Genomic DNA, 115343 nt, shown 5'->3' with positions numbered 1-115343 from the left:
GACGACCGCGGCACTTGCCCGCGCGACGGGTGTCAGCGCGAGGGCACTGCAGAAGGCGTTCGCCAAGGCGGGCGAGCCGCCGCCTATGACGTACCTGCGCCACTTACGGTTGCAACGGGTACGGGCCGAGCTCGCTGACGCGTCACGGACACGGCCCTCAGCGGTCACTACGGTGGCGAGCCGTTGGGGATTCGTGCACCTCGGCCGGTTCGCTCAGCAGTACCGTCAATTATTCGGTGAACCCCCGTCACAGACGCTTCGCGTGGCGGAACGCTAGGGGTGACGTTGCGCTTCGTCGACCGTCGCAAAGATTTCGAATCGCTCGAGCAGATCGGCGGCTGCGAGAACTCTCGCGATGGGACCGGTCGGCGACATGACTAGGCAGAACGATGTGTCGGACTCTGCCGCCAGCGCCGTAGCGCCGACCAAGGTCTCGACAGCGGCGTCATCGATGGACGTCGCGCCTGAAAGCTCCAGCACCAGCTGTGCCGGCTCTTGTGTCAATTCGTCGGCGATGACGCGGGACAGCCCTGCGTGTGTTTCACCGTCGAGCACACCTGTCGCGTAGACGATGCTCGTGGTGTCGGGAAGTCGTTGCACGGTGTACGAGAACGACCCCCCTTCTTGGCCTTCTGCTTCACGCTCGCTGACTGACCCCACCTCCCTAGTGCTTCTAGAGAGTCAAGCAAGCCAATGGGTGTCTCGATATCCGTCGAGCGTCCCGGCGCTGTCCGATCTGCGCCGCACCCCCATCACCAGTGGGTCTCGGTGCTGGTCGGTCGGCTGGGGAGCGGAGGAACAACGTTCTACCCATGACAAAAGGTCAACGGAGTCAATGATTAGCGATGCAAGGCGCCCATGGAGCCGACGGGCGGCCGAGCGGCAACTATTTTGGCATCCGTTCATCTGAGGGCCCTCGCTCGCCGGCGCTGGTAGCCCGCGTGATTGGCTGCGTTTCCCCGATCATCTCGGAAACTTTTGTGGCGAGGTGAAGGTTGAGGCGCGTCTCCACATTCTGCAGGTCGTGGCCCGAAATGTCGCGGATGCGCCCGAGGCGGTAACGCAGGGTACTGCGGTGAATGTTGAGCGCGCGCGCCGTGTGATCGTAATTCCCTCCGGAATCCAGATAGCGCGCCAGGGTGTTGACCAGTTCGGCGTTTTTCTCCTGGTCATATGCCATGAGGGGGCCTAGCCATTCCGCTAGGAATTCACGAACCTCAGGGCTGTTGTCGCTCGGATCGAGGATTCGGCACACGCCTAGGTCATCAAAACGACGGAAACCGTGCCGGCCTACCGAAGCTTTCTGCATGCGCAAGGTTCGTCGGGCCTCTGCGAAGGACCGCGGTAGCTCGGAGGGAGTTGTCGCGACCGACCCGATCGCGATCCACCCACGCCCGTTCCCAACAGCCGCGGATATCGCACGATACAGAGAACGTGGCTCGGGCAAATCCTCGGTGAGCAGGATCGTCATCGACGGGCGGCGCGCGCAAAGCGGGCGCAAACCCGCGGAGGTCGCCCACCGAGTGGCCGACCGGGCGATGAGGGCGCCGTCGATTTCGGCGCTCCACTGCAGGACCGTCACCCGATGCGGCCTGCGCAGGTTGTAACCCAGGGCCTCACCCCGGGCATATGCCGTCGCATTATCAGTTCCGGCGAGCAGATCGTCGACCAGATCCCGACTCAGTCGCAACTCCGTTTCTGCGAGTGAGCGCTGATGGGAGAATTCCACTGCCAACACCGCCGCCGCGTATTCCAGCGCGAAGATATCGAGCAGATCAGCCCGGCGCTGCGGATCGTGCAGCACGACGACTCCCAGGAAATCTGCCTTTGCGCGGATAAGGCTGAAGATCCGGTTCCCGCAGTCGCTGTGGTGTCCATGCGATCCTGCGTTGCGAATCACGTCTTCGCGGTTGCCCCCGCCGACCGCCCGATATGCGGTGGGAATCGGCGCGGGCGACCATGCTCGCAAGTTTCCAAACGTGTCCTCGACCGAGACTGTCAATGAGGTCAGGTCGTGCAATGCGTCTGCAATTCCGGCCGCATCCGCCGATCCGGACAGGTTGGTCAGAGCCTTATGGATGTGCTCCCGTCGCTCGAGTTCGGCCACGCTGCGTGACATCCGGCGAATCGCCTTCTCGTGTCTGTCAGTCAGCTCCCTGAGCTGGATGTGTTGGCGTCGTCCCCTTTCGATGACGTCGGCACTTGCCATCGCGGTGGCCGCCTGTTGCGCGAGTGCTTTGAGCAACACCAACTCGTGGCAGGAGGCGGGATCCTGGGCGCGGACAACCAGGACACCGGTGACGGCATCGGTGGTGCGCAGCGTGATCGCATATCGCCAATTCGAGTCGGGGAGCACGATCTCGTGATCGACGCCCAGGCTGGCGGCGATGGCCGCGTCGAGGGCGCTGTCCAGCGGGCGGTCAGGATCGCTGTTATGGACCAGGGATCCGTCGACCAACCGATAGGCGGTTTCAGTAAAGCACTTGCCCAGGCATTGCACTGCCTCCGCGGCCAATTCCAGTACGGCGTTGGCCGGGCGACCGTCGAACATCAACGAAGACAGAATGAAAACGCCGTACAAGCTTGGAAGCTCGGCACGGTGATCGATGCCCGCCGTCGGTCCTGATGTATCCACAGTCATGGCCCCACCTCATCATTTCCCGACCTGACATCCCCGCTGTACCCGGGACGGCGCCGATTCAACCAATAGGGATAAGGGCAGACCATAGCCGATAGCCGTTGCGGGACAATCGATCTGAGGTGATGGTGCGCGCGAATTCGGCCCACCGCTGCAAAATGCCGTCATCAATTTAGGCCTCGGAGGGTGAAGAGTCCGGCGGGATGTCGGTGCAAGGGTGCGCTGGTGGCGTTCAGCGACGGAAGGAACTTTCAAAATGGCAGACGCATTGCAGGGCAAAAGGGTTGCGATACTCGCGGCCGACGGCGTGGAGCGGGTCGAGCTGCAAGTCCCCCGGGACCAGGTTCAGGAGGCCGGGGCGCAGACTGAACTGCTGTCGCTACATTCGGGACAGATCCAGGCCCGAAACAACGATCTAGATGATGGTGGCAGCTTTGACGTCGACAGGGAGATTTCTGAGGCGTCTGTCGACGATTATGACGCGTTGCTTCTACCCGGCGGCACGGTCAATCCCGACAAGCTTCGAATCGACGATCGAGCAGTCGCGTTTGTCCGCGACTTCGTCGGTTCGGGTAAGCCGGTCGGAGTGATCTGCCACGGCCCGTGGACGCTCGTCGAGGCGGGCGTCGCCAAAGGCCGCACACTCACCTCGTTTCCGAGCATCCGGACGGACCTGCGCAATGCCGGAGCCACGGTCGTCGACGAGGAGGTCGTCGTCGACGGGAACTTGATTTCGAGCCGCTCACCGGACGATTTGCCGGCGTTCTGCCGGGCCGTCGTGGAGCAGTTCGCCAAGGCGCCGGCCCGTGCTAAGTGACTTCTGAGTCATAGCCGTCCGGCGTACGGTCGTGGAAGCGTGACCACTCAGACTTCTGGCCAAGGATCCGGAGCGTTCACAGCGGCGGCGGTCTGACCGTCCACCGACTCGGCTTCGGCGCGACGCGCCTCTCGGGGAAGGGCGTGGGGGCCCGCCCGCCGGCCGCACTGAACGCGTGCGCGTGTTGCGGCCCGCCGTCGAGCTGGGGGTCAACTTCGTCGCAGCCGCGGACTCCTACGCCCGTACATCTCCGAGGAGATCCTTCGGTAGGCGCTGCACCCCCGCAGCTAAAACGGCGACGTGGGGGGAGGGTCGCTGACCCGGTGTCGCAGTGTTTCCGAGGGAGATTCGCCGAACAGCTGGTGATACAGACTGGCAAACCTGCCAAGGTGCATGAACCCCCAACGGCCCGCGACCATCGTCACCGTGACCGAGTCGGGTGAGCTGGCGGCAAGTTCTGTGTGGACCCGATGTAACCGAAGCCGCCGCAAGTAGGCCATCGGCGAGGGCTGATCGGACCGCTCAAATGCCCTCTGCAGGGCTCGTGCGCTTACCCCGGTTGCTCGTGCGAGGTCGGCAGTGCTCCAAGGTGTTTCCGGGTGTGCGTGCATCAGATCGATCGCGCGCTTTGCGGCAGTGGCGCTTGCCGCCCCTTCACTTTCAGCCAAGGCTTCGGTGTAGTTGTGGGGTTGTATTTGCAGCAGGCCCTGGATCAGCAGAAGCTGCAAGTTCGCCACGGCGAGCCGGTGGTTGAGAAGCCCACCCGGTTGCCCGGCTTCACGTGCCAAGAGCCAGACTAAGCGGTACCAATCGTGTGCAGCGTTGGTGCTCAGATTGAACTGCCGGGCAAACGTAATCCGTTTGCGCACAGGGCGGTTGAGCATGGCTTCCAGCTGCCTTCGCATCTGCGGTTCAGAAACCTTGAGACAGATCTGACCGCAGTCGCCGGACCAGTCAAGCACGCACGGCGTGCCCGGTGTGAACACCGCGACTGACCCGGTCGTCGTCTTGATGAGCTCGCCGTCACGCCACCGGTTCACCGCCCTGCCTGACAAAGGGGCATCGATGTAATAGGCAGTCACCTCGTTTGCCCGGATGGTGATGTCAGCGCCGAAGCCAAGGTAGCCGGCGGTAAACAGCGGAAGTTGCACCGCATTCATCCGCATGTTCACCGATTTGGTCTTGTTCGGAATCAGCTCGGCGGTGACATAGACGCGGCCTAAGGCATTGGCCGCCTCATCGACGTCCGTTGCCCGGATCTCAGGCGCCAGGTCGAAGGGTAGCTCGGTCAAATTGTCGCTCCCAGCCTGGTGTCAGCGATTGGTGTCTCCCGCTTCACTCAAACCAGCATGCTAGCCGTACCGGCCTGGAACGCGCATGGAAACATTCAACGCATTCGTGTACACCTCTGCACCGTGCCGGTCGGCAGAAAACATCTGTAGCAGTGATCCCGTCAGAGCCAAGTTGATCGAGCAGGAACGCTGGGTTCATCTCCAACCTGCGTGCCTCCGGTTGACGGGAAGCGGACAATTTGGGGCCGCTTATCGGATATCACATGGCTGTATCGGTGCGCTTTGCTACAGCGAGGGTCCCGACGCGAGGGGAGGCGACGTGAAAAAACCAGGCTCTGGAGCGGACGACTGCTGGCTGCTTCGGCATCGTGGGTGTCTCCGACGGGGTGATCACCGTAAACGTCAAAGTGAAGCGAATGACATCGCGATAATGGGTGACGTCATCGCCCCGGCAAGACGCTGCGTGAGGCGACTGAAGCGCCGACCAACTGATCACGCGAGGTCGGAACACATTTGAGCAAATACTGCGAGAGGCAGCTTTGAGAACCGCAGTCGTCTACCGAACGCATGCCAAGGCGTTGAAGAAAGAGTGTGAGCAGGCCAACTACGGCGAGCCCGATGAAGTCCAGTTCGAGATGTGCCAATTCACCGATGGCAGAGTGGCGCAACGCTGGCGCGTGGGCGCGCGAAGCTGCGTGTGGTGGGACTCGTTAGAAGACCTCTACGCCATCCATGTCTACGCGCACCCCGATTACGGCACGCGCGTCGAATGGTCAGACGGCTACGTAGAGGAACTGTAGCCGTGCCTGGTGCCGGGTAACATCGGGCGGGCGACTACAGGCTGCCCTGCCGATGCACCAAGCCAACGGTGGCAGAGCACTTCGCTCCGAGGACGGATCGTAGAACTCAGCGGAAGGTTTCGGCATGTGATGCGCCGAGCCGAGAGGTGTAGCAGCTCATCTGTCTCGTCGGGCCTATTCAGGCCCCAGCATCTCGTGCTGCAGTGCCGAGTTCTGCGGTGGCCCAGTCGGGCAAGGTTAGTCGAGGCCCGGGTGTTCATCTCGGACCCGGCAAACCCTCAGGAGCCAGATATGACAACAGCCAACGAGGACAGAGAGCGCGACTTTCTCGCGAAGTGCATCGCCGACGCTTACCAGATGCTCGACATCATTCCCGGGGTGGATCCTAATGGCGCCGCGCTGGTATGGCTTGCCGATCAGTTCATGCAGGTGCGTCGTCGAACCCAGAGCCAACTTGCGCCGACAGCGTGATCACGGCTGATACCGTCAACCGGATCCTGCGATTCAATGGACAGGGCCTGCCGGTTGTTTCCCAGTACGCCCGAGTGCCCTGCCAGCCGCAAGGCCGCGTTGTTAGCCTGCGCAGCGAGGTGGATAGTCAGCTGCACGTCATCCGGCCGATGGCCAAGGACCGTAGCCTCGGCCACGACGCCAGGATGTCCATACGCGGTGACATCGACCGAATCATGGATGTCGCGGGGCAAGAACGCTGGCCCCCCGGCGCGGTTGCGCTGTTCTCCTGCAGCGGCCGCGGGTTTTTCGAGGAAGTGATTTTGCCACGACAGGTCCGAGGGCGGGTCATCGTCGACGAAACCACGTGGGTCCGCCCAATGCTGGCCGTGCTCGACGAGTACCACCGCTGTTGCGTCGCCGCGGTCGACCGAGAGGGCGCCCGCCTCTGGGAGCTCTATCGCGACGAGATGCAGGAGCGGGGCACATTGTCGCTTTCCGCCAAGCCGGGCCGAAACCAGGACAAGCTTGAGGAGCAGACCAAAAGGCACTTCCGCGAAGTGATAACCATGATCGACAAGCTCTACCGGGGCGGCGGATTCGAGCTGTTGATCGTCGGCGGCCATCGCCCAGAACTGCCGCGCTTCCTCGACCTGCTCACCCATGAACTGCGGGGGGTGCTCGCCGGCACCTTCCCGGTCGACGACGACGCGAGGAGCAGTTTTGGCGAACTCAAACGGCAGGCAATCGCGGTTGTGGACCGCTACGAGCGCGCCGGGGAGGAGCGGATGGTCGCCGAGGTCGTTGAGACGTCGGCTGCCGGGGGTCTGGCTGTGCTCGGCCTCGAGCCGTGCCTGTGGGCCGGCAGCGTTTCCGCCGTCGATCGCCTCTTGATTCAAGACGGCGCGATCGCACCCGGGGTGATCTGCGACCGCGATCACTGGTTGGCCCTCGCGGGCGATACGTGCCCACTGTGTGATCGGCCGGTGCGGCCCGTGCCCGACGTGATTGACGAACTCGTGCAGGTCGTCATAGACGATGGTGGCGCCATTAAACACGTCTCCGCCCATACGGTCCTCATGAAGTGTGTGGCCGCGGCGTCGTTGCGGTTTCCGCTTCCACCGAAACCATGACGGGTCTGGAAAATACTGCGCGGAGCGTCGAGCCTGAGCAGACACGAACAGGGCGGCGTGCGTGATGCACTGCGTATTTGGTTCTAAAGCGCCCGGCAGGACGACTCCGGGTGGCCAAATTCGTCTCACCGGAAGGAAGCGTCGCCGGTTGGCGGCGATCATTATGGCAGGGCGACATTTTACGAACGAGCTGAGGTGGGCTGCGCCATGGAGAACGAACGGGTTCTCGTCACCGGAGGGTCGGGATTCGTGGGTTCTCACTGCGTCTTCGCACTGCTGAACGCCGGCTATCGTGTCTGCGCGACCGTGAGATCGGCCGAACGCGAAGCCGACGTCCGAAACATGTTCGCGCATGCTGGCGTAACGCCGGGCGATAACCTCACATTCGCTGTCGCCGACCTCACCTCCGATGCCGGCTGGCCCGAGGCGGTCGACGGCAGCGGCTTCGTCCTGCATGTCGCCTCGCCTTACCCACCTGATGAGCCCGCCCACGAAGACGAGGTGATCGTGCCCGCTCGTGATGGCACGCTTCGCGTCCTGCGCGCCGCTCGCGACGCGGGTGTCAAGCGGGTCGTACTCACGTCGTCGTTCTTCGCCATCGGCTGCGGCCACCGCGATGTCGACCGCGAGTTCACCGAGGATGATTGGACCGATCTCGGCGGTGAAGGCATCACTGCCTACGTCAAGTCCAAGGTGCTCGCCGAACGCGCGGCGTGGGACTTCGCTGAAAACGAAGCCGGCCGAACCGAACTCAGTGTCGTCAACCCGACCGCGACCTTCGGTCCGACGCTCAGCGACGACATTTCCGCTTCTCTGGCGCCGATTCTGACTCTGCTCATGGCCGGGGAGGAGCCGGTATTGATGGCGAACCTCCGGTTTCCGGTGGCTGATGTCCGGGACGTTGCCGACATCCACCTGCGCGCGATGACGCACCCCGCGGCCGCGGGTCAGCGCTTCATTGCCTGCTGCGATGGCGGCCCTATCACGATGCGGCAGGCCGCACAGATCCTGCGTGCCTGGGTGAGCGTCGACTCCGTCGCCGCATCACCTGTCCTCGGTCGGACCGGGCGACCGTCCAACCGAAAGGCCAAGGCCTACCTAAGCTTTAGCCCCCGAGCGATCGACGAAGCGCTCCTGTCAACCGCAGGAAGCCTCGTCCGTCTCGGGCTGGTGCCAACTCCGTGACCATTTACCTGCCGTTGAGTCGCAGTGAGGCAGTCCTACCTGACTCCGAAAAGGCGTGATGTTCCGAATATGCGGAACGAACCGACGCTCACGTGCAGCGGCGAGAGTTGGAGATGGTTAAGACTTTCGAGAGTATGAAGACCGCTATTCTGGCGGCCCGCAGGATATTTCAGCAATGATGCGTCCGAGCGTGGTCCGCTCGAGCGAGAGAAAGCCCGCGTCGACTGTGTTCACTTTTGACCACGCGCTTGTGGGATCGGCGGCTTCCGCTGACTCGGCATGGACTCAGTACGTAGCGGCAGTGGATTGTGCGCGCACGCCCTGCTTATTCAGGCCAGTGCACACGGTTGCCAAGCGATCGCGAAAGTGCGCAGCCAGGTCGGCGTTGAAGCCTTCGCGAACCACGATGCGCAACACCGCAACGTCTTCGGCGTTAGCCGGCATGGTGTAGGCCGGCACTTGCCAGCCGAAGGCTCGTAGCTCGTGGGAGAGTTCGAATGCCGTGAAGCCGGCGTCGTCGACCACTTCGAATGTCAGCACAGGCACCGCCGAGCCATCGCTGACCAGTTGTAGCCCGTGGATGGCCTCGATCTGCTTGCCAAGCCACACTGCGGTGTCGCGCAGTGTCGACATGATGCTGGTGTACCCGCGGCGACCGAGGCGCAAGAAGTTGTAGTACTGCCCGACTACTTCGTTGCCGGGGCGGGAGAAGTTCAGCGTGAACGTCGGCATCTCGCCGCCCAGATAGTTGACCCGGAACACGAGATCCTCTGGCAGATACTCGTGGCCGCGCCACACCACAAAACCGATGCCCGGGTATGTGAGTCCGTACTTGTGGCCGCTGACGTTGATTGAGACCACCCGGTCGAGCCGGAAATCCCACTGCAGTTGTGGGTGCAAAAAGGGCGCGACGAATCCACCGATCGCCGCATCTACGTGCACCGGTACGTCGAGCCCGCGCGCGCCAGCGAGATCGTCGAGCGCGCTGACGATGTCGGCGATCGGGTCCAACTCACCGGTGAAGGTCGTGCCCAGGATCGTGACCGCTCCGATGGTGTTCTCGTCGGCGGCCTGCCGCACCTGCTCGGGTGTGACGACGTAGCGGCCCTTCTCGATCGGCAGATAGCGCGCCTCGACGTCGAAGTAGCGGCAGAACTTCTCCCACACGACCTGAACGTTGTTGCCTAGTATCAGGTTCGGGCGGGTGGCATCCTGGTTCGCGGCTTTGCGCGCAGCGCGCCAGCGCCACTTCAGTGCAAGCCCGCCGAGCATCACTGCCTCAGAGGATCCGATGGTTGACACCCCGGTCGCGCTGGCCGGGTCATCAGACGACAATCCGGGGGCGTGGAACAGGTCGGCGACGATGCTCACGCAGCGTTGCTCGATCGCAGCGGTCGCCGGGTACTCGTCCTTGTCGATCAGATTCTTATCGAACGTCTCGGTCATGAGCTGCTCGGCCTCGGGTTCCATCCAGGTGGTGACGAACGTCGCTAGGTTCAGCCGCGAACTTCCATCGAGCATCAGCTCGTCGTGGATAAACCGGTAGGCGACCCGTGGATCCTGCGTAGCTGCCGGAAGTCGCAGCGCCGGAATATGGTTTATTTCAAAGCGTCCGGTGTAAGCGGGCATGATGGCCCCACCGTGGTAATGATGACGTGGTTGAGTCATTGCTGCCTCCTGGGCGGCCCGCGGCAGAGTTGGCTGTGGAGGGTACGGCAACGCCACATTGATCGTCTCCGTCGAAACCCGCGCATATGGAGCTAATCCCAGCTGGTCTTTGGCGAGGCGCGCATCAACCTTGGAGGACCGAATCACCCAGGTCTTTATGCCCCACGGGGTCCAAGTGCGTCCTCGACAGGTCGCAGTGTTAGACCAGCTACGCGCCGTGGCTTTCTAATTCGGTGTCGTGACCGGTGTTCGTAACCCTACACGGATGGACCAGGCCCGAGGCGACATCCGTTGTACTCCCAGCACGAATCACGCGTGAAATGTCCGGCCTCGTGGGTGGACGCGACAACGCTGGGGGTTGTCAGACTGTGTAGTGGGCACGCAATGGTTCGCAGGGCCCTTTGCGACTCCGGAGCCGCCGCCGTCACACCCAAATGGAGAGCATGGTGACCGCTTGACCGACGTGCGGCACGTCTTGGCGGAGCCGCGCTGCCAGCAAATCCTTACCAGACGACCAACGAGGTGCAGAAGTGGTTAACGTGGGACACGCGGAAAAGCCTGAGATCGACACGACAAAATTTTTGCCACACGCATGGAAAGCAGCGCTGGCGTCGGGGCTGGTAGCAGTCATACTCGGCGTGCTGATTTTGGTGTGGCCCGGCATATCGATACTGGTCGCGTCCGTGCTATTCGGGGTGTATCTGCTCGCAATCGGCTGCGCCCAGGTGTTCGCCGCCTTCACGTTGCCGGTATCTGCGGGAGGTCGGATTGTACTTTTCATCGGCGCCGGCGCGGCGTTGATCGTTGCGATACTGACCTTTCGACACTTCGGCCAGGCGTATGCGGTGCTGTTGATGGCGATTTGGATCGCCATCGGCTTTATCTTCCATGGCGTCGCAACGACAGTCGCCGCTATCAGCCATCCTGGGATGCCGGCACGCGGGTGGCGGGTCTTCTTCGGCATTCTCAGTCTGTTCGCCGGGATAATCGTGCTTGCGGCGCCGTTCACGTCGATCGTCACGTTGGCCCTCGCGGTGGGGGTCTGCCTGATTGTCATCGGGGCGTTCGAGATCATATCGGCGGTCCGCATGCGCGGGGACGTGAAAAGGGTCCGCGTCCGCGTGAGGCCTGCGACCGGCAATGCGGCGTAAGCCATGACTTGGCGGCCCTCAAAGGGTTTCGCGCCTGCCGCGGCGTACACGATCACTGGGTGGACGCGTGGTGGAGGGATTTTGTGATCCAGATGCGCTTGCCGTTGCGTGGGCCAATTTCTCCTGGGTCGGTGCGCCACAGCGATGATCCGACTTTAGAAACCAGAAACCCCGTCGACACAGCACTGAGACCGGGCCTGCGACTTCTTCAGGCTGGTCTTCTGAGGCTGAGGCGATCCTGAACCCAGCCGATGACAGCGGCACTACAACGTTTGGTGCGACGAAACGTTTGGTCCGACGAAGTGTTGGGGCACAACGCGGTCATGAAACGTTAATTGCTGCTCGATTCCGACACCTCGATCTTGCTGTGCTTGGTGGTTTGCGCCTTTGGTACATGAACAATCAACAGACCATGTGCAAGAGAAGCATCGACGTCATCGGCCCTAAGGTCACCAGGCAGGGTCACGCGATACTCGAAATTCCCGATACGACGCGTGCGCCGCCGCAGCAGACCCTCGCGCTTGCGCTCCTTGACTTCGCCGGTCACGACAAGTTCGTTGCCTTCCAGCTCCACGTCGACGTCCTCGGGGCGCACACCGGGCAGCTCGATCTCGACCACGTAGGCGGCGTCAGTCTCTGACACATCAGCGGCGGGCAACCATGCACCGTCACGGTCGGTACCACCAACTAGCGACTGCACGAGCCGGTCGAACTCGGAATAGATGTCCTCAAATCCACGGAATGGGCGCCACATCGTCGGGGTAGCGCCGACACGTCGCACAGGCAGAGTCATAACTGAACCTCCTCATTCGTACCGCTTGTGGTTCTAGAGTGCACTGCCGACACGGATGATCGCGTCGTACTGTCAAGCCGAATCCGGCTCCGCCATTTCACACTCCGGGTCCAAGCTTTTTCGTGGCCGAACGACCGCGGTGATGGCCACAACGCACTGCGCGATCGACTCTCGGTGGAGAGGCCGCCCACTTGGGGGCGCACCTGCCGGCAAGGTTTGAGCATCAACCCTGCCCAGCGGGGCGGCCCGCACCTGCCGCCGCGATGGCGGGGTGGGGGTGGAAGCAGTTCTGTGCGGGTTGCGCCCACTCGACACGTTGGTCAATGGTTCTGACGCGTTTGTACCTGTCCGCAAATGACGAAGCAGCCCTCAGGTTTGGCGCTGCCAGGGCGATCAAAATTGCGCACTACTGCCGCAGGCTGGCCTCGACTTCCCATATGGGTGCGTCATGTTGGTATCTGCTTGCGCGTCGGATCACGTCCTGCGGTGGTCGAATTCAATTGTCGCTCCGGCGATCCGGTGCAGTTCCCACATGCGCCGTCGCGAGATCTGTTCGGCCTGCCGGGTCCGTCCGATGCTGCCAGCGGTACCGTGGCCGACGCCATCGCCATCGGCGCTTGTCCGGGGTCAGTAACCGTGGGTCCGGACGGCACCTGCCTGTGCGTCACCCACTACGACACGCGTTCGGTCTCGATGGTCAACCTGGCGACCGGCACCGTTAAGGCGGTCGGCCTGCGGGACGCTCCGCTCGGCACGGTGTTCACCCCGGACGGCACCCACGTCTATGTGACCAATGAGCATTCACTGACCGTGATCGACACGACGACCACTAGCGCATACGACCTCGTCGCCGGCGACCTACCAGAGGTCTGCAGCTCAGTCCCGACGGAAAGCATGCCTACAGCACCAATTTCGGCGACGGCATGATCTCGGTGATCGATACCATCACCAACTCGATCACAGCGACCCTCGAGGTGCTAAGCCATCCCGAGGCGGTGGCGGTCAGCACAGATGGTGAGCGTGTCTATGTGGGCGACTACTGGTCGCGCGCCGTCGCGGTGATCTCGGTGCCAATGCTGCGCGACCTGCACGGCGACACGTGAAAGGCCACGCCATCAGCGTCGCTGTCACTGGTAAGACCCACCAGCGGGACCGGACTCGTTCGGCCGTCGAAGGTCACTCGTGCCGTCAGGACGAATTCGTACCTCGGTTTTCACCCCGGCGGGCGCTCGCGCAGAGCCAATCCGATTGCAAAGCTGGCTGTCGGGATGCGTACCGATGTGGCCACGACCCACTCGACTTGCGCGCCCCGAACACTCACAACTTGAGGAGATGCGATGACTCTCATGCGGTTCGACCCGTTCCGCGAACTCGACCGGTTTGCTGACCAGGCACTGACAAGCGCTCGGACGCCACAGACAATGCCGATGGAAGCCTTCCGGCGTGGTGATCAGTTCATCGTCGCCATCGATGTACCGGGCGTTGCCCAGGACGATGTGGACATCACCGTCGAACGCAACGTCATCGAACTCAGCGCTCGTCGCCAGCCTCTGCGGCAGGCGGGCGACGAGGTGATCATCGACGAGAGGCCGCAGGGCGAGTTCCGTCGGCAGCTTTTTCTCGGGGACAACCTCGATCCGGACAAACTGACGGCGCAATACGACCGCGGCGTGCTGACACTGACAATTCCGGTTTCGGAGGCGAGCAAGCCCCGCAAGATCGAAATCGGCCGGCCGATTGAAACACCGCACGCCGTCGATACGAAATCCGAAGTCAAACAACAGGTCAACGCTTAGGCGCCACGATGGCTGACACCACGCACGCGGTGGACCCGGACGCAGTCCGAACAGATCAACCCGCCCGCCGGGTCATCGCCACCTTCGACAATTATGCCGACGCGGAGCGGGCCGTTGACTACCTTGCGGATCAACACTTCGAGGTACAACGGGTCGCCATAATCGGCCGTGATCTGGAGCTGGTCGAACAGGTGACCGGTCGGACGAACTACGGGTGGGCCGCGCTGCGCGGTGCCGCCGCCGGCGCACTGACCGGGGGGTTGATCGGCTGGATCTTCGGCCTGTTCAACTGGTTATACCCGTTGATCGCCGGTCTGGTGCTGGCTTGCTATGGCGTCATTTTCGGCGCGGTCATCGGCGCGTTGACCGGCCTTGCGATGTACGCGTTTCAAGCCGGTCGGCGCGACTTCACCGCCGTGCGGTCGCTGCAGCCCAGGCACTTCGACGTCGTCGCCGATGCCGATCGGGCTGACCGCGCAATGCAACTGCTGAGCGGCGACGCAAACGAGAGGGGCAGGTAATGGCAACAGCAGTAGGAATCGACCTCGGCACGACCAACTCGGTGATAGCGGCGTGGCAGGGCGGCGAGCCGATCGTGATCCCCAACGCCGAGGGTGCCCGGACGACGCCGTCGGTGGTGGCGTTCACCGAAAGCGGTGAACGCCTCGTCGGCCAACTGGCCAGACGGCAATCGATAATGAATCCCAAAGGCACCATCTATTCCGCGAAACGGTTCATCGGCCGGCGCTTCGACGAAATCTCCGGAGAGGCCAAGGCGGTCAGTTTCGACGTCGTCAGGGGCGAAGGCGATGCTGTCCGCTTCGACGTGCGCGGCAAGAAATACTCGCCCGAGGAGATCAGCGCTCAGGTGCTGCGCAAACTCGTCGACGACGCGGGCAAATTCCTGGGTGAGCGGGTCAAGGAAGCGGTGATCACCGTTCCGGCCTATTTCAACGACGCCCAGCGCAACGCCACCAAGGATGCCGGCCGGATCGCGGGCCTCGAGGTGCTGCGCATCATTAACGAGCCCACGGCCGCGGCACTCGCCTACGGGCTGGACAAGAAGGGGCACGAGACGGTGCTCGTCTTCGACCTCGGTGGCGGCACGTTCGACGTCAGCCTGCTCGACGTGGGTGATGGGGTGGTCGAGGTCCGCGCCACGGCGGGTGATTCGCATCTGGGTGGCGATGACTTCGACCGCCGGCTCGTCGACTATCTCGCCGATGAGTTCCAGCGGGAGAACAACATCGATTTGCGGAAGGATCCGCAGGCGTTGCAGCGGCTGTTCGAGGCGGCCGAGAAGGCTAAGGTCGAGCTGTCGTCGGTGGCGCAGACCCAAGTGAATCTGCCTTTCATCACCGCCGACGCCAGCGGACCGAAGCATTTGACCACCACGATCATGCGGTCGAAGTTCGAGGACCTCAGCGCGGATCTGGTTGAGCGAACGATGGGTCCGGTGAAGCAGGCGATGAGCGACGCCAAGGTCACGGCGAACGACATCGACGAGGTGATCCTGGTGGGCGGATCGACTCGTATTCCCGCAGTCCAGGCTTTAGTCCGTCGCCTCACCGGCGGTAAGGACCCCAACATGAGCGTGAACCCCGACGAGGTTGTCGCGCTTGGCGCCGCGATCCAGGCCGGTGTGCTCAAGGGCGAGGTCTCCGACGTCTTGTTGCTCGACGTCACCCCATTGTCGCTGGGTGTGGAGACGGCTGGCGGGCTGATGACCAAGATCATCGAGCGCAACACCACCATCCCGGCACGGCGCAGCGAGGTGTTCACCACCGCGGCGGACAACCAGCCGGCTGTGGATGTCGTTGTGCTGCAGGGTGAACGGGAGCTGGCCCAGGACAACCGGGTGCTCGGTCGGTTCAAGCTGGAGAACATCCGCCCGGCGCCCAGGGGCGAGCCGCAGATCGAGGTGACCTTCGACATCGACGCCAACGGCATCCTGCAAGTCACAGCGCGCGATAAGGACACCGGCGCTGAGCAGGGCATCACCATCAGCGAGCAGTCCAACCTGGATAAAAGCGAGGTGGAGCGGATGCTCGCCGAGGCCGAGGCCAACCGCCGAGAGGACGAGCAACTGCGCGCAGCCGTCGAGGCGCGTAACGCACTCGACTCGGCGGCGTACCAGGTGGAGCGCCGCCTGGCAGAGCTGGGCGACTCGGCGGCGCCGCACGATCGGGCACGCGCCGAGATGCTGGTCGCCGACGCGCGCCAAGCCGTGAAGGAAGATGCACCGATGGACCGGGTCCAGTCCTTGACGTCTGAACTGCAGCAAGTGCTTTACGGGCTGCAACCCATGGCGTCCGGTGGCGGCAACGGGCAACCGACCGGCGGCGGCCAGGGCTCTGTCGTCGGTGACGACGACGTGGTCGACGCCGAATTCGACCGGGGATGAGCGGCAATGGCCAGCCCCGCAGAGCAGTCCAGGACCCAAGAGGACGATGACCGGGTGGCAGAAAAACAACCAGAAGCGGTTGCCTCCCAACCTGATTCGGACAACGAGCTGGCCAAGCTCGAGGACCGGTGGCGGCGCGCAGCCGCCGATCTGGACAATCTGCGCAAGCGGTATGCCCGTGAATTGGACCGCGAACGAACTACCGAACGATCCAGGGTGGCCGGTGCGTGGCTGCCCATCGTGGACAACCTGGAGCGGGCGATCAGTCATGCCGGTGACCAGTCCGACGCGGTCCTCGAGGGCGTGCGAAGCATTCTCGAACAAGCGCTACGGGTACTCGAGCAGCTCGGCTACCCGCGCGATGCGGAGGCAGGGGTGCCCTTCGACCCGGAGCGTCACGAGGTGGTCGGTGTGGTGGACCAGCCGGACAGCGTACCCGGCACGGTTGTCGAAGTGGTTCGACCGGGCTACGGCGAAGGTTCGAGGCAACTGCGGCCGGCGGCCGTGGTGGTGAGTCGACGCGGGGAGTGACGCTTCGTGGCCCGGGACTACTACGAAGTGCTCGGGGTGTCGCGGGACGCGACCGCCGATCAGATCCAGCGGGCGTTTCGCACATTGGCCCGCAAGTATCATCCCGACGTCAATAAGGATCCAGCGGCCGAAGAACGGTTCAAGGAGGTCAACGAGGCCTATCACGTGCTGTCGGACCCCGAAACCCGCAAGCGCTACGACCGATTCGGCGAAGACTTCCGCAAGGTTCCCGAGGACTGGGAAGAGCGGGTGGGCGCCGGTGCGGGTGGCTTCCGCGGCGGAGGGCCTTCCGGCGCTCGGGTGCGCTACGGCCGGGGCTTCGGCGGCGCCGGCGGCATCAACATCGAAGACCTTTTCGGCGACATGTTCGGCGGCAGTGGCGGATTCGGGCCGATTCCGGGCGCCGACCAGGAAGCGGTGCTGGAGCTCACCGTCGAGGAGGCTTACCGGGGCGGCAAACGGCAGATCTCACTCGATGGCCGCAACTACGGGGTCAACGTTCCCGCCGGTGTCATGGACGGTCAGCGGATCAGGCTGGCGGGAGAGGGCGGCCGAGGGAGTGGCGATGGACCGGCCGGAGATCTGTACCTGCGGGTGCGGATCAAGCCGCATCCCCGATTCCGGCTCGACGGACGCGACGTCACCGTCGATCTGCCGGTGTCGCCATGGGAGGCGGTGCTGGGGACCACTGTCGCTATTCGAACTCCCGGCGGGGAAGCCAAAGTTAAAGTGCCGCAGGGGTCGTCGACTGGCCGGAGGTTGCGGCTGCGCGGCGAAGGCATGCCCAACCCACGGGGTGCCGCGGGCGACCTCTACGCGGAGATCAAGGTGATGGTGCCGCCGAAACCCACAGCGCGGGAACGCGAGTTGTTCGAGCAACTGGCGGCCGAGTCCACGTTCGACCCCAGGAGGGGATGATGACGGCATCACGCTATGTCCTGGTGCGGCGGCCCGGAATGCAGCTCGACGACTTCGCAATGCGCTGCGGGTTGCATCCCGACATGGTGCGCCGGCTGGTCGCGCTCGGCCTCGTCGCTTGCCAGCAGGATGCCCACGGCGATCTCTGGTTCGAACCGTCTGCGTTGGTGACAGTCGCCCGCATCCAGCGGTTGAGGGCCGGGCTGGGACTGAACTACGCGGCGATCGGCCTGGTGCTCGACCTTTTGGACCACATCGAAGAGCTGGAATCCGGTTTTCGCCGAAGGAGGACATCGCGGTGGACGTCAACAAACTGACGCAGAAGTCACAGGAGGCGCTGGCCGAAGCGCAGAGCATCGCGACCCGGATGGGTCACAACGAGGTCGATGGCGAACATCTGTTGATGGCGCTGATCGACCAGCCCGAGGGTCTCGTACCGCGGCTGCTTGATCAGACCGGCGCCGACGCCGCGGCACTGCGCGCGGATCTGGAACGCGAGCTGAATCGGCGCCCGAAGGTGAGCGGCCCCGGCGCTGGGCCGGGCCAGGTGTCTGTCACCAGGCGCCTGGCGAACCTGCTGGAGGCCGCCGAGCGGGAAGCCAAGCGGCTCAAGGACGAATACGTGTCGGTGGAGCACCTCGTCATCGCACTCGCCGAAGAGGGTTCGGCGAGTGCCGCCGGACGGATTCTGGCCTCCCAAGGCGTTACTCGGGAATCGTTCCTCGGCGCGCTGACCAAGGTCCGCGGCAACCAACGGGTCACGTCAGCGTCGCCGGAGGGGGTCTACGAGGCGCTGGAGAAGTACGGCCGCGACCTGGTCGCCGAAGGTCGCGCCGGCAAGCTGGACCCGGTGATCGGCCGAGACGCCGAGATCCGCAGGGTGATCCAGATCCTCAGCCGCAAGACGAAGAACAATCCGGTGCTCATCGGCGACCCTGGCGTCGGCAAGACGGCGATTGTGGAGGGCCTGGCCCAGCGGATTGTGCGCGGCGATGTCCCGGAAGGGCTGCGGGACAAGACTATTTTCTCCCTCGACATGGGTTCGCTGGTGGCAGGTGCGAAGTATCGGGGCGAATTCGAGGAACGGCTGCAGGCGGTGCTATCGGAGGTGAAGGCCGGCGAGGGTCGAATCCTGCTGTTTGTCGACGAGTTGCACACGGTGGTCGGCGCCGGGGCGACGGAAGGTTCGCTGGACGCGGGCAACATGCTCAAGCCGATGCTGGCCCGCGGTGAGCTGCATATGATCGGTGCCACCACACTCGACGAGTACCGCAAACACATCGAGAATGACGCCGCCCTGGAGCGAAGGTTCCAGACGGTGCTGGTAGACGAACCCGATGTGGAGGACACCATCTCCATTCTGCGGGGGCTGCGCGAACGTTTGGAGGTATTTCACGGTGTCCGTATCCAGGACGGTGCGCTGGTAGCGGCGGCGACGCTCTCGCACCGCTATATCACCGACCGGTTCCTTCCGGACAAGGCGATTGACCTGGTCGACGAGGCGTGTGCGCGTCTGCGGACCGAGATCGATTCGATGCCTGCGGAATTGGACGAAATCACGCGGCGGGTGACCCGGTTGGAGATCGAAGAGGCCGCACTCGCGAAAGAGACCGACCCGGCCAGCAAGGCCCGTCTGGACGAACTCCGCAAAGAACTGGCCGATCTGCGGGCGGACGCCGATGCGCGGCACGCGCAGTGGGATGCCGAGCGACAGGCGATCCGCCGGGTGCAGGAATTGCGGGGACAGTTGGAGCAACTGCGGCATGAGGCCGAGGAAGCTGAGCGCAACTACGACCTGAACAGGGCAGCGGAACTGCGGTACGGACAGATCAGGGAACTCGAACGTAAGCTGCAAGCGGCCGAAGACCAACTCAAGGCCAAGCAGGGCGAGCGGCCGCTGTTGCGTGAGGTCGTCACCGCCGACGAGATCGCCGAAATCGTGGCCGCCTGGACCGGGATACCGGTCGCCCGCCTGCAAGAGGGCGAACGCGAAAAGCTCTTGCGGCTCGACGAAATCCTGCACGAACGGGTGGTGGGCCAGGACGAGGCGGTGCAACTCGTCGCCGATGCGGTGATCCGGGCCCGATCGGGAATTCGGGACCCGCGTCGGCCGATCGGCTCGTTCATCTTTCTCGGGCCCACCGGTGTCGGCAAGACCGAACTGGCGAAAACGCTGGCGGCCGCCCTGTTCGACAGCGAGGACAACATGGTGCGCCTGGACATGAGCGAATACCAGGAACGGCACACCGTAAGCCGGTTGGTCGGCGCGCCACCGGGGTATATCGGATACGACGAAGGCGGTCAGCTCACTGAGGCGGTGCGGCGCAAGCCCTACTCGGTCGTGCTTTTCGACGAGATCGAGAAGGCGCACGCCGATGTGTTCAACACCCTGCTTCAGGTGCTCGACGACGGTCGGCTCACCGATGCGCAGGGACGTCAGATCGACTTCCGCAACACGGTGGTCATCATGACCTCCAACATCGGATCGCATTACCTGCTCGACGGCGTAACCGCGGACGGCGAGATCAAGCCCGACGCCCGCGACCGGGTGATGGCCGAGTTGCGCGGACACTTCCGGCCCGAGTTTCTCAACCGGGTTGACGACATAGTGTTGTTCACCCCGCTGTCGATGCAGCAGCTCGAACGGATCGTCGAGTTGCAGCTGGCCGAGCTGCGGGATCGCCTGGCGGAAAGGCAAATTGAGCTGGACATCACCTCGGACGCTCGCCGGATGATCGCCGAACACGGTTACGATCCGGTGTACGGGGCACGACCGCTTCGCCGCTACATCGCCCACGAGGTGGAGACCAAGATCGGCCGGGCGTTGCTACGCGGCGACATCGCGGCCGGTGGCAAGATCCGCGTCACCGTGGACAATGGCGAACTCGCCGTGGCCTATTCGGAACCGGCCCTGGCGGCCTGACAGGGGAGGCGCCATGGAAACAGACACCGTGACATGCTCGCACTGCGGAAAACGCAACCGCGTACCCGCGGCGGCCGCGGGGAAGCCCCGGTGCGCCAACTGTCACCGTTGGCTGCCGTGGATCGCTGCGGCCAGCGACGGGGACTTCGCCGACGTTGCCGAAAAGGCCTCGGTTCCAGTACTTGTCGACCTTTGGGCAACCTGGTGTGGACCGTGCCGAATGGTGAGCCCGGCGCTGGAGCAGCTCGCCACCGAACGCGCCGGACAACTCAAACTGGTCAAGGTCGACGTGGACAAGGCGCCGGCGATTTCGCGGCGGTTCACGGTGCAGGCAGTGCCGACACTGCTGCTCCTTGACCACGGGCAAATACTGGCGCGTCAGTCGGGCGCCGCACCCATTGCTGTACTGCGTGATTGGCTTGACCAAGCGGTATCAACGACAACCAAGGAGGCGCGATCATGACGTCGACATTCACCGACCCCGACTTGGCGGCCATCCGCCGTGTCACTCCCAGAACTCCCGAAGGCTGCGAGGAATGTTTGCGTCTGCATACCCCGTGGGTGCATCTTCGGCTGTGCCTGAGCTGCGGGCACGTCGGATGTTGCGACTCGTCTCCGATGCGCCACGCTCGCAAACACGCCCACACAGTGGGCCATCCCATCGTCCAATCGTTCGAACCGGGCGAATCATGGCGTTGGTGTTATGTCCATGAAATCTTTGTCTGAGGTGACTGATGTCTGACGTAACGTCCGTTGAGCCACCGGTCGGGGGCACCCAGGAGTGGGAGGAGACCCCGGACCTGTTCGGTGCATACCCACGGTTGACCGAGGACCAGATCGCGACATTGCTTCCTGGCGGTACCAGGCGGCGTGTCGACGTTGACGAGATCCTGATTCGCGAGGGGCTGCGATCCGACGAGTTGTTTGTGATTTTGTCGGGCAAAGTCGCAATCGTCGCCGATGGCGAGTCCGGTAAGAGACAGGTGCTGCGCGTGCACGGACCCGGTAGGTTCCTGGGCGAGCTGGGCGATCTGGAAGGCCAGCCGGCGTTCTACACCGCGATCGTCGTGGTCGAGGGTGAGGTGTTGGCGGTTCCCACCAGCCGCGTGCGTGCCCTGGTCGCCCATGACCAAGTTCTGAGCGATCTGGTCTTGCGTGCATATCTGGTGCGCCGTTCCCTGTTGATCGGGCAGGGCGTCGGGTTCCGGATTATCGGGTCGTGCTTCTCGCCCGACTCCGCCCGTCTGCGAGAGTTCGCCGCCCGCAACCGATTACCACACCGATGGCTGGATCTGGAAAGTGATCCCAGCGCTGAGCGGCTGCTGCGCCGTTTCGGCATTCGGCCCGAGGACACGCCAGTGGTGATCTGGGGCACCAGGGTGCTGCGCAATCCCAGCAATGTCGAGCTTGCCCGGTTAGTGGGTCTCGCCGTGCCGGACGTAATCAGCGACGAACGCGACCTGATCGTGGTGGGCGCCGGTCCGGCCGGTCTGGGTGCAGCGGTCTATGGAGCTTCGGACGGGTTGCGGACGTCGGCGATCGAGCGAATCGCCGTCGGCGGCCAGGCGGGGACGTCGTCGCGCATCGAGAATTATCTGGGCTTCCCGGCCGGGGTCTCGGGGTCTGACCTCGCCGAGCGGGCGTTCCTGCAGGCCAACAAATTCGGCGCGCGAGTCTCGGTGTCCGCGGAGGCCACCCGGCTGGAAGCCGACGGCGGACAGCTCCAGATCACGTTCGCCGATGACACTGTGGCCGTCGGCCGTGCCGCGGTGCTGGCCACCGGAGCACGTTATCGCCGCCTGGCGGTCCCGGGGATCGAAGTGTTTCACGGGAACGGGGTGTATTACGCCGCGACCTATCAGGAAGCGCTGCTGTGTGGTGACGGCCCGGTCGTTATCGTCGGTGCCGGTAACTCCGCCGGGCAGGCGACGGTGTTCCTGGCGACTCAAGTTTCGCGGGTGTATCTGCTGGTGCGGGGAGACGACCTGGGCAAAAGCATGTCACGCTACCTCGTCGACCAGATAGTTCAGGAGCCGCGGGTGACGGTCCGTCTCAACACCGAAGTCCGCGAAGTCGACGGCGACGGGGCGTTGAAAAGCGTTGTGGCGGAGAACACTCAGACCGGTGAGCGGGAGTCTATCAAGGCGCGTGCACTTTTCGTGTTCATCGGGGCGGACCCGAACACCGAGTGGTTGGCCGGCGCGGTCGCTCTCGACGACCACGGTTTCATCGAAACCGGGCAGGCCGCAGCGAATCACATTGCCGGAGTAAACGGACGCACCGCGGTCCACCGCCCGGTCTTCTTGGAAACCAGCATGCCCGGTGTCTTCGCCGCCGGAGACGTGCGCAGCGGGTCGGTGAAGCGAGTGGCATCCGCGGTAGGCGAGGGGGCCATGTCGATCCGGCAGGTCAACAACTACCTCATGACCTGAACTCCGCCACCGTAGCCCAGCGAACGGACAACGCTGTCACAGAACCTCGAGCGGACGAGGCCGGTTAGGCGGCGGGAACGCTTGGTCGAGGGCATGCAGGTCGTCGCGGTTGAGCTCGATGTCGCGGGCGGCGGCGTTTTGCCGAACGTGGGAAGGCGTTCCGGCGCGCGGAATAGCGTTGACGCCGTCGTGTTGAAGCACCCAAGCCAGCGCGATCTGTGCGGGAGTCGCATTGTATTGCAGCGCAATCGGTTGCAGTGCCGGGTGTTCCAGCAGCCGGCCCTGCTCGATCGGCGAGTAGGCCATGGGCGGGATCCGATGTTGGGCCAGCCACGGTAGCAGCGCGTACTCCGGGCCTCGACGGGTCAGGTTGTACAGGATCTGATTCACCTGGACCTCATCACCGCCTGGGACGCCCGAAAGTTCGATCATGTCGTCGATGTCGAGATTGCTCACGCCCCAGTGGCGGATCATCCCGTTCTGCTTCAATTCGGCGAAGCCCTCGATCGTCTCGACCAGCGGGATGCGGCCCCGCCAGTGCAGGAGGTAGAGATCGATGTAGTCAACGCCGAGCCTGACCAGGCTTGCCTCGCACGCGCGAACGGTGCCTACCCGGGTCGCATGGTGTGGGAGCACCTTGTCGACGAGGAATACTTCGCTGCGCCGTCCGGTAATCGCCTCACCCACCAAGGTTTCCGCCGCGCCGTTGCCGTACATCTCCGCTGTGTCGATCAACGTCATTCCCAAGTCGACTCCGAGCCGGATCGAGGCCACCTCCTCGGCCCACCTCGTTGGCCTTTCGCCGAAATGCCAGGTTCCTTGCCCGAGGGCGGCGATCTTCTCGCCTGAGGGTAGGGGGATCGACGGAGTTCGGTTCATTGATCAACCGCCCTTTCGCAACGGTCCGGGCTGAACGGGGAAACCACCGCTCCGCCGGATTGACCTATTCTGCTTGCGGCATCACGCACCGCACTTCGACCTGAGAGTGCACAACCGCGGGACCAGTGTGGTTCTTCGGGGTCCAGGCGTCATAGCCGGTAGGCGTCCGCCTCGCAAACCGCGCAGAGTGCGCGCGTAGCCCAAAATTGGCTGGCTAAGGCAATTTCCCGATCGACACGACATTCTCCGCGACAGCTGTGCCGAGCTCATTCTCCGACGCCCATGTTCGACAGCTGGGCTTTGCCCGCGCTAACCATCGCCGCCCAGCCGGTGTCGTCAACACCGGATGACCCCGTTCCGCCCCATGAGTGGCTGATGACGGCCACCCGTGGAATCTAGCTACTGCCAGTGCCTTTTTGCGCCCGTCAGTGACGACTTGCAGGCTGGTCTAGCGTCTCGTGGGGCCACAGAGGCACCGAAAACTCGACCCGGCAGGACGAAGATGTCAGAGCCGCCATCTGAGAGCGTGGTTGCTGGATGTTGCGTGATCGTCTGCGCACGGCTTCGGATTTTCGTTGGGAGAGAACATGAAAGCTGTTGTTTACGAAGGGCCCAGGGAGGTTCGCGTCGAGGACGTTCCGGACCCGACTATCTCAGAGCCCACCGATGTGATCGTCCGGATCACCACTACCAATATTTGCGGGTCCGATCTGCACATGTACGAGGGCCGCACCGCGATGGAAACCGGCAGGGTCCTCGGCCATGAGAACCTCGGCGAAGTCGTGGAGACAGGAGCCGCCGTGGTCTGGGTAAAGGTAGGTGATCGGGTCTGCCTGCCGTTCAACATCAGCTGTGGTTTCTGCCGCAATTGCGAGAATGGGCTGACGGCCTTTTGCCTGACGACCAATCCCGACCCGGACATGGTCGGGGCGGCCTACGGGTTTGCGGGTATGGGCCCGTACAACGGCGGGCAAGCCGAGTACCTGCGGGTGCCGTTCGGCGACTCGAACTGCCTGAGGCTGCCCGACGACGCGCAGGAGAAGGAAAACGACTACGTCATGCTGTCGGACATTTTCCCGACGGGCTGGCACTGTACCGAACTTGCCGGGATGCAACCCGGCGATGAGATCGTCATTTACGGCGCGGGCCCGGTCGGGTTGATGGCCGCCCATTCAGCGATGATCAAGGGCGCGGCCAAGGTCATGATTGTCGATCGTCACCCCGATCGGCTCAAGCTGGCCGAACAAATCGGCGTGATCGCGATCGACGATTCGAAGGGATCTGCCGTCGAGCAGATCCTGGAACAGACCAACGGCGCTGGCGCCGACTGCGGTTGCGACTGCATCGGTTATCAGGCACATGACCCTCAGGGCCATGAAGATCCCTCGATGGTACTGCGGGATCTCGTGCGGGCAGTGAAGTTCACCGGCGGAATCGGCGTGGTGGGCCTGTATCTGCCGCAGGATCCAGGCGCGCCGGACGAAGAACGAAAAAAGGGCAGGATCACTTTCGAAATGGGTCAGTTCTGGGTTAAAGGCCAACGGATGGGGACCGGTCAGGCCAACGTCAAGCACTACAACCGTCAGTTGCGTGATCTGATCCACGAAGGCCGGGCCAACCCGTCGTGGATTATCTCTCACCAGCTGCCGTTGTCTGAGGCCCCGAGCGCGTACGAGCACTTCGACGCGCGCGACGACGGTTGGACCAAGGTGGTGCTCAAGCCGCAACTTGCGATGGGTTGAAAGGACGGATTCCGATGTTGAACACGTTTCAGGGCAAGTTCGTTGGCGAATCAGGTGCGCAATGACTCTCACTGTGACATCGGTTTCTCTTGACGACGCACAGCGAGTGGTTGCCGCGGGCAGGGCGAAAGCCGACGAGATTTCTTCTCCTTCGAATATCGCGGTCGTCGACGTCGGCGGCAACCTTGTGACGCACATTCGGATGGACGGCGCCTGGATCGGCAGCGTCGACATCTCCATAAACAAGGCTTTCACGGCCCGTGCATTCGACCTCGCTACCGATGAGCTGGCGGTCGACGCCGGTCCGGGCGGTCAGTTCTATGGAATCCACGTCTCCAACGGGGGCAGGGTCATGATTTTCGCAGGAGGAATCCCCCTACTGCGTGCCGGCCAGATAATAGGCGCCGTCGGTGTCAGCGGCGGGAGCGGGAAACAGGACCTGGCTGTTGCCGAAGCCGCCGCCGCTGCCCTTTGACAACGCATCTGACCACCGTGAAAGGAGGCCATACTTCAAGTACGTCGGAGTGCTTGCATCTCCATGAGCTCACGCTTGATCGCGTCGAGCGCCGCATCGCGCCGCCCGCTGGTCATGAGTCGTTTGGTAGCCGCCACGGAATTCGCATCGTGCGTGCTGATCAATGCCGCCGCGGACGAGGCCTGCTCGAGGAGTTCGGCATCCGGAACCACGCGCCACGCCAGGCCAGTTTCGAAGGCGGCCGCTGCGTCGATCCATTCGCTGGAGAGCATCGCCCACATCGCATCCGCCCACCGCATTCTCGTGGGCAGAAGCGCTGAGCTGCCCGCCTCCGGCACGATGCCCAACGCGGTGAACGGAAACCTCAGCCGGGCGGTTTCCGCGATGAGCACGAGGTCGCAGTACAGCAGCAGTGTGCAGCCGAACCCAACCGCGACCCCGTTGACGGCGGCGAGCAAGGGTTTTTCGAATCCGCCGAGAACGTCGAGAAGTCGCAGGAATTGGTCACCGGCATGCTGTCGTACGGTGTTTGGCGCCGCGGCGTCAAGGAGTGATCGGTCGGCGCCGGCAGAAAAAGCCCGTCCACTTCCGGTAAGCACCACCGCCCGTGCCCGGTCATCGTGGGCGAGACGCTGCAGCGGCACTCCGAGCTCGTGATACCCGGTGCCCGTGAATGCGTTGAGGCGCTCGGGTCGGTCGAATGTCAGCCACGCCACAGCGCCGTCGCGCCGCTCGTGAAGCATGTCAACCATCGGCAGGCCTAGACGCCGGTCGATGCGGCAAGTTCACTCATCATGCACTTGGGGTCCGCAGGATCATCGGGAAGCTCTGCACGGCGCGAACCCCCGGCGTGAAGTCGAGTTCGATACCGGGTTTGGTGTGGTATTCGGGGATACGTTCATGCCAGACGCGCAGGGCGGTTTGCAGTTCGACCCGAGCGAGGTGTGACCCAAGACAGCGGTGGACCCCGCCGCCGAATCCGAAGTGGCGATTCACTTTTCGGTCGAACCGGACCGATTCCGGTTCGGTGATGGACTTTTCGTCGGTGTTGGCCGAACCGAGCATGACCAGCACCTGCTCGCCGGCGCGGATGGGGCACCCACCAAGTTCCGTGCTTTGCTTAGCTTCACGTACGACCGCCATGACGGGCGTTTCCCACCGCAGCAGCTCCTCGACCATGAATGCAACGTTCTCCCGGTCGTCGGCGATAGCCTTGCGATCATCTGGATGCTGTGCGAGGTAACTGAAAAAGCAGTCTAGTGAGGCCGATACGGTGTCGAGGCCGGCGATGAGAAACAAGAAGCAGATGTCGAGGATTTAGTCACTGGTGAGCCGGTCTCCGTCGATCTCTGCTTCGAGGAACCAGCTCATCAGATCGTCCCGGCGCTCGCGCTTGCGCTGCTCGATCGTGGCGGTGAAGTAGTTGTAGATCGACTGTGCCGTGGCCGCTTGATAGGCATCGGTATCAGGATTCCCCAGCGGCTTTCCGACGAACTCGTGCGGCCTGATGATCCCGTCTTTCATCGTCAGCAGGGTGGGTAGCTCGTCGAGCGGCAGGCCCAGCATGGTCAAAAAGACCTGGGTGGGGAACGGGACGGAGAACTCCTTGGCGAAATCGATCTCCTCTCGGCCGATGAAGCCGTCGATGAGTCGGTTGACTAGTGCCGCGATCGATTCCTCAAGTGCTTTCATCCGTTTCGGTGCGAACAGCGGGTCGAGAATCTTGCGAAACTTTCCGTGCTCCGGCGGATCGATCTGGAGGGGGATGAGTGGACGGTCGTTTTTCAGGACTCCGGAAGTCAGGGCCGAGGAGTACATCTGCGGGTTGTGCAACACCTCGTCCACGAGTTCCCAGGTGCTGACGAGCACCCCGATACCGTCCACACGCATAACGGGAGCGGAGTCTCGCAACATCTTGTATGTCGGCTGAGGATGGCGGGTCAGTTCGGGAGCCGCCAAAAGGCCCAGCCCCGACAAGTCATTCTCCTGCGTCATCCGGCCCCCTCATCGTCTAATTCCGCTAACCAGCGGACGTTTGTAGTAGCCGCCCACAGTGACCTGCGTTGGCTCACAGTCCTTCTGTCCATCCGCTGAACCCACCGGTCTCGCTGACAAACTCGGCGCTTAGCCCGCGGGCCATTTACAAATGCTATTTTTATAGTGTCTCTGGCGCAAGTGCGCAGCCAACACCCACAGGATGGATATCATGCCCCGACCACCCCGCGTCTTGCCTTGCATCGACGCGCCCAGCGGGTTCTTTTGGAGGTCGGGTGCCGATGGTCGCCTCCGCTTCCTGCGCTGCTCGGCGTGTTCGTATTTCATTCATCCGCCCGCGCCATATTGCCCGCGCTGCGGCGGACGCGATGCCGCGCCGGAAGTCGTCGCGGGCCGGGGAAAGCTGTACTCGTACACCGTGAATCATCAGCCCTGGGACGGCGTCGGCGAGGTCTACATCATCGGCGTGGTCGCGATGGATGAGCAGCCCGATCTTCGGTTGCTGACCAATCTCGTCGACGTCACCGCCGATGACGTCCGCATCGGCATGCCGGTGGAGGTGGTATTCGAGGATCACGCACCCGTATATCTTCCGCTATTTCGCCCAGCGGCATCGTGACCGCAGCCGAACGCCGAGCCGTCATTTCGGGCATCGGACAATCGCAGGTGGGTCGGCGGCTGGGGCGCGACGGGCTGGACCTGACCATCGACGCCGCGCTTGAGGCAATTGCGGACGCCCGGCTGACCGTCGCCGATATCGACGGGCTGGCCACCTATCCGGGACGCGTCAACGGTTTCCCCGGGTTCTCCGGTCCCGGCTCACCCGAGGTGCAGGACGCGCTGCGGTTGTCGCTCAACTGGCACAGCGGCGCCGCCGAGGGCCCCGGGCAGGTGCAGGCGCTCGTCAGCGCGGTGATGGCGGTGTCGATGGGACTGGCCCGTCATGTTCTGGTGTATCGCACCGTGACGGAGTCGACGGCGCAGGGCAGCGGGCGTCGCCCGGGTATCGGCGTCGGCGGCAGCGAAGTGGGCGGCCCGCAGCAGTGGCTGATCCCGTTCCGCGCGTATTCGGCGGCGAATTGGCTGGCGCTCTATGCGCAGCGGCATTTCCACGAGTTCGGAACGACTCACGAGCAGATGGCGCAGATTGCCCTGAACGGGCGCCGCAACGCCGCACGCAATCCAAAGGCGGTGTTCCGCGATCCGTTGACCCTCGAGGATTACCTGGGCTCGAGAATGGTGTCGTCCCCGTTTCGGCTGTATGACTGCGATGTTCCCGTCGACGGGTCCACCGCGCTTGTGGTGTCTGTTGTCGAACATGCGTCGGCCGTAGACCACCCGGTTGCGCGCGTCGACGCTGCGGGGACCGCGCTACGGGGACGACCGTCGTGGGAGCAGTGGGAGGACTTGACCACCATGCCGGCGCGAACTTCCGCTGAGCACATGTGGTCGCGCACCGATTTGCGTCCCGCCGATGTCGACGTCGCGCAGCTTTACGACGGATTCAGCTGGTTGACGATGTCATGGCTGGAGGCCCTGGGGTTCTGCGGTCACGGGGAGAGCGGCCCGTTCATCGAGGACGGCACGCGCATCGCGCTCGATGGCGAACTTCCGTTGAACACCAACGGCGGCCAGCTCTCGGGCGGCCGACTGCACGGCTACGGTTACCTGCATGAGGCGGTGCTGCAGCTGCGCGGGGAGGCCGGGGCACGACAGGTCGCCGGGGGACCGGAGGTGGCGGTGGTGTCCAACGGTGGCGGACCGATTTCAGGCTGTGTGCTGCTGACGCGGCTTGCGTGACCGCTGACCCCGGCTGTGAGGGCTGGCCGCAGCTTCGGTGACGCTCAAGGCGGGCCAGATGAATCGTAGCGCTTGTGCCCGTGCCGCTTTGCGGCTACTGCGGTGCCCGTGGGGGGAGGTTGCGGCGCTGCTGACCACGGCGAACATGCTCACCGCGTCTGGCTCCGGCTTGGGTGAGTGCAAGACACCGGCGCGGTGGCCGGCGCGCAACACCTTGACCAGTGGCTGGGAAAGCAACCAGCGCATCTCCATGATCTCGCTCACCTGGTAGGCGCTGTGAACCTCTGGCGTTGTGAAAAGAGCTGTGCGCGAGGCCTTCATGGGTTCGAAGAATTGGTCCAGCAGTCCATCGAGCCACGCCTCGAGCGCCGCCACAGGTCCAGGAGCCGCTGCAATCGCGCGCTCCAATGCTCGCCGCGCCGACTCGCCATCGCGCCGGATGATCGCGGCCAGCAACGCATCCTTGGATTGAAAGTGGCGGTAAAAACTGGTCGTCGACAGTTCGGCCTCGGCCAAGATGTCAGCGACGGACATGTCGGCGAAGCCGTTGCGCGCCATCACGCGCACCGCGGCGTCCATCACCAGGCGACGTTCGGTGTCATCGTCAAAGTGCCGCGGCCGTCCCGCCTTGTCGGACTCTCGTGCCGGTGATCTGCTCACCGCGCTTCCTCCTCGGACCTGTTCGCGCGCCGTCCATCGTGGCGGTCTCGGACTATCATCTCTCAATCGCCGACAGGTCCTCGCCACGCTACCGACCTGGATTGAGGAAGCTAGGTGAACAACTCGCCAGCGTGGCGGCTCAGGGGGGGCCTGTTATACCAGCGAGCCATCACGCGTTGGTTGACGTCCCTAGCCGAAGAATCCGGCTGTCGGCTGGGCACCGCGCTCGACCACCCGCACCAGCTTCGCGTTGACGAATTCCTTGATGCCCAGCGGACCGAGCTCACGTCCGTAACCGGAGCGCTTGACACCTCCGAAGGGCAACTGCGGTTCTGAGCTGGTGGGGTAGTTGATCCACACCATGCCGGCCTCCAACCGTGCGGCCAGGCTCCGAGCCCGCTGCTCGTCCCCGCTCCACACCGAACCACCGAGTGCGAAGGGTATAGCGTTGGCGAGTTCGACGGCCTCAGCTTCGGTTTCGACCCGGTACACCTGCGCCGCCGGACCGAACAACTCCGCACGGAAGGCCGGATTGTCCGGTGTGATATCGGTCAGAATGGTCGGCTGGACGTAGGCGCCGGGGCGGTCGACGCGGCCGCCGCCGAGTACCAGGGTGGCGCCGCTGGCGACGGCCTGTTGAATCTGATCGATCAGGCGTTGTGCGGCCTGCTCGGAGCTGAGCGGGGCAAGGGTGGTGGCCTCGTCGGTCGGGTCTCCCGGCCTCAGCGCGACCATTCGTTCCCGCATAGCCTGCAGGAAACGGTCGTAGAGGTCGCCCAGCACGATGAATCGCTTTGCGGCGACGCAGCTCTGGCCGCAGTTCGCAACGCGCGCGGTCACCGCGAAGTCCAGCGTGCGCTCGAAGTCATCATCGTCGAGCACGATGAACGGATCACTGCCGCCGAGTTCGAGCACTGTCTTCTTCACCTCGTGTCCCGCGCTCTCGGCGACCGACTGGCCGGCGGCGTCGCTCCCGGTCAGCGAGACGCCACGCACCAAGGGATTCGGAATGATCCTTTGCACCGTGCGACCGGGTACGAGCAGGTTCACGTAAACGCCGCGCGGCAGGCCCGCGTCGGTCAGCAGTTTCTCGATCGCGATCGAGCATTGCGGACACTGGCTCGCGTGTTTCAACACAATGGTGTTGCCGGCGGCGATGTTGGGCGCCGCGAAGCGGGCAGCCTGGTATATCGGAAAATTCCACGGCATGACGCCGAGCAGAACGCCCAGTGGCTCGTAGCGTATCTCCGCGCTGCCCGCGTCCGCGTCGAGCGGTTCGGGCGCAAGTAGCTTCGCCGCGTTTTCTGCGTAGTAGCGACAGATTTCGGCGCTCAGATTCACCTCGCCGCGCGCTTCGTGGCGGAGCTTGCCCATTTCCATGGTCACCAGGCCGCTCAGCTCATCGATACGTTCCAGCATTAGGTCGGCGGCGCGGGCGAGCGCGGCCACCCGCTCGCTGACGGGACGCTCGCGCCAGGACAGGAAGGCTCGGTGGGCGTCGTACACCGCGTGATCGACCTGTTCGTCGCTCATCGGGTTGAACTCGCGCAGCAACTCCCCGTTGGCCGGGTTCACGGTGGCAATGGGTGAACGGTGTTCGACCCTGACCGAATGTGAGTCCATGGTCTCCTCCATCACTTGCGGGCGGCTTTTCAACTCGTGCAACTGGCCCCGCGTTCCCCGACGCGAGGGACTTGGTCGCGCCTTCAACACCGAATTCGCCACGCTTCTCCATGGCAGCCGACGTCTTCGAAGTGTGGCAACCCGGTATGCGCGAATCTTGGACCCGGTCGTACCTATTTCGCGGTGTGCATTTGTCCCGTCAGGACCACGGCCGAGGGCGGCTCGGCACACGACTTTTCACCTATGTCGGGTTGGGTCACGGCGACGTGAAGGTGACGTGCATAGCATTGGGTCCACGCAGCGTGGTACCGACTTGGCTTGTAATCGTTGACGTATGGGCCTGCGCGGGATCCAGGGCAAGGTCAGGCAAACGCCGCACCAGCAACGTCAGTGCGGCGACGAGTTCGGTATTGGCCAGCCAGTTCCCGATACAGCTGTGCGGACCCTGCCCGAAGGACACCGTCGGCATCACGTTGCGGGTGATGTCAAATTCGTCGGGCCGATCGTAGACAGCCGGATCTCGATGCGCGGCATTGATAGCGAAAATCATTGGTGTCAGTGCAGGGATCTCGATCCCATGCCACGTGGTCGCCTCCGGGCATGCTCGGGGCAGCATTCCGACCGCGGGCTCCCAGCGCAGTCCTTCCCACACCGCCGGTTGCACATACTCTTCGAGATCGGAGCGCAGAAGGTCGAGTTGATCGGGATGGTTGAGTAGCGCGGACAACGTGTTGCCCAGGGCGAGCATGGTGGTGTCGGCTCCCAGCGGGAACAGCATCCTCAGGAAAGTGTGAATCTCTTCGTCGGTAAGGGTTTGCCCGTCCTCTGCGCTGGCCGTGACCAGCATCGAGATCATGTCATCGCTCGGTTCGCGCCGGCGCTCGGCGAGCAACGGAGCCACATATTCGGTGAACTCCCGGGCCGACCGGGTCGCCCAGTCGGGATCGAACGGATAGTGGATCATCGCCTGTGCCCAGCGATGAACCTTGGCCTCGTCATCGACGGGAATGCCGAGCAGGCGGCTGATGATCAGCAGTGAATATCGATGGGTGAACTCAGCGACCAGGTCGGCCGATCCTCGGTCGATAAACCGGTCGATCAACCCATTGATGACCGGTTCGATCACCGGCTGCACATACTGCTGGACACGATTACGCCGCAGCGGCGCGGACACCATCGCGCGGTTGGCTCGGTGTTCGGTGCCCGACATGCTTAAAACCGTTCTGCCGAAGACCGGTTCGGTGGTCATCGCATACACAGGTGCAGCGGGAAACGTGGCCTCGTCTCTAAAGGCGGCCCGGACCAGCTCGTCGGTCAACAACAAAACGGCGGGTACTCCGGCGAACCGGACGATGGCATAGGGCTTGCGTTCCCGCAGCCGCGCCAGCACGTCGTGTAGGTCGGGCTGGTCATCAAACGCGAAATCGACGTTGTCGATGTCCAAGGTTTGTGCCGCCGACATGAGCACACCATACAGGTGTCGCAACATTCAACGCAATATGTAGCACGTCGTAGATAGCTATGCTCTAGTGCCGTGCCGTCGAAGGCCGGCGGGCGACCATGACCCGTCTGTTCGTCGGGTGGCACTTCGCGTGACAATCATCAGATAAACCTCGGGGGCTTGATTTGCGTTACCTCAAACCGGTTTCATGCAAGCCATGACATTCTCACCTGATGAACTTGTCACCGAGTTCTGCGGCCTCTGGGCAACCCCCGACGCTGAGACACTGGCCGGCTATTTCACCGAAGATGCGGTATACCACAACATTCCGATGCAGGCGCTATATGGTCGCCCTGCGATCAAGGAGTTCATCGAGGGGTTCACCGCCGCACTCGACGGCATCGACTTCCGAATTCATAGGCAGCTCAGCGATGGCCTACTAGTGATGAACGAACGCACGGATGTGCTGCGACGCAAGGACGGTGGTGAAGTACACCTTCCGGTCGCGGGAATCTTCGAGATTCGGGACGGACGCATCGCGGCATGGCGGGATTATTTCGACATGGCCGCGATCACCGCCGGCTTCAGCTGATACTCAGGCGAAGTTCCTCCCCGCCGGGACAAAGCGGCGCAGTCCAAGCCGGATAGTCTTCCAGCGACCGGTGGCTCCGCGCGGCGACGTCTGCCGAGCGTCACCGGGCCACCAACTCGCCTCGCGGAGCAACGTGGCGATGGCGGGCACCATTAGCGTCCGGACGACGAATGTGTCTAGCAGCAGTCCACATCCGATGATGAAACCCATCTGCACCATTGTTGCGATGGAACCGACCATCAACCCGAACATGCTCGCCGCAAAGATCAAGCCGGCCGAGGTGATGACCGAGCCGGTGCTGGCAACGGTCCGCAGTACCCCCACCCGGATATTGTTGGCCGACTCTTCGCGAAGTCGCGAGATCAGGAGCATGTTGTAGTCGGCGCCCACTGCGACCAGGATGATGAACGACAACAACGGCACCGGCCAGGTGATGTCATGGTGCAGGCCGTAACGGAATACCAATACTCCCGTGCCCATTGCGGCGGCGTAGTTGAGCACCACGGTGGCGAGCAGGTAGAGAGGCGCGAGAACCGCTCGAAGAAGCGCAACCAGTATCAGCCCCACGATGACCAACGTTGCGATCGCGAGCTTGACAAAGTCGCCGACCATCAGATGTTGAATATCGGCATTGACCGCCGGAAATCCGACCATCGAAACGGTGGCGCCGGCGAGCGACGTGTTGGGCGTCGCAGCCACCGCGACGTCGGTGATCTTGTGCACGAGCGCCATCGCCTCGGCCGTATAGGGATCGTAGTGCGACTCGATGGCGAACCGGACGGTCTTGCCGTCCGGTGACACGAATTGGCGAGCGACCTCACCGAGTCGCTTGTCCTGCAGCGCGTTCGGCGGCAGATAGAAACCAGCGGCCGCATCCGATCCTTGGGTGGCACGGGCCGATTCCCGTAGTTGTGCGGCGATCTGACTCATACCGCCCAGCAGCGCGATGTTGCTGTCGGCCAGTGTGTGAACTCCCACCGCAAGCGCCCGGGCACCCGAGGCGAGTCGTCCGATTCCGCTCTGCAGCAGCCGAATCTCGGCCGGAAGACCAGCATTTCGGCCCGCGGCGCCGTTGAAGCTTCGGCCAAGGGCGTCCGCCGCCTCCTGTATCTCCGATATCGTTGGTTCGACCGATAACTCGCCCGTCTTGGCGGTCAACTCATCACCAAGCCCGGCGATCTGATCGAAGAAGCCGCCGCTACGCAGCGCAACTAAGGTCGCGAGGTGTCCGCGTAACGTCACGCACTCCGGCGTACCCGCACACCAGGGTGCGCCGTCGAGCGTTGCGGCCAGGGGTTCGATCGCGGCGATCGCGTCGGACGCCTGCAGGGCCAACGGTCGCAAACTGGCGCGGTCCGCAAGAGCCCGATCAATGTTGGGTGCCATCGCATTCAGCTGCTTCAGCGCCGCCCGGTAGCCGTCGACCTGCCCTCCTGATCCTTGCATCCGATCCAACAAACCCGTCATCGGGGCCAACGCCGTTCGCACGCCCGTATCGAGCTTGGTCAGTCCGCCGGCCAACTGATCCGCACCGTCGGTCAGCTGCTTGAGTTGATCTTTGTGGCCTTCACCATCGATGGCCGCACCACCGAGCTTGTCACCGATTTGGCCATTCTGCCAAGCTAATTCAGCCTGTTGCAGCCGTTGACCGGTTGGCCGGGTCACGCCGACGACCTTCGTCACCCCAGCTATCTGAGAGACGCGGGAGGCCAACTCCTCGAGATCGGCGAGTCCTGTGCCGGTTCGCATATCCTTCGGCGACTCCACGAGCAGAAAGTCCGTCATCGTCGTGTCCTTGGGGAAGTGCCTGTCCAGCAAGCGGTAGCCCTGGTTGCTGGCGGTGTCGGCGGGCTGCGCTTTGCGGTCGTCGTAGCTTATTCGCATCGTCAGGCAAACTGCGGCCAGCGTCAGCAGAACCACCAGACTGATCACCAACAACGGCACCGGCTTGCGGACCACCGTCACGGCGATGCGGTTCCAATAAGCACGTGTCCGATCCGCGCGAGGTTCACCGATGCCACGTCTGGCGGCCACTACCAACACCGGCGGCAGCAACGTCACCGTGGCGACAAATCCGACTAGCACCGCAATGGCGCACGCTGGTCCCGACGTCGCAAAAATGTTCAATGTAGCGAATGTCATTGATAGCAAGGCCAATGCGACGGTCGCCGCTGACGCGAGGATCACGCGCCCGATTGTTGCGGTGGCGTGGACGACAGCTTGGTCCACCGCGACACCCTGTCGTCGTTGCTCGTGATAGCGGCTGATCAGGAAGACCGAGTAATCGGTGCCGGCACCGAGAAGAATGACAGTCATGAATGCGATCGTGAACTGCGAGACTGGCACGCCCGCCTCACCGAGTGCCGCCAGTATCCCGCGCCCGACCGCCAAACTCAGGCCGATGACTAGCAACGGAAGCAGCGCGGTGAACGCCGAGCGATAAACGAGCAGCAGGATCGCGGCGATCAGGGCCACGGTGGCCACCGAGATGAGCAACAAGTCGTGGTCGGCGGCCACGATCTGATCGCTCATCGTCGCGGCCGGACCGGTTACTTTGGTGACGGTTCCGGTGCCGCTGAAGGCGTTGGCGGCGACGTGGCGAACCGACTGCACCGATTCGGCCGCCCGGGGGCTGCCCAGGGTCCCTGCGATCCCGACCGGCAAGTACCAAGCTTTGCCGTCACGGCTTGTCGCATGTTCCGCGGTCGCTGGGTCGGCCAGCAGGTCCCGCACCAGCTTCACTCGGTTGGAATCACCGCGAAGTTTGTCGACCATCCCCGAATAACGCTGTCGCACTTGCGGAGTCAGCCCGTCCGGATTCTCCATGGCGACGACCACCGTCGTGGTCGATCCCTCTTCACCGAACGCCTTCGACATTCGATCCAGCGCCTGCAACGACGGGATGTTCCGCGGAACCGGGTCCACGGACTGCTGCCGGACGACAGTTTCCAACTGGGGGAACGCCAACGCCAGGACAACCGCCAGGCCCAGCCACACGCCGACGACGATTGCCTTGTGCGTCACGGCGAACCGGGCCACGCCGGCCAGGAGGGCGCTGTAGTGTCCGGCGTCGCTGGATTGCGTCCTCGCCGTTCGCCGTGTGCCAGACAAAACACGGGCCCGGGCCGGCCCCAAATCGTTAGCAGCCACGCAACCCCCTGAAGCAGTGTCAACGGTCCCGCGCCGCTGCCTACTTCAGCGCGCATGGACAACATACAACAGTTAGCATTGTCTGTTGTACCGAGGATCGGCGTTGGCCGAGCGATCAGCCAAGGCGAGTTTCACGGTCACCGAGATACAGGATCACGGGTCGAACGCATGGTGCGGGACTGCTGTGATCTAGACGCGCTTGCCGTTTCGGTGGGCCAACTTCTCATGGGTCGGTTCTCCCCAGCGATGGATAAGGCCGGAATCAAGGTCGAACATGTCCAGTACCCGCCCGACGGTGTGGTTGACGATGTCGTCGACGGTCGCCGGCCGGTCGTAAAATGCAGGTACTGGCGGAAAAACGATGGCTCCGCCCTCGGTTGCCGCGAGCATGTTCCGCAGATGAATGGTGGTGAGCGGAGCTTCACGCACAAGTAGGACGACGCGTCGGCGCTCTTTGAGGCAAACGTCGGCCGCCCGCGTTAACAGGGTGGTGGTAACGCCGGTGGCGATTTCGGCCAGTGTGCGCATCGAGCATGGCGCGATGATCATTCCCTGCGTCCGGAACGACCCGCTGGCAATGGCCGCGCCCACATCACCGATGGGGTAGCTCACGTCGGCCTTCGCCCGCAGTTCTCCTGCCGTGTAGTGGGTTTCGTATGACCTGGTTATTTCGCCGGCTCGGCTGGTGACCAGGTGGGTTTCAACCCCTGCGGCATGCAACTGGTCTAAGAGCCGGATACCGTAGATGATGCCGGTGGCACCGGAGATCCCGACGATGAGGCGCTTCATCTTGCCGGCAGCCGTGCAATCCTGCTGAGCACTTCGTGCCGCAGGAGGATCCGTTAAATCCGTCCTTGCCGACATCTTTGACTCCTCACCGGCGCAACTGCCGATAATTGGATCAAACCTGGCGCCGATCACGGATAAGGTGATCGGCGGTGTTACTCCGGCGGGTAGCCATAGTTTTGCCAGTTTGCGAGGACCTTTTGTTGCAGGGCCTTCGGGTAAGCCGTAGTGAACGAGGCGACCTCGGGCAGGGGCCGTCCAATCGACTGAGGGTGCATCAGGCAGTTGTAGAGTGCCTGTCCGCCGCGACCTGTGTATTTCTCCGACGAGTCTAGGTAGGCGACCCAGAAGCCGAGTTTTGTTTTCGAGAACAAGATTTCGCCCGAACCCGGATGGCACCGGGTCGCAAACGCCCACACGACCTGGGCAAGGTCGGTCGGGTCAATGTCGTCACCCATGACCAGGATTTTGGGGAATTGCCAGCCCGTGTGCGACGCGAAGATGGTCTGCCCGATGCGGTGCAAAAAATCATCGACGGAAAGGCCTGTGTCGTCGTGCCAGCTGTCCGGGACGGTGACCACCATCCAATGCGTCGCCGCGTCCAGCGGAGTCCAGCACGCGGTGACGGGCAACTGGGCTTTGCGGCACAAGTCTAGGCTCTCGGCCGAGATTCCCAGACCCCATATCGTGTGCACGTCTTCCACCGGCCGACCGGGCGCGATTACCGGCAGTATCGCGCGGTCGCGGTATGTTACGGCGGTCACGGTGAACAGCGGCCACGGCTCTGGCTCGCCCATCGTGTATCCGCCGTATTCGCCGAGCGGGCCTTCCATCGCGGTCTCGGTGTCGGAGATGAAGCCCTCTAACACGATCTCGGCTGTGGCCGGCACCTCAAGGTCGACCGTTTCGCATTTGACGAGTTCGACCGGTGTGCCGGTGAGCTGGCTGAAGAAGTCGTGCTCGTTGACATAGGCGGGCATCGGTGCGCCGGCGGCGAGCATCGCCGCTGGAGGCGCGCCCAGCGCCAGGGCCCATGGTGTCGGCTTCCCCTCTTGCTTCCACATGCCGTGCACGATGCCGATGTGTTGCTCAGGTATTACCAGGCCCGTGAGGTGATTTTTATCCACCAGCATGGCGCGGTTTACCGACCAGTTTGTCCAAGCGCCGTCCGGTGACCGCACGATATTCACGCCCGCCGTTTGGATGTACCGGCCGCCGTCGCCGTCGTGGATGTAGGGTACCGGAAACCGTGTGAGGTCAATGTCGTTGCCCAGTATGACGTTCTGTTTGCATGGCGCCTTGTCCTTCGATATCAGAATCGGCGCCAGCACCGGTCGTGACTTCGCCTCAACGTAGGCTTCGACGAGTTCGATACCGGTGGCGGGTGGACCGTGGCCCATCATCATGGCCAGGCGTGCCAGGTAATGCCCCGGTTGGCGGCTTGTCGCCGCGGGCGCACCCATCGCACGCAAACCCGGGTCGGCTCCAATCACATTGTTGAACAACGGGGCTGCGGCCTTCGTCTCGGTGCTGTGACGAATGATTGCGCCCATCTCGAGGTTCCAGTCGACGGGTTGATCGATCTCTTGAATTTCGTCGATGTCCTTGAGCGCTGCAACGTAATCGCGGAAACTGTTGAAGTGGCGGCCCTTATGTGCCTCAGGGCCGACACGCCGCGCGGGGTAGGGAGCAGTTCGCATCAAAGTCATGGCGTTTCCTTGAGTCGCGGTCTTCGCTGCGGAGGTGCCGGCCGGCTGAGTCTTACCGCACGTGCGGAACAAAGCCCTGAATTACTGTGACAATCCCGCCTCGTTAACGCGTGCGCCCAATAGGTTGAAATTGAGAGCCTTTATTCGCCCTGTGATGACGACCGCTCGGATTGGGTGACGCGCCGCCACGCGACTGCCGCGCTCAGCTCTCCGGTCGCGCCCGTATGCCGAGCCGTGTTCAGTAGTTATCAGGCTGTGTCGGCAGCCGCCTCAGCGCTCGTGCTCCGGCCGGAAACCTGCTACAAACTGATCTTCCTGTGGGGATCGTAGCGGTAGCCGCGAATCGCCCTGTTGGAGAGTGAATTTCGATCACAGACCCCCATTGGTGCGATGACCAACCGGGTACGTTGTTCATGGTGCGCCCACCAGGATCAAGGCGCCGGCTGAAGCAGGCCGCCCGGCATCCGCGCACCATCGCCTCGGTGCCTTTGTGATGGTCCGAGGAACGGCCCACGACCGTCGTCGGTGATTGCTGCGGAGGCCGACGCCGCACTGTGAATTTCCCACCACACTCCCGGCAAGAAGCGGTACCCGGACGCGCTGCGGCTGTCATCAGGTTGCCGCCACCGTTGCGCGCATCCTCCGTCCCGGGGCGTTTGGCAGTCGGCACCGCATCGTCGACACCGCTCACGTGGCGTGACCTGACCCCGTGAACTCGTCGACATGGATCAACCGATCGGGGTCAGGCCAGCGCGCATTAACGCCGCTAGCTCCCGTAATCCTTTGCCTGCCGGCAAGGTGACGAAGGGCGTTAGTCCCTCTTTCGGCCGGTGTCGTCCGACAAGAAGCAATCCCGGTCAACGCAGCGGCGGCGCCTGTGCGTGCACTAGGTCAGGCAGCGGTGGAATGGCGTCGGGAATCAGACCTTACAGAGTTGCGCCATCAGACTTCGGATGCAAGGCGTTGTTCGCTACGTTGTTGTTGTGCGCGTTACTGCCTCGAAGGGAGATTCATAGCGAGATGCGAATCGATGTGCGCAGCGGCGGCTGTGGACCTGCCTGCCCGGCGCCGCGCAATCCGAGGTCAAATAGTGACACCTAGTCGACTCCGGGTCACTGAAAAAGCGGCCCGCTCCGGGACTTGGGGCGATCGCCCGCCGATCGATGACGACCAGGCCCGCAGTCGCCTGCTCGATGCGGCCGAGACGTGCTATGAGCGGCACGGCGTCAGCCGCACTACGGTCGACGACATCGCCAAGGAAGCCTCAGTGCACCGGACGACGGTGTATCGCTACTTCGGGTCGCGCGACGACGTGCTGGCGTTTGTGATGCTGCGTGAGTCGGCCAGCGTGATCGAGGGGGCGGAGCAGACGCTGAATGGCAACCGGCCATTCAGCAACCGGCTGCTTGACGCTCTCGATGGTGCGATCGCTGCCGTGGAGAAATCACGATGGCTGCGTGTGCTGTTCTCGGCGGAAAGCCTCACCATGACAGTGGCCGCGGCGGCATCCACAGCCTTCCGGGATCGGATCCGACAGACGCTGCGACCTTACGTCGATGCGGCGAAGGCAAACGGCGAGCTGCGCGAGCAACTCGATCCCGACGCGGTCGCCGACTGGCTGGTGCGGGTTGCGCAAATGCTGCTGATGGATCACCTCGCCGAGGGGCAGCACGATGCCCGCTTGGACAGGCGCGCAACATTGCGCAACTTCGTCATCCCGGCCGTCCTCAGCCCCGGCGCTGCCGACACCGCTACCCCGCCGGCACGAACGAAGAGGGCAAAGCGGTAGTTGATCATTCGGGGTCGGCCTACTCCCGGGAGGGTCCGGCTTTGCCGATTCTGGGTGTCAGCGCCTTCTAGTCCGGGACGTTAGATGCCAGCAAGCCAAGAGACATCCCGACGGCTGATGAGTCCGATCCATTCTTCGGTGCGCCGTTGTCGTAACAGGGCACGGACGAGGGGGATCGGCGCCGGATCCGCTTGAGGCGATTTCGACTTTCAATCCGCCAGGAGGCATTGCAAGACAATCAAATTCAGCCGATGTCCAGCTGTGAGACGAGGGGCAGCCGGCCGGAGGTCATTAGGGCCCGGACGCCGCCCGGAACCCGTCATTAATTCCGCGCATCACGCCCGGCGAAAGGGAGCGCAGCGGATGCCGGGCAACGCCTCGCCCGCAATGGCCGCTCGACGCAATGAGAGCATGGCCCGGATGACCACGCACACCTGCATGGGCTGCGGCCTCAAAACCCGGTACTCCTATGGGCGCAACTGCACGGGTTGCGGCTTGGAGACCCGCTGCCCGTATTACGGAGATTGGCCGGATCGGTATCAGCAGGCCGCGGTAGCTTTCGCGGTGCCCGCGAGGATCGTCACTTTGAGCGAGAAGCATCCGACGGCCGCGTTGGCGTTGATGGTGCCGGGCTCGCTCATCGCCATGGCCGCAGTCGCCGCGTACCCACTGGTGTTCGTGCCATTGCTGATCGTGCTCACCGCGGCTATGGTGGCGGCCGTCCGCTACGAGGACGCCCGCATCCCAAAGTAGCGACCCGGTCTACGGCTGAAAGGCCGGAAGAATATTGCCGGAATCGCGAATCTCCCAGATGCTGGCCTTGCTGATGCCGTCGAAGTTGATCTTGTCCAGCGTCGCCCGCGAGTACGTGAGGTCGATGGCCACCTGAGTCGAGGTGTTGCCGTACGGGTCGGTCATCGGGAAGGTGCCCTGGACGTTCACCGCGGACGCGTCAGGATAGGTCGCTCTCGCGTACTTGAGGATGTCGATGGTGTCCAGCCGGGCGCCATCTTTGATCAGCTGCTCGGTGTAGTTGTCACGAATGGCGAATCGGGCGTTGACCACGTCGCCGCTCGGGCCCGGGGCGGTGGTGAAGGTGACTCCCTCCGGCTTCTTGGGGCCGGCCGGTGTCGACGGCGCCGGCTCCGTTGGGCCCGCCGCGATCGAACTGCCCGAGGGGGGCGAGTGGCTGGCCTTCTTCGGGTCGAAAATCCAGCTTTTGCCCACGAGGATCAGGAGGACGAGGACGCACAGCGCCGCCACCGCCAGGACCGCCCTTCCGGACAGGCCCTTCTTCCGCGGCTCTGCGGTGAACGCCCACTCGCTGGTCCAGCTGGTGCCGTCGAAGTATCGCTGCAGCCCGTGGCCTACGGCGGGGTCGGGGTACCATCCCGGCGCCGATTGCGGCGGGGGCGGCGCCTGTTCAGACGGCATCTATCCACTTAGGTCGTGCCAAAGAGATCCGGGCTACCCATCCCGGCGACCGCTCGAGATGCTCCATTCAGTCCTCGCGGTCCGGCTCGGTGAGTTCCGGCGCGTTCTCACGGGTCGCCATCCCGCCTTCGCGCCCGTGATCCACCGGACCGGGGCGGCCGCCCTTGGGCTCCCCGTCGTCCCTCTCTGATTGCTTGGCCATCGCAACCTCCTTCGTCGACCGACGGACTACCCGCAGCGAGCGATCTGAAAGACCCCGAGGACGCAGACTTCGACTGCGGTGAGCCGCTCCGCTAAGCCTAGCTCTGGACCTGTGTGACGGCGGCGGGCCCGCGACGCGCCGCAGATGTGAACTCGAAATGGCCCGCGCGTGACGGTTCGGCGTTCGGCGCGTCGACTCGTCCGGTGCGGGATATGAATCTAGGCGTGAGCACCCACCATGTGAACCTGACCCCGCAGGAAAGCTCGTTGATCGGCGAGAGTCATCCCGAGGCTCTCACGCGCATGGACGAGAAGGCGCTGAAGGACTTGCAGAGCCGGCTCAGGCAAGCGCGCGAGAAGAACTTCAACTTGTTGCGGCGTCAGGGCGCGGCTCGGGTGGCGACCGAAGGTGCCCGCGGCTCCGCCCAGCCGGCCAGCGAAAAGCGCGGCGAAAAGGTCGAGATCTTCGACGAGGCGCTGGTTCGGGTAAGCGAGCGCCTCGGTGCCATCGGCGGCAGCGAGTAGCGGCTAGTCCAAAAGCCTTGCGTTACGGCGCTTTCCGGAGATCGGCGAGCGAGTTTCGAAGCCCACCATCCATCCGGATCTGGACGGCAGCCGCCCCAACCATGATCGCGGCGGTCACCAAGTGCACCACCGCGTCAACCGTGTTGTTGGGAAAATTGAATACGAACGCGACCTGATGCGAGAAAAACGCCCAAATGCCCGGCAGCGCACCGGCTATCGCGGCGAGCAGTAGATACAACACCGACCACGACTTGCGGATAGCGAAGACCAGCCCCGGAGCGAACAGCGCCAGACCGGCGACGGCGTGCCAGCCGTTGTAGTCCATGCCGAGCAGCTGCACAGTCGGCGCATCGGGCCCGGTCGCGAAGCTGGGATTGAGGATGAACCCGATCACGGCCTGAATGACATGGAAAACGCAGATGATCACCAGCCCGACCTGGGCGAAGCTCCACCTCACATTGCACCCCCTTGTGCGTGGCGAGATGACCGAATACTACGCCCAGTAGTAGATCGGGGTCAACGAAGGCAGCGGCTACGCTGTGCCGTCCCGTTCGATCCAACGGGTAAGCGCATCTTCGAGTGCGGTCGCGACGTCCACGCCGGCGCTGTTAGCGGCCTGCTCAAACCGCTCGAGCAGGTCGGTGCGGACCGAGGCGCCCAACCGGGAGAACGGTGGCTTCGGCTTCGGCGGCAGGTCTACGGGCACGTGTCGCGCGACGGACGCGTCAATGATTTCGCGAAGTGCCGGTATCTCGTTGAGCAACGCGTCAAGATCGTCGCGTTCAATCCGCAACAGCTCGGCAGGCCCCATCGTCGTCACGGTGGCAGAACGCAGCCTGCCGCGCTGCAGCGCCGATTCGCCGATCACCTCGCCCGGCCCCAGCGCGGCGACGCGGTCCCGGCCGATGTACACGCCCACCTCCCCGCTGAGCAGGATGTAGCAGGAGTCCGACGGAGTCTGCTCATGAATCAGCGGCAATGCCGCCGTCGTCGCGGTGCGATGAGCTACTCGGGCGAGCCGCTGTAGTTGAGCATCCGAGAAGTTACCGAATGTGGCGTACCCACGTAGCCGCCGAGCGTCTTCCTCATAGTGCTTCGCGTCGGCCTTCATAGCGGACTCCTGACGTGCGATTGCCGCTGACATCGACGAGCGTAACGCGGATTTGCGGTGGGCCGCCGCCAAAACTCACTTCCGACCGGGAAGCTTCGATACCGTCCGCACGATGGGCAACAGCGACTTCTGCCACAGTTTTCCCGGAATACCAAGGGGCGGATCGAGATTGAACACGCGCGCGGTCGCGATCGTCTGTGATTCGGTGTACTTCAGCAGGCCCTCGGGACCGTGCCGGCGGCCGACGCCGGACTGGCCCATCCCGCCCATCGGCGCGCTGAGGCTGCCCCACGCGAACGCGTACCCCTCGTTGACGTTCACCGTCCCGGACCGCAATCGCGCGGCGACCCGCTCGCCCTCGGCCGAGGAGCCGGCCCACACGCTCGCGTTGAGCCCGTACTCGGTGTCGTTGGCCTTCTCGACGGCCTCATCCACGTCGGCGACGGGATAGATCGAGACGACCGGCCCGAACGTCTCGTTGGCCGCGCACTCCATCTCCTGCGTGACGTCGGTCAACACCGTCGGCTCGTAGAACAGCGGCCCGACGTCGGGCCGGGCCTTGCCGCCTGCAATCACCTTGGCGCCCTTGGCTTTCGCATCGTCGACGTGGTCCGTCACGGTGTCGAGCTGACCCGCGGAGATCAGGCTGCCCATATCGACCGAGAAGTCATATGCGGTGCCCAGCGTCATGTTTCGCACCGCGGCACCGAACTTGCCGACGAAATCGTCGGCGATGTCTTTGTCCACGTAGATCCGCTCGATGGAGATGCACAGCTGGCCCGCATTCGAAAAGCACGCGCGGGTGGCCGCCTTGGCGGCCTTGTCCAGGTTGGCCCCCCGCGTGACGATCATCGCGTTCTTGCCCCCGAGTTCGGCCGAGAAACCGATCAGCCGACGGCCCGCGTGTTCGGCGAGTTGCCTGCCGGTGGCGGTGGAACCGGTGAACATCAAGTAGTCGCAGTTGTCGATGATCGCGGTGCCGACCACCGAGCCCGGCCCGGGCACGATCGCATAGAGCGCCCGCGGCAAGCCGGCCTCATAGAGCAGCTCGGCGCACGCGAGCGCACAGTACGGGGTTTGGCTGTCCGGCTTGAGCACCACCGCGTTACCCGCCAGCAGCGCCGGCACCGAGTCGGACACGGTCAGCGTCATGGGGTAGTTCCACGGCGAGATCACCCCGACCACGCCCTTGGGCTGGTAGCCGACCGTCGTCTTGCCGATCCCGGGAAGCAGCGCGGGCACCGTGTGGGGCTTGAGCAGGTCCGCGGCGACGCCGGCGTAGTAGTTCGCGTTCGCCATCAGGTCGATGATTTCCTCCTGCGCCGCCCAGCGGGCCTTACCGGCCTCGGCCTGAAGGAGATCCATCAGGAACTCGCGGTTCTTCACTACGAGGTCGCGATAACGGGCGATGACGGCGACGCGCTCGGTGACCGGGCGGTTCGCCCAGGCGGCCTGGGCCGCCCGCGCTTCGGCGAATGCGGCTTCGACGTCTTCGGCCGTGCCGATCGGGATGGTGGTCAGCGGCCTGCCCGTGAAGATCTCGTCGATCGTCTTCGTCTGGCGTGCGGTGATGTCTTTGATCGCGGCCAGTTGACGCAAACGGTCGAAGACCTCGGCTGACGGTGCGGGCATGTCACTACCTCTCGAACGGTGTCCAAAGCACCAGACTATTGGTTTTTCCGTGCCGGCCTGCCGGCGATGACAACAAGATCGTGGTCGTCTGCCACAGCGAAAGTGGGTAAGCAACGTACAAGCGCTCGGGCGGCGCCAGGTTTATAGACAGGCACTAGGCGGAAGGCGGCATCGGATGGTTCGTCATGAAGGTGGCCGATGGGATGTCGGGTCCGAGAACGACGCGGTTTACCTCGAGCGCATCTCTGAGAGCGATGAGCGATTGTTCGACGACTTGTTATCACCTCAAGAGGCCCGTCAACTGGCCGGGCTCTTGACGAAGTACGCGGACAAGGCCGACGAGGCGGAGGCCGACAAGTCGGACGAGTCCGAGGATTCTGGCGATGAAGATTCTGGCGATGAAGATTCTGGCGATGGGGAAGCAAAAGACGCTGACCAGTCCGAGGATTCTGAGCGCGAGGCGAAGGACTCCGAGAAATCCGACGACGATGAAGACGACGCGCAAGAGCCCGACGAATCCAAGGACTCCGACGACAAATCGGACGACTCCGACAAGTCCGGCGGCTGAGGGTCCGACGACTACCACTACTGCGCGGTTCGGCGACGGGAGCCCGCCGGGGCACCATCGTGGCCGGTCCAAGGGGTGTCCCGACGGGCTACTGCGTGCACGGGGCCGCCGGTCTCGCGGTTCCTGTAGCCTCGTGGTCGACCAACGCCTCGAGCCGAAAAGGCAGTGCCGGCGAGCGTACCCGCTGACCTCGCGCCGATCCTCGCCACTTGTGCGTAACTACCACTTTGAGATCGGACGTGACCCACTTTGCTGCGGTTCGTGAATTCTTCCTGTCCGCGTGCCGTCGCGCGAACGCCGTACGTCGCCGCGCGCAGAGCGCCCTGAGCGTCGATGGCAATCACCGAAGTACCTGAATACGCCCATCTCAGCGACGACGCACTCGAGGCGCTCGCGAGCGCACTGGATGCGATCCGTTGCGACGTCGAGGATTCGCGCGGAATCAAGGACCGCGAGTACATCCGGCGCGCCATCGCCTTTCAACGATGCCTCGAGCTCGCGGCGCGGCTGACGATCGGCGGCAGCAAAAGCAAGCTCGGATGGGCAGTCGGAACCGCCGCGCTGACCGTGGCCAAGTGTGTCGAGAACATGGAACTCAGCCACAACATCACCCACGGACAATGGGATTGGATGAACGATCCGGAAATCCATTCCACTACCTGGGAATGGGACATGGTCGGCCCCTCCGCGCACTGGCAGTCCTCTCACAACCATCGACACCACATGTTCACCAACGTCGTCGGCGTGGACGACGACCTGGGATTTGGAGTCCTGCGGGTCACTCGAGATCAGGAGTGGAAACCGAGCTCCCTATTGCAGCCATTGCGCGCGATGCTGCTGGCGCTCTTGTTCGAATGGGGTGTCGCGCTGCACGGCCTGTACGCGGTACAGGATCGCGAGACGACAGATGCCCGCAAAGCCGTCCACAAGAGGGCGATGATCCGCAAGATGGCTCGCCAGGTCGTCAAGGATTACGTGCTATTTCCCGCGTTCAGCCGCCGCCGATGGCGCAGCACACTGGCGGCGAACGTCGTCGCCAACGAATTGCGCAATGTGTGGGCGTTCGTGGTGATCGCCTGCGGCCACTTCGCGGATGGGGCGGAGAAGTTCACGCCCGCGGTTCTGGAGAACGAGACGAAAGCCGACTGGTATCTCCGGCAAATGTTGGGTACCGCGAACTTCCGGGCCGGCCCGGTGCTGGCGTTCATGAGTGGGAATCTGTGTTACCAAATTGAACACCACCTCTTCCCTGATCTGCCGAGCAATCGCTACCCAGAGATCGCCGACCGGGTGCGAACCCTCTGTGTCACCTACGATTTGCCCTACACCACGGGCCCCTTGCTTCGGCAGTTCCTACTCACCGTTCGCACGGTCTGCAAATTGGCACTGCCCGACCGGTTTTTGCTCGCCACCGCTGATGACGCACCAGAGACCGCGTCCGAGAACAGGTTTCGGAGCGCCGCGGACCGATCACGGGCGGTAGATGCGGGCAACGATGTGCTGCAAGGGGGATTGGCGACGGCAATAAGCCTTCGCGCCAATCGGCGCCGGCACAGGATCCGGTCCACCTAGTCGCAGATTACGCTGCGGCGCAATGCCTTTAGACGGCGGTGACACCAACCGCCTGAGGGCCCTTAGCCCCCTGGGTGATCTCGAACTCGACCCGTTGGTTCTCCTCGAGCGTGCGGAAACCGCTCCCTTGGATCTCGGAATGGTGGACGAACACATCTTTTGCTCCACCGTCAGGAGCGATGAATCCGAAACCCTTCTCGCTGTTGAACCATTTGACAGTTCCCTGCGCCATACCTAACTTCTCTCTTTTTCAGTGGACGTAATCAGATCCATCCGCGCGGTGCCCCTCGCGATGAGCCCGCCATCGAGGACCCAGCGCCTCAGGATTTCTTGGTATGCAGCGAAGATTCGGTAGGCGAGATATGGGCGGCTTTGAGGCGCTTCGCGGCGCGCTTCTCTTTCAGAGACTGGCCCGATTTTTTGGTCATGGTTTTCCGTGGGGATTTGTCAGACACTGTGGCCCTTTGATTTGGGGGCCTGAGTGGTCCCGATCCGGCGAGTGTACACCTGGTCGGGCTGTTGGGTTCGGCTCCACGAGGATTGCCGTTTCACGGCCCTTTGTCCGATGCCCGCTTGGAAATTCGTCCACGCCGATCGCGCGTTGTGCGGGAACCGCCGTCAGCCCAACGTATTTTGCCTCCGTGCTAGTCGGGTGGTCAACAAGCTTGGGTACGACGAGCCGTGCCGGACGATTTCATCGCATGGCCCATCAGTGACACATAAGCAGCCGGTGGCGTAACGTTGGGCCAGAGCCATTTCGTTGTCGGCGCTGGCCTCGAACGTCACTGCGCGAACCATCACGGACAATGCGATTCCTCCGTCGCCCCGACCTACGGGCCGATTGCTTCGAACTGTGAAGGGTCGTGGCATGAATCGCGCAGATTCGCTGATCGAACTCGTTGCGTCTGAAACACAACCCGATACCACTAGCACGCGCGGGCGGCGTGGTGGGGCGGAGCGTCCAGTGACCCCGCTGCGGCTTACGCTGGCATCGCGGCTCGGGAACAAGATCGATGGCGCGTGGTGGCCCCGGACGGGCGTGGTCTCACGAGAACTGCCGGGTTTGGTCTCGGCGTTGGAGGCCCGCTTGGGCCAGGTCGTCGATATCAACGTCAACTGGTCGTCATTGCAAAGCCAGCGGAGTCTGAACTGGGGTTGGTTGCAGGGAGTCCATCCACAGGTCATCACCATCGTGGGCCGCGACGCGCAGGCGGCACTTCTCTTGGTTCCACACCGCACCGGTACAGCGCTTGCGGTCATGATTTTGCGTCGGGCTGCCGGCCTGCCCGTCTACCCGATCCATCACGACTCACGCGCGTTCAAGACCGCCGAATGTATAGTCCGCGCGGCCCGCGGCGAGACCATGTATGAAGTGCGTCGTCGAGTCCCGTCGAACCACGGTGCGGGTGCGCGACAGCTGCCGTAGGCACCCTAGACGCGGGCTTCGCTTTCTTCCGCGCTGATCATCAGGAGGCTGTCAACCGTCAAGGCATTCTCCGGGCCCGCCGCAGCCATCATGACAGCGTGCGCCTGATCTGGATCGGTGTGCGGCGACACCACCAGGAGAACGATTCTGGTGCGGTCGAGTCCGAGTACTTCGACGGTGTTGATTGGCTGGCGGCGATACCCGTCGAGCCGTACCGTGTGAGCGTCAAGCTTCAATTTCGCAGGTGCCGTTGACCATTCGGTGAGCTTGTAGATCACCCGGCCGATCGGACCGAGCCGGACTGAAAGCACCGCCAGCAGGTCTGGCAGTTCTGCCACGAGATCGTCACTGTGTGGCCACCACGCTCCGTCGACAAACCCGCTTTGGGGGGCTTTGGGCTTGAGGCGCAACCGCGGCGTGTGTAGCGGAGGGGTAGGCCGACGCTCGGCATCTGTGTGGTCCTTTTGCGGCGTCATACTGACGCTCCCGTCTTGACCGCGGAACCGGCCAATCATTCGAATCGACGACGACATGGCTTTGAGTAGTCAGGTACGAAAGATCGCCGACGGGTCCACACTACGCCAGTGGACCAGTCCGGACGCGAGCGTGCATGCGAGCCGCGGGTTGGTTACCTGCGGCACGCGTTCCATGTACTACCAATGCCGTTGCGGCCCAACGGTGGTTGACGATCCGTGACGATCGTCAGTGCGGTCCCGCAGGTGGCATCAGCGGATGGAAACCAGTTGGTCGATGGAATCGCGCGGCAATTCGCCGTCGACGAGCGCGGTCACCACCAGCCGGTGCAGCGTGATCGCACCTTTGTGATTGTCGAGGAACGCTGTGTCGGAGGCGTCGCGACCGGTGGCTATCCGCACCAACGTCTGGCGCGGCGCCAGGAGCGTCGCGTCGACCACCCGCCAATGCCCGTCGACGAAGGCCTCAGCGACGGCGTGGAAGTCCATCGGGTATACGCCCGGTGCGTACACGGACGCCACCCGGGCCGGGACGCTGACCGCTCGTAGGAGTGCCACCACCAGATGCGCGTAGTCTCGGCACACACCTTCGCCGGCGAGCATCGTATCCACTGCCCCGTCAATCGGATCGCTCGAGCCGGGTACATAGTCCAGTCTGGTGCCGACCCAGGAACTGACGTGCTCCAGCAGTTCCGCAGAGTCACGGTCGTTGCCGAATTCGGTTGCAGCAAAACCGAAGAACTTGTCGGATTCGGCATAACGGCTGGGGCGCAGGTACATCGACTGGTCGTATTCGGTCACCGGAGCTGGATCAGTCTGACCCACGATCGTCGCCTCGTAGTTGACTTGCAGTGTGCCCACCGCCGCGTGGAACTTATGGATGCGATTGCCGTGCAGCCCGCTGACTTCCAGCGGCGTGATCGGCCGCCCGTTCAAGACGAAGCGCAGCGACTCGAAGACCTCGGTGCGCGGGTGCGGTGCAACGGCAATCTGAAACTCCAGCGTCGTGGCCGCCGTGACTTCGACCTCCATCTCGGCACCCACTTCTCGTCGCATAGCGTGATTCTGCGTCAGTTGTCCTGCATTCGCTACCGGGGTGCAGAGGTGGCCATGGGCTGGGACACAGGCGGGTTTAGACATTTCGGCAAAACGGGTAGGCGATTCTCACAGTGCGCAACCAAGATCGGTTCGAAGTGATCGCCCGAAAAATGGTCCAGGGGGCCTCGGGCGTGTGTTGCCTGCTCTTAGATCGCGACCTGCGGATTCGCGCGGCAAGCAGAGACTACGAGCGCGTCACGCTTCGCGAGCACGGCGAACTTCGCGGGCAGTACCTTTTCGACGCCTTCCCAGACAATCCCAAGGATCCGCGCGCCGACGGGACAGCGAGGCTCGCGTCGTCGCTGGAGACCGCGATGCAGAGGGGCCGGCCCCACACGATGCGGATGCAGCGGTATGACATTCCCGATCCCGCCGCCCCCGACGAATTCCTGCCGAAGGTGTGGAGCCCCACCAATACCCCGTTGCTCGATCACGGCGAGCTGGTGGGCGTGGTGCACACGGTGAAGGAAGTCTCGCAAAGCAAGCAGCTTCTCGACGAGGTGGCGCGCGACGTCGATCGCGGTGTCGCCTGGGATCCGGCGGACCTGCTGCACACCCTCAAGGCCGTCAGCGCCGTGGAATCCGCCCAATTCCGCCAGCGCCAGGAAGCGGTCGCCGCCGAGATCAGCCAACTGATGCGGGCCATCGCGAGCCGAGACATGATCGGCCAGGCCAAAGGCATGCTGATGGAGCGATTCAACATCGACGCTGATCGAGCGTTCGGTCTGCTGACCAGGTTCTCGCAGGAGACCAACACCCGGATCGAGGAGATCGCCCGCAACCTGGTCCAGGCGGAGCGCCCGCCGCGTTCGAGCTGAGGCCCGCCGCTTCAGCGGATGTGCAGACCCTGGGCCAGCTGCGACACCCCGACCACCGTGAACAGTGCCACCAAAATTTGCCGGTGGTAGTTCCGCACCCAGTTGTGCAGGACGAGCAATAGAGATTGGGTCTTTGCCGGGGTGACCATATAGCCGACGAGGATGACCTCGACCACGGCGTACATCAGGATGATGAACGCGACGGATGCGCTGGCCTGCGCGGTGACCGATGCCCCCGAGGCCGCGATGATCGCGACGATGAACAGGACTCCGTCGACCGGCACCGAGATGATGCCGATCACCCACGCGACCCACGAGGAGCCGCCCTCCCACGCGTGGTGAATGCGACCGATCAGACGCCGGAATGGCGATGGGTTCTCGGTCGACTCATCCGGGACCCGGGTCAGCAGCCGCGGCATCGCGATCGGCGCACCTGAGACCATCGACAGTTCCGGGGAGCGGTCGTCCTCGGGTACGGGTTGCGGCGCCCGTCGACGGGCGAGGAAACGCACCGTCATCACAGCGGCGATCGACAGGCCGACCACGCCGAGGCCGATCTGAATCTTGCCGAGGGTCGAGCTCGTCGACGGGGACGCCGAACCGCGCGCAACGTGTCCGAACACCGGAGTGAAGTTCAGCAGCATCAGGGGTATGAGCAACTCGGGAATGCACACCGTCAACCCGCCGAGCCAGTACGCGAGCAGGCTCGGCCCGGGCCGTGGCCGAGAGATCATCAACAGGGCGAGCCCGAGACGGACAGGATTGAGCGCAGCCAGGATCCCCAAGCCCAGCACAGACCCCCACATGGTTCGAGGCTCTACCCGCGAGTGGTGGGGACCAAACGCCGCCGAATCACTTGCGAGAACGTGAAAAATCTGTTTGGCAAAGCCGGCTATGAGTCAGCTGTGTACGCCGAAACTTGATCGTGTCCAACGGATTCGGGCTAGGCCGCCGTGCGCATAGCGACGCAGGTAAGGGTACGGATCTGCGGTCCGAGGATGCACTGGCTTATCTCAACGGTTTGGGGTAACCGCGTTAGCCGGCCGGCGCGATACATGGGCGCTGGCGAACTCTGTGCTGCCGCTAGTGCGTGAGATCCATCACAACGCGCCTGCGTGACGGCCTGCCCGGGTGCCGTCAGCAGGCAAGCGGCAAACGTAGCCGGGGGCTGCGCGTTCAACGCCACCCGGCCGCGACGTCTCCCGGCCTTGAAGCGTGGGTGCCGGGGACCGGCTGGCTGGTAGCTACGGGCGGAAAGAGTCTGGCGCGGACCGCGGCCGCGACGCGGGGCTTCACAGAGCAAGCGCCAATACGTTTTCGCATGGTGCGCGTGTGAAATTCGACATCTGCGCGATCGACGGTAGGCTTGTAGCGAATATCCGCGAGTGCGTTGCTAGAGGCTATTTTGTGACGCATCTGCGGAATTACGCCCGGTAGTGCCGCAGGCGAGCGCCGTCCGCACTGGGCGAAACCGGCAATCAGAAGCAAAGATTGGGTGATCATCCGGGCACGCTCTGCGTGCCGACTTCGGCAAACGGCCCAGGCCGATGGAGCGGGACGGTCGTGCGAGCGCCGGACGCGCGCACCGGGCAGTGATATATGCAACACCGGCGCGACACGGTCTTTTGCTGCCCGGCAACGCAACTGTGCACTAGTAGAATTCGACGCGGATCGGGTTATGTGAGAACGGAATTCAGATGTTTCGGGGAACGACTGTTGGGTATGCCGCGAGCGTGGATAGCGACGTCGATAGTCGTAGTGTCTGTGCGCCCTGGGTGTGGTCGGTAAACAACGACTGTCGGCACGGGGTCGGGATGGGTACCACGACGATCGTGTTGCGGCGCCGCCCCTCACGACCGAGCTCGCCGGCGCTGATATCCGGCGGGCGGGCTGGTCGGCATACTGGCCAAGGCTGACGGCTCAATCCTTAAGCGCTGCAAAAACGTTCGGCGCACCGTGCAAGGTGATTTCGGAATTTACGTTGGTGTAAGGGGGTCCATCCGTTGCCGCTCAATCCGTTCGATGACGACAATGGCAGTTTTTTCGTCTTGGTCAATAACGAAGAACAACACAGTCTTTGGCCAACATTCACTGTTGTTCCCGCCGGTTGGCGGGTAGTTTTTGGGGAAGCCGACCGCGCCACATGCCTGCACTACATCGAAGAAACCTGGCCCGATATGCGGGCGAAAAGTCTGCGCGACACGCTGCCCGCGCCGGTTTGTGATCAATAGACCGATGTCGGTATGAAGGGTTTCGGGGTCAAACTTTTAGTGGGGGGCGTGTAGTGGAGCGTGCTGACCGGGCACTTCCTGTGACGCGAGGCCAGCTGGACATCTGGCTGGCGCAACAAACGGGCAATTTCGATGTGGCCTGGCAGCTGGGTGTGCTGGTCCATATCCAGGGTGCCATAGACACCGGCTTGTTGCATCAGGCTATGCGACACGTGGTGAATGAGGCTGAGAGCCTGCGTGCTTCGTTCTTCGAGGTCGATGGCCAGGTCTTCCAGAAGGCCGTCGAATACGACGATGTCGAATTGGTCTTCTATGACCTGACCGACGCGCGCGACGCCGAGCGGGAAGTCCGTGAGACGGCTTCATCGATTCAGAAGACGCCGATGCCGCTCACCGGCCCCATGATCAAGTTCGCGTTATTTCGCACGGCTCCCGACGAGTATTACTGGTTCACGACCTGTCATCACATCGCCATCGATGGGATGGGCATCGCGCTCCTCGGTCGCCGGATCGCCGCCGTCTACTCGGCGCTCGTTTTCGGTAAACCGATTCCGCCCGCTTTCTTCGGCTCGCTGCACGACTTGGTCAGCGGCGAGTTGGAATACGAGGCGTCCCCCAAATTCGTTGAAGATCAAGAATATTGGACCGCGCACTGCCCCGAGGGCGCCGGTGCGGATTACCCGTCGACCGCGGTCGGCGATGGGCGCGACCCCTATTCGCCCTCTCCGCCAGTGCAACTGGATCAGTCGGTGGTCGGCAAGGTCAAAGAGCTGTCCAAAGCGCTGGGCATCCGGCGGTCATCGGTGCTCACGGCGGCGTGCGCACTTCTGGTGCGCGGCTGGTCCGCCGACGGCTCGGACGAGGTGGTGCTCGACTTCCCGGTCAGCCGGCGAGTCGACCCGAAATCCAAGACGCATCCCGGCATGCTTGCCGGGGTGGTGCCACTGGTGCTGAAGGCCGCGCCGGACACTACGTTCGCCGACTTCTGCCAGCACGTCGACGTGCGATCGCGAGAAGCGTTGCGGCACCAGCAATTCCCAACCCGCACCCTTGCCGGCGAAGGCGACTTCAGCGGTCCGCGCCAGGCGCCCAATCGCGTTGTCGTCAACTTCGTCCCGGCCCGCATGACGCTCAGCCTCGGCGACGTGCCGGCAACGGCGAAATACACCAGCTTCGGCCCGGTGGGCCACTTCGGGCTTTTCTTCCTCGGATTCGGCGACCAGCAGTTCTTGAGCACCGTCGGCACCGGGCAACCCTTCTCGAACTTCGACGTTTCGGATCTGGGGGAGCGGCTGCAGCGGATCCTGGCGACCATGGCGGCCGATCCGGGCGCGCAGTTGTCGTCGTTGGACGTGGTGCACGAAGACGAGCACGCCCGTTTGGAAGAAGTTGGAAACACAGCGGTTTTGACCGCGCGAGCGAACTCGCCGATGTCGGTGCCGGAGTTGTTCGCCACCCAGGTTGCCCGGACGCCCGAGGCCGTGGCGCTGGTATTCGAGGGCGTGTCGGTGACCTACCGGGAGTTGGCCGAGGCGTCGAACCGGTTGGCGCATCACCTGCTGAACCACGGCGTGGGCCCGGGACAGACTGTGGCGCTGCTGTTTTCGCGCTCGGCCGAGGCGGTCGCGTCGATTCTGGCGGTGCTCAAAGCCGGGGCCGCATATCTGCCCATCGATCCCTCATCGCCGAAGGCGCGGATCGAGTTCATGCTTGCCGATGCCCGGCCCGTCGCCGCGGTGACGAGCGCGGACCTGGCCGAGCGGTTCGACGGCCACGGAGTGACCGTCATCGATGTCACCGATCCGCGCATCGACGCTCAACCCGCCGCGGCGCTACCGATGCCGGGTCCTGCCGATATCGCTTACCTGATCTACACCTCGGGAACCACTGGCGTGCCCAAAGGCGTTGCCGTTACCCACCACAACGTGACGCAGCTGATGAGCAGGCTGGATGCGGGCCTACCGGCCGACGGTGTCTGGTCGCAGTGTCATTCCTATGCGTTCGACGTTTCGGTGTGGGAGATATTCGGTGCGCTGCTGCGCGGCGGGCGCGTGGTGGTGGTGCCCGAAGACGTGACCCGTTCGCCCGAAGAGCTTCACGACGTCCTGGTGGCCCAGGAAGTCAGCGTCTTGACCCAGACACCGTCGGCGGTCGCAATGCTGTCGCCCGAGGGCCTGCAGTCCATGTCACTGGCGGTGGTCGGCGAGGCCTGCCCGGCCGAAGTGGTCGACAAGTGGGCGCCCGGACGGGTGATGGTCAATGCCTACGGCCCGACCGAGACGACCATGTGTGTGGCGATCAGTGCGCCGCTGACGGCGGGATCCGGCGTACCTCCTATTGGTTCCCCGGTGGCCGCTGCCGCCCTGTTCGTGCTCGACGGCTGGCTGCGACCCCTGCCCCCCGGAGTCGTGGGCGAGTTATATGTCGCCGGTGACGGCGTGGCCGCGGGCTACATCGGGCGGGCCGGGCTGACGGCGTCACGGTTCGTGGCGTGCCCGTTCGGCGACCGGGGCGCACGCATGTACCGCACCGGCGACCTGGCGTCCTGGGGCGCCGATGGGCAACTGCGGTATCTGGGCCGCGCCGACGAGCAGGTCAAGATCCGCGGCTACCGCATCGAACTCGGCGAAGTCCAGGCCGCACTGGCCGCACTCGACGGTGTCGAGCAAGCCGTGGCGATCGTGCGCGAAGACCGTCCGGGCGACAAACGTTTGGTCGGGTACGTCACCGGGGCGGCCGAGCCCGCCGAGGCGCGCGCCGCGCTCGCCGAGCGGCTGCCGGCGCACATGGTGCCGACGGCGGTGGTCGTGCTCGAGGCCCTACCGCTGACGGTCAACGGCAAGCTGGACACCCGCGCGCTGCCGGCACCCGAATACACCGCGCGCGAGTATCGCGCCCCGGGCAATGCGGTCGAAGAAATCCTGGCCGGCATCTACTCCGAGGTGCTCGGCGTGGAGCGGGTCGGCGTCGACGAGTCGTTCTTCGAGCTCGGCGGCGACAGCATCCTGTCGCTGCAAGTGGTGGCGCGGGCCCGCGCCGCCGGCCTGAAATGCCGGCCACGAGACGTCTTCGTCGAACAAACCGTGGCCCGGCTGGCCCGGGTGGCGGCCGTCAGCGATGGGGCGGCCGATGTGATCGACGAGGGTGTCGGCCCGGTGCCAGCCACCCCGATCATGCGGTGGCTGCAGGGCATCGAAAGCGCCGGCGGTCCGATCGATGAGTTCAACCAGACCGTGATGGTCCAGGCGCCCGCCGGGGTGACCGAGGCCGACGTCGCAATGGTGTTGCAGGCCTTGATAGATCGGCATGCGATGCTGCGGCTGCGCGTCGATCGCGATGAAGCCGGCGGCTGGTCCCTGCACGTACCGGAGCCCGGGTCGGTGCGGGCCGAGGACTGCCTGCAATCGGTGGACGAGTTGAACGACAAGCTGCTGCTGGAAGCGCGCTCGCGGTTGAACCCGGCGACCGGGGCGATGCTGAGCGCGCTGTGGTTCGAGCCCGCAGGTCAGTTGACCGTGATCATTCACCACCTCGCCGTCGACGCGGTGTCGTGGTGGATCTTGTTGGAAGACCTCAACGTTGCATGGGCGGTGCACAGCGCCGGACAGTCGGTGGAGTTGCCGCCGGCGGGGACGTCGTTCGCCCGCTGGGCCACAGTGCTGACCGAACACGCCCACCGCCCCGACGTCGTCAACCAGCTGGGCGCCTGGAAGAAGGTGACGGCGACTCCGCCCGCGCTGCCCGCGGCCAGCCCCGAGGTGGATACCTATGCTTCCGCCGGACGCTTGTCGGTGGAGCTGGATGCCGACACGACCGGGGCGCTGATCGGTGATGTGCCGACGGCGTTCCACGCCGGAATCCAGGACATCCTGTTGATTGCCTTCGCCCTGGCCTGGGCGGAATTCCTTGGTGACGCGGCGGACTCGATCGGCATCGACGTCGAGGGCCACGGGCGCCACGAGGAGCTCGCCGCCGATATCGACTTGTCCCGCACCGTCGGCTGGTTCACCACCAAGTACCCGGTCGCCCTGAACGTCGCGGGAGCGGTCGCCGAGCTGGGCTGGGCGCAGGTGGTGTCCGGTGACGCTGCGCTGGGCCCGGTGGTCAAATACGCCAAGGAGCAGCTGCGGGCCCTGCCGGACCCACTGACCTACGGCCTGCTGCGTTACCTCAACACCGAAGTCGAGCTGTCCGGGCCCGACCCGTCGATCGCGTTCAACTACCTGGGCCGGCAGGGCGCGGCGGGCGACTCGTCGGGCGAGGGCTGGCGCATCAGCCAGGCCGGCCTCTCGCTGATCGGTGCGGCCGCGGCGGTGCCCATGCCGCTGACGCATACCGTCGAGCTCAACGCCGGCACCATCGAGACCGGCACCGGTCCACGCCTGCACGCCGAATGGACTTGGGCGCCATCGGTTCTCGACGCGAGGCAAATCACCCGGCTGAGTAAGCTGTGGTTCGAGGCCCTGGCCGGTGTGTGCGCACACGTGCGTTCCGGCGGGGGCGGCCTCACCCCGTCGGACATCGCGCCGGCCCGCCTGACCCAGCAGGAGATCGACGAGCTGCAACGTCAGCACGCCGTCGCCGACATCCTGCCGTTGACCCCGCTGCAGCAGGGCCTGCTTTTCCACTCCAGCACCGCGCAGGACAGCGACGACATGTATGCGGTGCAGCTGGACTTCACCCTCACCGGACCCCTTGACCCGGACCGGCTGCGCGACGCGGTGCACACCGTCGTCAACCGGCATCCCCATCTCGCGGCGCTGTTCTGCGAACGTTACGACGAGCCCGTCCAGATCATCCCCGCCGATCCGGTGGTGCAGTGGCGCTACCTCGACCTCGACGGCAGCGAGGATGCCGAAGCCGACCGGCTGATCGAGGAGCTCAGCGCTTCCGAACGTGCCGCGGTGCGCGACCTCGCCGGCCAGCCGGCGTTTCGCGTCGCGCTGGTCCGCACCGCGGACCGCCGGCACCGTTTCCTGCTGACCAATCACCACATCCTGCTCGACGGTTGGTCGCTGCCCATCCTGCTGCGCGAGATCTTCACCAGCTACTACGGGCAGCGGCTGCCCGCCGCCGGCTCATACCGTGCCTTCCTCACCTGGTTGGCCGATCGAGACCTCGACGCCGCCCGGGAAGCCTGGGGGCAGGTGCTGTTCGGCTTCGAAACCCCCAGCCTGGTCGGACCGCAGGACCGGTTGGGCCAGGGGCGACGGGGCTTCGAAAAGTCCCGGGTGCCCCAGCAGACCACGCAGGCCCTTGGCGAGCTGGCGCGCTCCTGCCACACCACGGTCAGCACCGTCCTGCAGGCCGCCTGGGCGCTGGTGCTGACCTCGCTGACCGGTCAGCACGATGTCGTCTTCGGTACCCCGCGCTCCCGCGTTGGCCAGCTGGAGGTCGACGATGCCGAACAGATGGTGGGCCTGCTGATCAACACGGTGCCGGTGCGCGCCAACATCACCGCGACCACCACCACCGCAGAACTGCTGGCGCAGTTGCAGAACAGCCACAACGACGCGCTCGAGCACCAGCACCTCGCGCTCAGCGAGATCCATCGGGTCACCGGCCACGATCAACTCTTCGACACGCTGTTCGTCTACGAGAATTACCCCGTCGAGAGCGGCATGACGTTGGGCGCCGACGGCCTGGCCATCGCCGAGTTCACCAACCGGGAGTACAACCACTACCCGCTGACGGTCGAGGCACTGCCCGGCAGCGAGCTCGGCCTGCACGTCGAATACGACGCCGACGTCTTCGACACCGCCGGCATCGAGTCGCTCCTCGAGCGATTCCAGCGCGTCCTGGTGGCGATGACCACCGATCCCACCCAGCGGCTGTCGTCGGTCGAGCTGCTGGATCGCGGCGAGCGCGGACTGGTGCTCTCGCGCCTGTCGGGCGCCGGTGTCACGGCACCGGTCGGGGTGGCGCCGCAGTTGTTGGCCGGGGCGCTGGCGGTCGCCCCGGACGGGCCTGCGGTGGTCGACGGCGGCCGGGAATTGTCGTACCGCGAACTCGACGAGTGGTCGACCCGGTTGGCGCGGGTGCTCATCGACGCCGGCGTGGGCCCGGAGCGCGCCGTAGGCGTGGCGATGGGCCGGTCCGCCGAACTGGTGGTCGCGTGGTGGGCCGTCGCCAAGGCCGGCGGCATCCACGCGCCGGTGGACCTCGACCATCCGGTCGAGCGGGTGGCCTCGGTGCTGAACGCCGTTGACGCGGTGTGCGTGTTGGCGCGGGGCACCGACGAGGTCGTCGGCGCGGGTACGCGCCCGATCGTGCGCATCGACGGGCTGGACCTGTCCGCGCACAGCGCCGAGCCGATCACCGACGCCGACCGTCTGGCACCGCTGACCGCCCAGGACACCGCCTACGTGATCTTCACCTCGGGTTCCACCGGCACCCCCAAAGGGGTGATGGTGAGCCACGCGGGCCTGCTGGGATGGACTGCCGCGCAATGCGAGTCGTGTGGGTTGGACACCGACACGCGGGTGTTGATGGTGGCCTCGCCGACCTTCGATGCGTCGGTCGGGGAAATGGTGCTGGCAGCGGCGTCGGGGGCCGCGCTGGTGGTGGCGCCGCCGCAGGTGTACGCCGGCGAGCCGCTGACCGCCTTGCTGCAAAGCCAGCGCGTCAGTGCGGCATTCCTGACGCCGACGGTGCTGTCGTCGCTGGATCGCGCCCGGCTGGCCGGCTTCGACAAGCTGATGGTGGGCGGCGAGGCGTGCCCGAAGGAATTGGTGGTTGCCTGGGCGCCCGGGCGCCGCATGTTCAATGTCTACGGCCCGAGCGAGACCACCATCTGGGTCACCTCCAGCACGCCGCTGACGGCTGACGGTCCGGTGCGCATCGGCACGCCACTGCCGGGCGTTTGCGCGGTCGTGCTCGACGCTTGGCTGAAGCCGGTTCCGGTCGGCGTGGTGGGCGAGTTGTATCTGAGCGGGCCGGCGTTGGGCCACGGCTACTTGGGCCGGATGGACCTCACCGCGGAACGGTTCGTGGCCAACCCATTCGGCGGCGCCGGGTCGCGCATGTATCGCACCGGCGACCTGGTGCGCTGGACCCGCGACGGGGACCTGGACTTTGTCGGTCGCGCCGACAACCAGATCAAACTGCGCGGCCAGCGCATCGAGTTGGGCGAGATCGAGAACACGCTGCTGGCCTGCCCGCAGGTCACCCAGGCCGCCGTCACGGTGCTGGACAGTAACACCGGTTCTCATCTGGTCGCCTACGTCACGCTCGACCACACAGTCAGCGCCGACCGCGACGAGGACAACGTCGAAGAGTGGCAACACCTTTACGACGATCTCTACGGCGCCGACCTGGCGGCCGGCTTCGGCGAGGACTTCCGCGGCTGGAACAGCAGCTACACCGGCGACGCGATCCCGCTCGAGGAGATGGTCGAATGGCGTTCCGCCACAGTCGATCGGATCATGTCGCTGCAGCCGCGGCGAGTGCTGGAGATCGGCGCGGGTTCGGGGTTGCTACTGTCGCAGATCGCCCCGCAGTCCGAGGAGTACCTGGCCACCGATTTCTCGCCGGTGGCGATCGAGAACCTGGCTCGCTCGATGGAGCAACTGCAGCTCCCCTGGCGCGAGCGGGTACAGCTGCTGACCCAGCCGGCCCACGTCACCGACGGACTGCCGCGCGGCCACTTCGACACGATCATCTTGAACTCGGTCGTTCAGTATTTTCCGAATGCGGGATACCTGGCCGAGGTCATCGACAACGCCATGGAGCTGCTGGCACCCGGCGGGGCGGTGTTCATCGGCGACGTCCGTAACCACAGCCTGCAGGGCGCGTTCCAGACGGCGATCGCGCTGGCCAGGGGCGGTACCGCCGTTACCGAGGCCGCCGAGCTTCGCCAGCGGGTGCGCCACGCCATGCTCGGTGAAACCGAATTACTCTTGGCCCCAGAGTTTTTCACCACCTGGGCGGTCAACTGCCCGTCGGCCGGCGGCATCGACATTCAAGTCAAACGCGGATTCGCCGACAACGAACTGAACCGATACCGCTACGACATCGTCATCCGCAAAGCGCCCGCACCCGTGCGCTCCGTCGCCGACGCACCCACCTGGTCGTGGAGCCAATGCGCGGGCATGGACGGGCTGCGCGACGTGTTGGCGTCCCAACGTCACGCCGTCGTCCGGGTCACCGACATCCCGCACGCCGGGGTCATCACCGACGTCCGCGTCGAAACAGCGCTCGCCGAGGGACTGCCCGTGGCCGACGCGATTGCCCAAGCCGGCTCGGTCTCCGACGCCGCCGTCGCCGAAGAGCTACACCGCGTCGGTGAATCCGTCGGGTATCGCGTCGCGGTGACCTGGGGTGCCCAACCCGGCACGCTCAGCGCGGTTTTCGTCGACGCCGCCGACGCCGGACCCCTGACCGATCTCTACCTGCCTCCCTCAGGAGCTCGACGGCGCACCAGCCACGCCAACGACCCCCGCACCAACACCAAGATCGGCGAGGTGCGCGAGCGGCTGAGCGCCTGGCTGCCGGAATACATGGTTCCGACACACATTGTGGCGCTTGAGGAATTCCCGATGACCTCGTCGGGCAAGCTCGACCGCAAAGCCTTCCCGGCGCCGGAATACCAGGACGTGGATCGTTACCGCGCTCCGGCCACCGCGGCCGAGGAGATCCTGGTCGGCATCTACGCCCAGGTGCTCGGGCTGGAGCGGGTGGGCGTCGACGACTCGTTCTTCGACCTGGGCGGGGACTCCTTGTCGGCGATGCGCCTGATCGCCGCCGTGAACACGGCTCTGAACTCCAACCTTGGCGTGCGGGCGGTATTCGAGGCACCGACGGCCGCGGAGTTGGCGCTCCTGGCCAGCGGCGACGCCGATCGTCCGGAGCCGTTGGTGGCGGGGGAGCGCCCGGCGGTGATTCCGCTGTCGTTCGCCCAGACCCGGTTGTGGTTCATCGACCAATTCCAAGGGCCCTCACCGATTTACAACGTCACCGTCGCGCTGCGGCTGCGCGGGCACCTGGACTCCGCCGCCCTCGCCGCGGCGCTGGCCGATGTCGTGGGCCGCCACGAAAGCCTGCGCACGGTGTTTGCGGCGACCGACGGGATCCCGCAGCAGGTGGTGATTCCCGCCGAGCAGATCGGCTTTGCCTGCGACGTCGTGGATGCGCGCGGGTGGGCGGAAGACCGGCTACGCCAACGTATGTCGGCGGCGGCCCAGTACGCCTTCGACCTGTCCAGTGAAAGCCCTTTGCACACAGAGCTCTTCACTCTCAGCGACAACGAACACATGCTGGTGGTCGCGGTGCACCACATCGCCGCCGACGGCTGGTCGATCACGCCGTTCGCGCGTGACCTGGGGGTGGCATACGCCAGCCGGTGCGCGGGGCACGCCCCGGACTGGGCGCCGTTGGCGGTGCAATACGTGGACTACACGCTATGGCAGCGCGCGCATCTCGGCGATGTGGAAGACAGCAACAGCCGCATCGCCGCCCAACTGGACTTCTGGGCGGACACGCTTGCCGGGCTGCCCGAACGCCTGCAGCTGCCCACCGACCGGCCCTACCCGCAAGTCGCCGACCACCGCGGCGCTCGCCTGGCGGTGGACTGGCCGACGGAGCTGCAGCAACAGGTGAACCGGTTGGCGCGCGAGCACAACGCGACCAGCTTCATGGTGATCCAGGCGGCGTTCGCTGCTCTGCTCTCGAAGATCAGCGCCAGTACCGATGTGGCAGTGGGCTTTCCAATTGCCGGGCGGTCCGAGCCCGCGCTCGACGAGCTGATCGGGTTCTTCGTCAACACCCTGGTGTTGCGGGTCGACGTGGCCGGGGATCCCACGTTCGCCGAGCTGCTGGCCCAGGTGCGCAAGCGCAGCCTGGCCGCCTTCGAACACCAGGACGTGCCGTTCGAACTGCTGGTGGAGCGCCTCAACCCCACCCGAAGCCTGACCCACCACCCGCTGATTCAGGTGCTGTTGGGCTGGGAGAACTTCCCCGGCGAGGTCAGCACCCCCGCGGCCGGGCTGGCGCTGGGCGATCTGCAGGTCACCCCGATGCCGGTGCACACCGACACCGCTCGCATGGACCTGACGTTCTCACTGGCCGAACGCTTCACCGAGGCCGGGCAGCGGGCCGGCATCGCCGTCACGGCTGAATACCGCACCGACGTGTTCAATGCGGACACCGTCGAGGCGATGATCGAACGACTGCAGCGGCTCTTGACCGCCGTCACCGCCGAGCCCGAGCGGCGGTTGTCCTCGGTGGATCTGCTGAATACCGCCGAGCACGCCCAACTTTCGACGTGGGGCAACGAGGCCGTCCTGGCCGAGCCGATGGAACCCGTGACGGTCGCGGGGCTGTTCGCCGCGCAGGCGGCCCGCACTCCGGACGCGGTGGCGCTGACGTTCCAGGACCGGTCGATGACATACCGCGAGCTCGACGAGGCCGCCAACCAATTGGCGCACGTCCTGATCGACCGCGGCGCCGGCCCGGGAGAGTTTGTCGCGCTGCTGTTCTCGCGTTCGGCCGAGGCGATCGTGTCGATCCTGGCGGTGCTCAAGTCCGGGGCGGCGTACCTGCCGATCGACCCCGCGCTGCCGGCCACCCGCGTCGAGTTCATGCTGACCGACGCCGCGCCGATGGCCGCGGTCACCACCGCCGACCTGGCCGGCAGGTTCGACGGCTTCGACCTGATCGTCATCGACGTGGCCCACCCCGCGGTCGCGACGCAGCCCAGCACCGCGCCGCCCGCGCCGGCGCCCTCCGACCTGGCCCACATCATCTACACCTCCGGCACCACCGGTGTGCCTAAAGGCGTTGCGGTCACCCAACACAACGTCGCGCAGCTGTTCGACGACCTGCGCCTCGGATTCGCCCTGTCGGCCGACCAGGTGTGGACGCAGTTCCACTCGTACGCCTTCGACTTCTCGGTCTGGGAGATCTGGGGTGCCCTGCTGCACGGCGGGCGCCTGGTGGTGGTACCGGACTTGGTGGCCCGCTCACCCGAAGAGTTCCACGCCCTGCTGGTACGCGAGGGCGTCACGGTGCTGACCCAAACCCCTTCGGCGGTGGGACTGTTGGCCACCGACGGCCTGGACGGGACGTCGTTGGTGATCGGCGCCGAGCCCTGCCCGCCCGAGCTGGTCGACCGCTGGGCGCCGGACCGGGTGATGGTCAACGTCTACGGCCCGACCGAGACCACGATGTGGGCCTGCAAGAGCACGCCGCTGCAGGCCGGGACGGGATTCCCGCCGATCGGATCGCCGGTGACGCGGGCGGCGTTCTTCGTGCTGGACGAGTGGCTGCGCCCGGTGCCGCCCGGCGTGGTGGGCGAACTGTATCTGGCCGGCCAGGGCGTCGGCGCCGGGTATTGGCGTCGCCCCGGGCTGACCGCGTCGCGGTTCATGGCCTGCCCGTTCGGCGAACCCGGCACCCGCATGTACCGCACCGGCGACCTCGTCTGCTGGGGCCCGGACGGACAGCTGCGCTACCTCGGCCGCGCCGACGAGCAGGTCAAGATCCGCGGCTACCGCATCGAACTCGGCGAAATCCAGGCCGCGCTGTCCGCGCTCGACGGCGTCGAGCAGGCCGTCGTCGTCGCCCGCGAGGACCGCCCCGGCGACAAGCGCCTGGTGGGTTACGTCACCGGATCGGCCGACCCCGGCCCGGCGCGCGCCGCGCTGGCCGAGCGGCTCCCGGCCTACATGGTCCCGGCCGCGGTGGTGGTGCTCGACGCGCTGCCCGTCACGGTCAACGGCAAGCTCGACGCCCGCGCCCTGCCCGCGCCGGAGTACCGGGCCGTGGACAACTACCGCGCCCCGAGCACCGCGGTCGAGGAGATCCTGGTCGGCATCTACGCCCGGGTGCTCAATGTCGAACGCGTCGGCGTCGACGACTCGTTCTTCGACCTGGGTGGCGATTCGCTGTCCACCATGCGCCTGGTCACCGCGATCAATGCCGTGCTGCAAAGCGACCTTCCGGTGCGGGTCGTCTTCGAGGCGCCCACCGTCGCGCAGTTGGCGCCGCGCGTCGTTGAAAGCGCGGGCGGCCTGGAGCCGCTGGTGGCCGGTGAGCGGCCCGCGGTGGTCCCGTTGTCGTTCGCGCAGAACCGGTTGTGGTTCATCGACCAGTTCCAGGGCCCCTCACCGCTGTACAACATGGCGGCCGCGCTGCGGCTGCGCGGGCAGCTCGACTCCGCCGCCCTGGGCGCGGCGCTGGCCGACGTGGTGAGCCGCCACGAAAGCCTGCGCACCCTGTTCCCGGCGCACGAGGGAACCCCCCAGCAGGTGGTGGTGCCCGTCGAGCGCGCCGAATTCGGCTGGGACGTCGTGGACGCCACCGCATGGTCGGCCGGCCAGCTGGACGACGCCATCAAGGCGGCGACCCGCTACACATTCGACCTGGCAGCCGAAATCCCCATACGGGCACAGCTTTTCGCGGTCGCCCAGGACGAACACGTGCTGGTGATCGTGGTGCACCACATCGCCGCGGACGGCCTGTCGCTGACGCCGCTGGGCGCCGATCTGAGCGTGGCCTACACCAGCCGGTGCGCCGGACAGGCCCCCGGCTGGGCCGAATTGTCGGTGCAGTACATCGATTACACGCTGTGGCAGCGGGCCCAATTCGGTGACCTCGACGACAGCACCAGCCGCATCGGCAGCCAACTGGCCTACTGGGAGCAGGCGCTGGCCGGAATGCCCGAACGGCTGCAGTTGCCCACCGATCGGCCCTACCCGCCGGTGGCCGATCAGCGCGGCGACAGTGTGGTCGTGGACTGGCCGGCCGAGCTGCAGGAGCGGGTGCGCCGACTGGCTCGCGAGCACAACGCGACCAGCTTCATGGTGGTGCAGGCCGCCCTGGCGGTGCTGCTGTCCAAGATCGGCGCGAGTTCCGATGTGGCGGTGGGCTTCCCGATCGCCGGGCGGCGCGATCCCGCCCTCGACCAACTGGTCGGGTTCTTCGTCAACACCCTGGTGCTGCGCGTCGACTTGGCCGGCGACCCCAGCTTCAGCGAACTGCTGGAGCGCGTACAGGCGCGCAGCCTGGCGGCGTTCGAGCACCAGGACGTGCCGTTCGAGGTGCTGGTGGAGCGGGTCAACCCGAGACGGAGCCTGACGCACCACCCGCTGGTGCAGGTGATGCTGGCCTGGCAGAACTTCGCCGGCCACGACGACCCGGCCGCCGGTCTGGCGCTGGGCGGCCTCGAGGTCACCTCCGTGCCGGTGGAGGACCAGTCGGCCCGCATGGACCTGGTGTTCTCACTCGCCGAGCGCTGGAACGCCGCCGGCGAGGCCGCCGGCATCGGCGGCCGGGTCGAATTCCGCACCGACGTGTTCGACGCGGCCACCATCGAGACTCTCATCGCGCGGTTGCAGCGGGTGTTGACCGCGATGACCGCCGATCCCACCCACCCGCTGTCGTCGGTGGACCTGCTCGACGAGTCCGAGCACGCCCGCCTGAAAGAGCTGGGCAACAACGGCGTTCTGACCCGGCCGGGCAACGCAGCCGCGTCGGTGCCCGAACTGTTCGCCACCCACGTCGCCGCCGCGCCGGACGCCGTCGCGCTGGTGTGTGAGGGCCTCTCGGTGACCTACCGCGAGCTGGACGAGGCGTCGAACCGGTTGGCGCATTACCTCGTGGAGCGCGGCGCTGGCCCGGGACAGACTGTGGCGCTGCTGTTTTCGCGGTCGGCCGAGGCGATCGCGTCGATCCTGGCGGTGCTCAAGACCGGGGCGGCCTACCTGCCGATCGATCCCTCCTCGCCGGACACGCGCATCGAGTTCATGCTCGGCGACGCCAAGCCGGTCGCCGCGGTCACCACCGCCGACCTGGCCGGGCGGTTCGACGGGTATGACGTTTCCGTCGTCGACGTCGACGATCGATGCATCGACACCCTGCCCGAAACGGGGCTGCCGCTGCCGAGCGCGGACGGTGTCGCCTACCTGATCTACACCTCGGGCACCACCGGTGTGCCCAAAGGCGTTGCCATCACTCACCGCAACGTGACTCAGCTGCTGGGCTCGCTGGACGCGGGCCTGCCGGCGGCGGGGGTGTGGTCGCAAAGCCACTCGCTCGCGTTCGACGTCTCGGTGTGGGAGATCTTCGGCGCGTTGCTGCGCGGTGGCCGGTTGGTCGTGGTGCCCGAATCCGTCGCGCGTTCACCGCAAGACCTGCACGACGTCCTGGTCGCCCAGGAAGTCAGCGTGTTGACCCAGACCCCGTCGGCGGTGGCGATGCTTTCGCCCGAGGGCCTGGAATCGGTGTCGCTGGTCATGGCCGGTGAGGCCTGCCCGGCCGAGGTGGTGGATCAGTGGGCGCCCGGACGGGTCATGGTCAACGCCTACGGCCCGACCGAGACCACCATGTGCGTGACCATCAGCGCGCCCCTGGCGCCGGGCTCGGCCGCCAACGGGCCGGTGCCGATCGGGTCGCCGGTGCCGGGCGCGGCGCTGTTCGTGCTCGACGAGTCGTTGCGGCCGGTGCCGCCCGGCGCCGTCGGCGAGCTGTACGTCGCCGGATCCGGTGTGGCCGCGGGATATGTCGGCCGCCCCGGCCTGACCGCGTCGCGGTTCGTCGCCTGCCCGTTCGGCGGAGCCGGCACCCGCATGTACCGCACCGGCGACCTGGTGCGGTGGAACACCGACGGCCAACTTCAGTACTTCGGGCGCGCCGACGAGCAGGTCAAGGTTCGCGGATACCGCATCGAACTCGGCGAAATCCAGTCCGCGCTGGCCGGATTCGATGGCGTCGACCAGGCCGTCGTCATCGCCCGCGAAGACCGCCCCGGTGACAAGCGCCTCGTCGGCTACATCACCGGCAGCGCCGACGCGACCTCGGTGCGCACCGCGCTGTCCGAACGGCTGCCCGCCTACATGGTCCCGGCCGCGGTGATGGCACTCGACGCATTTCCGTTGACCGCCAACGGCAAACTCGACACTCGCGCCCTGCCGGCGCCCGAATACACCGCCGGTGAATACCGCGCCCCGGAAACCCCCACCGAGGAGATTTTGGCCGGCATCTACGCCGAAATCCTCGGCGTCGAACGGGTCGGCGTCGACGACTCCTTCTTCGACCTCGGCGGCGACAGCATCTCCGCCATGCGCCTGATCGCCGCGATCAACGCGAGCCTGGACGCCGGCCTCGCGGTGCGCGTCGTGTTCGAGGCGCCCACGGTGGCCCAGCTGGCGCCCCGGATCGGTGAAGGCGGAACGGGACTGGACCCGCTGACGGCCGGTGAGCGACCCGCGGTCGTCCCGCTGTCGTTCGCGCAGAACCGGTTGTGGTTCCTCGATCAATTGCAAGGTCCTTCACCGGTTTACAACATGGCGGCCGCGCTGCGGCTGGACGGCCGGCTCGACGCCGACGCACTCGGTGCGGCGCTGGGCGACGTGGTGGCCCGCCACGAGAGCCTGCGCACCCTGTTCGCGGCCCCAGAGGGAACCCCGCAGCAGGTGGTAATCCCCGCGGACAAGGCCGATTTCGGCTGGGAGGTCGTCGACGCCGGCGGCTGGTCGGAAAGCCACCTGGAAGAGGCGATCGGCGACACGGCCCGCTACACCTTCGACCTGTCGGCCCAAATCCCGTTGCGGGCGGAGCTTTTCCGGCTCCGCGACGATCAGCATGTGTTGGTGGCCGTGGTGCACCACATCGCCGCCGACGGCATGTCCATCACCCCGCTGGTGCGCGACCTGGGGGTTGCGTATGCCAGCCGGGCCGCGGGACGCGGCCCCGACTGGACGCCGCTGCCGGTGCAGTACGTCGACTACACGCTGTGGCAGCGCGCGCAATTCGGCGATCTGGACGACGGCAACAGCCGCATCGCCGCCCAGCTGTCCTACTGGGAAGAAGCCCTCACCGGGATGCCCGAGCGGATGCAGCTGCCCACCGACCGGCCCTACCCGCTGGTGGCCGACCAGCGCGGCGCCACGGTCGAAATCGACTGGCCGACCGAGCTGCAGCGGCGCGTCGGCGAAGTGGCGCGCCAGCACAACGCCACCAGTTTCATGGTCGTCCAGACCGCGCTGACGGTGCTGTTGTCCAAGATCGGCGCCAATTCCGATGTGGCGGTGGGCTTCCCGATCGCCGGCCGGCGCGACCCAGCGCTCGACGAGCTGGTGGGCTTCTTCGTCAACACCCTGGTGTTGCGCGTCGACGTGGCCGGTGACGCCACCTTCGCCGAGGTGCTGTCGCAGGTGCGCCAGCGCAGCCTGTCCGCCTACGAGCACCAGGACGTGCCGTTCGAGGTGCTGGTGGAGCGGGTCAACCCGACCCGGAGCCTGACGCATCACCCGCTGGTGCAGGTGATGCTGGCCTGGCAGAACTTCGCCGTGCACGACAGCGGCCCCGCGGCCGGGCTGTCGCTGGGCGACGTCGACGTCACGCCTATGCCGGTGGACACCCAAACCGCCCGCATGGACCTGACGTTCTCGCTGGGCGAGCGCTGGACCGACGGCGGTGAGCCCGACGGGATCGGCGGCACCGTCGAATTCCGCACCGACGTCTTCGACGCGGCCAGCATCCAGGCGCTGATCGACCGGTTGCGGCGCGTGCTGCTCGCGATGACCACCGATCCCGCGCAGCCGGTCTCGTCGGTCGACCTGCTCGACGAGGCCGAACACGCCCGGCTCGACGAGATCGGCAACCGCGCCGCGCTGACCGGATCGGCGATGCACACCGATTCCATCCCCGCGCTGTTCGCCGCCCAGGCGGCCCGCACCCCGGATGCCGTCGCCCTGGTCTGCGACGGCCGTTCGCTGACCTACCGCGAGCTGGACGAGGCGTCGAACCGGCTGGCGCACAGCCTGACGGCGCACGGCGCCGCTCCGGGACAAACTGTGGCGCTGCTGTTTTCGCGGTCGGCCGAGGCGATCGTGTCCATCCTGGCCGTGCTCAAGTCCGGGGCGGCCTACCTGCCGATCGACCCGGCGCTGCCCGAATCCCGGATCGGATTCGTGCTCCGCGACGCCGCCCCGATCGCCGCCATCACCACCGCGGAGCTGACCGACCGGTTCGACGGCCACGACGTCAAGGTCATCGACGTCAACGACCCCGCCATCGACACCCAGCCCACCACCGCGCTGCCCGCCCCGGGCGCCGAGAACCTCGCCTACCTGATCTACACCTCGGGCACCACCGGTGTCCCCAAAGGCGTTGCCGTCACGCATCGCAACGTCACCCAGCTGCTGACGTCCGGCGATTCGGGACTGCCGCGCACCGGCGTGTGGTCGCAATGGCATTCGCTGGCCTTCGACGTCTCGGTGTGGGAGATCTTCGGCTCGCTGCTGCACGGCGGCCGGCTGGTCGTGGTGCCCGAATCGGTTGCGCGCTCACCGGAAGACCTGCACGCCCTGCTGGTCGACGAACAGGTCAGCGTGCTCAGCCAGACCCCGTCCGCGGCCGGGGCGCTCTCGCCCACCGGGCTGGAGTCGGTCACGCTGGTGGTCGCCGGTGAGGCCTGCCCGTCCGAACTGGTGGACCGGTGGGCGCCGGGCCGGGCGATGATCAACGCCTACGGCCCCACCGAAGCCACGGTCTACGCCGCCATCAGCGCGCCGCTGGAGGCGGGAGCACCGGGCGTGGTGCCGATCGGCTCCCCGGTGCCGGGCGCGGCGTCGTTCGTGCTCGACGAATGGCTGCGGCCGGTGCCCCCGGGCGTGGTCGGCGAGCTGTACGTGGCCGGCGCCGGCGTGGCCTGCGGCTACTGGCAGCGGTCCGGCCTGACCGCATCGCGCTTCGTGGCCTGCCCGTTCGGCGGCCCCGGCTCGCGCATGTACCGCACCGGTGACCTGGTGCGCTGGCGCGCGGACGGGCAGCTGGACTACCTGGGCCGCGCCGACGAGCAGGTCAAGATCCGCGGCTACCGCATCGAACTCGGCGAGGTGCGCGCGGCACTGGCGTGGGTGGACGGCGTCGAGCAGGCGGTCGTGGTGGCCCGCGAGGACCGCCCCGGTGACAAGCGCCTCGTCGGTTATGTCACCGGCACCGCCGACCCGGCCGCGGTACGTGCCGCGCTGGCCGAGCGGCTGCCGGGGTACATGATCCCGACCGCCGTGGTGGTGATGCAGGCCCTGCCGCTCACCCCCAACGGCAAGCTCGACACGCGTGCCCTGCCCGCGCCGGACTATCAGGACGCGGACCGGTATCGCGCCCCCGACAACGCCATTGAAGAAATCCTGGCCGGAATCTTCGCCCAGGTGCTCGGCCTCGAGCGCGTCGGCGTCGACGATTCCTTCTTCGACCTGGGCGGCGACAGCATCTCGTCGATGCAGGTAGTGACGCGGGCGCGGGCCGCCGGCCTGGTGTGCAAGACGCGCGACATCTTCGTCGAGCAGACCGTGGCCCGGCTGGCCCGGGTGGCCGAAGTGGTCGACGCCGAATCCGCCGTGGCCGACGAGGGCCTCGGGCCGGTGCAGGCGACGCCGATCATCCGGTGGCTGCAGGACGTGGAAAGCGCTGGCGGACAGGTCGATCAGTTCAACCAGACCATGCTGGTGCGGGCCCCTGCGTCGGCCACCGAGGCCGACGTCGTCACGGTGCTGCAGGCCCTGCTGGATCGCCACCCCGTGCTGCGGCTGCACGTCGACAAGGACGCCGCCGCCGGCTGGTCGCTGGCGGTGCCCGAGCCCGGCTCGGTGGACGCGCGCGCGTGCCTGCACGCGGTGGACAACCTGTCCGACGAGGCGGTCATCGAGGCGCGGTCGCGGTTGAACCCGGCCGCCGGCGTAATGCTCAGCGCGGTATGGGCGAACGCCACCCGCCAACTGGTCGTGATCGTTCATCACCTGGCCGTCGACGGCGTGTCCTGGCGAATCCTGTTGCAGGACTTGAACATCGCGTGGGCTCAGCATCACAGCGGGCAGCCGGTGTCGCTGCCCGTGGCGGGCACCTCGTTCGCCCGGTGGTCGTCGCGGCTGGCTGAATACGCGCACCACCCGGACGTGGTGGATCAGGCCGACACCTGGAAGCGGGTGGCTTCAACGCCCGCCGCGTTGCCCGCGGTGCGTCCCGACGTGGATACCTTCGCCACGGCCGGACATCTCTCCATGGAGCTCGACGCCGAGGCCACCGGCGCGCTGCTCGGTGACGTCCCGGCGGCGTTCCACGCCGGGGTGCAAGACATCCTGCTGATCGCGTTCGGGCTGGCGTGCGCGGAATTCGCCGGCGATTCCGGTGCGCCGATCGGCATCGACGTCGAAGGCCACGGGCGCCACGAGGAACTGGGCCGCGACGTCGACTTGTCCCACACCGTGGGCTGGTTCACCACGAAGTACCCGGTTTCCCTTGCGGTGCATGGTGTTTCGTGGGCTCAGGTCGCTTCCGGCGCCGCCGCGCTTGGCGCGGTGCTCAAGGACGCCAAGGAGCAGCTGCGGGCCCTGCCGGATCCGTTGAGCTACGGGCTGCTGCGCTACCTGAACACCGACGTCGACCTGGAGGCCCCGGAGCCGCCGATCGGCTTCAACTACCTGGGCCGCCAGGGCGGTGCGGCCGAGGTAACCGACGACATGTGGCGCCCGGAGCCCGACGGCTGGTCGGTCACCCGGGCGGCGACCGCGATCCCCATGCCGCTGATGCACACCGTCGAGCTGAACGCGGTCACCGTCGAGGCCGGGGACGGCCCGCAGCTGCACGCCAACTGGACCTGGGCGCCGTCGGCGCTGAATGACGAGCAGGTCACCCGGCTGGGTCGGCTGTGGTTCGAGGCCCTGGCCGGCATCTGCGCGCACGTGCGCTCCGGCGGCGGCGGCCTGACGCCGTCGGACATCGCGCCCGCCCGCCTGAGCCAACAGCAGATCGATCAGCTTGCGCGGCAACACCGCATCGCCGACGTGCTGGCGTTGACCCCGGTCCAGCAGGGCCTGCTCTTCCACGCCAACACCGCACTGGCGACCGACGACCTCTATGCCGGACAGCTGGCCATCAGCATCACCGGCCCGCTCGACTCCGATCGGCTGCGTGACGCGGTGCAGACGATGATCGGCCGGCATCCCAACCTGGTGGCCCGCTTCTGCGACCAGTTCGACGAGCCCGTCCAGATCATCCCGGCCGACCCCGCCGCGTCCTGGCAGTACCTCGAGCTGGACGGCGACGCCGACACCGACGCGCGGATTCAGCGGCTGTGCGCCGCCGAGCGCGCCGCCGTCTGCGGCGACCTCGCCGAGCAGCCGGCCTTCCGGGTGGCGCTGATCCGCACCGCACCCGACCACTACCGGCTGGTGCTGACCAACCACCACATCGTGCTGGACGGCTGGTCGATGCCGATCCTGCTGGGGGAGATCTTCGCCGGCTACTACGGGCAGCGCCTGCCTGCGGCCGCGCCCTACCGCGCCTTCGTCGACTGGCTGGCCACCCGTGACCTCGACGCCGCCCGGACCGCCTGGGCCGAGGTGTTCGCCGGCTTCGACGGCCCCACCCTCGTCGGCCCCCACGGCCGAACCGAGCTGGGGCAGCAAAGCGTCGAGTCGTTCGCGCTGCCCGTCGAGCTCAGCCAGTCCATCACCGACCTGGCCCGCTCCTGCCACACCACCGTCAACACCGTGCTGCAGGCCGCCTTCGCGCAACTGCTGTGCGGCCTGACCGGCCAGAGCGACGTCGTGTTCGGGACCACCGTGTCGGGCCGTCCCGCCGAAATTGTCGGCGCGGACACCATGGTGGGTCTGCTCATCAACACCGTGCCGGTGCGGGCGAACATCACCGCGACCACCACCACCGCCGACCTGCTCGACCAACTGCAGGGCGCGTACAACCACACGCTCGACCACCAGCACCTGGCGCTCAACGAGATCCATCGCATCACCGGCCAGGAGCAGCTGTTCGACACGCTGTTCGCCTACGAGAACTATCCGATCGACGCCAGCGCGCTGTCGGCCGACCACGAGCTGGCCGTCACCGACATCACCACGCGGGAATCCACCCACTACCCGCTGACAGTGCAGGCCCAGCCCGGCAAGGAACTGCGCCTGCAGGTCGAATACGACACCGACGTCTTCGACGCGGCACGCATCGCAACGCTGATCGAGCGGTTGCGCCGACTGCTGGTCGTCATGACCACCGAGCCGGCGCGGCGACTGTCCTCGATCGACGTGCTCGACGACGCCGAACACAACCGGCTGGACGGCTGGGCTGACCGGGCCGTGCTGACCCAGCCCAGCACGCCGACGTCCATCCCGGCGCTGTTCGCCGCGCAGGCGGCGCGCAGTCCGCGCGCCGCGGCGGTGACCTTCGAGGGCCGGTCCATCTCGTACCGGGAGCTCGACGAGAAGTCGAACCGGTTGGCGCACTTGCTGATTGAGCGTGGGGTGGGCCCGGGCGAGTCCGTGGCACTGCTGTTCGGAAAGTCGACCGACGCGATTGTGGCCATCCTGGCGGTGCTGAAAACCGGTGCGGCCTACCTGCCGATCGACCCGGCGCTGCCCGCGGCCCGCATCGACTTCATGCTCACCGACACCGCGCCGATGGCCGCGGTCACCGTCGCGGCGCTGGTGGACAAGCTGGGCGGCCACGACCTGATCGTCATCGACATCAACGACCGCGCCGTAGCGCGGCAGCCCCGCACGGCCCTGCCGGCGCCGGCGCCCGAGCACGTCGCGCACATCATCTACACGTCGGGCACCACCGGTATGCCCAAGGGGGTGGCGGTCAGCCACCACAACGTGACCCGGCTGTTCGACGCGCCGGCCGTCGGCGTGGAGCTGTCGGCCGACCAGGTGTGGACCCAGTTCCACTCGTATGCGTTCGACTACTCGGTCTGGGAGATCTGGGGCGCGCTGCTGCACGGCGGACGGCTCGTCGTGGTGCCGGATTCGGTGGCCCGCTCGCCCATGGAATTCCACGCCTTGCTGGTCGCGGAGCAGGTCACCGTGCTGAGCCAGACGCCGTCGGCGGTGCGCATGCTGTCGCCGCAGGGCCTGGAGTCCGCGGCGCTGGTGATCGGCGCCGAGCCCTGCCCTCCCGAGCTGGTGGACCGCTGGGCGCCGGGGCGGACGATGCACAACGTCTACGGCCCGACCGAAGCCACGGTCTTCTCGTCGATGAGCACACCGTTGGCCGCCGGCTCGGGGGCGCCGCCGATCGGCTCCTCGGTGCCCGGGACGGCCTTGTTCGTCCTGGACGGGTGGCTGCGCCCGGTGGCGGCCGGAGTGGTCGGCGAGCTGTACGTCGCCGGTCTCGGCGTCGCGTACGGGTACGTCCGCCGGGCGGGGCTGACCGCCACCCGATTCGTGCCCTGCCCCTTCGGCGAACCCGGGACGCGCATGTATCGCACCGGCGACCTGGTGTGCTGGGGCCCGGACGGCCAGCTGCAATACCTCGGCCGCGCCGACGAGCAGGTCAAGATCCGCGGCTACCGCATCGAGGTCGGCGAAATCCGCTCGGCCCTGGCCGCGCTCGATGGCGTCGACCAGGCCGTGGTCATCGCCCGCGAGGACCGGCCGGGCGACAAGCGCCTCGTCGGCTACATCACCGGCACCGCCGATCCCGCCGCGGCCCGCGCGCAGCTGGCCGAACGGCTGCCCGGCTACATGGTCCCGGTGGCGGTGGTGATGCTCGACGCGCTGCCGATGACCCTCAACGGCAAGCTCGACATCCGCGCCCTGCCGGCCCCCGAATACTCCGCGGCCGGGTACCGCTCGCCGACCACCCCCACCGAGGAGATCCTGGCCGGCATCTACGCCCACGTGCTCGGTGTCGAGCGCGTCGGCGTCGACGACTCCTTCTTCGACCTCGGCGGCGACAGCATCTCCGCGATGCGGGTGATCGCGGCCGTCAACAGCGCCATGGACGTCGGCGTCCCGGTCCGCGTCATCTTCGAGTCGCCCACGGTCGCCCAACTGGCGCCGCGCATCGGCGAGGACACCGCCCGGCTGGACCCGCTGGTGGCGGGCGAGCGGCCGGCGGTCATCCCGCTGTCGTTCGCGCAGAGCCGGCTCTGGTTCCTAGACCAGCTGCAGGGACCGTCGCCGGTGTACAACATGGCGGCGGCGCTGCGGATGCACGGACGCCTCGACGTCCGGGCGCTGGGCGCGGCGCTGGCCGACGTGGTGGCCCGTCACGAGAGCCTGCGCACGGTGTTCGCCGCGACCGATGACACGCCGCAGCAGGTGGTGACCCCGGTCGAGCAAGCCGACCTGACCTGGCGGACCGTCAACGCCCGCGGCTGGTCGGCGAGCCGGCTGCGCGAGGCCATCGACGCCGCGGCCCGCGAGACCTTCGACCTGGCCACCCAGATCCCGTTGCGCGCATCGCTGTTCCACGTCGACGACGACGAGTACGTGCTGGTCGCCGTGGTGCACCACATCGCCGCGGACGGCTGGTCGCTGCGCCCGCTGGTCCGCGACCTGGGCATCGCATACGCCAGCCGGTGCGCCGGGCGCGCCCCGGACTGGGAGCCGCTGGCCGTGCAGTACGTCGACTACACGCTGTGGCAGCGCGCCCAGTTCGGCGAGCTCGCCGACAGCGGCAGCCGCATCGCCGGGCAGCTGGCCTACTGGCAGGACGCGCTGGCCGGCATGCCGGAGCGGTTGCAGCTGCCCACCGACCGGCCCTACCCGCCGATCGCCGACCAGCGCGGTGCGGCCGTCGACGTGGACTGGCCGGCCGACCTGCAGCAGCAGGTCGCGGGGCTGGCCCGCGAGTACAACTCCACCACCTTCATGCTGGTGCAGGCCGCCCTGGCGGTGCTGCTGTCCAAGATCAGCGCCAGCACCGACGTGGCGGTCGGCTTCCCGATCGCAGGCCGGCGCGATCCCGCGCTCGAGGACCTGGTCGGCTTCTTCGTCAACACGCTGGTGCTGCGGGTCGACCTGGCCGGCGATCCGACCTTCACCGAGCTGTTGACCCGGGTGCGCACGCGCAGCCTGGAGGCCTTCGAGCACCAGGACGTGCCGTTCGAGGTGCTGGTGGAGCGGGTCAACCCGACCCGGAGCCTGACGCATCACCCGCTGGTGCAGGTGATGCTGGCCTGGCAGAACTTCGCCGGGCAGGACAGCGAGCCGGGCGCCGGGCTGGCGCTGGGCGACGTGCAGGTCACGTCGATACCGCTGGACACCCAGGTCGCCCGCATGGATCTGGTGTTCTCGCTGGCCGAGCGCTGGGCCGAGGACAACGAGCCCGCCGGAATCGGCGGTCGGGTGGAGTTCCGCACCGACGTGTTCGACGCGGAGACCATCCGGACGCTGATCGGGCGCCTGCAGCGCGTCCTGGAGGCGATGACGGCCGATCCCACCCGCGCGCTGTCGACGGTCGATCTGCTCGACCAGCGTGAGCATGCCCGCCTGGACGCCCTCGGCAACCGCGCGGTGCTGACCGCGCCCGCCACCGCCGACGCGTCGGTGCCGGCGTTGTTCGCCGAGCAGGTGGCGCGCATCCCGGACGCGGTGGCGCTGCGCTGCGGCGACCGCTCGTGGACCTATCGCGAACTCGACGAGGCCGCTAACCGGCTGGCCCACCGCCTGGCCGGGCTGGGAGTCAGCCGCGGCGAGCGGGTCGCGCTGCTGTTCCCGCGCTCGGCCGAGGCCATCGTGGCCATCCTGGCCGTGCTCAAGTCCGGGGCGGCCTACCTGCCGATCGATCCGGGGCTGCCGGACGAGCGGATCGGGTTCATGCTCGCCGACGCCGCGCCGATGGTCGCCATCTGCACCGCGGAGCTGGCGCAGCGGCTCTACGGCCATCACGTCGTCGTCATCGACGTCAACGACCCCGCCGTCGACGCCCAGCCGTCGACCCCGTTGCCGGCGCCGAACACCGACGACATCGCCTACCTGATCTACACCTCCGGCACCACCGGTGTGCCCAAAGGCGTTGCCGTCGCGCACCGCAACGTCGCGCAGCTGCTGGCGTCGGGAGAGTCCGGCCTGCCGCGCGAGGGCGTCTGGTCGCAGTGGCACTCGCTGGCCTTCGACGTTTCGGTCTGGGAGATCTTCGGTGCGCTGCTGCAGGGCGGACGCCTGGTGGTCATCCCCGATTCCGTGGTCCGGTCGCCGGACGACTTCCACGCGCTGCTGATCGTCGAAGAGGTCACCGTGATCAGCCAGACCCCGTCCGCGGCCGACGTGCTATCGCCCGAGGGGCTCGAGTCCGCGGCATTGGTGGTCGCCGGTGAGGCCTGCCCGACCGAGCTGGTCGACCGGTGGGCCCCCGGCCGCGCGATGATCAACGCCTACGGCCCCACCGAGGCGACGGTGTACGCCGCGGTCAGCGCGCCGCTGCAGGCGGGATCGCCGGTGGTGCCCATCGGCTCCCCGGTGCCCGGGGGCGCGGCGTTCGTCCTGGACGAATCCCTGCGACCGGTACCGCCCGGCGTGGTCGGCGAGCTGTATGTGGCCGGCGGCGGCGTCGCGGTCGGTTACTGGCGCCGCGCCGAGCTGACCGCGTCGCGCTTCGTGGCCTGCCCGTTCGGGGCGCCCGGCGCACGCATGTACCGCACCGGCGACCTGGTGCGCTGGGGCGGCGACGGACAGCTGCAGTACCTGGGTCGCGCCGACGAGCAGGTCAAGATCCGCGGCTACCGCATCGAACTGGGCGAGCTGCGCTCGGCGCTGTCCGCGCTGGACGGCGTGGAGCAGGGCGTGGTCATCGCCCGCGAGGACCGGGCCGGGGACAAGCGCCTGGTCGGCTACATCACCGGGGGAGCGGACCCGGCCGAGATCCGCACCCGGCTGGCCGATCACCTGCCGGCCTACATGGTTCCGGCCGCCATCGTGGCGCTCGACGAGCTGCCGCTGACGCCCAACGGCAAGCTCGACGTGCGGGCCCTGCCGGCACCCGAATACCGCGACGCCGACCGGTATCGCGCACCCGGCACGCCCGTCGAGGAGACCCTGGCCGGCATCTACGCCCAGGTCCTGGGCGTAGACCGGGTCGGCATCGACGACTCCTTCTTCGACCTGGGTGGCGACAGCATCTCCTCGATGCAGGTGGTGACCCGCGCGCGGGCTGCCGGTCTGGTGCTGCGCACGCGCGACATCTTCACCGAGCAGACCGTGGCCCGGCTGGCCCGGGTCGCGGGCGTGACCGACGGTGAGTACGGCGTGGCGGACGAGGGCGTCGGCGAAATCTTTGCCACGCCGATCATCCGCTGGCTGCGCAGCGTCGAGGGCCCGGTCGATCAGTTCAACCAGACGATGGTGCTGGCCGCACCCGCCGGCGTCACCGAGGCCGACGTGGTGACGGTGTTGCAGGCCCTGCTGGACCGGCATGCCATGCTGCGGCTGCGGGTCGACAGTTCAGCGGACGACGCCGGCGAATGGTCGCTGCAGGTGCCCGAGCCGGGCTCGGTCGACGCGGCTCAGCGCGTGCACGCCGTGGACGAGCTGTCCGACGCGGCGGTCATCGAGGCGCGGTCGCGGTTGAACCCGGCCGCCGGGGTGATGCTCAGCGCGCTCTGGGTGGCCTCCACCCGCCAGCTCGTGCTGATCGTTCACCACCTGGCCGTCGACGGCGTGTCCTGGCGAGTGCTGCTGGAAGACCTCAACATCGCCTGGGGCCAGCACCACCACGGGCAACCGATCGCGCTGCCCCCCGGCGGAACGTCGTTCGCCCGGTGGTCCGCGCTGCTCGCCGAGCACGCGTCGTCGCCGGCCGTGGTCGCGCAGGCCGACGCCTGGCGGCAGGTCGCCGCGACGCCGGCCGCCCTGCCGGCGGTGCGGCCCGAGGTCGACACCTACGAGACCGCCGAGAACATGTCGGTGACGCTGGACGCGAAGACCACCCGCACGCTGCTCGGCGAGGCGCCGGCCGCGTTCCACGCCGGCATCAACGACATCCTGCTGGTCGGGTTCGCGCTGGCCTGGGCCGAGTTCCTGGGCCCCCAGGTTGCCGTCGGCACCCCCATCGGCATCGACGTCGAGGGTCACGGCCGCCACGAAGAGCTGGCCCCCGGCGTGGACCTGTCGCGGACCGTGGGCTGGTTCACCACCAAATACCCGGTGGCGCTGAACGTCGGCGGGCTGTCCTGGGCGCAGGTCACCGCCGGTGCACCCATTCTGGGCGCGCTGATCAAGGACGCCAAGGAGCAATTGCGCGCGCTGCCGGATCCGCTGAGCTACGGGTTGCTGCGCTACCTGAACACCGAGGTCGACCTCGACGGCGCCGACCCGACGATCGGGTTCAACTACCTGGGCCGGTTGGGCGGTACGGCCGCCGAGCTCTCCGACGAGCTGTGGCGGATCAGCGCGGACGGCTCGTCGGCCACCGCCACCAGCACCGCGGTGCCGATGCCGCTGATGCACACCGTGGACCTCAACGCCGGCACCATGGACACCGCGGAAGGCCCGCAGCTGCACGCCAACTGGACGTGGGCGGCCTCGGCGCTGGACCGCGAGCAGGTCACCCGGCTGAGCCGGCTGTGGTTCGAGGCCCTGGCCGGCATCTGCGCCCACGTGCGCTCCGGCGGCGGCGGCCTGACCCCGTCGGACATCCTCCCGGCCCGGCTGGACCAGAAGCAGATCGACGAGCTCGAGCGGCGGCTGCGGATCGCCGACGTGCTGCCGCTCACCCCGCTGCAGGAGGGGCTGCTCTTCCACGCCGACACCACGCGGGGCAACGACGACCACCTGTACGTCGTGCAGCTGGATCTCACTTTGACCGGTCCGCTGGACGGCGACCGGCTGCGCGACGCAATGCACACGGTGGTCGGCCGGCACCCGCACCTGGTGGCCCGATTCTGCGACCAATTCGACGAGCCGGTCCAGATCATTCCGGCGAATCCCGCGATGGTGTGGCGGCACCTCGAGTTCACGCCGAACGGCAGCGAGCCCGAGGAGAAGATCCAGCGGCTGTGCGCCGCCGAGCGCGCCGCAGTCTACGACCTGGCCGACCAGCCCGCCGTCCGCGCCGCGCTGGTGCGCACGGGCGACGACCGGCACCGGCTGGTCCTCACCATCCACCACATCGTGCTGGACGGCTGGTCGGTGCCGATCCTGCTGAACGAGACGTTCGCCTGCTACACCGGGCAGCGGCTGCCCGCACCCGCGCCGTATCGCAGGTTCGTCACCTGGCTGGCCGACCGCGACCTCGACGCCGCGCGCGCGGCGTGGGGTGAGGTGCTAAACGGCTTCGACACCCCGACGCTGGTCGGGCCGCCGCAACAGCTGGAGTTCGGCGCCCGCGGCGTGCAATCGTTCGCCCTGTCCGAGGACACCACCCGGGCGCTCAGCGAGCTGGCGCGCTCCAGCCGCACCACGGTCAGCACCGTGCTGCAGGGTGCGTGGGCACAGTTGCTGGCCTGGCTGACCGGCCAGCACGACGTCGCCTTCGGTACCACCGTGTCGGGCCGGCCGGCCGAGGTCGTCGGCGCCGAATCGATGGTGGGTCTGATGATCAACACCGTCCCGGTGCGCGCCAACATGACGCCGGCGACCACCACGACCGAACTGCTCGGCCAGCTGCAGCGCGGTCACGCCGAGACGCTCGACCATCAGCACCTGGCGCTGAGCGAGATGCACCGGATCACCGGTCACCATAAGCTCTTCGACACCCTGTTCGCCTACGAGAACTACCCGCTGGACGCCTCGGCGATGGCGGTCGACCACGAACTGGCGATCGCCGACGTCAACATGTTCGAGCGCAACCACTATCCGCTGACCATGCAGGCGGCACTGTCCGGCCAGGAACTGGGCCTGCGGGTGGAGTACGACACCGGCGTTTTCGACACGCCGACCATCGAGGCGCTCAGCGACCGGCTGGAGCGGGTGCTGCTGGCGATGACCGCCGATCCGGACCGGCCGCTGTCGGCGGTGGACCTGCTCGACGCGCCGGAGCACACCCGCCTGGACCAGATGGGTAACCGCGCGGTGCTGGACCGGCCGTTGCTCGCGCTGCCGTCGATTCCCGCCCTGTTCGACGCCCAGGTCGCGGACCGGCCCGACGCGGTGGCGGTCAACTGGGGCGGCACGTCGATGACCTACCGCGAGGTCGACGAGGCCGCCAACCGGCTTGCCCGCCTGCTGACCGAGCAGGGCGCGGGCCCCGGAGAGTCTGTGGCGCTGCTGTTCTCGCGGTCGGTGCAGGCGATCGTGGCGATCCTCGCGGTGCTCAAGACCGGGGCGGCCTACCTGCCGATCGACCCGGCGGCGCCGGGCACCCGGATCCGCTTCATGCTCGACGACTCCGCGCCGATCGCCGCCGTCACCACGGCGGGCCTGCGGTCGCGGCTGAACGGGACCGACCTGACGGTCATCGACATCGAGGACCCGCGGATCGAGGGCCAGGCGGCCACGCCGCTGCCGGCACCCCCGGCCGACGGCCTCGCCTACATCATCTACACCTCGGGCACCACCGGCGTCCCCAAGGGCGTCGCCATAACCCACCGCAGCGTGACCCAGCTGCTCGAGTCCCTGGACGCCGGCCTGCCGCGGGTGGGCGTGTGGACGCAGAGTCACTCGTACGCCTTCGACGTCTCGGTCTGGGAGATCTTCGGCGCGCTGCTGCGCGGCGGGCGGCTGGTCGTGGTGCCCGAGTCGGTGGCGCGCTCGCCGAAGGACCTCCAAGCCCTGCTCGTCGCCGAAGGGGTCACCGTGCTGACCCAGACCCCGTCGGCGGTGGCGATGCTGTCGCCCGAGGGGCTGGACTCGATGGCGCTGGCCGTCGTCGGCGAGGCCTGCCCCGCCGAGGTGGTGGACCGGTGGGCGCCGGGCCGCGTGATGGTCAACGCCTACGGCCCGACCGAGACCACCATGTGCGTGGCGATCAGCGCCCCGCTGACGCGCGGTTCCGGGACGCCGCCGATCGGGTCGCCGGTGGACGGCGCGGCCCTGTTCGTGCTCGACCCGTGGCTGCGGCCGGTGCCCGCGGGTGTGGTCGGCGAGCTGTATGTGGCCGGCGACGGCGTGGCCGCCGGGTACGTCGGACGACCCGGTCTGACGGCGTCGCGGTTCGTGGCGTGCCCGTTCGGGGCGTCGGGAACGCGCATGTATCGGACCGGGGACCTGGTCTGCTGGGGCGCCGACGGGCAGCTGCAGTACTTCGGCCGCGCTGACGAGCAGGTCAAGATCCGCGGCTACCGCATTGAACTCGGCGAGGTTCAGGCCGCGTTGGCGGCGCTCGACGACGTCGACCAGGCAGTGGTGATCGCGCGCGAGGACCGGCCCGGCGTCAAGCGTCTGGTCGGGTACATCACCGGGACCGCCGACCCGGGCGAGGCGCGCACCGCGCTGGCCGCGCGGCTGCCGGTCTACATGGTCCCGGCGGCGGTCGTCGCCCTCGATGCGCTCCCGTTGACGCCCAACGGCAAACTCGATACGCGAGCCCTGCCGGCGGCGCAGTACACCGGCAGCGGGTACCGGGCGCCGTCCACGGCCACCGAGCGGGCCCTGGCGGACATCTACGCCCGGGTCCTCGGTGCCGACCAGGTCGGGGTGGACGACTCGTTCTTCGATCTGGGCGGCGACAGCATCTCGGCGATGCGCGTGGTCGCCGCGATCAACGCCAGACTGGGCGTTGACCTGGCGGTACGCACCCTGTTCGACGCGCCGACCGTCAAGGCATTGAGCGAGCGGCTGCAGGCCGAGGCGACGGACGCCGACGAGGTGGTTCCGGTGCAGACCCTGAAGGAGGGGTCCGGTGTGCCCCTGTTCTGCATCCACCCGGCGGGCGGGGTGAGCTGGCCGTACCAGGTTCTCGGAAAGTACGTGGACTGCGCGATCCTCGGCGTCCAGCAAATCCGGCGGGCCGACCAGACCGCTCCGCGGTCCATCCGCGAACTGGCCGAGATGCACGCCGACCGGATCGAAGAGGTCTATCCCGGCGGTCCCTACAACATCCTGGGCTGGTCGTTCGGCGGCGTCGTCGCCCACGAGATCGCCATCGAGCTGCAGCGCCGCGGCTGCGTGATCGGGCGCCTGATCCTGCTCGACGCGCAACCCAGCATCGACGACGGCATTGCCCTGCCGGAGCACGCGCTGAGCGAGCAGCAGGTGCTCGACGACGTGTTGCGGGCCTACAACATCAGCACCGGCGCACAGACCGGTCCGCCCACCGATGAGCAGCTGGCGGAACTGCTGCGCGAGTCGGGGGTCGTGGACATCTCCCGCCACCGACAGCTCGTCGATTTGCTGGTCGGGAACCTCAACGAGAACATCGAGCTGTACCGGCTCCACGAACCGAGGCTCTTCGACGGTGACCTCAGCGTCTTCTCGGCGGTGCGGGATCAGAGTGATCGCAGTTCGCTGCTGGCCCGCTTGTGGGAGCCCTACGCCTCGGGTGACGTCCTGACGTTCGAGGTGGACTGCACGCACAACGAGATGCTGACCGCCGACTCGGTCGAGAGGTACGGCGAACAGCTCCGGCGTCTGGTCCGTGCGGAGCGGCGTCGCGAACTTGCCCCGCACGAACGGTTCAACGCGGCATCCGGCGACGACGACCCGCCCACCAAGTCATGAGCGTTCTCGCCGGATCATGGCGTCGGTGCGACCCAGTTCACACATCCGTCGATCGCGGTGATCACCATGCGTCGATCGCCGCCGTACGTGGCCCGTTGCAGCGCCTTTGGCGGAACTCACGCGCGCTTCGAATCGGACAACGGTAGGGTCGAGGGCGTGTGCGGAGTCACCGGGGAGGTACGGCTCGACGGGCAGGCGCCCGACGTAGCGGCGGTCTCAGCGATGGCCGCGGTGCTGACACCACGGGGTCCGGATACGGGCGGCGCCTGGTCGCAGGGCCGCGTCGCGCTCGGTCATCGTCGCCTGAAAATCATTGACCTGACCGAAGCCGGCGCCCAGCCGATGGTCGACTCGGAGCTGGGCCTGTCGCTGGCGTGGAACGGCTGCATCTACAACTACAAGGAGTTGCGGCAGGAACTCAGCGGGTACGGCTACCGCTTCTTCTCGCACAGCGACACCGAGGTTCTGATCAAGGCCTACCACCGGTGGGGCGACGACTTCGTCAGCCATCTGTTCGGCATGTTCGCCTTCGCCATCGTCGAACGCGACAGCGGGCGGGTGCTGCTCGGCCGGGACCGGCTCGGCATCAAGCCGCTGTACCTGACCGAGGACAACCACCGCATCCGGTTCGCGTCCACGTTGCCGGCGCTGCTGGCCGGCGGTGGCGTGGACACCCGGATCGACCCGGTCGCCCTGCACCACTACATGAGCTTTCACTCGGTGGTGCCCGCGCCGAACACCATCCTGCGTGGGGTCCGCAAGGTGCCGCCCGCGTCGCTGGTGGCCATCGAGCCCGACGGCAGGCGCACCGTCACCACCTACTGGGCACCCGATTTCACCCGCCACGCCGACCGCGCCGACTGGTCGGAGCGCGACTGGGAAGACGCCGTGCTGTCCACACTGCGGCTGGCGGTCAGGCGCCGCCTGGTGGCCGACGTGCCGGTCGGTTGCCTGCTGTCCGGGGGCGTGGACTCGAGCTTGATCGTGGGCCTGCTCGCCGAGGCCGGCCAGCACGGGCTGTCGACCTTCTCCATCGGCTTCGAGTCGGCGGGCGGCGTCAAGGGCGACGAGTTCCAGTACTCCGACATCGTGGCTGAGCGCTTCGAGACCAACCATCATCAGATCCGCATCGAGACCGACCGGATGCTGCCCGCGCTCGACGGTGCCATCGGCGCGATGAGCGAGCCGATGGTCAGCCACGACTGCGTCGCCTTCTACCTGCTGAGCCAAGAAGTGGCGCGGCACGTGAAGGTCGTGCAGTCCGGCCAGGGCGCCGACGAGGTGTTCGCTGGCTACCACTGGTACCCGCCGATGGGCGAGGCCGCCGCGGCGACCCTGGACGGTGCCGTCGCCCAGTACCGGGGCGCGTTCTTCGACCGCGACGACGCCGGGGTCGACGCGCTGGTCGGATCGGGCATCGTCGCGCCCGGCGATCCCAGCCTGCGATTCGTCACCGAGCACTTCGCGCAGGCCGGCGCCGAGACCGGCATCGACCGCGCGCTGCGCCTCGACACGACCGTGATGCTGATCGACGACCCGGTGAAGCGGGTCGACAACATGACGATGGCGTGGGGGCTGGAGGGCCGGGTGCCGTTCCTCGACCACGAGCTGGTCGAGCTGGCGGCGACCTGCCCGCCGGAACTCAAGATCGCGCACGAAGGCAAGGGCGTCCTGAAACAGGCTGCGCGACGGGTGATTCCGTCGGAGGTCATCGACCGCCCCAAGGGCTACTTCCCGGTGCCGGCGCTGACCCACCTCGAGGGCCCGTACCTCGACATGGTCCGCGACGCCCTCTACGCGCCCACCGCCAAGGAGCGCGGCCTGTTCAACACCGACGCGGTCGATGCGCTGCTGGCCAACCCGAACGGCAAACTGACCCCGCTGCGGGGTAATGAGCTCTGGCAGATCGCCCTGCTCGAGCTCTGGTTGCAGCGTCACGGTGTCACGGGCCCGGTTGCGTGACCATGGTCGGTCCGTCCGGCGACCACACCGAGGCGATCACGCTCGGTCTGCATGACGCCTCGCCCCAAGAGCTGGTCGACGCGATGGCCAAGGACGTCGAGCTCGAACTGGGTTGGGGCCGGCTGATTTTCGGGCAGACCTTCGCCAATTCCCACGAACTGGTCGAGGCGCTGCGCCGCGAGGGGCCCGGGCGTCGGGACATCTGCATCTATGCGCGCGAGTCGCACGTGGTGGTAGCCGAGGCGCCCACCGAGCTGTTCATCGACCCCAGCCACACCTACCGGCTGCGTTTCACCCCTGAGACGAAGAACCTGGCGCCGGCGCCGCTGGGCGTGACGGTGCGCACGCTGAACGACCCGATCGATGCCGACGCCATGAACCGCGTCTACGTGCGCTGCGGCATGGTTCCGGCCGGCGTCGACGTGATCTGGGACAACCATCAGCACGTGCCGGCGGTGAAGTATCTGCTCGCGGTGCGCGACGAGGACGGGGCCGTGGTCGGCACCGTCACCGGCGTCGACCACGAGTTGCTGTTCAACGATCCGGAAGAGGGGTCGAGCCTGTGGACGCTGGCGGTCGACCCGGCCGCCGGGCTCCCGGGTGTCGGCGGCGCCCTGACAAAGGCGCTGGCCGAGCACTTCCGCAGCGCGGGCCGCGCCTACATGGACCTGTCGGTGGCGCACGACAACGCCGCCGCCATCGGGCTTTACGAGAAGCTGGGTTTCCGCCGCGTCCCGGTGCTGGCGATCAAGCGCAAGAACGCGATCAACGAGCCGCTGTTCACCCCGCCGCCCGAGACGATCGACGACCTCAACCCCTACGCCCGGATCATCGCCGACGAAGCGCTGCGCCGCGGGATCTGGGTCGAGGTGCTCGACGCCGAGACGGGCGAGATGCGCCTGACCCACGGCGGCCGCAGCGTCATCACCCGCGAATCGCTGTCCGAGTACACCTCCGCGGTGGCCATGTGCCGCTGCGACGACAAGCGGCTGACGCGGCGCCTGGTCTCCGAGGCGGGCATCACCGTGCCCCGCGCCCGGCTGGCCACCTTCGACGAGAGTGACTTCGCCTTCCTCAAGGAGGTCGGCGAGGTCGTCGTCAAACCGACGCGTGGCGAGCAGGGCAAGGGCATCACCGTCGGGGTCCTCCCGGACAACGGGCCCGACGACCTCAGCTCCGCGCTGGCGCGGGCCCGGCAGCAATACCCGGACGTGCTGATAGAGCAGCGGGTAACCGGCGACGACCTGCGGCTGGTGGTGATCGACGGCCGCGTCGTCGCCGCCGCGCTGCGGTTGCCCCCGGAGATCATCGGCACGGGGGAGCACAGCGTGCGGGACCTGATCGCGGCCGAGAGTCGGCGCCGCTCGGCGGCCACCGGCGGCGAGTCCCGCATCCCGCTCGACGACCTCACGGAGTCGACGATCGCCGAGGCCGGCTGGAAGCTGGATGACGTGCTCCCGCAGGGGACTCGGCTGCGGGTCAGGCGCACGGCCAACCTGCATCAGGGCGGCACCATCCACGACGTCACCGCGAACGTGAACAGCGAACTGTGCCGCGTCGCGGTGACCGCGGCCGAGGCGATCGGCATCCCGGTGACCGGCATCGACCTGCTGGTGCCCGATGTCACCGGCGCCGACTACGTCTTCATCGAAGCCAACGAGCGCCCGGGGCTGGCCAACCACGAGCCCCAGCCCACCGCCGCGGCCTTCATCGACTTCCTCTTTCCCGGCCACCCCGGCCAGCCGCAGGCCTGGACCCCCGAGGAGTCCCGGTCCGATCGTGGCTGACGCCGGCGGGTGCGGCACCGGTTCGATGCCGCGCTGAAGGCTAGCGACGGGCGCCGAGTGGGTAAATCTCTGTCAAACCGGAACGGAGACCGCATGAGTGCGAGCGCGCAAACCAAGACCATTTCGACGCATGTGCCCGCGCGGCTGGACCGGCTGCCGTGGTCGCGGTTTCACTGGCGCGTCGTCGTCGGCCTGGGCGGGGTGTGGGTGCTCGACGGGCTCGAGGTCACCATGGTGGGCAACGTCTCGGCCCGGCTCATGGAGCACAACAGCGGCATCTCGCTGAACGCCGCCCAGATCGGCATGGCGGCCGCGATCTACATCGCGGGAGCGTGTTCGGGGGCGCTGTTCTTCGGCCACCTGACCGACCGCTTCGGCCGGCGCAACCTGTTCATCCTCACCCTGGCGATCTATCTGGTGGCCACCGTCGCCACCGCGTTCGCGTTCGCCCCGTGGTATTTCTTCCTGACCCGTTTCTTCACCGGCTCCGGCATCGGCGGCGAATACGCCGCCATCAATTCGGCCATCGACGAGTTGATCCCGGCGCGGGTCCGCGGCCGGGTCGACCTGGTGATCAACGGAACCTACTGGCTGGGTTCGGCCGCCGGTGCGGGCGGCGCGCTGGTCCTGCTGAACACGACGAACTTCCCGCCCAACGTCGGCTGGCGCCTCGCCTTCGGTATCGGCGCCATCCTCGGCATTTTCGTGCTGCTGGTGCGGCGCAACGTCCCGGAGAGCCCGCGCTGGCTGTTCATCCACGGCCGCGACGAGGAGGCCGAGCAGATCGTCGGCGAGATTGAAGAGGCGGTCCAGCAGGAGACCGGCCAACCCCTGCCCGAACCGCAGGGCAAGGCGCTGCGGATCCGCCAGCGCACAGCGATCTCGTTCCGCGAGATCGCCGCCGTCGCGTTCAAGCTCTATCCCCGTCGCGCGATCCTGGGACTGGCGCTGTTCATCGGGCAGGCGTTCCTCTACAACGGCGTCACGTTCAACCTCGGCACGCTGCTCAGCCGGTTCTACGCCGTGCCGTCGGACATGGTGCCGGTGTTCTTCGTGCTGTGGGCCCTGAGCAACTTCGCCGGCCCGCTGGTGCTCGGGCACTTTTTCGACACCGTCGGCCGCAAGCCGATGATCACGCTGACCTATATCGGTTCCGGTGTCGCGGTGGTTGCGCTGGCGATCGTGTTTCTCACCCAGGCCGGCGGCGTCTGGGCCTTCATCGGCGTGCTGATCGTCGCGTTCTTCCTGGCGTCGGCGGGTGCCAGCGCGGCGTACCTGACGGTCAGCGAGATCTTCCCGATGGAGACCCGGGCGCTGGCGATCGCGTTCTTCTACGCGATGGGCACGGCGATCGGCGGCATCACCGGCCCGCTGCTGTTCGGTCAGCTGATCAACTCGGGCATGCGCGGCGAAGTCGTCTGGTCGTTCCTCATCGGGGCGGTCGTGATGGCCGCGGCCGGCCTGGTCGAGCTGTGGCTCGGCATCGCCGCCGAGCAGCGCCCGCTCGAGGATCTGGCGTTGCCGTTGACCGTGGAAGACGCCGAGCGCCAAGAGGATTCGGAGCCGGTAACGGACTAGGCCGGACGATCAGCCGTACGCGTCCCACCACGTGTGCAGGTCTTCGACGGTGACCGGATCGCCGGTGACGTCGCTGAGCATGAGCCTCGCATCGTTGGACCAGATCACGTTCGGGTGGTCGTTGTAGGTGCCGCACGCGATCAGGCCGGCCATGTCGTTGGGGGTCTCGTCGTAGTGCCAGCTGACGGGTGAGCGCCCCTCGCCGGGGCAGTTCACCAGGCTGACGTTGCCGACGTCGTCGTTGAACGCCTTCTTCAGCCGGTCGGGCGTTCCGAACAGCCCGTAGGTGGCCCTGGCCGGACCGCCGGGCTGGGTGTTCTGTCCGCAGGTCACCACCGCCACCGCGTGCACCCAGATGCTGCCCGACTCGGGACTGGCCGGCGTGCAGGTGCCCGGCAGATAGCCCGGCGGGAGCAGGCTGATCAGTCGCGCCTGGTCGCCGCTCGGGGCGGCGGTGGACGGCGGCGCGGTCTTGCCCGAGCTCGTCCGGTACTGCGGCTGGCTGGTCGGTTTGAGCACCAGCCAGACGCCGACGGCGCAGATCGCGGCGGCGACGGCGGCCGCGGCGGCCACCACCGGCCAGCGGGTGCGCCGGCGCCGCGGCGGTGCGGCTGGGCTGATCGGGACCTCGGCGCTCGCGGTGTTGCTGCGCTCCAGGATCGTCGCGGCGCGTTCGCGTTCGGGGCTGGTCAGTGCCTTGTGCGCGGCGTCCGCCAGGGCGCCGGCGGTGGGGTAGCGCTCGCCCGGGTCTTTGGCCATTCCCGCCGCGATCACCGCGTCGAATGCCGGGCTCACGCCGGCGCCGTGCGCGCTGGGTTTGGGGATGGGATGCATCATGTGCGCGGTGACCAGCACGCCCGTGCTGTCGGCGCCGTACGGTGGCGCCCCGGTCAGGCATTCGTAGAGCACGCACGCCAGCGCGTACACGTCGGCGCGGGAGGTCACCTCGTCACTGGAAAAGCGTTCGGGCGCCATGTATTTCAAGGTCCCCACCGCGGTGCCCAGTTGGGTGAGTTTTTCGTCGGTCTTGGCGCTGGCGATACCGAAATCGACCAGATAGGCGAAGTCGTCGCCGGTGATCAAAATGTTCTGCGGTTTGACGTCACGATGCGTCACCCCGGCCGCGTGGGCCGCGTCCAGGGCCGACGCGACCTGGTGGATGATGGCCACCGCGCGCGGCGCGGGCAGCGGTCCCTCCCGTTCGAGCAGGCTGTCCAGGTCGACACCCTCGATCAGGCGCATCTCCAGGAAGAGCTGGCCGTCGATTTCGCCATAATCGTGGATGGGCACCACATGCGGCTCCAACAGCCGGCCGGTGATGCGGGCTTCGCGATCCATTCGTTTGCGGAACACCGGATCCTGGCTGAACGTGTGCGACATCAGCTTCAGTGCGACGGTCCACTGCTTGACGGTGTGCTCGGCCTCGTAGACCTCGCCCATCCCGCCGCGGCCGAGCAGCCGCCCCAGGCGGTACGGGCCGAACATCGTCCCCGACCGCGACCCCTGCGCGTCGCTCATCGCCGACTCCTCACCCGCCAGCCGTGCGCCGCAAACCGGCCGCCGGAGCCGGCACCGGACCGGCGACTGCGCCGAACCCGCGTATGCGGTGGCATGCAGGCATAAGGCTAAGGTTTTCGCGACCGCGGGGCACGGCGAATAGCGAAAGCCAGCTAATTCGACGCTGCGGAATTAACGGGTGTCATCGTCACCGGTGGCGCGTTCGGTGAGCCCTTCTCGGGACAGCGCCCGGACGAATCCGTAGGCCTGCATCCCGGCCGGGCCGGGATTATCGAAGATCCATTCGTTGATTTTTTCCAGCGCGTTGGCCAGGTCGTCGCGCTTGACCCGCACCAGGTAGGTCTTTCGGTCGTCGTCGGGATCCTCGATGGAGTCTGCGACCGCGACGGGATTCTTGAACGCGTAGGCGATGCCGTGCACCGCGTCATGGTTCAGTGCCCATTGAATTTCGCTGGGGCGCAGTCGGTTCACCGCCAGATTACGGTAGTCATGGTCGTGGTCTGAACTGCTCACCTGGCGGGTGATCCTATTCTGTGTGCATCGGGGAAGCGGCTGGCAATCAATTTCAAGCGATGTCGCGGGAAGCGATTCGATCGGGTTTCAAACCGGGCAATTTCATCATAGGAAGAGGCGCCGTCGGGTGCATGTTGAGCGCTTTTGCGCGCCCGCATTCCGGCGAGCCCTACGCGGCTCATCGGCAATATTTCAAATACAGGTAGCCGTCGCAGACCAACGCGTGCTCGAGTCGCATGGTGACCGGGGCGGGAAGCCCCGCCGGGTGTGTCCGCTGGCCCACCGGCTGGCTCGCCGCCAGCTTGGGGGCCAGTGTCACGCAGATCTCGGTGACAGCATCGGCTTCCACCAACTCGTCGAGCAGTGTCGGTCCGCCCTCGCACAGGATGCGGTGCATGCCCTGCTCCCGCAGCATTGCGACCGCACGCGAGACGTCCACCGAGTCCTCCCCGGCGACCATGACGTGTTGCCGATCGTCGTCGGGATCCTGTTGTGCCGCGGTTCGTGCGCAGGTCACCAGGATCGGCTGCTGATCCGGATTGCTGAACAGCCGGGGCGGTAGTTCACCGCTGCGGCTCACCACGGCGATCGGGGGTGGTTCGGCCCGCCCTTCGTGGTGCCGTCGGGCGCGCGCCGCATCGCTCAGCCGTACCGGGCCATAGTTTTCGGCACGGGCGGTGCCGGCGCCGACGAGCACGACGTCGGCGAGTCCGCGCAGGATGTTCAACAGCCGCTGATCGGTGGGGCAGGACAGCGGACCGGCGCGACCGCGGAACGCGGCGGCGCCGTCGGCGCTGAAGATCATGTTGGCGCGTACGCCGTCCGGGGGATCGGCGTAGAACGGCGCGAGTTCGATGATGCTGGGTACGGCACTGATCCGGGGCGACTCGCTCACGCGCTAGGCCTCATGGCCGGGTTCCAGCTCGCGCACGTCGCCGAACGACACCCAGGCCTCCAATTCCCTTGGCGGACTGCCGCCCACCGGCGCGAGCAGGTGCCCGACGTGGTCGCCCAGCGAGAAACGTTCCCGGATCTCGCCGACGAACCAGGCGGCGGCGTCGTCGAGGATGGGCAGCCCTTCGGGGCCGGGGTGCCAGGAACATCGGTCGAACTTGTCGACCTTGTCGCTTGTCTGGCTGCCGAAGAGTTCGACCACGTCCAGGTGGTCGTGGTCGAACACGTGCACGGCCAGGTGGGAGGCGTCGTGGGCGATGCGGAAGGTGTGGTTGCGCCGGGATAGGCCGACCATGAACCGGGGCGGATGGATGCTGGTCTGGCTGGCGAAACCCACCAGGCAGCCGGCCGGGGTGCCGTCGGCCTGCGTGGTGACGACGAACATCGGATAGTTCAGCAGCGCCACCAGCTTGTCGAATGCTTCGGTTCCCGGGTCGGACATCCGGTCAGTCTTCCCCGTTCGGCCCGCGGGGAATCGCGTCGCCGCGAATTTGCCCGCTGGCGGTGCGCGACCGATCTCGGTGATTTTCGCCGAGGTCAGGCGCGATTCCGGTTGTGCCGCAACCCTGTCGGGGCAAGGAAGCGCCGAATCAGGTAGGCGGCGACGCCGACGCCCAGCACCGCCACACCGGACAGCACCGAACCGGGCGGCATCGCGAACGCCAGCACCAGGCAGCCCAGCAGCCCGATCACCGGAATGGCGCGGTGTGGGCGACCCTCATCGGGGCCGAGGGTGAAGGCGGAGGCGTTGGCGATGGCGTAATAGATCAGCACGGCGAACGAGGAAAACCCGATGGCGTCGCGAAGATCGGTGGTGGCGGCCAGAATCGCCACGACCACGCCGATCAGCAGCTCCGCCCGGTGAGGCACCCGGAAGCGCGGGTGCACGACCGCCAGCGGGTGGGGGAGATGGCGGTCGCGCGCCATCGCCAGCGTGGTGCGCGAGACGCCGAGGATCAATGCGAGCAACGAGCCCAGTGCCGCGATCACCGCGCCCACCCGCACCACGGGGACCAGCCAGCCCGCGCCCGCCGCGCGGGCCGTTTCGACGAGCGGGGCGGCGGTCTGGGCCAGCCGGCCCGGCCCCAGCACGGCGAACGCGGCCACCGCGACCAGCGCGTAGACGGTCAGGGTGATGGTCAGTGCCAGTGGTATCGCCCGTGGGATCGTGCGAGCCGGGTCGCGCACCTCCTCACCCAGCGTCGCGATGCGCGCATAACCTGCAAAAGCGAAGAACAGCAGACCGGCGGCTTGCACTACGCCCCCGGTGGTGGCGCCGGTCGGGCGGAGTTGAACGGCGCCGGCCGCCGCGGAGGTGAACGCGGCGACCACCACCGCGGCCAGCACGGCGAGCACCACGGCGACGATGATGCGGGTCAGCCAGGCCGACTTTCGCACGCCGCCGTAGTTCACCGCGGTCAGGGCCACCACCGCCGCGACGGCCACCGCATGAGCCTGTTCCGGCCACGCATAGACGCCGACGGTCAACGCCATCGCCGCGCACGACGCGGTCTTGCCGACGACGAAGCCCCACCCGGCCAGGTAACCCCAGAAGTCTCCCAACCGTTGTCGGCCGTAGACATAGGTGCCGCCCGAGGCGGGGTAGCGCGCCGCCAGCCGCGCGGAGGAGGTGGCGTTGCAGTAGGCCACCACCGCGGCCAACGCCAGGCCCAGCAGCAGTCCCGAGCCGGCAGCACGCGCGGCGGGACCCAGCGCCGCGAAAATGCCGGCACCGAGCATCGACCCCAGCCCGATCACCACCGCGTCGAAAACACCGAGGCTCCGGCGCAATTCGCCGCCGGCTGGCGGGGTGCTCATCGGGTGCTTCCGGACACTGGGTCTCCTCAAAAGTCAGAGGTCAGAACACAACTGGTCGGACACCGCTAACCTATCAAATCAATTTGATGTATTGTGCCGAAGTATGGCCGCGGCCGATCGGGCGGACGTTCCACCGCTGATGCGGATGGCGGCGCACCCACTGCGGTGGGCGCTGCTGACCGAACTGGCATCCGGGGACCACCGGGTGCGGGAATTGGCTGCCGCCGTCGGCGAGCCGCAGAACCTGGTCTCGTATCACCTGCGGCTGTTGCGTTCGGCCGGACTCGTCGATGCGCGACGCAGCAGCTTTGATGGCCGCGACACCTACTACTGGTTGAACCTGACGAACTGCGCCAAGGCATTTCGTTCGGCCGCCGCCGCGCTGCATCCGGCGTTGGCGCCCGGGCTCTGCACCGGGGCGGCACCTCGGTCGGTGTTGTTCTTGTGCACCGGCAACAGCGCGCGCTCACCCATGGCCGCGGCGCTGCTCGAGAAACGCGGCCAGGGCCGCATTCGGACGGCGAGCGCCGGCAGTCATCCGAAATCACAGCTGCACGTCAACGCTATACGGGTCATGCGGGACGAATACGGCATCGACCTCAGCGGCACCCGGCCCCAATCCCTGGCCGCGGTTTCCCGACGCCGCTTCGACTGCGTGATCACGCTGTGTGACAAGGTGCGCGAGTACGCAAGCGACCACGACCTGGCCACCACGATGCATTGGAGCTTGCCCGATCCGTCGGCCGCCGGTGCCGGCTACCCGCAATTTCGCCGCGTGGCAGGCGAATTGAGCCGCCGCATCGACTTCTTTGTGCCCGATTCGGGCACCCGTACGGTCGGGCGCTGACGATGGCGCTCAACCGGCGTCAGTTCGGCAAGTGGGCCGGGGTCGCACTGACGGCCGCGGTGGGAAGTGCCGGTGCCGGGGCGGGGGCCGCGTGTTCGCGCCCGTCGCCTCAGGGCCCACCCGGCGGCAAACCCGATTACACGTTGCGGATCGGCTCCGGGAAGGTCGAACTGGCCCCGGACCGGATCGTGTCGACCCTGACCTACAACGGTCAATTTCCCGGCCCGCTGCTGCGGTTCAAGGAAGGCCGGCGCACCTGGGTCGACGTCTTCAACGACACCGAGTTCCCGGAGCAGTTGCACTGGCACGGCCAGCACGTCGGCGTCGACGTCGACGGCGCCGCCGAAGAGGGCACCCCCGACATACCCGCACACGGAATGCGCAGGATCTCCTTCGTTCCCGGCCCGGCGGGCATGCGCTTTTATCACACCCACGTCGTCCCGCGTGCCGATCTCTCGCGCGGCCAGTACACGGGCTTGGTCGGTCCGGTCTACATCGAGCCCGCGCAGGACGCCGGTGCATACGATCAGGAAATCTTCTTGACGCTCAAGGAGTTTGAACCCGCCTTCAGTCGCGGGGGCGACATGGCCAGTGACTTTCTGGCCGGTGAGCAGGACCGAGATCTCAGGGAGAGAGGCGAGTCGGCCATGGCCGCCTCGCTGGCTCGTGGTGAGGCACCCGGCAACGAGGTCGGGTACGGGGCATTCGCGATCAACGGGCGCATGCTGGGCCACGGCGATCCCATCCGCGTGCAGGCCGGTCAGCGGGTGCTGTTCCATGTTCTCAACGGCAGCGCGACCGAGACACGCAGTTTGGCCCTGCCCGGGCACACCTTCACCATCGTCGCGCTGGATGGGAACCCGGTGCCCACGCGGGCCGCCGTGCCGGTGTTGTGGCTCGGGGCGGGCGAACGGATCTCGGCCATTGTCAGCATGGCCAGTCCGGGTGTCTGGGTGCTGGGCGATCTGTCCGACGACGACCGCGGCCACGGCATGGGCGTGGTCGTCGAATATGCCGGGCGCGGCGGGGATCCGCAATGGGCAGCGCCCCCGCCCTTCACGTGGGATTACCGCCTGTTCGGCACACCCCAGCGGGCGGACGTTCAACTGCCCGACCGCACCATCGACATGTTGATCGAAAAACGCAACGCCGCGGATAACGGGTTCAACGTCTGGACGATCAACGGTGTGCCCTTTGCGATGGACACCAACAAGCCCGTGCTGGACATCGAGCGCGGTAGGCGTTACCGGCTGCGGTTCCACAACGCCAGCGACGACCTGCACCCGATGCACTTGCACCGTCACACGTTCGAAATCGCCCGGTTCGCCGGGACACCGACCGCCGGCGTCCGCAAGGACGTCGCCTTGCTCGGCGGCTACCAGAGCATGGAGATCGATTTCGTCGCCGACCAGCCCGGCCTTTCCCTGCTGCATTGCCATCAACAAATCCACATGGATTACGGGCTCATGCTGCTGCTCAACTGCAGCTGATCGCCGAAACGCCAAGCGACGTCACAACCTCGCGAGCTGGGGGAGCACGTCGGCGGCCAGCAACTCGAAGTTCCCGGCCAGGCTCGCCATGTTGGTCGGGGCCCGCACGTAGAGCCGGGAGATGCCGAGTTCGGTGTAGCGGCCCAGCGCGTCGATGATTTGAGCGACAGAGCCGCAGAATGTGGTGCCGTCGAACGTCTGTGACGCGAAGTGTGCGGGATCGATTGCGGCCGTGGCCTGTTCGCGGCTGTGCTCGACACCGACCAGTGCGGTCATCGAGAAGGCGATGCCGGCGGGGTCGCGGCCGATGTCCGCGGCGGCCGCGCGGACCAGCTCGATCTGGCGCGCCGGGCTTTTGAGTTCGCTCTTGCGCTGGTCGCCCGGCGCGCGACGACGGCTGGTCTGCAGGTTGAACTCGTCGGCGAACCGCGCCGCCAACGCGGGGGTGCGCTTTGTCCCGATGCCGCCGAGAATGATTGGCGGGCGCGGCTTTTGCCGGGGTTTGGGCAGCGCCGGCGCATCGCGCAACTGGAAGCACCGGCCGGTGAAGGAGTAGCTTTGCCCCACCGGGGTCTCCCAGAGCCCGGTGATCAGCTCCAGCGCCTCGCCGAGCCGGTCGAAACGCTCCCCGACGGGCGGGAACGGAATCCCGTATGCGACGTGTTCGGGCTCGAAATACCCGGCGCCGAGGCCGAATTCGATGCGCCCCTCACTCATCTCGTCCACTTGCGCCACCACGATCGCGAGCGGTCCGGGGTGGCGGAAGGTCACCGATGTCACCAACGACCCGAGCCGAATGCGTGCGGTTTCGCGCGCCAGCCCGGCCAACGTCGTCCAGACGTCCGTCGGCCCGGGCCGGCCGTCACCGGCGAACGGGTGGTAGTGATCGGACAGAAAAAATCCGGCGTAGCCGAATTGCTCTGCCAGCCGCGCGGAGTCGGCCAGCTCCTGGTAAGTCGCACCGTTGCTGGGGTCGGCGAAGATTCGGCATTGCATCGGCTCGCTCCTTACCCCAGCGGGTCGTTCTGGCGCACCCCTCGATACATGCCCCAACGCACGATCCACGGCATCACCACGCGCTCAACCGACCAGGACGGGAAGCGGAAGGCATGGCCGGTGGGCAGGAACACCTCCAGCCCGTTGGGCTGTATGCCCACTAGCGAGCCCCACCGCCGCGTCGGTGCCCGGTAGGTGCGCAGGGACCGGCCGGTGAAGTCGGCGAGGACGTTGCGCGCCACCAGGACGTCGCCACGGTTACGGGCGGAGCTGCGCAACGGATCGGTCGCCGCGACGTCGCCTACCGCGAACACGCCCGGGTGGCCGGGCACCCGCAACTCCGGCGTGACGCGCACGAATCCCAGCCCATCGAGCAGTTCCGGCGGCAGCCACTCGGTGTTGGGCCGCGCCCGCCCGATCGCCCACAGCACGGCGTCGGCGTCGGCCGGGGGCTGCCCGGTGCTCCAGTAGACCGGTCCGCTGCTCAGTTCGTCGCCCGCGAATCCGTCGGTCACCACCGCGCGGTGTCCCGGGTGCACGCCGACGCCCAGCCGGGTCAGCCGGCCATGGATCCGCTGCCAGATCCGTGGATGGTGTCCCTCGAGGGCGGACCCGCCGGGGAAGTACAGGTCGATCCGCTTGTCCGGCCACGTGGTCGCCATGTTGAGCGCGCTGCTGACCGCGGCGGCCCCGCCGCCCACCACGACCACCGACGCGGCGGCGGCCAGCCGGTCGTGCGCGGCGCGCAGTCCCGCGCCGATCTCGGCGGCCGTCTGCAGGGTCGGCTGGCGCCAAAAGCCGTTGCTGACCCCGGTCGAGATGACCAGAGCGTCGTACGGCTCGGTGATGGTCGTGCCGTCTTCGCTTCGGCCGAAGACGGTTTGGGCGGCCAGGTCCACTCCCGTCAGCGTCGCCTGCACGATGCCGACGCCGTCGAGGCGGCGGAACCGGTCGAATGGGATCCAGTAATCGCGTGCCCAATCGTGCGGACGCGAGAGCCGGACACCGAGTTCCTGGCCGCTCACCAGCCCGGGTTTGGCCGAGATCCCGACGACGTCGGCGTGCCGGGCCAGCCGGATCGCCGCGAGGACGCCGGAGTCCCCGAGCCCGGCGACGATGACACGCTTACGGTCCATGGCGTTATCCTGCCCTGCGTACATAACGGGCGAGCAGTTGACCGACCGAGAGCGAGGGGGGCACGTCAGTTGATCGTCTCGCGCAGAATCGATGGCCCGGAGCTGGGGGAGGCAGGGGCGTCGGCGCATCCGCGGGTGAGGGCCGCGCTGCGCACCGTGGTGCGTGCGTCGGCCCCGCGTCCCGCCGCGTCCCGGCGTGCCGCCAAGGACTTCGAGAAGCGCCTGATTCCGGCGATCGTCGCCGAGATCCGGTGGTCGTTCACCCGGCCCCGCACCTGGCTGATGGGTGTGGTGGCCAACGTGATCTTCGCCGCCGGCTGGTTGCTGGTGCAGCCGCTGACTCTTGGCCGTCACCACGATTGGGTGATCCTGGTTGGCACCTACTTCTCCTCGTGGGTCCTCGCCGATGTCACCACCACCAACTTCCTGGGCGCCGACCATTACCGCATCCTTCGGGGGTTATCGGACGGGGTGCCATTCTGGCGAATCCTGTTGATCAAGAACCTCGCCCTGCTCGCGATCGTCGGCCTGCCCACCCTGGCCACCGCGGTCGCGTTGACGCTGTGGCTGGAAACGCCGGCGCGGCTTGGCATTACGATCCCCACCGTCGCGGTGCCCATCGTGTCCTGGCTGGGTGTCGGCAACTTCATCTCGGTGCTGCACCCGGTCAGTGTCGAGCCGCTGCTTCGGCGCTGGCGCCAGCGCGGCGATCTGCGCCGCACCCGCAGTTGGGTGCTGGCCCTGACGTTGCCCTATGCGCTGTACTACGTGGCCGATCCGATGAACGGTGTGGAGCACCGGGTGTTGTGGCAGCACGCGCCCGCCCTGATCTGGCCGGTGTTCGGGCGCGACACCAAAAGTTTCGTCCACCTCGCCATCGCCACCAGCGTGTGGGTCGCGGGCAGCATCGCCGCGGTCTATTGGGTGCGCCGGCGCGGACTGCAGATTCGCTAGGACACCTGGGGTTTGATCTCCTCGATGACCCATTGCGCGTAATCGAGGTATTCATCCACACCACTTACGGAGGGAACCGGAACCGCGGTCACGGTCACGCCCTGCTCGGCAAGCCAGTTCAACCGGTCGACGATTTGTGCGGCGCTCATGCCCGGGCGGTCGCTCGCGCGGCGGGCGACGTGTCCTTCGCCGACCCGGTTGGTGCCCAACCCGTGCATCACCTCGAATTCCCGCCCGTCGTAGACCGGCTGGGACTTGATGTAGTCGAGTTTCCCGGCGATCTTTTCTGGCTGGGTGAGGAACGGCCACCACCCGGACCCGAAGGTGGCCGCCCTGCGGAGGGCGGCGTCGGCGTCCCCGCCGATCCAGATCGGAAGATGGGGCTTTTGAACGGGTTTGGGCTCGAAGGCGATGTCGGCGAACGACACATACCGGCCTTCGAATCGCGGTGAGTCACTGGTCCACAATTCGACGATGGCGGCCAGATACTCGTCGGCGATGCGACCCCTTTCCTTGAAAGGAACTCCGAGCAGCTCGAATTCGCGGGCCAGCCACCCCACCCCGAACGTCACCATCATCCGGCCGCCGCTCATCCAGTCCGCGGTGGCCAGCGCTTTGGCCAGCACGATGGGATGCTGCAGCGGCAGGATGGTGACGCAGGAGTTGATGGCCACCCGCTCGGTGGCCCCGGCGATGAAGGCCTGGGCGGTCGTCGAGTGCAGGTAGTGCGACCCGGACAACTCGACGTGGTCGGCGGGGATGACGAGATGCTCGGGCACCGCGATCATGTCGTAGCCCCACCGGTCGGCGCATTGCATCATGCGGCGCTGTTCGGGCCCGGTGACGGCCGCCTCCCAGGGCTGGGTAATCGCCTTGAGGCGCAGCAGGTGGGGAACGGGAAAGGCGAACTTCACGGGCGTCCCAGCCAGCGGTCCATGTCCCCCAATCTAGGGCTCGGTGTTGTTAACCTGGCGACGTGGACTCCGAAACGGACCCTGCCAGCCAAAAGGCGACCAGCGCGGCGCTTGCCGCCACCAGCTGGGCGCTGCTGGGCATGATGTCCTACGAAGAGGAAGTCTCGGGCTACGACCTCAAGAAGTGGATCGACTGGAGTGTCGACCTCTACTACTGGAGCCCGTCCTATAGCCAGATCTACACCGAGTTGAAGAAGCTGGAATCGCTGGGACTGGTGACCTCGCGTGTCGAGCGCGACGAGGGCACCCGCAGCCGCCGGCTGTACAAGATCACCCCGGCGGGGATGGATGCCGTCACCGAGTGGACCAACCACGCACCGGTGGACCCCCCCGTGCTCAAGCACAGTGTGCTGCTGCGCGTTACGTTCGGGCACCTCAGTAACCCGAGTCGGCTCAAGGAGTTACTGCAGGAGCATGTGGCGTCTTCGGAAGCCAAGCATCGCAAGGCGGTCGAGGACGCCGAGGGGGCCGAAGCCGAACCCGCGTGGGCCTACTCGGTGCTCGCGCTGCGCTGGGCGGCCAAGTATTACGCCGCCGAGCGTGAATTCGCGCTGGAGATGATCAAGGAGATCGACGAGGCCGACGCCATCCTGCAGAGCGCAGCGAAGGGTGGCTTCGGCAAGCCTCGCCCGACACCCGGTTACTGGCGTGAGGTCGAAAAGCAGGTTCAGGCCAAGCGCGAAGCGGATTAGTTCTGACGGTGGCGACCGGTTTCGCGTGCCGCGCCGGCCTGGGGATCCCACCCCGAGTGATTATGGACAGCGAAAACGCATAGCGAAATCACTTGTGTCACTTGCTTTTCAGTAGTCTCTGGGTGACGGTTTTTGTCGGTGGGCTCCGATAGTTTCGGGGTATGAGCTCGGGTGGCTTCATCGATCGGGACGTGATCACCGCGGCCTTCGATGCCCTGGATGACGCGGTCGACACCGTGATCGGGCTCGACTCCCAGATGCTGCACTCCCGGGAGCGGCTCGCGCTACTGCGACGCTACGAGCACGCGCGGCGCCGTCTGTCCGCCGGGGAATATCCGCTGATCAATCAGCTTCAGCAGGAGGCCACGCCGGCGGAATTGGGCGGCACACTCTCCCATGCGATCGCCGACTGGACGTTGACCAGCCGCGCCGAGGCCGCCAGGCGCGTGCGTGAGGCCGCCGACTTGGGTGAGCGGCGCGCGCTCACCGGCGAACCCCTACCGCCCGTGCTGGCGGCCACGGCCGCCGCGCAGCGCGCCGGACGACTGGGGATAGAGCATGTGGCGGTGATCCGCCGCTTCTACCACCGGCTGCCGGGCTGGATCGATGACGACACCCGCGCGCACGCCGAGGCCCACCTGGCCCGCCTGGCCGCCCAGTACCGGCCCGATCAGTTGACTCCACTGGCCGATCGGTTGGCGGACTGCCTCAACCCCGACGGCAGCTACAGTGACGACGACCGCGCCCGCCGCCGCGGGCTGACCCTGGGCAAGCAACAGGCTGACGGCATGTCGCAATTGCGCGGCTGGCTCACCCCCGAATTGCGTGCCTCGCTGGAGGCGGTGTTGGCCAAATTGGCCGCCCCCGGCATGTGCAACCCGTTCGATGAGGCGCCGTGTGTGGACGGCGCGCCCACCCAGGACGCCATCGACCGCGACCCGCGATCGGCCGCACAACGCCAGCACGACGGCCTCAATGCCGCTCTGCGCGCGATCTTGGCATCCGGGGAACTCGGCAAACACAATGGGTTGCCGGCCTCCATCATCGTCACCACCACACTGACCGAACTGGAAGCGGTCACCGGGCACGGCATCACCGGTGGGGGCACCCGATTACCGATCAGCGACGTGATCCGCCTGGCCCGCCACGCCCATCACTATCTGGCGATCTTCGACAAGGGCAAGGCGCTGGCGCTATATCACACCAAGCGACTCGCCTCCCCGGGCCAACGAATCGTTTTGTACGCCAAGGACCTTGGATGTTCGGCACCCGGTTGCGACGTCGGCGGCTACTACTGCGAAGTCCACCACGTCACCGACTACAGCAAGTGCCACACCACCGACATCGACAACCTCACCCTGACCTGCGGACCCCACCACCGACTCCTGCAACCCCGCGGCTGGAGCACCCGAAGACGCGCCAACGGTGATACCGAATGGATCCCGCCCCCACACTTGGACCGAGGCCAACCGCGCATCAACACCTTCCATCACCCCGAAAAGCTGCTGCGCGATGGAGACGACGATGAGGCGGCCTAGCCGCTAGTTCTGGTGGCGGCGATCCGCCGCGTCCCGGGCCGCGATGTAGCCGTACACCAGCCCCTGCGCGATCGTCGCCCCCGCGCCAGGATACGTCGTGCCGAACGCGTTGGCGGCAGTGTTGCCGATCGCGTACAGCCCGGCGATCGCTCCTCCGTTTTCGCGCAGTACCCGCGCCCGCTCGTCGGTCTTCAGCCCACCGCAGGTGCCCAGGTCGGACAGCACCATCTTCACCGCGTAGAACGGGCCGTTGACCAACGGGCGCAAGTTCGGGTTCGGCTTGATGGTCGGGTCTCCGTAGTAGCGATCGTAGGCGCTGTTACCGCGGCCGAAGTCGGGATCCTCGCCGGCAGCGGCGTTTTGGTTGAACCGGGTCATCGTCGCAAAGAACTCCGAGACTCCAACGCCCATCCTGGCGCCCAGATCGGTGAGGTTGTCGGCCCGCACCGCGATGCCGGAGTCATACCACACCTGTGGGATGCGCATCCGCGGAAACAGTTCGGCGCCAAAGACATAGCTGTTGCGGTACTGCTGATCGAAGATGATCCACATCGCCTCGACCGGGCTGCCGGAGCGTTCCAGCTCGAGCACCCGCTGCCCGAACGACATGTAATCCGCGGCTTCGTTCGCGAATCGGCGGCCGTGCTGGTCCACGATCAGGCAGCCCGGCAGCGACCGCTCGGCCAGCATCACCGCGGGTGCCTTGCCGGGCAGCGGCGCGACGGCGGGGAACCACCACGCCTGATCCATCAGATCGATGTCGGCGCCGATATCCTGGCCCGCGCGGATTCCGTCGCCTGTGTTGGCGGCGGCGCCCAGACTCAGGTTGGCGCCCAACGATTCCGACTGGAATTTCCACCGCATGTCCATGCGGTGGTCGAAGCCACCGGTGGCCAGCACCACGCCGCGCCGCGCGCTGATCGTCACCTCGCGCCCGCCGTGCTCGACGACGGCGCCGGTCACGCGGTCGCCGTCGCCGGCGAGACGCGCCAGCGTGGTGCCGGTCCAGATTGGGATGCCGGCGCGCAGCACCCCGGTGAACAGCCCGGCCATCAGGCCCTGTCCGCCCGCAGCGTAGCGCCGGCCCACCAAGCGGCCGCCCATGCCCTGTGCCAGGCGCTTGCCGTAGACGGGAATTCCCTTGCGCGGCATCCGGGCCACCAGGTTCATCCACCGGTAGTCGGCGCCCGTGGTCGGCATCGGGACCGTCACCTCCATCAGGCCCGGCTCCAGCCGGGTGCGGTACTCGCCGAGCAGTGAGGTGTCGAAGGGGCGGCACTCACAGGTGCGCCCGGCCGCGCTGCCGCCCGGCTCCTCCGGGTGGTAGTCGGAATAATCGCGGGCCCAGAACAGTCGCAGCGGCGTCATCCGGCGCAGCATCTCCACCGTCGCCGACACGTGCGCGACGAACGCCGTTGACCGCGGCGCGGGTGCCGAACCCGCGACCACCGAATCCAGGTAAGTGGCGGCGCGCTGCGCGGTGTCACCCGCATTCGCCTCGGTCAGCACCGGGCTGGCCGGCAGCCACAGCGCGCCGCCGGACCGGGCCGTCGAGCCGCCGACGTGCGACGACTTCTCCACGACCAGCACCGACAGCCCCAATTCGTGGGCGGCCAGCGCCGCAGCCATGCCGGTGCCGGAGCCGACGACGAGCAGGTCAACGGCGGTGTCGGCCACTGGGAGTCCGGCAGGAATCGTCGCGCTCTGCGTCGTCACGTCCAAAACGGTAGGCCGCGGCACCGCGATGCAGGAAGAGCCGTCCTGATGAGTGGAACAAGGGGGTCCCGCGGACCGGTCCGGGGGAGTTGAATCAGGCTCATGACGTCGCAGACCGAGGCCGACGAGATTCGGTTCATCGAAGCACAGGCCGCGCCGAGGCGGTTCGCGCGCGGCTGGCACTGCCTGGGGCTGATCAGGGATTTCGGTGACGGCGAGCCCCATGCGATCAACGCCTTCGGGCAGAAACTCGTCGTCTTCCGCGGCGGTGACGGCAACATCAACGTGCTCGACGGGTACTGCCGGCACATGGGCGGCGACCTGTCGCAGGGCGAGGTCAAGGGCAACGAGATCGCCTGCCCTTTCCACGACTGGCGCTGGGGCGGTGACGGGCGCTGCAAGCAGGTGCCCTACAGCAGGCGCGCCCCCAAACTGGCCCGCACCCAAGCGTGGACCACGCTGGAGCAGGACGGCATGTTGTTCGTGTGGAACGACCCGGAGCGCAAACCGCCGCCACCAGAGGTGACCATCCCGCGCATCGAGGGCGCCACCAGCGACCAGTGGACCGACTGGCACTGGTACACCACGATTGTGGGAAGCAATTGCCGCGAGATCATCGACAACGTCGTGGATATGGCGCACTTCTTCTACATCCACGGCTCGTTGCCCACGCACTTCAAGAACATCTTCGAGGGGCACGTGGCGACGCAATACATGAACGGCGGAAGCCGGCCCGACATGGGCGGCAGCGTCGGCTCGCAAATGCTGGGGACGACATCGGTGGCGTCTTACTACGGCCCCTCGTTCATGATCGACGACCTGACCTATCACTACGAGCACGGCGACGCCAACACCATCCTCATCAATTGCCACTATCCGATCGATGCGAATTCCTTTGTGCTGCAATACGGCATCATCGTGAAGAAGTCGGATACGTTGCCCGACGACCAGGCAATGCAGACCGCGATCACCCTCGGCGACTACGTCAAGCTCGGCTTCGAGCAGGACGTCGAGATCTGGCGGCACAAGGCCCGCATCGACAACCCGCTGCTGGTCGAAGAGGACGGTCCGGTTTACCAACTGCGCCGCTGGTATCAGCAGTTCTATGTCGACGCCGCCGACGTGCAGCCGGATATGGTGGACCGCTTCGAGTTCGAGCTCGACACCACCCGCCCCTATGAGGCCTGGATGAAAGAGGTCGAGGCAAACATGGCGGCCCGGGCCTGATGACGCTGGAATCGTCGGTGCGCGAAGACAATCGGCTCGACGAGATGCCCATGGTGCCGGTCGCGTGCCGGAACTGTGGAGCGCGGGTGCTGGCCCGCAAGAGCAGCTGGAATCAGACCAGTGTGCAGTGGAACGCCGACGCGATGGCCCGGTGTGCCGAGCGTGCCGACGCGCAGAAGATTGTCACACCGGGGGGTCGGGGTGTCTTTTTGGTGTGCTCGGCGCTGAGCGCGTCGATCCTCGACGCGGTGCGCCACGGAGAGTTGTCCGTCGTCGACGAGGAAGCCGGCGCGGCACAGTGATTCGTGCCTCCTCAGCGGATGGTGTCGCTCGAAGGCGGGCGCAACGCCTCACGAGCTGCGTCCAGGTTGTGGCTCACCCAGCCCGAGGTGTTCTCGCGGCGTGATGAATACGCCCTCGGCCTCCACCGTGACACCGTCGCCGTTACGGAGATGGCCGGTCGCATACGTCTTGCTGCCATCGATCCGCTCCACCCGCGCCTCGGCACGCAGTGCGCCCAACCGCGTGGGGCGCAGATAGCGCACGGTGATGGTGCCGGTGTAGGCCGGTTTACCCGGCCGATGTGCCGTCGCACCCAGGACATGGTCCAGGATCAGAGCGCACATGCCACCGTGCACATGGCCGGGCGGTCCCTCGTAGCCGGCCCCAAGGTGCACGTCGGTATGCACGCCGCCCGCCTCGTCGTGCCGGAGCACCAGCGGCGGGGCGATCGGGTTACGCAGCCCGACGGCCACGTTGCCCCAAACAACGTTCTCGCCTTTGGAATTGGTGCGCGCACCAAATGACCCAGGCATAAGACGCGTACTCAATAACTCGACAGCTTGGTCGACGAGATCCAACGCCTTCGCGACAGCTCGTTCGTCGGTCTCGCTGCGAATGGTGACGTCGATGAGTCGCCGCACCGACTCTGTCAGTCGTTCGTGGGTATCGGTCGTGTGCGCCACAGCTGTTACTCCCTCGGTCCTTAGACCCAACCGACGGAAGCCGGCCCGTATGAATCGACACTTCCCACGAGTGATAGCCGTCCTCAGGCGTGCGCGCCGCCATCGATGCGGATTTCGGTGCCCGTGATGAATGCGCCATCGTCGGAAGCCACCATGGCGATCACTGAGGCCACCGCGCTGGGATCCCCGAGGATTTCGGTGTCCCTGCCGTGCAGCAGTGGAGTCTGTTTGGACCACAGCCCGAGGTCGTATCCCTGCGGCATCTTGTCCAGGGTGGACAACGCAAGTGCGGTGGCGACTCCGCCCGGCTGGATATTGACCGCGCGCAGCCCTTGCTTGGAGTATTCGAGCGCCAACGAGTGCGTGAACGACAGCACCCCGCCCTTGCTGGCGGCATAGGCCGCCATGTAGGGGTGGGCGAATGTTGCTGCAGTGGAGGTGAAGTTGACCACCACGCCGCGGCTTGAAGCCAGCAGTGCCGGCAGCGTCTGGCGCGTCATGAGGAAGGTGCCCGTCAGATTGACCGCAAGGGTGGCGTTCCAGTCGGCCAGCGTGTGCTCGTGGGTATTGGCGCAGCGCTGAATAGCCGCCGCGTTGACCAACACCTCGAGGCCGCCTAGTTCGGCCAGGGCCGCGCTGACCGCTGACGCGACGGCATCCTCCGACGAGATATCGAGAACGGCGGTAGTCAGTCGCGCACCCGTGCCGGCGTCTTCGGCAACCGCGGCGGTGTGCGCCAGACCGTCAGCGGAGACGTCGTACGCGACCACTGTGGCGCCCTCGTCGAGGATCCGCGCCACTGTGGCCTGTCCAATCCCGGAACCGGCGCCGGTGACGATGACCCGGCGATCCGCGAAACGCGTTAGTGGGCGTGACTTTTCGATCATGCGAGCTCGAATGCGCTGATCGGCGCCTCTTCGGGATAGACGGCGGGTCCGCCCAGATCGTAAGCGGCGTTAAGCGCGTTGATGAACGCCGCGTCGTGCAGCGGCTCACTGGGAATGTCGATCCTGATCCCGCTGGCGTTGAGGTCGTCGACCATCATGTCGATGGCCCGCTCCACTGTCAGGTCGTCGGAACCCTCCATGTTCTTCTTCAGCTCGTCGAAATCCGAGAACACTTCGGCCGACCAGTGCACCAGAAATCGCAGTTCCTGGGTGTGGTGGCGCGCGATCACGTCGTCACCGTTCTTCAGCAGCCAGTGGTTGCGGTCGTCAGGATCACCGGTGAACACGGTGTCAAAGGACAAGCCGGCTGGAATCTGTTGGTCAAGAGGGCCGTTCGCCTCCCCGCGGTGCACCATCATCTCGTTCTGCACCACAACGCCGCGGTTGTTGATCGGCGGCAGGACTCGCTTGGGCGCCTTGAGCGGCCCGTTGGGCCAGTAGGTGAAGCCACTGCTGCCATCCAGCGAAAACCAGGTGATTACCTGCGCCATCTTGATCAGGTAATCCGTGAAAAGCCCGGACTTGCCCATGACACTGGTGAGCCAGGTCGGCGCGTTTTCGTGCCGCACGCCGCGGAAGCTCGGCGAATCCAGGTGCCCCGGATCGCGATTGGCGCACGGCCCGTTGATATTGAACAGCATCAGCTGCGGTTTGGCGTACTCGGCGCGCCAGTAGCTTTTGGCCATTTCCAGGAATCGCGCGTTGTAGAAGCAATCATGTAGTTGCGGGTACAGCGCCGCGCCGTAGTTGGCCAGGTAGCCGCGGAACGTCGGGGTGAGGAAGAGGTCCAGCGACGGCGTGAACCCCTCGGGGAACGCACCACTCATGGTGGCGATCAGTTCGTCGGCGGATGCGAAGTGTTGCGCGATGATCAGCTTCCATGGGCCCTCGGTGCGCACGACGTCGAGGAGCCGTTCCCGCTGATCGTCGGTGTAGACGTCAGTGATTTCCCGGGGCGGTGCGGCGGGGCGCAGGATATCGGACAACTCTGTCCGCCGCTTGTCGGTCAGCATCGAGGTCTCCTTCGGCATGGCGCTCGATCATGTTGCTGCAATCGATCCTGGTCGGACTGGCACGGCAACGGGCCACCTATGTCCGGTGATTGGGACGAAGGTTCCGACGTGGACGAGAATCGTTGCGGCCATGCCGTGGTGGAGGGTAAGCGCGGCGTCACTCGTCGAAAACGTCCAGCGAGCCGACTGTGGCGCGATTGCGCTTGATCCGTTCGACAAGCCGCCACTCACCATCCCGCCGCTCCCACCGGTCGTGATAATCGCCGAGCGTATGGAACGTGGTTTGCGGCTCGCGGGTCGACAGGTGCAGATCGTGGACGTACGCCACGCTGACCGCTGCTTCACCCGTGACGTCGACGAGGACATTGCCTAGGAGGTGCTGGGTTGGCCCACAGCAGTCGAGGTAGCCGCGGATGAGGTCGATGATCGCCGCCCTGCCCTCCACACGCCCGCTCCCGAAGTCGCCGATGGCGTCATCCGCGATGATGTCTTCCAGAGTCGCCCAATCGCGATCGTCCATGGCCCGGGCGAGTTGGATCAATGCGCGCTCAATTGCCCGATCTTCGGCGACCGAACGGTGGTCGTCGGTTGTCAACTTGTATCACCTTTCCTTTCGAGTCGGTTGAGGCGTGCGCCAACGCCTGCTGGGCGTCAAACGGGAGTGGATGCGCGAACTTCGCCCCGAGCAGCGCGCCGATCTCGGCGAGCGCGAGGCCGGCACGCGCCACCGATTCTGAACGCATCAGAAAGCCGTGATACACACCGGGATAACGAGTGACGGTGGTCTGCACCCCGGCATCCCGCAACCGCTCCGCGTACCGTTCTCCCCAGTCGCGGATCGGGTCGACCGCCGCGGTCGCCACGATGGCTTGCGGGAGGTGGGACAGGTTGGTGGCGTACGCCGGCACGAGGTACGGATGATCGGGCGGCCCGGTTCCCGCATCGGCCAGTTCGTGCATGTAATGGATGTCGTCGAGGCTCAGCATGGGCGCCGATTCCAGCGCCGCGAGCGATGGCACCGTCATGTCTCGATCCACAGCCGGGTACAACAACACCTGGCAGAACAACGGCGGGCTGCCTCGGTCACGGGCAGCCAGGGCGACTGCCGCGGCCAGCGTGCCACCCGCGCTATCGCCGATTACACCGATTCGGGTTGGATCCAGGCGCAATTCGGTTGCGTTCGCGGCGACCCATGCGGTCGCGCTGAACGCGTCGTCGAACTGTGCCGGCGGTGGGGCTTCTGGTGCCAGACGGTATTCGACGGCGACGACGGTTGCACCGGACGCTTGTGCGAGATTGCGGGCCAGCGGCTCGAAGGAATGGTTGGAGCCCAGCACCATGCCGCCACCGTGGAAATAGACCAAAGCCGGCGCATCGACGTCGCGGGTCGGTCGGTAGATGCGCAGCGGAAGCTCGCCGTTGGGGCCGGTGATGACGTGCTCTGTCACTTCGGCCATGTCGGGCATCGGTGGCAGCGGCATCGACTCAAGGGCGTCGCGCACCATTGCCAGGCCTCGTTGCCGCATCGGCGCGACCCGGCCTAAGGACGCCAGCCGGGCCGCGGCATCGGGGTCAAGGGACGGCGTGCTCATTGTTGTGTGGCATCGAAGCGGCGATTGGTGCGCAGCATCGGTGGGCATCGTGCCGCAAGAACATTGGCTCGTTCGAGCATCGCATTCCCCACGTAGTCTGGCTGGGTAAGAAGATAGAACCCGCCTTCGGCGGCCTGCTCGAACACCACTTCTGCAGCGGTGAGCGGATCCATGGCATCGGCCTTGATGTCCAGCATCGCCGATCGCTGAGACTCTGCCGCGCCACGGTCGCTCGCGTCGGCGTCGACGCCGCCCGCCGACTCGAAAATGTTGGACACCACCGCGCCAGGGAGGACGGCCTGGACGTGAATGTGTTGGCCGTGTCCGGCTGATTGAACGTCAAGGTTTAGACATTCGGTCAACGCCAGTACCGCGTGCTTGCTCACGATGTAAGGCGCCTGCAAAGGAATCGACACCACCCCGCCGACCGACGACAGATTCCACACCCACGCCTGCTCGTCGGTGGCCATCATTTTGGGCAGAAAGGCCCGCACACCGTAGAAGACGCCGCTGATGTTTATGTCGATGACGCGCTTCCAGTTGGGAACGGGTGTGTCCCACAGGTAGCCGAATTGTTCGACCCCCGCGTTGTTCACCAGCAGCCGTACCGCACCGACATCGCGGTAGGTCTGTTCGGCGAGCGCCTGCACGGCGTCGGGTTCGCGAACGTCGCACACAACATCTAGCGCGGCCCCTCCCGCCGCGCAGAGCTCGTCGCGCAGCGCCGCGATGGCGTCGGCGTCGATGTCGGCCAGCACCACCGTCATCCCCAACCGACTGGCGTGTCGAGCCAGTCCGGCACCGATGCCTGCGCCGGCGCCGGTAATCACGGCGATGCCGCCAGAGAATGTTTCGCGAGCGCTCACGAACCAGCGGCGCTGTTGGCGGTGAGCTCGGACAGCAAGACCGAGTTTGTGGTGTCGAGAACAATGTCCATCTCGGTGAACTCCAGCCCGGTGGCGCCGCGGCGCACGCCGACATTTGCCACGCCGCTGGACACCGCGAACGGTACGAAGTTTGCGGTCTGATTGACGAAGATATAGAACCGCGCGTGGGTGATGTCACCATCGCTACCCGTGCGGTGCACGTTGGTGGCGTGGTGGCGCAGCGGGTAGGGACTCTGTTTGCGGTGTTCCGACATCCATTCCATGACGACGGCGCGGCCGTGCAATTCGGGCGACATCAGCTCCTCGAATGGGCTTGTGCCCGAATCGCTTCGGGTCACGTAGCGCACGTTGTCGGCGTAGCATGCTGCCAGCTCGTCATAGTGTGCCTCGTCGTAGTGGTACCAAAACCCGGCGATAAACTCCTGCAGGTCGGACAGCGTGACGTCGTTGCTCATGGCATCAGTCAACTCCCGGTGTGGTCAGGCAAACACCGGGATGCCCGGTCAGTGGAACACGGCCTTCCCGGCCGCCGCGTCGAGACCGAATCGATCCCGAAGCTCTCGCTTGAGCAGCTTGCCGCTGGGATTTTTCGGCAGTGCATCGACGAAGAATACGCGCTTGGGTGTCTTGAAGCCGGATAAATGCTTGCGGCAATGGTTCAGAATGTCATTTTCGGTGAGACCGATGCCATCACGCGGAACCACCGCCGCCACCACGGCTTCCACCCAAACCGGGTGCGGCACACCGAAGACCGCGACTTCCTTGACACCGCTATGGCGGTAGACGATCTCTTCGACCTCGCGGCTGGCCACGTTTTCTCCGCCGGTTTTGATCATGTCCTTCTTGCGGTCCACGACGTGCAACATGCCGTGCTCGTCGTAGTAACCGAGGTCGCCGGAGTGGAACCAGCCGCCGCGGAAGGCCTCGGCAGTGCGTTCGGGATCGTCGAGATAGCCCAGCATCAAGTGCGGGCTGCGATGCGCGATCTCGCCCACGGCACCGGTGCCCAGCGCGATGTCGTTGTCATCGAGGATCACCGTCTCCACGTTCATAACTGGGCGTCCGGCCGCGCCGGCGTGGGCATCCTGCTCGTCGGGTCCCAGGGCGGACGCCAACGGCGCCATCTCGGTCTGGCCGTAGAAGTTCCACAACCGCAGACGCGGCAGCCGCTGGCGGATCTCGTGCAGGATCTCGATCGGCATCGCCGAGGCGCCGTAGTACCCCTTGCACAAACTGGTCAGGTCTACCTTCTGGAAGGTCGGGCAGCGCAGCAGGCTGATCCACACCGTCGGTGGTGCAAAGTAATTGGTTACCTGATAGCGCTCGATGGTGCGCAGTACCGCGTCCGGTTCGGGGCGCGGCAGGATGATGCTGGTAGCGCCCAGATAGATGTCGGTGGCCAGGAAATTGTCCAACTGCGCGCAGTGATAAAGCGGTAGTGAATGGATCTCGACGTCGTCTCCCGACATCGAGCCGGCCTCGATCGTGCTCGCATACTGCCACATCAGGCTCCGACTGGAGTGCATCACGGCCTTAGGGCGCGACTCAGTCCCGCTGGTATACATCAGCCGCACGAGTTGGTCGTCTTCGACGTTCAGGTCCGGTGGGGTGGTGTTCGCCGTCAACCACCCTGCGAAGTCATCCCAACCCGGGGGAACCGTGCGCCCCGCCCGCATCAGCGCCACCCTGGTCGTGACAACCCCGCCGAGCTGCATCGCACGCTCGGCGGTGGTCGTCAAATCGTCTTCGACGACGAATCCACTCACTCTGCTGTGGCCGAGGATGTAGGAGATTTCCTCAGCGGTGAGCATGAAATTAATCGGTACCAAAACCACACCGGCGCGCGCCGTGGCGAACGCCAGGACCGCATACTGCCAACAGTTGTGCGCTAGCAGGGCGATGCGGTCACCGGGGGCAAAGCCGTTGTCGTGCAACGCGGCTGCGGTCCTGTCCACCAAAGCGTCGAACTCAGCGAACGTGAGAAGGACCCCTCCGTCGATGATCGCGGGCTTGCCCGGATGCTTTCGGGCCGACCGGCGCGGAATATCACCGAGCGTGTGACTGCGTGCCTTTGCGATCACAGCGTCGAGTTGCGAGGGATGCACGCGTTGCATACGTCGCAGGGTAGGCCGAGATAGTCGAGGCTGGGCTTCTCACCTCCCGCTGAGTAGACAGAGCAGTGTTCAACACGATTACACGCCCCGATACTCAGTGCCATGACCTCCGCCACTGAATCGACGTCGCCTC

Annotated in this window: 85 protein-coding genes and 1 pseudogene (2 of these 86 only partly in view); 45 read left to right on the top strand and 41 right to left on the bottom strand. The window is 66.2% G+C overall.

The window, feature by feature from the left end; genetic code table 11:
* Positions 1-277 carry the final stretch of an AraC family transcriptional regulator gene (locus MTY59_RS22655; protein WP_347881595.1) on the top strand. Its footprint begins 839 nt before the window's first position, so 277 of the gene's 1116 nt are visible here — the last part of the coding sequence; its start codon lies off the left edge, out of view; its stop codon occupies positions 275-277.
* Here MTY59_RS22655 and MTY59_RS22650 read toward each other — a convergent pair.
* Both MTY59_RS22650 and MTY59_RS22645 read right to left on the bottom strand, forming a co-directional pair.
* The gene (locus MTY59_RS22650; protein ID WP_221043143.1) at positions 274-660 is read right to left on the bottom strand and encodes an STAS domain-containing protein; all 387 of its coding nucleotides are present in this window, start codon (positions 658-660) and stop codon (positions 274-276) included. The two genes, MTY59_RS22655 and MTY59_RS22650, sit on opposite strands and share 4 nt — an antisense overlap.
* Before the next feature lie 226 nt (positions 661-886).
* Positions 887-2641, bottom strand: a complete 1755-nt coding sequence (locus tag MTY59_RS22645; protein WP_221043142.1) for a helix-turn-helix domain-containing protein — start codon at positions 2639-2641, stop codon at positions 887-889.
* A 253-nt stretch (positions 2642-2894) separates the two neighbouring features.
* On the opposite strand from MTY59_RS22645, the gene MTY59_RS22640 reads away from it, so the two are divergent.
* Positions 2895-3455: a type 1 glutamine amidotransferase domain-containing protein gene (locus MTY59_RS22640; protein ID WP_221043141.1), complete on the top strand. Its 561-nt coding sequence runs from the start codon at positions 2895-2897 to the stop codon at positions 3453-3455.
* A 39-nt stretch (positions 3456-3494) separates the two neighbouring features.
* Positions 3495-3722, top strand: a pseudogene (locus MTY59_RS27515) (oxidoreductase); the annotation flags it as partial.
* 20 nt (positions 3723-3742) lie between these two features.
* On the opposite strand, the gene MTY59_RS22635 reads toward MTY59_RS27515, so the two are convergent.
* Positions 3743-4747 (bottom strand): AraC family transcriptional regulator, encoded by a 1005-nt coding sequence (locus MTY59_RS22635; RefSeq protein ID WP_221043140.1) that lies wholly within the window; start codon positions 4745-4747, stop codon positions 3743-3745.
* Positions 4748-5325: 578 nt separating this feature from the next.
* Between MTY59_RS22635 and MTY59_RS22630 the strand changes: the two genes are divergently transcribed.
* From MTY59_RS22630 to MTY59_RS22615, 4 genes are all read left to right on the top strand, one after another.
* Entirely contained in the window at positions 5326-5547 is a 222-nt protein-coding gene (locus MTY59_RS22630; RefSeq protein WP_221043139.1) for a hypothetical protein, read from the top strand.
* A 291-nt stretch (positions 5548-5838) separates the two neighbouring features.
* The gene (locus tag MTY59_RS22625; protein ID WP_221043138.1) at positions 5839-6018 is read left to right on the top strand and encodes a hypothetical protein; all 180 of its coding nucleotides are present in this window, start codon (positions 5839-5841) and stop codon (positions 6016-6018) included.
* The gene (locus MTY59_RS22620) at positions 6015-7130 is read left to right on the top strand and encodes a baeRF10 domain-containing protein (protein ID WP_221043137.1); all 1116 of its coding nucleotides are present in this window, start codon (positions 6015-6017) and stop codon (positions 7128-7130) included. Before MTY59_RS22625 ends, MTY59_RS22620 begins: the two co-directional genes overlap by 4 nt.
* A gap of 207 nt (positions 7131-7337) precedes the next feature.
* A complete protein-coding gene (locus MTY59_RS22615; RefSeq protein WP_221043136.1) occupies positions 7338-8315 on the top strand; it encodes an SDR family oxidoreductase in 978 nt (325 codons plus the stop codon).
* A gap of 285 nt (positions 8316-8600) precedes the next feature.
* Here MTY59_RS22615 and gad read toward each other — a convergent pair whose 3' ends face one another.
* Complete coding sequence (gene gad / locus MTY59_RS22610) at positions 8601-9983, bottom strand: glutamate decarboxylase (protein WP_221043135.1); 1383 nt, start codon at positions 9981-9983, stop codon at positions 8601-8603.
* 530 nt (positions 9984-10513) lie between these two features.
* Between gad and MTY59_RS22605 the strand changes: the two genes are divergently transcribed.
* Positions 10514-11134: an HdeD family acid-resistance protein gene (locus MTY59_RS22605; protein WP_250160635.1), complete on the top strand. Its 621-nt coding sequence runs from the start codon at positions 10514-10516 to the stop codon at positions 11132-11134.
* Between the two features lie 331 nt (positions 11135-11465).
* Here MTY59_RS22605 and MTY59_RS22600 read toward each other — a convergent pair whose 3' ends face one another.
* The gene (locus tag MTY59_RS22600; RefSeq protein ID WP_221043134.1) at positions 11466-11927 is read right to left on the bottom strand and encodes an Hsp20/alpha crystallin family protein; all 462 of its coding nucleotides are present in this window, start codon (positions 11925-11927) and stop codon (positions 11466-11468) included.
* A gap of 354 nt (positions 11928-12281) precedes the next feature.
* On the opposite strand from MTY59_RS22600, the gene MTY59_RS22595 reads away from it, so the two are divergent.
* The 12 genes from MTY59_RS22595 to MTY59_RS22540 all read left to right on the top strand — a co-directional run bounded on the left by MTY59_RS22595 (position 12282) and on the right by MTY59_RS22540 (position 22931).
* Complete coding sequence (locus tag MTY59_RS22595) at positions 12282-12854, top strand: YncE family protein (RefSeq protein ID WP_221043133.1); 573 nt, start codon at positions 12282-12284, stop codon at positions 12852-12854.
* Positions 12851-13030: a YncE family protein gene (locus tag MTY59_RS22590; RefSeq protein ID WP_250160634.1), complete on the top strand. Its 180-nt coding sequence runs from the start codon at positions 12851-12853 to the stop codon at positions 13028-13030. The genes MTY59_RS22595 and MTY59_RS22590 overlap by 4 nt, the downstream gene beginning before the upstream one ends.
* Positions 13031-13264: 234 nt before the next feature.
* Positions 13265-13723, top strand: coding sequence for an Hsp20/alpha crystallin family protein (locus tag MTY59_RS22585; protein WP_221043132.1), 459 nt, complete (start codon positions 13265-13267; stop codon positions 13721-13723).
* Positions 13724-13731: 8 nt separating this feature from the next.
* Positions 13732-14244: a YflT domain-containing protein gene (locus MTY59_RS22580; RefSeq protein WP_221043131.1), complete on the top strand. Its 513-nt coding sequence runs from the start codon at positions 13732-13734 to the stop codon at positions 14242-14244.
* Complete coding sequence (dnaK, locus tag MTY59_RS22575; protein WP_221043130.1) at positions 14244-16127, top strand: molecular chaperone DnaK; 1884 nt, start codon at positions 14244-14246, stop codon at positions 16125-16127. Before MTY59_RS22580 ends, dnaK begins: the two co-directional genes overlap by 1 nt.
* A 6-nt stretch (positions 16128-16133) precedes the next feature.
* Positions 16134-16658: a nucleotide exchange factor GrpE gene (locus tag MTY59_RS22570; protein ID WP_221043129.1), complete on the top strand. Its 525-nt coding sequence runs from the start codon at positions 16134-16136 to the stop codon at positions 16656-16658.
* 6 nt (positions 16659-16664) lie between these two features.
* On the top strand, positions 16665-17576 hold the full coding sequence (locus MTY59_RS22565; protein ID WP_221043128.1) for a DnaJ C-terminal domain-containing protein: 912 nt from the start codon (positions 16665-16667) through the stop codon (positions 17574-17576).
* Positions 17573-17893: a chaperone modulator CbpM gene (locus tag MTY59_RS22560; protein WP_250160633.1), complete on the top strand. Its 321-nt coding sequence runs from the start codon at positions 17573-17575 to the stop codon at positions 17891-17893. Before MTY59_RS22565 ends, MTY59_RS22560 begins: the two co-directional genes overlap by 4 nt.
* Positions 17875-20499 carry an ATP-dependent chaperone ClpB gene (gene clpB, locus MTY59_RS22555; RefSeq protein WP_221043127.1) on the top strand — a complete coding sequence of 875 codons (2625 nt, stop codon included), beginning with the start codon at positions 17875-17877 and terminating at the stop codon, positions 20497-20499. The genes MTY59_RS22560 and clpB overlap by 19 nt, the downstream gene beginning before the upstream one ends.
* A gap of 13 nt (positions 20500-20512) precedes the next feature.
* On the top strand, positions 20513-20962 hold the full coding sequence (gene trxA / locus MTY59_RS22550; protein WP_221043126.1) for a thioredoxin: 450 nt from the start codon (positions 20513-20515) through the stop codon (positions 20960-20962).
* A complete protein-coding gene (locus MTY59_RS22545) occupies positions 20959-21225 on the top strand; it encodes a UBP-type zinc finger domain-containing protein (protein ID WP_221043125.1) in 267 nt (88 codons plus the stop codon). Before trxA ends, MTY59_RS22545 begins: the two co-directional genes overlap by 4 nt.
* 8 nt (positions 21226-21233) lie before the next feature.
* Entirely contained in the window at positions 21234-22931 is a 1698-nt protein-coding gene (locus tag MTY59_RS22540) for an FAD-dependent oxidoreductase (protein WP_221043124.1), read from the top strand.
* A gap of 36 nt (positions 22932-22967) precedes the next feature.
* Here MTY59_RS22540 and MTY59_RS22535 read toward each other — a convergent pair whose 3' ends face one another.
* Positions 22968-23810 carry an aldo/keto reductase gene (locus MTY59_RS22535; RefSeq protein ID WP_221043123.1) on the bottom strand — a complete coding sequence of 281 codons (843 nt, stop codon included), beginning with the start codon at positions 23808-23810 and terminating at the stop codon, positions 22968-22970.
* A gap of 587 nt (positions 23811-24397) precedes the next feature.
* Between MTY59_RS22535 and MTY59_RS22530 the strand changes: the two genes are divergently transcribed.
* Together MTY59_RS22530 and MTY59_RS22525 are read left to right on the top strand one after the other, a co-directional pair.
* The gene (locus MTY59_RS22530; protein ID WP_221043122.1) at positions 24398-25552 is read left to right on the top strand and encodes a glutathione-independent formaldehyde dehydrogenase; all 1155 of its coding nucleotides are present in this window, start codon (positions 24398-24400) and stop codon (positions 25550-25552) included.
* 61 nt (positions 25553-25613) lie between these two features.
* Positions 25614-26027, top strand: a complete 414-nt coding sequence (locus MTY59_RS22525) for a GlcG/HbpS family heme-binding protein (RefSeq protein WP_221043121.1) — start codon at positions 25614-25616, stop codon at positions 26025-26027.
* A gap of 35 nt (positions 26028-26062) precedes the next feature.
* On the opposite strand, the gene MTY59_RS22520 is transcribed toward MTY59_RS22525, so the two are convergent.
* From MTY59_RS22520 to MTY59_RS27505, 3 genes are read right to left on the bottom strand one after another with little or no spacing between them, the layout of a single operon-like run.
* Entirely contained in the window at positions 26063-26779 is a 717-nt protein-coding gene (locus tag MTY59_RS22520; RefSeq protein WP_221043120.1) for an enoyl-CoA hydratase/isomerase family protein, read from the bottom strand.
* 40 nt (positions 26780-26819) lie between these two features.
* Positions 26820-27326: a cytochrome P450 gene (locus tag MTY59_RS27510; RefSeq protein ID WP_250160632.1), complete on the bottom strand. Its 507-nt coding sequence runs from the start codon at positions 27324-27326 to the stop codon at positions 26820-26822.
* Between the two features lie 18 nt (positions 27327-27344).
* Positions 27345-28022: a cytochrome P450 family protein gene (locus MTY59_RS27505; RefSeq protein WP_250160631.1), complete on the bottom strand. Its 678-nt coding sequence runs from the start codon at positions 28020-28022 to the stop codon at positions 27345-27347.
* A 211-nt stretch (positions 28023-28233) separates the two neighbouring features.
* Between MTY59_RS27505 and MTY59_RS27500 the strand changes: the two genes are divergently transcribed.
* Positions 28234-28641 carry a Zn-ribbon domain-containing OB-fold protein gene (locus MTY59_RS27500; RefSeq protein WP_250160630.1) on the top strand — a complete coding sequence of 136 codons (408 nt, stop codon included), beginning with the start codon at positions 28234-28236 and terminating at the stop codon, positions 28639-28641.
* Positions 28638-29822 (top strand): thiolase family protein, encoded by a 1185-nt coding sequence (locus MTY59_RS22510; RefSeq protein ID WP_250160629.1) that lies wholly within the window; start codon positions 28638-28640, stop codon positions 29820-29822. The genes MTY59_RS27500 and MTY59_RS22510 overlap by 4 nt, the downstream gene beginning before the upstream one ends.
* Here the strand turns inward: MTY59_RS22510 and MTY59_RS22505 are convergent.
* The 3 genes from MTY59_RS22505 to MTY59_RS22495 form a co-directional block, all read right to left on the bottom strand.
* Positions 29790-30401: a TetR/AcrR family transcriptional regulator gene (locus tag MTY59_RS22505; protein ID WP_250160896.1), complete on the bottom strand. Its 612-nt coding sequence runs from the start codon at positions 30399-30401 to the stop codon at positions 29790-29792. The genes MTY59_RS22510 and MTY59_RS22505 overlap by 33 nt on opposite strands.
* 270 nt (positions 30402-30671) lie before the next feature.
* A complete protein-coding gene (locus MTY59_RS22500; protein ID WP_221043118.1) occupies positions 30672-32105 on the bottom strand; it encodes an NAD-dependent succinate-semialdehyde dehydrogenase in 1434 nt (477 codons plus the stop codon).
* A 256-nt stretch (positions 32106-32361) separates the two neighbouring features.
* Positions 32362-33567: a cytochrome P450 gene (locus MTY59_RS22495; protein WP_221043117.1), complete on the bottom strand. Its 1206-nt coding sequence runs from the start codon at positions 33565-33567 to the stop codon at positions 32362-32364.
* Between the two features lie 196 nt (positions 33568-33763).
* Here MTY59_RS22495 and MTY59_RS22490 point away from each other — a divergent pair, with 196 nt between their 5' ends.
* Complete coding sequence (locus tag MTY59_RS22490) at positions 33764-34138, top strand: limonene-1,2-epoxide hydrolase family protein (protein ID WP_221046594.1); 375 nt, start codon at positions 33764-33766, stop codon at positions 34136-34138.
* Between the two features lie 3 nt (positions 34139-34141).
* Here MTY59_RS22490 and MTY59_RS22485 read toward each other — a convergent pair whose 3' ends face one another.
* The 3 genes from MTY59_RS22485 to MTY59_RS22475 form a co-directional block, all read right to left on the bottom strand.
* The gene (locus MTY59_RS22485; protein ID WP_221046593.1) at positions 34142-37249 is read right to left on the bottom strand and encodes an MMPL/RND family transporter; all 3108 of its coding nucleotides are present in this window, start codon (positions 37247-37249) and stop codon (positions 34142-34144) included.
* Between the two features lie 228 nt (positions 37250-37477).
* Entirely contained in the window at positions 37478-38152 is a 675-nt protein-coding gene (locus MTY59_RS22480; protein WP_284145236.1) for a UbiX family flavin prenyltransferase, read from the bottom strand.
* 77 nt (positions 38153-38229) lie between these two features.
* Positions 38230-39783 carry a UbiD family decarboxylase gene (locus tag MTY59_RS22475; RefSeq protein WP_221043116.1) on the bottom strand — a complete coding sequence of 518 codons (1554 nt, stop codon included), beginning with the start codon at positions 39781-39783 and terminating at the stop codon, positions 38230-38232.
* Between the two features lie 1048 nt (positions 39784-40831).
* Between MTY59_RS22475 and MTY59_RS22470 the strand changes: the two genes are divergently transcribed.
* On the top strand, positions 40832-41572 hold the full coding sequence (locus MTY59_RS22470; RefSeq protein WP_221043115.1) for a TetR/AcrR family transcriptional regulator: 741 nt from the start codon (positions 40832-40834) through the stop codon (positions 41570-41572).
* 411 nt (positions 41573-41983) lie between these two features.
* On the top strand, positions 41984-42325 hold the full coding sequence (locus MTY59_RS22465) for a hypothetical protein (protein ID WP_347881627.1): 342 nt from the start codon (positions 41984-41986) through the stop codon (positions 42323-42325).
* 9 nt (positions 42326-42334) lie between these two features.
* On the opposite strand, the gene MTY59_RS22460 is transcribed toward MTY59_RS22465, so the two are convergent.
* Positions 42335-43006 (bottom strand): DUF2510 domain-containing protein, encoded by a 672-nt coding sequence (locus tag MTY59_RS22460; RefSeq protein WP_221043114.1) that lies wholly within the window; start codon positions 43004-43006, stop codon positions 42335-42337.
* A 67-nt stretch (positions 43007-43073) separates the two neighbouring features.
* Positions 43074-43208, bottom strand: a complete 135-nt coding sequence (locus MTY59_RS27760) for a hypothetical protein (protein ID WP_284145235.1) — start codon at positions 43206-43208, stop codon at positions 43074-43076.
* 224 nt (positions 43209-43432) lie between these two features.
* On the opposite strand from MTY59_RS27760, the gene MTY59_RS22455 reads away from it, so the two are divergent.
* Positions 43433-43732, top strand: a complete 300-nt coding sequence (locus MTY59_RS22455) for a hypothetical protein (protein WP_250160628.1) — start codon at positions 43433-43435, stop codon at positions 43730-43732.
* A 22-nt stretch (positions 43733-43754) separates the two neighbouring features.
* On the opposite strand, the gene MTY59_RS22450 is transcribed toward MTY59_RS22455, so the two are convergent.
* The 3 genes from MTY59_RS22450 to MTY59_RS22440 form a co-directional block, all read right to left on the bottom strand.
* Complete coding sequence (locus tag MTY59_RS22450; protein ID WP_221043112.1) at positions 43755-44189, bottom strand: DUF4383 domain-containing protein; 435 nt, start codon at positions 44187-44189, stop codon at positions 43755-43757.
* 75 nt (positions 44190-44264) lie between these two features.
* Positions 44265-44843 (bottom strand): cyclic nucleotide-binding domain-containing protein, encoded by a 579-nt coding sequence (locus MTY59_RS22445; protein WP_221043111.1) that lies wholly within the window; start codon positions 44841-44843, stop codon positions 44265-44267.
* 75 nt (positions 44844-44918) lie between these two features.
* Positions 44919-46475, bottom strand: a complete 1557-nt coding sequence (locus MTY59_RS22440; RefSeq protein ID WP_221043110.1) for a succinic semialdehyde dehydrogenase — start codon at positions 46473-46475, stop codon at positions 44919-44921.
* A gap of 175 nt (positions 46476-46650) precedes the next feature.
* Between MTY59_RS22440 and MTY59_RS22435 the strand changes: the two genes are divergently transcribed.
* Positions 46651-47043: a hypothetical protein gene (locus tag MTY59_RS22435; protein ID WP_221043109.1), complete on the top strand. Its 393-nt coding sequence runs from the start codon at positions 46651-46653 to the stop codon at positions 47041-47043.
* A 333-nt stretch (positions 47044-47376) separates the two neighbouring features.
* A complete protein-coding gene (locus MTY59_RS22430; RefSeq protein WP_221043108.1) occupies positions 47377-48615 on the top strand; it encodes a fatty acid desaturase family protein in 1239 nt (412 codons plus the stop codon).
* 28 nt (positions 48616-48643) lie between these two features.
* On the opposite strand, the gene MTY59_RS22425 is transcribed toward MTY59_RS22430, so the two are convergent.
* Entirely contained in the window at positions 48644-48847 is a 204-nt protein-coding gene (locus tag MTY59_RS22425; protein WP_221043107.1) for a cold-shock protein, read from the bottom strand.
* Positions 48848-49579: 732 nt separating this feature from the next.
* Here MTY59_RS22425 and MTY59_RS22420 point away from each other — a divergent pair.
* On the top strand, positions 49580-50041 hold the full coding sequence (locus MTY59_RS22420; protein ID WP_250160627.1) for a DUF5994 family protein: 462 nt from the start codon (positions 49580-49582) through the stop codon (positions 50039-50041).
* Between the two features lie 5 nt (positions 50042-50046).
* On the opposite strand, the gene MTY59_RS22415 is transcribed toward MTY59_RS22420, so the two are convergent.
* Both MTY59_RS22415 and MTY59_RS22410 read right to left on the bottom strand, forming a co-directional pair.
* Complete coding sequence (locus MTY59_RS22415; protein WP_221043105.1) at positions 50047-50517, bottom strand: DUF5994 family protein; 471 nt, start codon at positions 50515-50517, stop codon at positions 50047-50049.
* 249 nt (positions 50518-50766) lie between these two features.
* On the bottom strand, positions 50767-51570 hold the full coding sequence (locus tag MTY59_RS22410; protein WP_221043104.1) for a transglutaminase-like domain-containing protein: 804 nt from the start codon (positions 51568-51570) through the stop codon (positions 50767-50769).
* Positions 51571-51683: 113 nt separating this feature from the next.
* Here MTY59_RS22410 and MTY59_RS22405 point away from each other — a divergent pair, with 113 nt between their 5' ends.
* On the top strand, positions 51684-52430 hold the full coding sequence (locus MTY59_RS22405) for an ANTAR domain-containing protein (protein WP_221043103.1): 747 nt from the start codon (positions 51684-51686) through the stop codon (positions 52428-52430).
* An 11-nt stretch (positions 52431-52441) separates the two neighbouring features.
* Here MTY59_RS22405 and MTY59_RS22400 read toward each other — a convergent pair whose 3' ends face one another.
* Positions 52442-53236 (bottom strand): GAP family protein, encoded by a 795-nt coding sequence (locus MTY59_RS22400; protein WP_221043102.1) that lies wholly within the window; start codon positions 53234-53236, stop codon positions 52442-52444.
* 1197 nt (positions 53237-54433) lie between these two features.
* On the opposite strand from MTY59_RS22400, the gene MTY59_RS22395 reads away from it, so the two are divergent.
* The 5 genes from MTY59_RS22395 (at position 54434) to MTY59_RS22375 (ending at position 91319) form a co-directional block, all read left to right on the top strand.
* A complete protein-coding gene (locus MTY59_RS22395; RefSeq protein ID WP_221043101.1) occupies positions 54434-54661 on the top strand; it encodes an MbtH family protein in 228 nt (75 codons plus the stop codon).
* 53 nt (positions 54662-54714) lie between these two features.
* Positions 54715-85992 (top strand): non-ribosomal peptide synthase/polyketide synthase, encoded by a 31278-nt coding sequence (locus MTY59_RS22390; protein ID WP_221043100.1) that lies wholly within the window; start codon positions 54715-54717, stop codon positions 85990-85992.
* Positions 85993-86148: 156 nt separating this feature from the next.
* A complete protein-coding gene (locus tag MTY59_RS22385; RefSeq protein WP_221043099.1) occupies positions 86149-87954 on the top strand; it encodes an N-acetylglutaminylglutamine amidotransferase in 1806 nt (601 codons plus the stop codon).
* Positions 87951-89741: an N-acetylglutaminylglutamine synthetase gene (gene ngg, locus MTY59_RS22380; RefSeq protein ID WP_221043098.1), complete on the top strand. Its 1791-nt coding sequence runs from the start codon at positions 87951-87953 to the stop codon at positions 89739-89741. Before MTY59_RS22385 ends, ngg begins: the two co-directional genes overlap by 4 nt.
* A gap of 93 nt (positions 89742-89834) precedes the next feature.
* The gene (locus tag MTY59_RS22375) at positions 89835-91319 is read left to right on the top strand and encodes an MFS transporter (RefSeq protein ID WP_221043097.1); all 1485 of its coding nucleotides are present in this window, start codon (positions 89835-89837) and stop codon (positions 91317-91319) included.
* Positions 91320-91328: 9 nt separating this feature from the next.
* On the opposite strand, the gene MTY59_RS22370 is transcribed toward MTY59_RS22375, so the two are convergent.
* The 5 genes from MTY59_RS22370 to MTY59_RS22350 form a co-directional block, all read right to left on the bottom strand.
* Positions 91329-92837 (bottom strand): serine/threonine-protein kinase, encoded by a 1509-nt coding sequence (locus tag MTY59_RS22370; protein ID WP_221043096.1) that lies wholly within the window; start codon positions 92835-92837, stop codon positions 91329-91331.
* 171 nt (positions 92838-93008) lie between these two features.
* Positions 93009-93350, bottom strand: coding sequence for a hypothetical protein (locus MTY59_RS22365; protein ID WP_221043095.1), 342 nt, complete (start codon positions 93348-93350; stop codon positions 93009-93011).
* Between the two features lie 178 nt (positions 93351-93528).
* Positions 93529-94245 carry a pyrimidine reductase family protein gene (locus MTY59_RS22360; protein WP_221043094.1) on the bottom strand — a complete coding sequence of 239 codons (717 nt, stop codon included), beginning with the start codon at positions 94243-94245 and terminating at the stop codon, positions 93529-93531.
* Between the two features lie 3 nt (positions 94246-94248).
* Positions 94249-94746 carry a flavin reductase family protein gene (locus tag MTY59_RS22355; RefSeq protein WP_221043093.1) on the bottom strand — a complete coding sequence of 166 codons (498 nt, stop codon included), beginning with the start codon at positions 94744-94746 and terminating at the stop codon, positions 94249-94251.
* A gap of 95 nt (positions 94747-94841) precedes the next feature.
* On the bottom strand, positions 94842-96122 hold the full coding sequence (locus MTY59_RS22350; protein ID WP_221043092.1) for an APC family permease: 1281 nt from the start codon (positions 96120-96122) through the stop codon (positions 94842-94844).
* 103 nt (positions 96123-96225) lie between these two features.
* On the opposite strand from MTY59_RS22350, the gene MTY59_RS27755 reads away from it, so the two are divergent.
* The gene (locus tag MTY59_RS27755; protein ID WP_221043091.1) at positions 96226-96969 is read left to right on the top strand and encodes an arsenate reductase/protein-tyrosine-phosphatase family protein; all 744 of its coding nucleotides are present in this window, start codon (positions 96226-96228) and stop codon (positions 96967-96969) included.
* On the top strand, positions 96966-98459 hold the full coding sequence (locus tag MTY59_RS22340; protein ID WP_221046591.1) for a multicopper oxidase family protein: 1494 nt from the start codon (positions 96966-96968) through the stop codon (positions 98457-98459). The genes MTY59_RS27755 and MTY59_RS22340 overlap by 4 nt, the downstream gene beginning before the upstream one ends.
* Before the next feature lie 21 nt (positions 98460-98480).
* On the opposite strand, the gene MTY59_RS22335 is transcribed toward MTY59_RS22340, so the two are convergent.
* Together MTY59_RS22335 and MTY59_RS22330 are read right to left on the bottom strand one after the other, a co-directional pair.
* A complete protein-coding gene (locus MTY59_RS22335) occupies positions 98481-99455 on the bottom strand; it encodes a TIGR03560 family F420-dependent LLM class oxidoreductase (RefSeq protein WP_221043090.1) in 975 nt (324 codons plus the stop codon).
* Between the two features lie 11 nt (positions 99456-99466).
* Positions 99467-100591 carry an FAD-dependent oxidoreductase gene (locus MTY59_RS22330; RefSeq protein ID WP_221043089.1) on the bottom strand — a complete coding sequence of 375 codons (1125 nt, stop codon included), beginning with the start codon at positions 100589-100591 and terminating at the stop codon, positions 99467-99469.
* Positions 100592-100660: 69 nt separating this feature from the next.
* On the opposite strand from MTY59_RS22330, the gene MTY59_RS22325 reads away from it, so the two are divergent.
* Positions 100661-101545 (top strand): hypothetical protein, encoded by an 885-nt coding sequence (locus MTY59_RS22325; RefSeq protein WP_221043088.1) that lies wholly within the window; start codon positions 100661-100663, stop codon positions 101543-101545.
* Here the strand turns inward: MTY59_RS22325 and MTY59_RS22320 are convergent.
* Positions 101542-102459, bottom strand: a complete 918-nt coding sequence (locus tag MTY59_RS22320) for a TIGR03619 family F420-dependent LLM class oxidoreductase (protein ID WP_221043087.1) — start codon at positions 102457-102459, stop codon at positions 101542-101544. The genes MTY59_RS22325 and MTY59_RS22320 overlap by 4 nt on opposite strands.
* Positions 102460-102521: 62 nt before the next feature.
* On the opposite strand from MTY59_RS22320, the gene MTY59_RS22315 reads away from it, so the two are divergent.
* Both MTY59_RS22315 and MTY59_RS22310 read left to right on the top strand, forming a co-directional pair.
* Positions 102522-103211 carry a PadR family transcriptional regulator gene (locus tag MTY59_RS22315; RefSeq protein ID WP_221043086.1) on the top strand — a complete coding sequence of 230 codons (690 nt, stop codon included), beginning with the start codon at positions 102522-102524 and terminating at the stop codon, positions 103209-103211.
* 161 nt (positions 103212-103372) lie between these two features.
* Positions 103373-104749 (top strand): HNH endonuclease signature motif containing protein, encoded by a 1377-nt coding sequence (locus MTY59_RS22310; protein ID WP_221043085.1) that lies wholly within the window; start codon positions 103373-103375, stop codon positions 104747-104749.
* Between the two features lie 3 nt (positions 104750-104752).
* Here the strand turns inward: MTY59_RS22310 and MTY59_RS22305 are convergent, their stop codons facing one another.
* Complete coding sequence (locus tag MTY59_RS22305; RefSeq protein WP_221043084.1) at positions 104753-106465, bottom strand: 3-ketosteroid-delta-1-dehydrogenase; 1713 nt, start codon at positions 106463-106465, stop codon at positions 104753-104755.
* Between the two features lie 102 nt (positions 106466-106567).
* On the opposite strand from MTY59_RS22305, the gene MTY59_RS22300 reads away from it, so the two are divergent.
* Both MTY59_RS22300 and MTY59_RS22295 read left to right on the top strand, forming a co-directional pair.
* A complete protein-coding gene (locus tag MTY59_RS22300; RefSeq protein WP_221043083.1) occupies positions 106568-107692 on the top strand; it encodes a 3-ketosteroid-9-alpha-monooxygenase, oxygenase component in 1125 nt (374 codons plus the stop codon).
* Positions 107692-107994, top strand: coding sequence for a ferredoxin (locus tag MTY59_RS22295; RefSeq protein WP_221043082.1), 303 nt, complete (start codon positions 107692-107694; stop codon positions 107992-107994). Before MTY59_RS22300 ends, MTY59_RS22295 begins: the two co-directional genes overlap by 1 nt.
* Before the next feature lie 48 nt (positions 107995-108042).
* Here MTY59_RS22295 and MTY59_RS22290 read toward each other — a convergent pair whose 3' ends face one another.
* From MTY59_RS22290 to MTY59_RS22255, 8 genes are all read right to left on the bottom strand, one after another.
* Positions 108043-108657 (bottom strand): PaaI family thioesterase, encoded by a 615-nt coding sequence (locus tag MTY59_RS22290; RefSeq protein ID WP_221043081.1) that lies wholly within the window; start codon positions 108655-108657, stop codon positions 108043-108045.
* An 83-nt stretch (positions 108658-108740) separates the two neighbouring features.
* A complete protein-coding gene (locus MTY59_RS22285) occupies positions 108741-109544 on the bottom strand; it encodes an SDR family NAD(P)-dependent oxidoreductase (RefSeq protein ID WP_221043080.1) in 804 nt (267 codons plus the stop codon).
* Complete coding sequence (locus MTY59_RS22280) at positions 109541-110617, bottom strand: hypothetical protein (RefSeq protein WP_221046590.1); 1077 nt, start codon at positions 110615-110617, stop codon at positions 109541-109543. The genes MTY59_RS22285 and MTY59_RS22280 overlap by 4 nt, the downstream gene beginning before the upstream one ends.
* A gap of 157 nt (positions 110618-110774) precedes the next feature.
* Complete coding sequence (locus tag MTY59_RS22275) at positions 110775-111212, bottom strand: nuclear transport factor 2 family protein (RefSeq protein ID WP_221043079.1); 438 nt, start codon at positions 111210-111212, stop codon at positions 110775-110777.
* Positions 111166-112209 carry an alpha/beta hydrolase gene (locus MTY59_RS22270; protein WP_221043078.1) on the bottom strand — a complete coding sequence of 348 codons (1044 nt, stop codon included), beginning with the start codon at positions 112207-112209 and terminating at the stop codon, positions 111166-111168. Before MTY59_RS22270 ends, MTY59_RS22275 begins: the two co-directional genes overlap by 47 nt.
* Positions 112206-113075, bottom strand: a complete 870-nt coding sequence (locus tag MTY59_RS22265) for an SDR family NAD(P)-dependent oxidoreductase (protein WP_221043077.1) — start codon at positions 113073-113075, stop codon at positions 112206-112208. The genes MTY59_RS22270 and MTY59_RS22265 overlap by 4 nt, the downstream gene beginning before the upstream one ends.
* Positions 113072-113551, bottom strand: a complete 480-nt coding sequence (locus MTY59_RS22260; RefSeq protein ID WP_221043076.1) for a nuclear transport factor 2 family protein — start codon at positions 113549-113551, stop codon at positions 113072-113074. Before MTY59_RS22260 ends, MTY59_RS22265 begins: the two co-directional genes overlap by 4 nt.
* Positions 113552-113599: 48 nt before the next feature.
* On the bottom strand, positions 113600-115210 hold the full coding sequence (locus MTY59_RS22255; protein WP_221043075.1) for an acyl-CoA synthetase: 1611 nt from the start codon (positions 115208-115210) through the stop codon (positions 113600-113602).
* A 102-nt stretch (positions 115211-115312) separates the two neighbouring features.
* On the opposite strand from MTY59_RS22255, the gene MTY59_RS22250 reads away from it, so the two are divergent.
* Positions 115313-115343, top strand: partial view of a flavin-containing monooxygenase gene (locus tag MTY59_RS22250; protein WP_221043074.1) — the 5' end (the start) only. Its footprint extends 1898 nt past the window's final position; the window shows 31 of its 1929 coding nt (coding positions 1-31); the start codon lies at positions 115313-115315; the stop codon falls past the right edge of the window.

This window comes from Mycobacterium senriense (assembly GCF_019668465.1).
Classification (GTDB): domain Bacteria; phylum Actinomycetota; class Actinomycetes; order Mycobacteriales; family Mycobacteriaceae; genus Mycobacterium; species Mycobacterium senriense.
Note: the sequence above shows the minus strand (reverse complement) of the source record. Positions and strands in the feature narration are given on the sequence as shown.

Coding starts and splice junctions, on each gene's coding strand:
- MTY59_RS22645 (WP_221043142.1), bottom strand. CDS start 2,641: ATGACTGTGGATACATCAGGACCGACGGCGGGCATCGATCACCGTGCC.
- MTY59_RS22640 (WP_221043141.1), top strand. CDS start 2,895: ATGGCAGACGCATTGCAGGGCAAAAGGGTTGCGATACTCGCGGCCGAC.
- MTY59_RS22625 (WP_221043138.1), top strand. CDS start 5,839: ATGACAACAGCCAACGAGGACAGAGAGCGCGACTTTCTCGCGAAGTGC.
- MTY59_RS22615 (WP_221043136.1), top strand. CDS start 7,338: ATGGAGAACGAACGGGTTCTCGTCACCGGAGGGTCGGGATTCGTGGGT.
- gad (WP_221043135.1), bottom strand. CDS start 9,983: ATGACTCAACCACGTCATCATTACCACGGTGGGGCCATCATGCCCGCT.
- MTY59_RS22600 (WP_221043134.1), bottom strand. CDS start 11,927: ATGACTCTGCCTGTGCGACGTGTCGGCGCTACCCCGACGATGTGGCGC.
- MTY59_RS22595 (WP_221043133.1), top strand. CDS start 12,282: ATGACGAAGCAGCCCTCAGGTTTGGCGCTGCCAGGGCGATCAAAATTG.
- MTY59_RS22590 (WP_250160634.1), top strand. CDS start 12,851: ATGATCTCGGTGATCGATACCATCACCAACTCGATCACAGCGACCCTC.
- MTY59_RS22585 (WP_221043132.1), top strand. CDS start 13,265: ATGACTCTCATGCGGTTCGACCCGTTCCGCGAACTCGACCGGTTTGCT.
- MTY59_RS22580 (WP_221043131.1), top strand. CDS start 13,732: ATGGCTGACACCACGCACGCGGTGGACCCGGACGCAGTCCGAACAGAT.
- dnaK (WP_221043130.1), top strand. CDS start 14,244: ATGGCAACAGCAGTAGGAATCGACCTCGGCACGACCAACTCGGTGATA.
- MTY59_RS22570 (WP_221043129.1), top strand. CDS start 16,134: ATGGCCAGCCCCGCAGAGCAGTCCAGGACCCAAGAGGACGATGACCGG.
- MTY59_RS22560 (WP_250160633.1), top strand. CDS start 17,573: ATGATGACGGCATCACGCTATGTCCTGGTGCGGCGGCCCGGAATGCAG.
- trxA (WP_221043126.1), top strand. CDS start 20,513: ATGGAAACAGACACCGTGACATGCTCGCACTGCGGAAAACGCAACCGC.
- MTY59_RS22545 (WP_221043125.1), top strand. CDS start 20,959: ATGACGTCGACATTCACCGACCCCGACTTGGCGGCCATCCGCCGTGTC.
- MTY59_RS22540 (WP_221043124.1), top strand. CDS start 21,234: ATGTCTGACGTAACGTCCGTTGAGCCACCGGTCGGGGGCACCCAGGAG.
- MTY59_RS22535 (WP_221043123.1), bottom strand. CDS start 23,810: ATGAACCGAACTCCGTCGATCCCCCTACCCTCAGGCGAGAAGATCGCC.
- MTY59_RS22530 (WP_221043122.1), top strand. CDS start 24,398: ATGAAAGCTGTTGTTTACGAAGGGCCCAGGGAGGTTCGCGTCGAGGAC.
- MTY59_RS22525 (WP_221043121.1), top strand. CDS start 25,614: ATGACTCTCACTGTGACATCGGTTTCTCTTGACGACGCACAGCGAGTG.
- MTY59_RS22520 (WP_221043120.1), bottom strand. CDS start 26,779: ATGGTTGACATGCTTCACGAGCGGCGCGACGGCGCTGTGGCGTGGCTG.
- MTY59_RS27505 (WP_250160631.1), bottom strand. CDS start 28,022: ATGACGCAGGAGAATGACTTGTCGGGGCTGGGCCTTTTGGCGGCTCCC.
- MTY59_RS27500 (WP_250160630.1), top strand. CDS start 28,234: ATGCCCCGACCACCCCGCGTCTTGCCTTGCATCGACGCGCCCAGCGGG.
- MTY59_RS22505 (WP_250160896.1), bottom strand. CDS start 30,401: ATGGACGCCGCGGTGCGCGTGATGGCGCGCAACGGCTTCGCCGACATG.
- MTY59_RS22500 (WP_221043118.1), bottom strand. CDS start 32,105: ATGGACTCACATTCGGTCAGGGTCGAACACCGTTCACCCATTGCCACC.
- MTY59_RS22495 (WP_221043117.1), bottom strand. CDS start 33,567: ATGTCGGCGGCACAAACCTTGGACATCGACAACGTCGATTTCGCGTTT.
- MTY59_RS22490 (WP_221046594.1), top strand. CDS start 33,764: ATGACATTCTCACCTGATGAACTTGTCACCGAGTTCTGCGGCCTCTGG.
- MTY59_RS22480 (WP_284145236.1), bottom strand. CDS start 38,152: ATGTCGGCAAGGACGGATTTAACGGATCCTCCTGCGGCACGAAGTGCT.
- MTY59_RS22475 (WP_221043116.1), bottom strand. CDS start 39,783: ATGACTTTGATGCGAACTGCTCCCTACCCCGCGCGGCGTGTCGGCCCT.
- MTY59_RS22465 (WP_347881627.1), top strand. CDS start 41,984: ATGGCCCGGATGACCACGCACACCTGCATGGGCTGCGGCCTCAAAACC.
- MTY59_RS22460 (WP_221043114.1), bottom strand. CDS start 43,006: ATGCCGTCTGAACAGGCGCCGCCCCCGCCGCAATCGGCGCCGGGATGG.
- MTY59_RS27760 (WP_284145235.1), bottom strand. CDS start 43,208: ATGGCCAAGCAATCAGAGAGGGACGACGGGGAGCCCAAGGGCGGCCGC.
- MTY59_RS22445 (WP_221043111.1), bottom strand. CDS start 44,843: ATGAAGGCCGACGCGAAGCACTATGAGGAAGACGCTCGGCGGCTACGT.
- MTY59_RS22440 (WP_221043110.1), bottom strand. CDS start 46,475: ATGCCCGCACCGTCAGCCGAGGTCTTCGACCGTTTGCGTCAACTGGCC.
- MTY59_RS22435 (WP_221043109.1), top strand. CDS start 46,651: ATGGTTCGTCATGAAGGTGGCCGATGGGATGTCGGGTCCGAGAACGAC.
- MTY59_RS22430 (WP_221043108.1), top strand. CDS start 47,377: ATGGCAATCACCGAAGTACCTGAATACGCCCATCTCAGCGACGACGCA.
- MTY59_RS22425 (WP_221043107.1), bottom strand. CDS start 48,847: ATGGCGCAGGGAACTGTCAAATGGTTCAACAGCGAGAAGGGTTTCGGA.
- MTY59_RS22415 (WP_221043105.1), bottom strand. CDS start 50,517: ATGACGCCGCAAAAGGACCACACAGATGCCGAGCGTCGGCCTACCCCT.
- MTY59_RS22410 (WP_221043104.1), bottom strand. CDS start 51,570: ATGCGACGAGAAGTGGGTGCCGAGATGGAGGTCGAAGTCACGGCGGCC.
- MTY59_RS22400 (WP_221043102.1), bottom strand. CDS start 53,236: ATGTGGGGGTCTGTGCTGGGCTTGGGGATCCTGGCTGCGCTCAATCCT.
- MTY59_RS22375 (WP_221043097.1), top strand. CDS start 89,835: ATGAGTGCGAGCGCGCAAACCAAGACCATTTCGACGCATGTGCCCGCG.
- MTY59_RS22370 (WP_221043096.1), bottom strand. CDS start 92,837: ATGAGCGACGCGCAGGGGTCGCGGTCGGGGACGATGTTCGGCCCGTAC.
- MTY59_RS22355 (WP_221043093.1), bottom strand. CDS start 94,746: ATGTCCGACCCGGGAACCGAAGCATTCGACAAGCTGGTGGCGCTGCTG.
- MTY59_RS22350 (WP_221043092.1), bottom strand. CDS start 96,122: ATGAGCACCCCGCCAGCCGGCGGCGAATTGCGCCGGAGCCTCGGTGTT.
- MTY59_RS27755 (WP_221043091.1), top strand. CDS start 96,226: ATGGCCGCGGCCGATCGGGCGGACGTTCCACCGCTGATGCGGATGGCG.
- MTY59_RS22335 (WP_221043090.1), bottom strand. CDS start 99,455: ATGCAATGCCGAATCTTCGCCGACCCCAGCAACGGTGCGACTTACCAG.
- MTY59_RS22330 (WP_221043089.1), bottom strand. CDS start 100,591: ATGGACCGTAAGCGTGTCATCGTCGCCGGGCTCGGGGACTCCGGCGTC.
- MTY59_RS22310 (WP_221043085.1), top strand. CDS start 103,373: ATGAGCTCGGGTGGCTTCATCGATCGGGACGTGATCACCGCGGCCTTC.
- MTY59_RS22300 (WP_221043083.1), top strand. CDS start 106,568: ATGACGTCGCAGACCGAGGCCGACGAGATTCGGTTCATCGAAGCACAG.
- MTY59_RS22295 (WP_221043082.1), top strand. CDS start 107,692: ATGACGCTGGAATCGTCGGTGCGCGAAGACAATCGGCTCGACGAGATG.
- MTY59_RS22285 (WP_221043080.1), bottom strand. CDS start 109,544: ATGATCGAAAAGTCACGCCCACTAACGCGTTTCGCGGATCGCCGGGTC.
- MTY59_RS22280 (WP_221046590.1), bottom strand. CDS start 110,617: ATGCTGACCGACAAGCGGCGGACAGAGTTGTCCGATATCCTGCGCCCC.
- MTY59_RS22270 (WP_221043078.1), bottom strand. CDS start 112,209: ATGAGCACGCCGTCCCTTGACCCCGATGCCGCGGCCCGGCTGGCGTCC.
- MTY59_RS22260 (WP_221043076.1), bottom strand. CDS start 113,551: ATGAGCAACGACGTCACGCTGTCCGACCTGCAGGAGTTTATCGCCGGG.
- MTY59_RS22255 (WP_221043075.1), bottom strand. CDS start 115,210: ATGCAACGCGTGCATCCCTCGCAACTCGACGCTGTGATCGCAAAGGCA.